This window comes from Anaerosporobacter mobilis DSM 15930 (genome assembly GCF_900142955.1).
Lineage (GTDB): Bacteria > Bacillota > Clostridia > Lachnospirales > Lachnospiraceae > Anaerosporobacter > Anaerosporobacter mobilis.
This window is the reverse complement of sequence record NZ_FRCP01000008.1, coordinates 57,672-164,567: the sequence shown is the minus strand read 5'-3', so window position 1 is coordinate 164,567 and position 106,896 is coordinate 57,672. Positions and strand designations below refer to the sequence as shown.

The 106,896-nt window shown below is 36.2% G+C and carries 120 protein-coding genes and 1 pseudogene (1 of these 121 cut by a window edge); 115 read left to right on the top strand and 6 right to left on the bottom strand.

The genetic code is table 11. From position 1 onward, the window contains the following. Positions 1–365: 365 nt before the first annotated feature. The 67 genes and pseudogenes from BUB90_RS07350 to BUB90_RS07050 all read left to right on the top strand — a co-directional run. Positions 366–2,324 (top strand): ATP-dependent DNA helicase, encoded by a 1,959-nt coding sequence (locus tag BUB90_RS07350; RefSeq protein ID WP_073285371.1) that lies wholly within the window; start codon positions 366–368, stop codon positions 2,322–2,324. A 146-nt stretch (positions 2,325–2,470) separates the two neighbouring features. Further along, positions 2,471–3,418, top strand: a complete 948-nt coding sequence (locus BUB90_RS07345; RefSeq protein WP_073285368.1) for a hypothetical protein — start codon at positions 2,471–2,473, stop codon at positions 3,416–3,418. A 228-nt stretch (positions 3,419–3,646) separates the two neighbouring features. Beyond that, positions 3,647–4,129, top strand: a complete 483-nt coding sequence (gene greA / locus BUB90_RS07340; RefSeq protein WP_073285365.1) for a transcription elongation factor GreA — start codon at positions 3,647–3,649, stop codon at positions 4,127–4,129. A gap of 31 nt (positions 4,130–4,160) precedes the next feature. Next, the gene (gene lysS / locus BUB90_RS07335; protein ID WP_073285362.1) at positions 4,161–5,651 is read left to right on the top strand and encodes a lysine--tRNA ligase; all 1,491 of its coding nucleotides are present in this window, start codon (positions 4,161–4,163) and stop codon (positions 5,649–5,651) included. A gap of 255 nt (positions 5,652–5,906) precedes the next feature. Then, positions 5,907–6,149 (top strand): DUF6462 family protein, encoded by a 243-nt coding sequence (locus BUB90_RS07330; RefSeq protein WP_073285852.1) that lies wholly within the window; start codon positions 5,907–5,909, stop codon positions 6,147–6,149. Between the two features lie 14 nt (positions 6,150–6,163). After that, positions 6,164–6,622 (top strand): DUF6462 family protein, encoded by a 459-nt coding sequence (locus BUB90_RS23950; RefSeq protein WP_242952498.1) that lies wholly within the window; start codon positions 6,164–6,166, stop codon positions 6,620–6,622. Between the two features lie 13 nt (positions 6,623–6,635). Continuing rightward, a complete protein-coding gene (locus BUB90_RS07320) occupies positions 6,636–6,890 on the top strand; it encodes a DUF6462 family protein (RefSeq protein ID WP_073285354.1) in 255 nt (84 codons plus the stop codon). A gap of 5 nt (positions 6,891–6,895) precedes the next feature. Next, positions 6,896–7,876, top strand: coding sequence for a DUF6017 domain-containing protein (locus tag BUB90_RS07315; RefSeq protein ID WP_073285351.1), 981 nt, complete (start codon positions 6,896–6,898; stop codon positions 7,874–7,876). Positions 7,877–8,394: 518 nt separating this feature from the next. Beyond that, entirely contained in the window at positions 8,395–8,547 is a 153-nt protein-coding gene (locus tag BUB90_RS23465) for a hypothetical protein (RefSeq protein WP_170865457.1), read from the top strand. Then, positions 8,528–8,785 (top strand): hypothetical protein, encoded by a 258-nt coding sequence (locus BUB90_RS07310; protein ID WP_073285348.1) that lies wholly within the window; start codon positions 8,528–8,530, stop codon positions 8,783–8,785. The genes BUB90_RS23465 and BUB90_RS07310 overlap by 20 nt, the downstream gene beginning before the upstream one ends. A gap of 55 nt (positions 8,786–8,840) precedes the next feature. After that, positions 8,841–9,749 (top strand): ParM/StbA family protein, encoded by a 909-nt coding sequence (locus tag BUB90_RS07305; protein ID WP_073285343.1) that lies wholly within the window; start codon positions 8,841–8,843, stop codon positions 9,747–9,749. A gap of 11 nt (positions 9,750–9,760) precedes the next feature. Continuing rightward, positions 9,761–10,237: a hypothetical protein gene (locus BUB90_RS07300; RefSeq protein ID WP_073285338.1), complete on the top strand. Its 477-nt coding sequence runs from the start codon at positions 9,761–9,763 to the stop codon at positions 10,235–10,237. Next, positions 10,234–10,407 carry a hypothetical protein gene (locus BUB90_RS23460; RefSeq protein WP_170865456.1) on the top strand — a complete coding sequence of 58 codons (174 nt, stop codon included), beginning with the start codon at positions 10,234–10,236 and terminating at the stop codon, positions 10,405–10,407. The genes BUB90_RS07300 and BUB90_RS23460 overlap by 4 nt, the downstream gene beginning before the upstream one ends. 306 nt (positions 10,408–10,713) lie before the next feature. Beyond that, a complete protein-coding gene (locus tag BUB90_RS23455; protein WP_170865455.1) occupies positions 10,714–10,884 on the top strand; it encodes a hypothetical protein in 171 nt (56 codons plus the stop codon). 57 nt (positions 10,885–10,941) lie between these two features. After that, the gene (locus BUB90_RS23450; RefSeq protein ID WP_170865455.1) at positions 10,942–11,112 is read left to right on the top strand and encodes a hypothetical protein; all 171 of its coding nucleotides are present in this window, start codon (positions 10,942–10,944) and stop codon (positions 11,110–11,112) included. Positions 11,113–11,179: 67 nt separating this feature from the next. Further along, entirely contained in the window at positions 11,180–12,229 is a 1,050-nt protein-coding gene (locus BUB90_RS07295; protein ID WP_073285335.1) for an ATPase, T2SS/T4P/T4SS family, read from the top strand. Beyond that, positions 12,226–13,728, top strand: a complete 1,503-nt coding sequence (locus BUB90_RS07290; protein ID WP_073285332.1) for a hypothetical protein — start codon at positions 12,226–12,228, stop codon at positions 13,726–13,728. The genes BUB90_RS07295 and BUB90_RS07290 overlap by 4 nt, the downstream gene beginning before the upstream one ends. A gap of 12 nt (positions 13,729–13,740) precedes the next feature. After that, positions 13,741–14,082 carry a hypothetical protein gene (locus BUB90_RS07285; protein ID WP_073285329.1) on the top strand — a complete coding sequence of 114 codons (342 nt, stop codon included), beginning with the start codon at positions 13,741–13,743 and terminating at the stop codon, positions 14,080–14,082. Between the two features lie 124 nt (positions 14,083–14,206). Continuing rightward, a complete protein-coding gene (locus BUB90_RS23445) occupies positions 14,207–14,359 on the top strand; it encodes a hypothetical protein (RefSeq protein WP_170865454.1) in 153 nt (50 codons plus the stop codon). Then, on the top strand, positions 14,360–14,896 hold the full coding sequence (locus tag BUB90_RS07280) for a hypothetical protein (protein WP_073285327.1): 537 nt from the start codon (positions 14,360–14,362) through the stop codon (positions 14,894–14,896). Positions 14,897–14,898: 2 nt separating this feature from the next. Next, complete coding sequence (locus BUB90_RS07275) at positions 14,899–15,288, top strand: hypothetical protein (protein WP_073285323.1); 390 nt, start codon at positions 14,899–14,901, stop codon at positions 15,286–15,288. Between the two features lie 10 nt (positions 15,289–15,298). Further along, positions 15,299–16,096, top strand: a complete 798-nt coding sequence (locus BUB90_RS07270; protein ID WP_073285320.1) for a hypothetical protein — start codon at positions 15,299–15,301, stop codon at positions 16,094–16,096. Between the two features lie 18 nt (positions 16,097–16,114). Then, entirely contained in the window at positions 16,115–18,142 is a 2,028-nt protein-coding gene (locus BUB90_RS07265; RefSeq protein WP_073285317.1) for an InlB B-repeat-containing protein, read from the top strand. A 233-nt stretch (positions 18,143–18,375) separates the two neighbouring features. Then, entirely contained in the window at positions 18,376–19,038 is a 663-nt protein-coding gene (locus BUB90_RS07260) for a hypothetical protein (protein WP_073285313.1), read from the top strand. Positions 19,039–19,049: 11 nt separating this feature from the next. Continuing rightward, the gene (locus BUB90_RS07255; protein ID WP_073285310.1) at positions 19,050–19,994 is read left to right on the top strand and encodes a hypothetical protein; all 945 of its coding nucleotides are present in this window, start codon (positions 19,050–19,052) and stop codon (positions 19,992–19,994) included. Position 19,995: 1 nt separating this feature from the next. Further along, on the top strand, positions 19,996–21,060 hold the full coding sequence (locus BUB90_RS07250) for a hypothetical protein (protein ID WP_073285307.1): 1,065 nt from the start codon (positions 19,996–19,998) through the stop codon (positions 21,058–21,060). A gap of 298 nt (positions 21,061–21,358) precedes the next feature. Beyond that, positions 21,359–21,580, top strand: coding sequence for a hypothetical protein (locus BUB90_RS07245; protein WP_073285304.1), 222 nt, complete (start codon positions 21,359–21,361; stop codon positions 21,578–21,580). 13 nt (positions 21,581–21,593) lie between these two features. Beyond that, positions 21,594–22,589 carry a DUF5688 family protein gene (locus BUB90_RS07240; protein ID WP_073285301.1) on the top strand — a complete coding sequence of 332 codons (996 nt, stop codon included), beginning with the start codon at positions 21,594–21,596 and terminating at the stop codon, positions 22,587–22,589. Between the two features lie 9 nt (positions 22,590–22,598). After that, entirely contained in the window at positions 22,599–22,754 is a 156-nt protein-coding gene (locus BUB90_RS23440) for a hypothetical protein (protein ID WP_170865453.1), read from the top strand. Then, a complete protein-coding gene (locus tag BUB90_RS07235) occupies positions 22,699–23,265 on the top strand; it encodes a JAB domain-containing protein (RefSeq protein WP_242952497.1) in 567 nt (188 codons plus the stop codon). Before BUB90_RS23440 ends, BUB90_RS07235 begins: the two co-directional genes overlap by 56 nt. Positions 23,266–23,270: 5 nt before the next feature. Next, entirely contained in the window at positions 23,271–24,248 is a 978-nt protein-coding gene (locus BUB90_RS07230; RefSeq protein ID WP_073285849.1) for a DUF3991 and TOPRIM domain-containing protein, read from the top strand. A gap of 342 nt (positions 24,249–24,590) precedes the next feature. Beyond that, on the top strand, positions 24,591–25,112 hold the full coding sequence (locus BUB90_RS07225) for a multidrug transporter (protein ID WP_073285294.1): 522 nt from the start codon (positions 24,591–24,593) through the stop codon (positions 25,110–25,112). Between the two features lie 5 nt (positions 25,113–25,117). Continuing rightward, a complete protein-coding gene (locus tag BUB90_RS07220) occupies positions 25,118–25,450 on the top strand; it encodes a plasmid mobilization protein (RefSeq protein ID WP_073285843.1) in 333 nt (110 codons plus the stop codon). Further along, on the top strand, positions 25,437–26,885 hold the full coding sequence (locus BUB90_RS07215) for a relaxase/mobilization nuclease domain-containing protein (protein ID WP_242952496.1): 1,449 nt from the start codon (positions 25,437–25,439) through the stop codon (positions 26,883–26,885). The genes BUB90_RS07220 and BUB90_RS07215 overlap by 14 nt, the downstream gene beginning before the upstream one ends. 35 nt (positions 26,886–26,920) lie before the next feature. Then, positions 26,921–28,114 carry a hypothetical protein gene (locus tag BUB90_RS07210; RefSeq protein WP_073285291.1) on the top strand — a complete coding sequence of 398 codons (1,194 nt, stop codon included), beginning with the start codon at positions 26,921–26,923 and terminating at the stop codon, positions 28,112–28,114. A gap of 5 nt (positions 28,115–28,119) precedes the next feature. Next, the gene (locus tag BUB90_RS07205) at positions 28,120–28,500 is read left to right on the top strand and encodes a hypothetical protein (RefSeq protein WP_073285288.1); all 381 of its coding nucleotides are present in this window, start codon (positions 28,120–28,122) and stop codon (positions 28,498–28,500) included. A gap of 24 nt (positions 28,501–28,524) precedes the next feature. Continuing rightward, positions 28,525–29,673 carry a PcfB family protein gene (locus tag BUB90_RS07200; protein WP_330393761.1) on the top strand — a complete coding sequence of 383 codons (1,149 nt, stop codon included), beginning with the start codon at positions 28,525–28,527 and terminating at the stop codon, positions 29,671–29,673. A 5-nt stretch (positions 29,674–29,678) separates the two neighbouring features. After that, positions 29,679–31,835 (top strand): VirD4-like conjugal transfer protein, CD1115 family, encoded by a 2,157-nt coding sequence (locus tag BUB90_RS07195; RefSeq protein ID WP_073285284.1) that lies wholly within the window; start codon positions 29,679–29,681, stop codon positions 31,833–31,835. 163 nt (positions 31,836–31,998) lie between these two features. Beyond that, positions 31,999–32,376, top strand: coding sequence for an electron transporter RnfA (locus BUB90_RS07190; RefSeq protein ID WP_073285279.1), 378 nt, complete (start codon positions 31,999–32,001; stop codon positions 32,374–32,376). A gap of 61 nt (positions 32,377–32,437) precedes the next feature. Then, a complete protein-coding gene (locus BUB90_RS07185) occupies positions 32,438–33,280 on the top strand; it encodes a hypothetical protein (protein WP_073285276.1) in 843 nt (280 codons plus the stop codon). A 13-nt stretch (positions 33,281–33,293) separates the two neighbouring features. Next, a complete protein-coding gene (locus tag BUB90_RS07180) occupies positions 33,294–33,692 on the top strand; it encodes a DUF4313 domain-containing protein (protein WP_073285273.1) in 399 nt (132 codons plus the stop codon). 14 nt (positions 33,693–33,706) lie between these two features. Beyond that, positions 33,707–34,237 carry a PrgI family protein gene (locus BUB90_RS07175; RefSeq protein ID WP_073285269.1) on the top strand — a complete coding sequence of 177 codons (531 nt, stop codon included), beginning with the start codon at positions 33,707–33,709 and terminating at the stop codon, positions 34,235–34,237. A 104-nt stretch (positions 34,238–34,341) separates the two neighbouring features. Beyond that, the gene (locus BUB90_RS07170; protein ID WP_073285266.1) at positions 34,342–36,729 is read left to right on the top strand and encodes a VirB4-like conjugal transfer ATPase, CD1110 family; all 2,388 of its coding nucleotides are present in this window, start codon (positions 34,342–34,344) and stop codon (positions 36,727–36,729) included. 172 nt (positions 36,730–36,901) lie between these two features. Next, positions 36,902–39,103 carry an ATP-binding protein gene (locus BUB90_RS07165; RefSeq protein ID WP_073285263.1) on the top strand — a complete coding sequence of 734 codons (2,202 nt, stop codon included), beginning with the start codon at positions 36,902–36,904 and terminating at the stop codon, positions 39,101–39,103. 63 nt (positions 39,104–39,166) lie between these two features. Beyond that, positions 39,167–39,487, top strand: a complete 321-nt coding sequence (locus tag BUB90_RS07160) for a hypothetical protein (RefSeq protein ID WP_073285260.1) — start codon at positions 39,167–39,169, stop codon at positions 39,485–39,487. A gap of 73 nt (positions 39,488–39,560) precedes the next feature. Then, positions 39,561–41,522 carry a C40 family peptidase gene (locus BUB90_RS07155; protein WP_170865452.1) on the top strand — a complete coding sequence of 654 codons (1,962 nt, stop codon included), beginning with the start codon at positions 39,561–39,563 and terminating at the stop codon, positions 41,520–41,522. Positions 41,523–41,586: 64 nt separating this feature from the next. Then, on the top strand, positions 41,587–42,501 hold the full coding sequence (locus BUB90_RS07150) for a hypothetical protein (RefSeq protein WP_073285257.1): 915 nt from the start codon (positions 41,587–41,589) through the stop codon (positions 42,499–42,501). Further along, complete coding sequence (locus BUB90_RS07145; protein WP_073285252.1) at positions 42,502–42,699, top strand: DpnD/PcfM family protein; 198 nt, start codon at positions 42,502–42,504, stop codon at positions 42,697–42,699. A gap of 15 nt (positions 42,700–42,714) precedes the next feature. Beyond that, complete coding sequence (locus BUB90_RS07140) at positions 42,715–43,083, top strand: hypothetical protein (protein WP_073285248.1); 369 nt, start codon at positions 42,715–42,717, stop codon at positions 43,081–43,083. Positions 43,084–43,100: 17 nt separating this feature from the next. Next, a complete protein-coding gene (locus tag BUB90_RS24230; RefSeq protein WP_073285244.1) occupies positions 43,101–50,630 on the top strand; it encodes a helicase-related protein in 7,530 nt (2,509 codons plus the stop codon). A 25-nt stretch (positions 50,631–50,655) separates the two neighbouring features. Next, a complete protein-coding gene (locus BUB90_RS07130) occupies positions 50,656–51,018 on the top strand; it encodes a hypothetical protein (RefSeq protein ID WP_073285241.1) in 363 nt (120 codons plus the stop codon). Positions 51,019–51,087: 69 nt separating this feature from the next. Next, positions 51,088–51,789 (top strand): SpoVG family protein, encoded by a 702-nt coding sequence (locus BUB90_RS07125; RefSeq protein ID WP_073285238.1) that lies wholly within the window; start codon positions 51,088–51,090, stop codon positions 51,787–51,789. A gap of 66 nt (positions 51,790–51,855) precedes the next feature. Further along, positions 51,856–52,311 (top strand): hypothetical protein, encoded by a 456-nt coding sequence (locus BUB90_RS07120; protein WP_073285235.1) that lies wholly within the window; start codon positions 51,856–51,858, stop codon positions 52,309–52,311. A 3-nt stretch (positions 52,312–52,314) separates the two neighbouring features. After that, a complete protein-coding gene (locus BUB90_RS07115; RefSeq protein WP_073285230.1) occupies positions 52,315–52,494 on the top strand; it encodes a hypothetical protein in 180 nt (59 codons plus the stop codon). Between the two features lie 573 nt (positions 52,495–53,067). Next, a complete protein-coding gene (locus BUB90_RS07110) occupies positions 53,068–53,436 on the top strand; it encodes an ArsR/SmtB family transcription factor (RefSeq protein ID WP_073285227.1) in 369 nt (122 codons plus the stop codon). Positions 53,437–53,581: 145 nt separating this feature from the next. After that, positions 53,582–53,803 (top strand): cation transporter, encoded by a 222-nt coding sequence (locus BUB90_RS23790; protein WP_026478195.1) that lies wholly within the window; start codon positions 53,582–53,584, stop codon positions 53,801–53,803. A gap of 15 nt (positions 53,804–53,818) precedes the next feature. After that, positions 53,819–55,663 (top strand): heavy metal translocating P-type ATPase, encoded by a 1,845-nt coding sequence (locus tag BUB90_RS07105; RefSeq protein ID WP_066084863.1) that lies wholly within the window; start codon positions 53,819–53,821, stop codon positions 55,661–55,663. Between the two features lie 152 nt (positions 55,664–55,815). Continuing rightward, positions 55,816–56,286, top strand: a complete 471-nt coding sequence (locus tag BUB90_RS07100; RefSeq protein WP_442871520.1) for a Csac_0668 family 2Fe-2S cluster-binding (seleno)protein — start codon at positions 55,816–55,818, stop codon at positions 56,284–56,286. Between the two features lie 323 nt (positions 56,287–56,609). Continuing rightward, on the top strand, positions 56,610–57,029 hold the full coding sequence (locus tag BUB90_RS07090) for a serine integrase family protein (protein ID WP_073285220.1): 420 nt from the start codon (positions 56,610–56,612) through the stop codon (positions 57,027–57,029). Next, positions 57,026–58,606 carry a recombinase family protein gene (locus BUB90_RS07085; RefSeq protein WP_139241718.1) on the top strand — a complete coding sequence of 527 codons (1,581 nt, stop codon included), beginning with the start codon at positions 57,026–57,028 and terminating at the stop codon, positions 58,604–58,606. Before BUB90_RS07090 ends, BUB90_RS07085 begins: the two co-directional genes overlap by 4 nt. Positions 58,607–59,035: 429 nt before the next feature. Next, the gene (mef(A), locus tag BUB90_RS07080; RefSeq protein ID WP_073285216.1) at positions 59,036–60,253 is read left to right on the top strand and encodes a macrolide efflux MFS transporter Mef(A); all 1,218 of its coding nucleotides are present in this window, start codon (positions 59,036–59,038) and stop codon (positions 60,251–60,253) included. Between the two features lie 120 nt (positions 60,254–60,373). Then, a complete protein-coding gene (gene msr(D), locus BUB90_RS07075) occupies positions 60,374–61,837 on the top strand; it encodes an ABC-F type ribosomal protection protein Msr(D) (protein WP_073285213.1) in 1,464 nt (487 codons plus the stop codon). A 131-nt stretch (positions 61,838–61,968) separates the two neighbouring features. Beyond that, a complete protein-coding gene (locus tag BUB90_RS07070; RefSeq protein WP_031577803.1) occupies positions 61,969–62,493 on the top strand; it encodes a DinB family protein in 525 nt (174 codons plus the stop codon). A 48-nt stretch (positions 62,494–62,541) separates the two neighbouring features. Further along, on the top strand, positions 62,542–63,123 hold the full coding sequence (locus tag BUB90_RS07065; RefSeq protein WP_073285210.1) for a nitroreductase family protein: 582 nt from the start codon (positions 62,542–62,544) through the stop codon (positions 63,121–63,123). Between the two features lie 22 nt (positions 63,124–63,145). Then, on the top strand, positions 63,146–63,664 hold the full coding sequence (locus tag BUB90_RS07060) for a GrpB family protein (protein ID WP_073285207.1): 519 nt from the start codon (positions 63,146–63,148) through the stop codon (positions 63,662–63,664). Between the two features lie 291 nt (positions 63,665–63,955). Beyond that, a complete protein-coding gene (gene catA / locus BUB90_RS07055) occupies positions 63,956–64,615 on the top strand; it encodes a type A chloramphenicol O-acetyltransferase (protein WP_073285202.1) in 660 nt (219 codons plus the stop codon). A gap of 798 nt (positions 64,616–65,413) precedes the next feature. After that, a pseudogene (locus BUB90_RS07050) lies at positions 65,414–65,632 on the top strand (hypothetical protein); the annotation flags it as partial. Positions 65,633–65,682: 50 nt separating this feature from the next. Here the strand turns inward: BUB90_RS07050 and BUB90_RS07045 are convergent. Continuing rightward, a complete protein-coding gene (locus BUB90_RS07045) occupies positions 65,683–66,132 on the bottom strand; it encodes a hypothetical protein (RefSeq protein WP_242952495.1) in 450 nt (149 codons plus the stop codon). Positions 66,133–66,202: 70 nt separating this feature from the next. Here BUB90_RS07045 and BUB90_RS07040 point away from each other — a divergent pair, with 70 nt between their 5' ends. From BUB90_RS07040 to BUB90_RS06925, 23 genes are all read left to right on the top strand, one after another. Further along, on the top strand, positions 66,203–66,787 hold the full coding sequence (locus BUB90_RS07040; RefSeq protein ID WP_002294511.1) for a recombinase zinc beta ribbon domain-containing protein: 585 nt from the start codon (positions 66,203–66,205) through the stop codon (positions 66,785–66,787). A 442-nt stretch (positions 66,788–67,229) separates the two neighbouring features. Further along, entirely contained in the window at positions 67,230–68,714 is a 1,485-nt protein-coding gene (gene lsa(E), locus BUB90_RS07035) for an ABC-F type ribosomal protection protein Lsa(E) (protein WP_002294513.1), read from the top strand. A 53-nt stretch (positions 68,715–68,767) separates the two neighbouring features. Beyond that, the gene (gene lnu(B), locus BUB90_RS07030; protein ID WP_073285199.1) at positions 68,768–69,571 is read left to right on the top strand and encodes a lincosamide nucleotidyltransferase Lnu(B); all 804 of its coding nucleotides are present in this window, start codon (positions 68,768–68,770) and stop codon (positions 69,569–69,571) included. 624 nt (positions 69,572–70,195) lie between these two features. Beyond that, positions 70,196–70,837: a hypothetical protein gene (locus BUB90_RS07025; protein WP_073285195.1), complete on the top strand. Its 642-nt coding sequence runs from the start codon at positions 70,196–70,198 to the stop codon at positions 70,835–70,837. Positions 70,838–70,857: 20 nt separating this feature from the next. Beyond that, positions 70,858–71,448 (top strand): N-6 DNA methylase, encoded by a 591-nt coding sequence (locus BUB90_RS07020; RefSeq protein ID WP_084139138.1) that lies wholly within the window; start codon positions 70,858–70,860, stop codon positions 71,446–71,448. Positions 71,449–71,463: 15 nt separating this feature from the next. Then, positions 71,464–71,685 carry a hypothetical protein gene (locus BUB90_RS07015; protein ID WP_073285192.1) on the top strand — a complete coding sequence of 74 codons (222 nt, stop codon included), beginning with the start codon at positions 71,464–71,466 and terminating at the stop codon, positions 71,683–71,685. Next, positions 71,686–72,783 carry a restriction endonuclease subunit S gene (locus BUB90_RS07010; RefSeq protein WP_073285189.1) on the top strand — a complete coding sequence of 366 codons (1,098 nt, stop codon included), beginning with the start codon at positions 71,686–71,688 and terminating at the stop codon, positions 72,781–72,783. A gap of 164 nt (positions 72,784–72,947) precedes the next feature. After that, positions 72,948–73,142, top strand: coding sequence for a hypothetical protein (locus BUB90_RS07000; RefSeq protein WP_242952494.1), 195 nt, complete (start codon positions 72,948–72,950; stop codon positions 73,140–73,142). 72 nt (positions 73,143–73,214) lie between these two features. Then, the gene (locus BUB90_RS06995) at positions 73,215–73,460 is read left to right on the top strand and encodes a single-stranded DNA-binding protein (protein ID WP_000567889.1); all 246 of its coding nucleotides are present in this window, start codon (positions 73,215–73,217) and stop codon (positions 73,458–73,460) included. 102 nt (positions 73,461–73,562) lie between these two features. Then, complete coding sequence (locus BUB90_RS06990; protein ID WP_000228166.1) at positions 73,563–74,432, top strand: nucleotidyltransferase domain-containing protein; 870 nt, start codon at positions 73,563–73,565, stop codon at positions 74,430–74,432. Next, the gene (locus BUB90_RS06985; protein ID WP_000662263.1) at positions 74,413–75,147 is read left to right on the top strand and encodes a class I SAM-dependent methyltransferase; all 735 of its coding nucleotides are present in this window, start codon (positions 74,413–74,415) and stop codon (positions 75,145–75,147) included. Before BUB90_RS06990 ends, BUB90_RS06985 begins: the two co-directional genes overlap by 20 nt. Positions 75,148–75,179: 32 nt before the next feature. Then, a complete protein-coding gene (locus tag BUB90_RS06980; protein ID WP_002294505.1) occupies positions 75,180–76,043 on the top strand; it encodes an aminoglycoside nucleotidyltransferase ANT(6)-Ia in 864 nt (287 codons plus the stop codon). Between the two features lie 43 nt (positions 76,044–76,086). Then, entirely contained in the window at positions 76,087–76,614 is a 528-nt protein-coding gene (locus tag BUB90_RS06975; protein WP_002294507.1) for a phosphoribosyltransferase family protein, read from the top strand. Positions 76,615–76,745: 131 nt separating this feature from the next. Next, a complete protein-coding gene (locus BUB90_RS06970) occupies positions 76,746–77,555 on the top strand; it encodes an ANT(9) family aminoglycoside nucleotidyltransferase Spw (protein WP_002294509.1) in 810 nt (269 codons plus the stop codon). 465 nt (positions 77,556–78,020) lie between these two features. Continuing rightward, a complete protein-coding gene (locus BUB90_RS06965; protein ID WP_242875492.1) occupies positions 78,021–78,923 on the top strand; it encodes an Eco57I restriction-modification methylase domain-containing protein in 903 nt (300 codons plus the stop codon). Between the two features lie 332 nt (positions 78,924–79,255). Continuing rightward, the gene (locus BUB90_RS06960; RefSeq protein ID WP_000420680.1) at positions 79,256–79,570 is read left to right on the top strand and encodes a YdcP family protein; all 315 of its coding nucleotides are present in this window, start codon (positions 79,256–79,258) and stop codon (positions 79,568–79,570) included. A gap of 18 nt (positions 79,571–79,588) precedes the next feature. Continuing rightward, complete coding sequence (locus tag BUB90_RS06955; protein ID WP_001234287.1) at positions 79,589–79,972, top strand: YdcP family protein; 384 nt, start codon at positions 79,589–79,591, stop codon at positions 79,970–79,972. A gap of 39 nt (positions 79,973–80,011) precedes the next feature. Continuing rightward, positions 80,012–80,572 (top strand): hypothetical protein, encoded by a 561-nt coding sequence (locus tag BUB90_RS06950; RefSeq protein ID WP_442871519.1) that lies wholly within the window; start codon positions 80,012–80,014, stop codon positions 80,570–80,572. A gap of 216 nt (positions 80,573–80,788) precedes the next feature. Continuing rightward, positions 80,789–81,790 (top strand): bifunctional lytic transglycosylase/C40 family peptidase, encoded by a 1,002-nt coding sequence (locus BUB90_RS06945; protein ID WP_020224359.1) that lies wholly within the window; start codon positions 80,789–80,791, stop codon positions 81,788–81,790. Between the two features lie 14 nt (positions 81,791–81,804). After that, positions 81,805–82,719, top strand: a complete 915-nt coding sequence (locus tag BUB90_RS06940) for a conjugal transfer protein (RefSeq protein ID WP_033705454.1) — start codon at positions 81,805–81,807, stop codon at positions 82,717–82,719. Positions 82,720–82,993: 274 nt separating this feature from the next. Beyond that, positions 82,994–83,080 carry a tetracycline resistance determinant leader peptide gene (locus BUB90_RS06935; protein WP_012386611.1) on the top strand — a complete coding sequence of 29 codons (87 nt, stop codon included), beginning with the start codon at positions 82,994–82,996 and terminating at the stop codon, positions 83,078–83,080. A 15-nt stretch (positions 83,081–83,095) separates the two neighbouring features. Next, the gene (gene tet(M), locus BUB90_RS06930; RefSeq protein WP_002414694.1) at positions 83,096–85,015 is read left to right on the top strand and encodes a tetracycline resistance ribosomal protection protein Tet(M); all 1,920 of its coding nucleotides are present in this window, start codon (positions 83,096–83,098) and stop codon (positions 85,013–85,015) included. A 97-nt stretch (positions 85,016–85,112) separates the two neighbouring features. Then, positions 85,113–85,301, top strand: coding sequence for a cysteine-rich KTR domain-containing protein (locus BUB90_RS06925; RefSeq protein WP_012962334.1), 189 nt, complete (start codon positions 85,113–85,115; stop codon positions 85,299–85,301). Between the two features lie 59 nt (positions 85,302–85,360). On the opposite strand, the gene BUB90_RS06920 is transcribed toward BUB90_RS06925, so the two are convergent. Beyond that, complete coding sequence (locus BUB90_RS06920) at positions 85,361–85,714, bottom strand: helix-turn-helix transcriptional regulator (protein WP_001227347.1); 354 nt, start codon at positions 85,712–85,714, stop codon at positions 85,361–85,363. Positions 85,715–86,218: 504 nt separating this feature from the next. Between BUB90_RS06920 and BUB90_RS06915 the strand changes: the two genes are divergently transcribed. The 8 genes from BUB90_RS06915 to BUB90_RS06875 all read left to right on the top strand — a co-directional run bounded on the left by BUB90_RS06915 (position 86,219) and on the right by BUB90_RS06875 (position 93,362). Continuing rightward, positions 86,219–86,641, top strand: coding sequence for a sigma-70 family RNA polymerase sigma factor (locus BUB90_RS06915; RefSeq protein ID WP_000804885.1), 423 nt, complete (start codon positions 86,219–86,221; stop codon positions 86,639–86,641). Continuing rightward, positions 86,638–86,868 carry a helix-turn-helix domain-containing protein gene (locus tag BUB90_RS06910; protein WP_000857133.1) on the top strand — a complete coding sequence of 77 codons (231 nt, stop codon included), beginning with the start codon at positions 86,638–86,640 and terminating at the stop codon, positions 86,866–86,868. Before BUB90_RS06915 ends, BUB90_RS06910 begins: the two co-directional genes overlap by 4 nt. A gap of 460 nt (positions 86,869–87,328) precedes the next feature. After that, complete coding sequence (locus BUB90_RS06900) at positions 87,329–87,532, top strand: excisionase (RefSeq protein ID WP_000814511.1); 204 nt, start codon at positions 87,329–87,331, stop codon at positions 87,530–87,532. A gap of 81 nt (positions 87,533–87,613) precedes the next feature. Continuing rightward, entirely contained in the window at positions 87,614–88,831 is a 1,218-nt protein-coding gene (locus BUB90_RS06895; protein ID WP_004818925.1) for a tyrosine-type recombinase/integrase, read from the top strand. Between the two features lie 113 nt (positions 88,832–88,944). Beyond that, positions 88,945–90,396, top strand: coding sequence for a BREX-1 system adenine-specific DNA-methyltransferase PglX (gene pglX / locus BUB90_RS06890; protein ID WP_139133525.1), 1,452 nt, complete (start codon positions 88,945–88,947; stop codon positions 90,394–90,396). Further along, positions 90,393–90,641 (top strand): hypothetical protein, encoded by a 249-nt coding sequence (locus tag BUB90_RS23930; protein ID WP_139133526.1) that lies wholly within the window; start codon positions 90,393–90,395, stop codon positions 90,639–90,641. The genes pglX and BUB90_RS23930 overlap by 4 nt, the downstream gene beginning before the upstream one ends. A gap of 148 nt (positions 90,642–90,789) precedes the next feature. After that, entirely contained in the window at positions 90,790–91,578 is a 789-nt protein-coding gene (locus tag BUB90_RS06880; RefSeq protein ID WP_073285177.1) for a DUF2326 domain-containing protein, read from the top strand. 212 nt (positions 91,579–91,790) lie between these two features. Beyond that, positions 91,791–93,362, top strand: a complete 1,572-nt coding sequence (locus BUB90_RS06875) for an IS1096 element passenger TnpR family protein (protein ID WP_073285172.1) — start codon at positions 91,791–91,793, stop codon at positions 93,360–93,362. Between the two features lie 103 nt (positions 93,363–93,465). On the opposite strand, the gene BUB90_RS06870 is transcribed toward BUB90_RS06875, so the two are convergent. After that, positions 93,466–94,020 (bottom strand): ImmA/IrrE family metallo-endopeptidase, encoded by a 555-nt coding sequence (locus BUB90_RS06870; RefSeq protein WP_073285169.1) that lies wholly within the window; start codon positions 94,018–94,020, stop codon positions 93,466–93,468. 68 nt (positions 94,021–94,088) lie between these two features. Then, complete coding sequence (locus BUB90_RS06865; protein ID WP_073285166.1) at positions 94,089–94,544, bottom strand: helix-turn-helix domain-containing protein; 456 nt, start codon at positions 94,542–94,544, stop codon at positions 94,089–94,091. A 194-nt stretch (positions 94,545–94,738) separates the two neighbouring features. Here BUB90_RS06865 and dinB point away from each other — a divergent pair, with 194 nt between their 5' ends. The 5 genes from dinB (at position 94,739) to BUB90_RS06840 (ending at position 97,493) form a co-directional block, all read left to right on the top strand. Beyond that, positions 94,739–95,986 carry a DNA polymerase IV gene (gene dinB, locus BUB90_RS06860; RefSeq protein ID WP_073285162.1) on the top strand — a complete coding sequence of 416 codons (1,248 nt, stop codon included), beginning with the start codon at positions 94,739–94,741 and terminating at the stop codon, positions 95,984–95,986. Positions 95,987–96,002: 16 nt separating this feature from the next. Next, positions 96,003–96,224 (top strand): LexA family protein, encoded by a 222-nt coding sequence (locus BUB90_RS06855; protein ID WP_242952493.1) that lies wholly within the window; start codon positions 96,003–96,005, stop codon positions 96,222–96,224. Positions 96,225–96,239: 15 nt separating this feature from the next. Then, positions 96,240–96,491: a hypothetical protein gene (locus BUB90_RS06850; protein ID WP_073285159.1), complete on the top strand. Its 252-nt coding sequence runs from the start codon at positions 96,240–96,242 to the stop codon at positions 96,489–96,491. Between the two features lie 170 nt (positions 96,492–96,661). Then, positions 96,662–96,880, top strand: a complete 219-nt coding sequence (locus tag BUB90_RS06845) for a hypothetical protein (RefSeq protein WP_073285155.1) — start codon at positions 96,662–96,664, stop codon at positions 96,878–96,880. A 274-nt stretch (positions 96,881–97,154) separates the two neighbouring features. Beyond that, positions 97,155–97,493: a helix-turn-helix domain-containing protein gene (locus tag BUB90_RS06840; RefSeq protein WP_073285151.1), complete on the top strand. Its 339-nt coding sequence runs from the start codon at positions 97,155–97,157 to the stop codon at positions 97,491–97,493. A gap of 42 nt (positions 97,494–97,535) precedes the next feature. Here BUB90_RS06840 and BUB90_RS23435 read toward each other — a convergent pair whose 3' ends face one another. Further along, the gene (locus BUB90_RS23435; protein WP_170865451.1) at positions 97,536–97,697 is read right to left on the bottom strand and encodes a hypothetical protein; all 162 of its coding nucleotides are present in this window, start codon (positions 97,695–97,697) and stop codon (positions 97,536–97,538) included. A 54-nt stretch (positions 97,698–97,751) separates the two neighbouring features. Continuing rightward, the gene (locus BUB90_RS06835) at positions 97,752–98,918 is read right to left on the bottom strand and encodes a CGNR zinc finger domain-containing protein (RefSeq protein WP_073285147.1); all 1,167 of its coding nucleotides are present in this window, start codon (positions 98,916–98,918) and stop codon (positions 97,752–97,754) included. Positions 98,919–99,239: 321 nt separating this feature from the next. On the opposite strand from BUB90_RS06835, the gene BUB90_RS06830 reads away from it, so the two are divergent. From BUB90_RS06830 to argF, 12 genes are all read left to right on the top strand, one after another. Next, complete coding sequence (locus tag BUB90_RS06830; protein WP_073285144.1) at positions 99,240–100,310, top strand: helix-turn-helix transcriptional regulator; 1,071 nt, start codon at positions 99,240–99,242, stop codon at positions 100,308–100,310. A gap of 104 nt (positions 100,311–100,414) precedes the next feature. Further along, a complete protein-coding gene (locus tag BUB90_RS06825) occupies positions 100,415–100,762 on the top strand; it encodes a helix-turn-helix domain-containing protein (protein WP_073285141.1) in 348 nt (115 codons plus the stop codon). Positions 100,763–100,925: 163 nt separating this feature from the next. Continuing rightward, positions 100,926–101,342 carry a hypothetical protein gene (locus BUB90_RS06820; RefSeq protein WP_073285137.1) on the top strand — a complete coding sequence of 139 codons (417 nt, stop codon included), beginning with the start codon at positions 100,926–100,928 and terminating at the stop codon, positions 101,340–101,342. After that, positions 101,342–101,554 carry a hypothetical protein gene (locus tag BUB90_RS06815; protein ID WP_073285133.1) on the top strand — a complete coding sequence of 71 codons (213 nt, stop codon included), beginning with the start codon at positions 101,342–101,344 and terminating at the stop codon, positions 101,552–101,554. Before BUB90_RS06820 ends, BUB90_RS06815 begins: the two co-directional genes overlap by 1 nt. Further along, positions 101,538–101,888: a helix-turn-helix domain-containing protein gene (locus BUB90_RS06810; protein ID WP_073285130.1), complete on the top strand. Its 351-nt coding sequence runs from the start codon at positions 101,538–101,540 to the stop codon at positions 101,886–101,888. The genes BUB90_RS06815 and BUB90_RS06810 overlap by 17 nt, the downstream gene beginning before the upstream one ends. An 11-nt stretch (positions 101,889–101,899) precedes the next feature. After that, positions 101,900–102,319, top strand: a complete 420-nt coding sequence (locus tag BUB90_RS06805; protein ID WP_073285125.1) for a hypothetical protein — start codon at positions 101,900–101,902, stop codon at positions 102,317–102,319. Then, positions 102,291–102,731: a type II toxin-antitoxin system PemK/MazF family toxin gene (locus BUB90_RS06800; protein ID WP_073285122.1), complete on the top strand. Its 441-nt coding sequence runs from the start codon at positions 102,291–102,293 to the stop codon at positions 102,729–102,731. Before BUB90_RS06805 ends, BUB90_RS06800 begins: the two co-directional genes overlap by 29 nt. Beyond that, complete coding sequence (locus BUB90_RS06795) at positions 102,709–102,912, top strand: DUF6462 family protein (protein ID WP_073285119.1); 204 nt, start codon at positions 102,709–102,711, stop codon at positions 102,910–102,912. The genes BUB90_RS06800 and BUB90_RS06795 overlap by 23 nt, the downstream gene beginning before the upstream one ends. A 156-nt stretch (positions 102,913–103,068) precedes the next feature. Continuing rightward, a complete protein-coding gene (locus tag BUB90_RS06790) occupies positions 103,069–103,245 on the top strand; it encodes a CopG family transcriptional regulator (protein WP_073285116.1) in 177 nt (58 codons plus the stop codon). Between the two features lie 31 nt (positions 103,246–103,276). Then, a complete protein-coding gene (locus BUB90_RS06785; RefSeq protein ID WP_073285113.1) occupies positions 103,277–104,512 on the top strand; it encodes a tyrosine-type recombinase/integrase in 1,236 nt (411 codons plus the stop codon). A gap of 561 nt (positions 104,513–105,073) precedes the next feature. Then, complete coding sequence (locus BUB90_RS06780) at positions 105,074–106,024, top strand: DUF4097 family beta strand repeat-containing protein (RefSeq protein WP_073285110.1); 951 nt, start codon at positions 105,074–105,076, stop codon at positions 106,022–106,024. Positions 106,025–106,333: 309 nt separating this feature from the next. Further along, positions 106,334–106,896 carry the 5' portion of an ornithine carbamoyltransferase gene (gene argF, locus BUB90_RS06775; RefSeq protein WP_073285107.1) on the top strand. 373 nt of this gene lie beyond the right edge of the window, so 563 of the gene's 936 nt are visible here — the first part of the coding sequence; the start codon lies at positions 106,334–106,336; the stop codon falls past the right edge of the window.

Genomic DNA, 106,896 nt, shown 5'->3' with positions numbered 1-106,896 from the left:
ATCGGGTGGGGACGGAGGTGAATGCAAAATAGTTTGTTAAATGTATGTTTTTCAAACGCATTGCATTCACACATCTGCAAAAAGAACACTTACAACTATAATTAATTATTATAGAAGCAATTGTATATTAACCTTCTACGTGATATACTTAGGTTTATGTGTCAGAGAGTATTATTATATACTAAATACATGCGGAATAAGGCGACTGGAGTAATTCAGTCGCTTTATATTGCTCTATATTGGATACTATTTTGGTTTCTTGGAATCTTATATAGCAACATAACAATGATGAAAGATGTGAGAGTTCTTAATATGAACAAACTATGGAATTATTAAAATAGATATATGACTGGAGAAGAATTAACATGTGTGCAAGGCATAAATCAATTTTTGAATATGATAGAAGAGAGGATTTTCATGATAAGTTGACCCAGTGGATCGGGGATGTTTTTTACGATATACTTCCTGAGCATGGTTATGAAGTACGTGAAGAACAAATATATACGTCATTCCAAATGGCTGACGCTTTATGTAACAAAAAGGTTCATCTAGCGGAAGCTGGGCTTGGTACGGGAAAAACATTTGCCTATTTACTTCCTGCAATTGCCTATGCAAGGTTGAATAGAAAACCAATCATCATTGCATGTGCAAAGGCAGCGCTACAAGAACAGCTATGTGGGGAAAAAGGCGATATTAAAACCCTTTCAGATTTGCTTGGGTTAGAGGTAGATGCAAGGATGGCGAAAGACTCCGATCAGTACGTTTGTGATGCAAAAGTGGACGAGTCGAAGGAAAAGTTTGATAACTTATCAGAGGGCTTGTCTTTTGAGATCAACGAGTGGTTAGGGAGAACGAAACGTGGAGAACGTTCGGAAATTCCTCTTGTGCCAGACCGTGTATGGAAACATATAGGATGGGATGAAGGTATGTCTTGTGATATGTGCTTAGACCGTGGTTTTTGCAAGCTTATTAAAGCAAAAGAGTATTACCGGTCTGCTAGAGATATCATAGTGGTAGATCACGAATTGTTTTTTAAAGACCTTTGGACGAGAGAGGAACGAATTGCCGATGGGAAACTACCAATTCTTCCAGAGTACTGTGGTGTTATCTTTGATGAAGGACATAAGATTATACTTCCTGCATCGATGCAAGCAGGGAATAGAATTATCAAAGATGATATTGAGCAAATGATTCATAGTATTGAGGAAATCCATGGGGCAAGAGAGGAACTACTTCTAACAGTAACAAGGTTGGAAGATGTTACTTCAACATTTTTTGTGAGGCTAAATCAAGTAGCGATTGTAGATGAAGGGTCGGAGCGTTTTACAGTTTATTGTGAGGATTCTTTGTTAAAGTTAGCCGAGACTTTTCAAAAGGTGCTTGATAAGTTGTTACTTGAATTACAGATTGAGCAAGAACTCTATACGGAATCACTTTCCACTAATTTGATACAGGCATATGAGATGCTAATTGATAATGCAATGTTGGCAGTACACCATTTTCGTAAAAACAAAGGTAAGGATAGTATCTCTTGGATAAACCGAGAGGGAGATAGTTTTTTTGTAGTGCCTAGGAATATAGACACACGCTTGAATAAACATCTGTTCCAAAAGAAGATACCGGTACTACTTACATCTGCAACATTAAGCAATGATGGGGATTTTAATTATCTAATACGTACACTAGGGGTAAAGAATCCTTCCTATTCCACAGTTGGTAATTCCTTTGATATGGATGAACAAGTGGAAGTTTATTTACCAGAACCATTCTCGAAAGACAAGATTAATGTAGAGATTACTAAAGAAATTGAAAAATTGGTTTATCTCTTAAAGCTGAATGAGGGACGAGCTCTTGTTCTTACAAGTTCCCAAGAGGAAGTAAGAAGAATACGAGAGGGAATAAAACACTATCAGTTACCTTTTGAGTTTTTGTGGGAAGATAAAGCAGAAAGAGGATATCTTATTAGACAGTTCAAGGAAGAGGTTTCTACCGTTTTAATTGGTTCTGATTTTTGGGAAGGGATTGATGTTCCGGGAGAATCATTATCCATGGTAATCATATGGCAACTACCATTTCCAGCGCGTGATCCTCTGATTGAAGTACAACGATTAGAGGCAAAGGAAGAAGGATTAGATGAAGTGTTAACTATTGATTATCCGGCTATGGGGCTTAAACTAAAGCAAGGATGCGGCAGATTAATTCGGAAAGAAGATGACTATGGAAAAATAGTAATTATGGATTCGGTATATGGAGAAGCTTATGAGAGATTTGTTTTGAGTGCCTTGCCTCAAGGCACTAATATCAAATATATCAGTGACCTGTAATCTTAAACTGACATCATTCTGGAACTATATTGAAGGTAAAGTCGTCTAATAAACAATTGTAAAAGGTTTATTAGACGTTTTACCAGTTTATAGGGCATAAGTTCTTGATCGTACAAATATACTTACAAAAAGAAGAAGGGATGCTTATGTCTAAAGACTTTATATTTATTAAGCTGATGGATGCAAATCAGAATGAAGAGTTTATTATCGAAGAAGAGGAGATGGTTGAGAAATCCTATGATAAATTGATAAAACAAATCTCCGTCAAGTGGTATTACAAAAACTTAATAAAAAGACTACCTATGAAGCTTGGGAAGCTAACCTTTCTAGGTGATAGTATTCCTTGCGCCATGTTACCCTTTACCAAAGAAGAGAGATTAAACTTACCCAGTCAATATCTAGATCAGTACATTAAAGAGATTATGAAACATCTGAATATCAATCGGGCATACTGTATGGAAGAGCTGCAGGAGAAGGATAATGAAAGGGCCGAGAGGGAGCGGACTTTGATCAAATTCCTATATCTGAAACAGCTCGTTAAGATTAGTAGAGATAAATTACATATTAAAGAAAAAGACATGAAACTGGTTATTATTGATTCCGGGGATAAGCGGATTGAACATGTGCTAGAACTGTTTATTAATAATTTAAATTATTTAACAATTATTACGAATCGTGAAGAATATTTTACAGGCTTTAGAGATATGATATATGATACCACAGGATTAGTTGTAGAATTTGAAGGGCTACCACTTAAAAACCACATTGAGGGGAACGTTATTATAGACTTAGATAGTGAAAATTATAAGAGCTATAATTTTTTTCCGTATGGAGCTTGTGCCATCGATGTAAATAGTTCTGCAAAGAAGAGGCAATATCTTCAAGAAAGAAGGAAAGATTTAACTATTATTTATGATGTGGATCTGTTGTATCAAGGGAATATCCTTAAAAAGAATATGATGGTTAATTATTTAAGAGCGAAAAGTGTGAATATTGAAGCGATTTATGGGGAGTATTATAGAAATATAAACCAAAATGAAATTCTTGAATTAATAGAAACGTGCAAGGTAAAAATAATCGTAATTGTTATATAATTGTTTGGCATTATCAGGGGTTATAATCTGATAATCTTGACATTGTACTGCCCATACGTTATAATACAAGGAATGTACAGTGAGAAAGTGTCAGAAGAAATAATCTGATAAAAGAGTGAAGAAAAGAAGCACTCAAGTTAGTGTTTATTCGCATATAGGCTTGTCGGCCTGGTGCAGATGGGCGTAATGTAAAGAATAGTAATAATTATTTTGGAGGTTGGGTTTAACATGGCAGACAAGAAAAATATTTTAACCTACGAAGGTCTAAAGTCACTTGAGGAAGAATTACAAGAATTAAAAGTTAATAAAAGAAGAGAAGTAGCACAAAAAATCAAAGAAGCAAGAGAACAAGGTGACTTATCTGAAAATGCTGAATATGATGCTGCAAAAGACGAACAAAGAGATATTGAAACTAGAATCGAAGAAATAGACAAAATCTTAAAGAATGCAGAAGTTGTTGTTGAAGACGAAGTTGATCTTAATAAAATCAACATTGGTTGCCGTGTTAGAATTATGGACATGGAATATGATGATATCTTAGAGTATAAATTAGTTGGTTCAACAGAAGCTAACACTTTAAAAGGAAAAATCTCTAATGAATCACCAGTAGGTCAAGCGTTAATTGGTAAGAAAATTGGTGATACTATTGAAGTAGAAACACAATCAGGCGCTATTAAGTATAAAATACTAGAAATTCAAAGATCTAACTAAGCCAGTTAGGTTACATAAAGGAGTGAATAAATTGGCTGAAGAAAAGAATGTAGTAGAACAGGACATTAATGAAATCCTTAAGGTGAGAAGAGCAAAACTTGCTGACCTTCAGGAAAGAGGAAAAGATCCTTTTCAAATTATGAAATATGATGTAACGCATCATAGTATGGAAGTAAAGAATAGTTTTGAAGAATTAGAAGGCAAAGAAGTAGCACTTGCTGGACGTATTATGTCAAAGCGTGTTATGGGAAAAGCATCTTTTTGTAATATAGCAGATGTTCAAGGGAACATTCAATCCTACGTTGCAAGAGACAGTGTTGGAGAAGAGGATTACGCAGAATTCAAGAAATTCGACATCGGTGATATTGTAGGTTTAGCTGGTACTGTGTTCAAAACAAAAACTGGTGAAATCTCTATCCATGCGACTAAAGTTACATTATTAACTAAGAGTTTACAAGTACTTCCTGAGAAGTTCCATGGATTAAAAGATACAGATGTTAGATATCGTCAAAGATATATTGATTTAATTGTGAATCCAGAAGTTAAGGATACTTTTATTAAGCGTTCTTTAATTCTTCGCGAGATTCGTAATTATCTTGATAGTAAGAGCTTTATTGAAGTTGAGACTCCAGTATTAGTTCCAATTGCAGGTGGTGCATCTGCAAGACCTTTTACTACACATCATAATTCTCTTGACCAAGATATGAACTTAAGAATTTCTCTTGAATTATATCTTAAGAGACTAATTGTTGGTGGTTTAGAACGAGTATATGAAATTGGACGAGTATTCCGTAACGAAGGTTTATCTGTACGTCATAATCCAGAATTTACATTACTTGAATTATATCAAGCATACACGGATTACCAAGGAATGATGGATCTAGTAGAAGATCTATATAGGACAGTAGCTATGAAAGTTCTAGGAACTACTTTAATATCTTATGATGGTGTTGAAATTGACTTATCTAAACCATTTGAGCGTTTAACAATGGTTGATGCCGTTAAGAAATATGCTGGTATTGATTTCAATGAAGTCGAAACAGATGAGCAAGCCAAAGCACTTGCAAAAGAACATCATGTAAAATTTGAAGCTAGACATAAGAAAGGTGATATCCTTAACTTATTCTTTGAAGATTTCGTAGAAGAGAAATTAGTTCAACCTACTTTTGTTATGGACCATCCAGTTGAGATTTCTCCACTAGCTAAGAGAAAACCAACGGATCCAAATTATACAGAACGTTTTGAATTGTTTATTACTAAGAGAGAGATGGCAAACGCATTCTCTGAGTTAAATGATCCAATTGACCAACGTGGACGTTTTGAAGCGCAAGAAGCAAATCGTATTGCAGGTGATGATGAAGCAGATCATCTTGATGAAGATTTCTTGTGTGCTCTCGAATATGGTATGCCACCTACAGGCGGTATTGGAATTGGTATTGACCGTTTTATTATGTTACTTACTGATTCATCTGCTATCCGTGACGTATTGTTATTCCCGACAATGAAAAGCCTGGATAAATAAATCCAGTAGAATCAGTACTTCCAAGGTTTTTGATATAAGGTTGACCAAGTTTTGACCAAGAAAAAATATAGTCATTTACACGAGTCAACGCTTAGATAAAGAATGGTTTGGAGTTCAATTTAATAGAAAAAAGCACTATTAGAGGACATTTTCTAAAGAAATTTAGAAGATGTCCTTTTTTGCGTTATGGAAAATAGTCAAAGAAAATTAAAAAATTGGTCAGATAATAATGACCCAAAACAGAAGGAGAATTGTATGGATAATAAGATTAATAAAAATACTCCAGTGAAGATTGAGAAGAAAAAATTAAACCCTGATAAGTTTGTTAGGTATTCTGAGGGAGCACAAATGTACCATATGAGTGTATCGAAATTTATGCAACTCGCTAAAGATGCAAAAGCTTGTTATAAATTGAATCAAATGGTCTTAGTTAGTCTGGAGGTATTGGATCAATACATTGAAACATTCAGAATACTAGATGATGACTTTTACAAGTAAGAGGTGATGATTTGTTGAATAAACTAAAACCATCTGTCAGGAGTTACATTCATGATGACAATATTTATAAAAGATATTTACGCCCAGAAGAGGCTAGCAAGATTTTAGGTTTAGATGAAAGTCGCATTATTCAATTTGCCTCAGCAGCTGGAGCTATCTATCAATTACCAAGGATACTTCTTATTCGTCATCAGAGATTGGAGGATTACATGAAACACCTTTACAAAGTACATGGTACAAATAAATTAGTTCATAAGAAATATGTTCGAATAGGTGAGGGTTCTATCATTTACAGTATTGGTCATCATCGCTTTATTGAAATGGCAAGAGCTGCAGGAGCGGTATATAAAATTAATGAAGGGACTGGTGGAACTGTTCTGATTAACTTAGAGTTATTTGATGATTATATGGAGCAGTTTAGAGAAAAGGCAGTTCCGATGAAAAATCCATTATGGAAAGAAAGTGAAAGTTAGGAAGGGGGCAGACATGGCATATTCGTATAAAAGCTATTCACAAACAAAGGATGTAATGAAGAAATACGTGAATGCGACAGAAGGATCTATTATTTACAGTTTAGGTAAAACACGATTTATGGCACTGGCGAAAGAAGCGGGAGCAGTATATAAAGTAGGAGCTTCTGCACTAGTTAATACAGAGGAATTTGAACAGTACTTGGAACAATTTTTGGAACCAGCCAAACCATTACCAAAGCATACTTGGAGAAACCAGAAGGAGAGTTGATTATAATGGTCTTTAATTATTATTACGGTTCGGAAGCGGATCAATTTAATTTCATACGAATTCCGAAGCGGTTAATTACAGATCCATTATTTGTAGACTTGTCATTGTCAGCAAAATTGTTATACGGAATTCTTCTCGATAGAATGAGCCTTTCTATGAGGAATAAGTGGTTAGACAAAGAAAATCGTGTATACATCATTTATCAAATATCTGAGATTATGGAAAATCTAAATATGGCTGAAAAAACGGCTATTAAAACATTGAAAGAATTAGAAGTTGTAGGTTTAGTCGAAAAGAAAAGACGTGGATTAGGATTGCCGAGTCTTCTATATGTTAAAAACTTTATTATTGATGATATGAAGCAAGAAAAGGAAGAAGACATAGAAGAAAAAGGTATCCAAAGTGAGGGAAGTTCAAGAACTGGTAAATTGTACAGTTCAAGACCTGTAGAAAATGAAGGTTCTAGAACAGTAAATATGGAAGATCAAGAACAGCAGAAAAAGATGGCACTTATTAGTAAGACTGAATTTAGTGATACAGATTTTAGTAGGACTGATACGAATCATATCAAATCGAATCAAACCATATTTGGTGATGAGAAGCGAGATGATGGGATTGATGTCGTAAGTGCGTATCAAGAATTAATTAGAGAAAATATCGATTATGATTTGCTAATTGAGCGTCATCCCTATGATCGAGAACTGATAGATGGAATTTATAATTTACTGATTGAGGTTGTGTTGAATCAAAGTGAGATGATGGTGATTTCGAGTTCAGAACTACCAACTGCATTAGTAAAGAGCAGATTCTTAAAACTTAATTTTTCGCATATTGAGTATGTGTTGAACAGTCTCCAAGGTAATACAACAAAGGTGAATAATATCAAGAAGTATCTACTTGCTTCCTTGTTCAATGCACCATCAACAATATCTGGCTATTATCAGGCAGAAGTGAATCATGACATGCCACAATTTGCTAGAAAATGAAAAACACCAAAAACTGGTGTAAAAAAGAAAAAATACACCAGCCTAGTTTCTATCCTGATAACTGATATGAGGTTAATATATACATATTCCAAGCGAAAGCGCGGAAATACAATTGAATATCAGTTACAGATTTGCAATATAAAGCAACACAAAGAGAAATCTTTGAAGGAGTAAAATTTCAGGATATTCGCCTGGAGGGCTCAAGACCACTGTTCTCACATTAGTAGTTCGATGGATTGAAAGATGAAGAACGAGAGGCAGGGCACAAGCCTGATAAAAGGAAGACGAATATGGTGGAAGGATAATAACCCATGGAGGTCGAGAGGTTCGACCTTATCCTCGAAACGGCAAGAGAGGAGATAGTGTTACCGCAAGGTAAGGCGTCATGAATGCGTAGGCAGCTCGTTTGTAACTCCCGGGAATGAGTACATTCCTTGTGTACGGGGCGAAGAGGGACTTGAAACAGTTGACGTACACCATACATAGCGAAAAGCTATGAATACGCAGGAGGATGCAGAATGATAGGAAGTGCGGTAACAGAAATAGCAATACCAACATCCACATTCTATTCACTTGATAAACTAGTAAAAGCTGTGAATCAAAAGTTATTAGAACTTCATAATGCATTTATCCGATGGAAGGAATGCAAAGATGGAGGAAAAGAAGAATAACAAGCACAGATTAACGAAAGCGGAAAGAGAAGAACGAAAGTTCAACAAAGATCTAAAAGATTGTATGAGATGCAAATTCTTTTGGGGCAATGATAGTAGATGTATTAACAGCAATTGCTTTAAGGAGAAGAGAAAGGAACCAGAAAAGACAGTACGTAGTGAATGTACGGATTGTTCCTACAAACAAGGTGATGGGTATTGTTTTCCGTGTATGAAAAAATTATTGGAAAGAAAGTGACAAGAAAAGAATGTGGGGAAGAGCAAAAAGTTTATTGAAAAGGAGATTAAATCAAATGGATAATGATTTTGAAATCATAGGGATTGATCATGGTTGGTCAATGGTCAAGACATCAAGCCAGGTATTTGTTACTGGTGTAAAGGAGATAACTACCGAACCAGGGATGTTTGATGATGTACTTGAACTGGATGGAAAGTATTACAAAATTGGCGGTGTGAGATTAGAGGTAAGAGATGTAAAGATTGAAAATGACAATTTCTACATACTCACTTTAGCCGGTATTGCAAGAGAGTTAAGAAAACGTGGCAAGAAAGAAGCTAATGTATTTATTGCAGCGGGTTTGCCACTTACAAGATTCGGTGTTGAGAAATCTGGATTTTTGGAATATCTCACTAAACGAAAAGAAGTGAGATTTTACTATGAAAAAGAGATGTATCAAATCAAGATTGTAAATGCGGCGGTATTTCCTCAGTGTTATGCAGCAATTGCTGATAGAATTCAAAACTTTGGGAATAAGGTTGTAATCATTGATATAGGAAGTTGGACAATTGATATTATGCCTGTTGTTGATAGAAAACCAGATAATTCAAGATGTACCACAACACAGCAGGGGTTGATTACCTGTATGAGGTCAGTAAATGATCAATGTGTACGACAGCTCGGAGCTGGAATTGATGAAAGCGAAATTCAGCATATTATGAGGAATGGTACAAGTGATATTGATGAAGAGTACCTAAATATCATCAAGAAAGAAATCACAGATTACACAGACCGTGTATTCAATTCTCTTAGAGAATATGGTTACAACCTAAAGACGACGCAGCTGGTATTTGTAGGAGGTGGAGCTGTAGTAATGAAAAATTTCAGCACGTTTAAACAAAAGAATATCAACTATATTTTAGACGTGAAAGCGAATGCTAAAGGATTTGAATATCTTGCAAATATTGGACTAAAAAGAAGATAGGGGTGAGATAAATGGCAAAAGCAGATCGTGATAGCATTGTTCATTATAGTCTTAGGCTTAATCTAAAGAATCCTAGACATTTGGAGATTCATAAGATATTTAAGCATCTGAATCAGGAAATGAACAAAACGCAAAACCAGCTTTTTATAGCTGCATTAGAGTTCTATGTTGATAATGTTGGGAAAGCCAATCTGGTAGAATTAGATAAAATAAAATCGAATGAATATGTGACTAGAGATGATATAGAGGAGATTAAAGAGGAGTTGCATGCCAGTGTAATTACCGAAGCTAGGAATGAAGTAATTCGATTACTTGGTGGTGTTGTAGCTGGAATGCAACAGATAGTACCGAAAGGATATTATCCGGTTCCGCAGGGTCAAGAAAGAAGATTTGATGAAGAAGATCATATACAAGATGAACAAACGATAGACCAGCTGGCTGACCTTGCTAGTAGCTGGATGGAAGAAGATGGAGGAATGGGTGAATGAGAAAAGTTTTTTCAACAATAGGATATGGATTGCTTGGATTTCTAAAAGGAATCGTTTGGCTTATATTGAATTTATTAAAATTGCTATTGGAACTAGCAAGGGTAATACTTCTATTGTTTGGACTTGTTCTCAGAGTATTCCTTGCGTTCGTAAGAGCAGGAACACCATGAAAGGAGGTTGTTTGTATGGCTACTGGATATAAAGCGTACAGAGAAAACCGAAGATTGATGAAGTATTTCTTTCAATTAAGAAATATGGCAGTTTAAGAAAAGGAGAACTAGATGCATTTAATACGGGACAAACCATTTACTGTCTCCGTGTACAAAACTGAATAATTTCACACAGTCATGTGGATAGGTAGTAACGGAGAACAGTATTGCCTATCCACTGGATTGGGTAGGTATTAGCGGCTATAAGGAGCCGCTATTTTCATATAAACAATTACAAACAATAAAAGAAAGAATGAGGTAAATCAAATGAAAGAGATTTTTGAACAGTATGGATCAGTAATTATTGCAGCGGTAGCAATCAGTGCATTAGTAGCAATTATCGTAATGCTTTTAGCAACAGATGGTGTAGTAGCAAATTCCTTCAAGAACCTGATCGACAGCTTCTTCAACAGAGCAGCTGGTACCATCACAGGCTAATGAATTGTAGTAAAGAAACCAATAAAAACAATTATAAGAAAGAATGAGGTAAATCGAATGAAAGAGATTTTTGAACAGTATGGATCAGTAATTATTGCAGCAGTAGCAATCAGCGCATTGGTAGCAATTATCGTAATGCTTTTAGCAACAGACGGAGTAGTAGCGAATTCCTTTAAGAACCTGATCGACAGCTTTTTTAACAGAGCAGCTGGAACCATTACAGGTTAATTGCTGGGATTAGGTAAGACAGAATGATAGAAAGAGGGGACAGCCTCCCCTCTTGGAAAGGAGTTATATGGAACGAAGTACAAAGTGGGAGCTTGTTCCCGCACATTTTGGACCCTTATGGTCATATATCGAGGATGATGAAATCACGGATATTGACTTTAATGGTACGGATTTATGGATTACCAATACAGCGAATGAACGAAAAAAAGTGGAGGAGCATGGCGTCACCAAGGAATTTATAGAAAAGTTCAGCCATTATATTGCCAATAACGTAAGTAAGCCTTTTAACAAGGTGGAGAATCTGTTAGAGGCAGATACCGATACCTTGCGCATCAGTATTGTCCATGAGTCCTCAGCAATTTCAGGAAGATCGGTTTGTATCAGAAAGACCCTTCCGACCGTTCGTATGACAAGAGAAAGCATGATTACAGATGGATATTGTACCAAAGAAATTTTAGAGCTTTTAACAAATTGCGTGAAAGCACGTATGAACTTTGTGTTCTGTGGGGAACCAGGTGTGGGAAAGACAGAAGGAATTAAGTTTTTTTCACAGTATATCCCTGCAAATGAAAGAGTCATTACCATTGAAGATACACCAGAGCTTCATTACAGGGAAATCAATACTGAGAAAGACTGCGTGGAATTAATGGTATCGGAAGGTTTCAGCTATACAAAGGCGATTAAGACAAGTCTTAGACAAAATCCTAAATGGCTCATGTTATCAGAAGCTCGTTCTGTGGAAGTAAAATATCTGCTTGAGAGCTTATCTACTGGAATACGTGGATTTACCACGATTCATACGGATGATGTAAGAAAGATACCAGATCGTATTTTAAATATGTTGGCTAGCCGAACCGATGCAGACCGAATGGAGAATGATATTTTCATGTTCATTGATGTAGGCATTTTAATCCGTAAAAAACAGATGGAAGATGGCAAAATCAGAAGATACATTGATCAGGTTTGTTTCTTTTATCGTAAAGACGGATGCAATATTACGTTTCCGGTGGTATTAAATGGAGAACTGATAGAGTGGTGTCTTCCAGAACCAGTTCTTGAGAAATTTGAACGAATGGGCATTACACCGTTTTCAAGGGAAGGAGGTAGTGAGGATTGAAGAAAGAACGTGGAAAAAAGAAAAAAAGTTCTCTCAGGTTTTTGCGATATAAGAACCTGACACTGGAGCTTTCAAGGTATGGATATGAGTTTACACCTAAGAAAGCAATGATATCCTATGGAATGATTGTGCTTCTTGCAGCTATCTTTGGACTGTTGTATAAGTTGCAGTTACCTTATATTGCGTCAATCGGAATCATTGGGGTGGTGTTCTCACCACTGGTTCTGATTCAGACCATGAAAGGGAAGTATCACACGACCATGTTTTCTATGGCAAATAATTATATGGAACAGTTCTTGTATTCCTTTAAGAGAAACAAAACGATACTGAATGCATTGACAGAGACGGCTACTATTTTTGATGAAGGAGAGTTTCATGAGATACTGGTTCAGGCAATCGAACATATTCAGTATGCCACAGATAGCGAAGATCCAGAGGAGGAAGCACTGGTGATGATTAGCGAGTTCTTTCATTGTGAAAGAGTCGATGCCGTTCATTCCTTTGTAATGGGTGCACAGAGACGTGGTGGTGATGCAGGCGGCAGTATTGCATTGCTTTCTAAGAACAGAGCCATGTGGGCAGAGCGAATTATCAATCTGCAAAAGGAATTTCAAATTGTAAAGCGAAATATCATGATTGCATTGGTGGCAACGTTGCTGATTTGTATTCTGCCTCTTTATCTGTTAGGAGGAGACTTGGATATTAGTGCGATTCCTCTTTGCCAGATATCAGCGGTGGTATTAATTGGTATTTGTATGCTCATCTATGTAAAGGCAGATAAGAAGTTGTGTAGAAGCTGGATTGAGAAGGAAACGGACAGTTCAGGAATGGATCGGAAATACCTTCAGGTAAGAGACTACGATGAAGTAAAGGAAGCCAAAAGCAGTCAGAAGATGGCGGTCATTCCAGCAATCCTTTTTATCGGTGCATTTGTGTATTTTCAAAACATTGCTATTCTTGTAACTGGGATTGTAGTAGTACTGTTTTTCTTAAATCAGCATAAGGCTGGTCATAATCTAGCCAAGAAAAAGGTAGCAAGGGAGATTGAAAAACAGTTCCCTAACTGGTTGATGGAGGTAGCATTACTGTTACAGACCGATAACGTGCAGATGGCAATCCGTAAATCCATGGACAGTGCGCCGGAGGTCTTGACTCATGCACTGGATGAATTGATTTTGGAACTGGAAGATGATCCAAATGCAATTGAACCATATCACAGATTTTTAAAGGATTATCGAAACCCAGATGTGCAGTCAGCCATGAAAATGCTTTATGCATTATCCAGTGGAAATGCAGGGGATGTCACAAAGCAGGTGGAAGAACTTATAGACCGCAATAATGCCATGATGGATAAGGCGGAGAAGTTGACGCAGGAAGATAAGATTGCAGGGATGAAGATCTATATTCTGCTACCGTCACTACTTGCTTCTTTTAAGTTGATGGTGGATATGGCACTGCTTTTGGTGGTATTCCTTCAGAACTTGACGTTTGGAATGTAGGAGGGGATAAGCATGAGTACAACAATTAAGACCTATGTGGGTATTTTTATCCTTCTGTTATCCGTATTTACGATGGCTGGAGTAATGTCCGCCTGTATTGACGCAAATAATGCGAGGGATTTTCATGCTTCTGTAGTAGCGGAAATCGAGGATTCTAATTTTGCACCAAGTGTGCTCAATGCGTGCAAGACGCAGGCAGCCAATGCAGGGTATGAGCTTTTGATTGACGAGAGCAGTATTGTAAAAGATGAAGACGGGAAACCAACTTTGATGGAAGTGATTCTGAGATACAACTATCATGTGGACTTCTTAGGAGTCATAAGTACCCAGCAGATTCGAGCATTTGCAAGATAAGGAGGATTTTATGAAGTTGATTATAGAACAATTTGGAAGTGGTATTATTTATGCCATTGCAGGAAGTGGAATGGCAGCCATACTGATTGGATTTTTAAGGGTGATCAGCAGTTAGGAGGTTTGAATGAAGGAGATTTTTGAAGAGTATGGAGAGTTTGTCATTGAAGCAGTCAGTGGCGGATTATTCCTTGGAATACTGGCATATTTCTTTCTGGGTTCGCCTATGACAACCCTAATTCATCTTTTCATTACCAGTGTGTTAGGAGGTGGTGCTTAGATGGAAGAGATATTCCATGAGTTTGGAACTGCAATTATTGCCATTGTTACTGCTGTCTTGATACTGGGAGTTTTATTTGGAATCTCGGTATCAGGAAAAACAGGAATATTACAGATTGCAGGGGTGTCAGTGGAAAAAGAAGAAACAGATTATGCTTCTTATCACGACTTTGATTCCGTAGTCACTTGGCATAACAGGACAAAGCCAGTTGCAGCATACACAGCTTCTTATGGCAGGTTTTTTGCTTTAAGTAGTACCAGTTTTCTTTCCAGGTATTATGCCAAGGATATGGAAGGAACGATTTATCCAATGGATAAGGTCATCCTTGCAAAGTTGTTTACAAATACTATGTTTGGTAAAGTGTTAGATATCAGAAAAGCCGATGGAACAAGTGTTATGAGTGCCTATTCCGTTACGGATGGAAGTATCCGTTTTCCAAGTACAGGGGTGTATGTGGTCTATTTTCAGATCAGGGACAGAGAAAATCTGACCAGTGTCTGGAAGATACCGATTGCCGTGGACGAGAGGAGGAGCTAGGGATGAAGAATGTGTTTTTAGGTTTTGGAATTACCATCTGTGTGATTATATCGATTGTTATTGTAATGACCCTGTGTGGAACGAATATGAGACAGAACGAGATAAATCGTGCAGTGGACAGTGCTTTACAGGATACCGTGGAGAACCAGTTTGATACTAAGACTTATTCCGTGGGCAGTAATGATGAGTTCATTGCAGATTTTATGGAAGCCTTATTGGTACAGATCAATTCTGACTGTAGCATAAAGGTCAATGTATTAGATGTTGATTATCAAAAAGGACTCTTATCCGTGGAAGTCATAGAGAAATATAAACATCCAATTGGAACAGAAGGTCAGGTGTCTGTAAAGAAAACCGTAATTATGGAACAGTACACAGTTCCAGTTAGTTAGGAGGCGCAAGATGAAAGAGAAGATAAAGAGATTTTGGAAAAAGCATTGGAAGTCAATGGTAGGTGTTTTAGTTATAATAGTGATGTTTGCGGGAGTATTGATGGTTTCTAAATTGGGTTCAAAGCAGAATATGGTGGAAACGTCCTCTGAAACTGGAAGCAATGAAATAACTAGTGAGGAAAAAGTTAAACCGACAGAAGCTCCTTTGGTAGAAGAAACACCTCAAGTAGAAGATACAAAAGAGCCGATAAAAGAATCTACGGAAATCTTAAAAGAGAATACAAATGTTACGACAACACCGACAGTGGAAGCCAGGATTTCAGAAACAGAGAAGCCTAGTGTAACGAAGAAAGCAGAAACAAAATCAGAGGAAGAAACCACATCGGTAGTGAAACCAACAGAAAAACCTGCTACTCAAGAAGAACCAACGGCAACAGTAGCAGCGACTACAGAAGCAAAGTATGTTCCAATATCAGAGGGATGGAAAGCAGAAGCATCTGTAAAGGGAGATATTAATTCTGCACAGAAGGCAGATCTTGATTCCATGATTCAGAATTGGAAATCAGGTGCTTTATCGGATGTAGAGCTGAAGGATAAAATCATCAGTTATCTGGATGAGCAAAAAATTGACTATATGGAAGTTAGTGTTACCAGCAAAGGATATGCATTGTTTGATGAGGTTCCTGAAATTGATTTAAGAGACGGTGGCAATCTGTATTCTTATGTTGGAACTTATAGTACAGGAAAGCAGAATCCAGATGGAACCAACAAGACCGTATGTTATAACTGGTCGGCATTTGTATTTTAGAGGAAGGAAGAATTGAATATGAAGAAATCATGGAAAACAGGCTTACTCAGTCTGTTTTTCTTATTGTCTGTAATTGGATTTACAGCTCTTGCTCCGCCACAGGAGGCGCAGGCTGCTACCTTCGATAACGCTGTTACCTTTTATAATACGTATGGGTCACAGATTGTTTTTAAAGATGGATACTTTTACTTTGCGACAATGGGAAAGCAGGCAAGTGCCAGTGTAAATACGACCCATTGGGGAACTGTAGGTTATCAGATGAAAGTAACAACGAGTTCACAGACTGCTTATATTTATTTTAATCTCAGTGGATATACCGTTGAGACGGTGGATTCGGTGGCAAGCGGTGGTTATATCTATGAGCTAAGCCGTATTAATTTAAGCTATGTAAAATCGAAGCTGGCTCAGACAAATCGGACAGCATACAACGAATTTATTATCAATGGTGGCTATATTGTAGTAGATAGCTGCATGATTACTATCAAGATCGATAAGTATGGAAATCGTACCAACAGTGGTTCCATGGACGATTACGGGAATTTTTATGGCAGTGTTTATACGGACTATAATGGCATTGCAAATGCAGCTCCTTGGAGTAATCCCAGCTCATTGCACAGTTATTTTAATATGACCATCAATTATGTAACACAGTTAAAATCCAGACAGGTAGTATATGTCAGGTATCAGCAGGCAGATGGAGACTATGGTAGTTATAGCGCTGTCATCAACAAAGATTATGTATATGGAGAAACAGTCTCTTGGTCAAGAGATGCTGACTCTTGCTATAATGCTGCAAGTATTTCCTACACAGCAAGGCAGGAGAAGACTTCATATGTATCGGTTACCCGTAAGCAATATGTGCAGAATGTTTATGTGAAATATCAAGACGCAAATGGAAACTACAGTGGAGACTGGGCACTTGCCAAGAGTCAGAATCTATATTATGGAGCAAGTTTTGAATGGTCATATGCAGGGAATGCTTGTTACAATGCGGCATCTGTAAGTAAGTATACTGTTACTGGAGCAAAGAATCATTATATCTATATTTCTAGAAAGAAGTATTCCGTAAGTGTCAGTGCAGGAATGGGAATCAGTAGTGTATCTGGTGGCGGAAGTTATTATTATGGAGCCAATTGTACAGTTGACGCAGTAGTGAAAACTGGATACACATGGAAGAATTGGACTGGAACATATACTTCAGGCAGTAAAAGCTATACCTTTTCTGTAATCGGAAATGTTTCCTTGACAGCGAATGCAGAGGCAAATACCTATTATATTGTGTTTCATCCAAATGGTGGAAGTGGCTCTATGACTACGTTGACTTGTAAGTATGACCAGACGTACACTCTGCCAGCAATGAGCTTTTCTTATCCGTCTCATCCATGTAAGTACCTTGGTTGGAATACAGATGCCAATTCCTACTATGCGACCTATGCAGAAAAACAACAGATTCGTAATCTTACCAGTGTAAATGGATATACCTTTCATTTATATGCAATCTGGGACTATGCACCTGATCTGACTTGCACAGATCGTTATTTTACTTTGTATGAAGCGCAGACAGGAGTGATTTCGGAGGCAGAGTTGCTTCTGACTGTAACATCAACAGACCGAGAGGATGGAACAACGCAGATCCGGGTTAAGAACTATTCTACAAACACTTTTACAGGCTTAACAGGTTCTGTAGTTATTACGATAACATATACCGCGACGGACAGTAGAAATAATACAACGGATAAGCAGGCGAAGGTAACGATTGTAGATACAAATACTACAAAAGAGGGACCAATGGATTTTGATGGCAAGAAGCAGTATGCAAGATTTATTGCAACAGAGTATTACCAGAAGGACTATTTCTCGGGAGGATTGGAGGCAACATCAAAGTGGAGAAGTTATGTGACTTATCGAAATACTTTGACGGCTGCAATGAACAATGTGAAAGGAGAAGATGGGAATTGGTCACATGTAGTGAAGAGCTATGAATTTTCTAAGGAAGATATTCAGCAGATGAAGCAATATGTGAGAGATAATGGGTCGGGGAATTAATATATTAAAACTTCCATCTCGAAGATTATGCTTCAGTGATTGCTTGAAATAAGGTGTAATATAAATTATTTATTTTACAATAATATAGCCAAATAGTATTCTGGGTTTTGTGTGGAATATTATTTGGTTATATAGAAATGTAGTGGTATAATAAAATAATATTGAAAAATAAAGTTATGTTTACATATAAAAAGGATATAAAGATGCATAAAAAATAGGAAGGAGTTGTTTGCATGATAAATGTAATTTTGTTTAGCCTAGCTCAAAATAATGATTATAGCCTAAAAAGATTAGTAGATGATCTTGAAATGGTGACGCAGGATGATACCCAGGGAATACATGTGCAAGAATATGATGATACGTTTTTGAAAGCTACATATTGGCAAAAAAAATATAGGAAAGGGTACCGATACAATATTGAAATTAAAGATTTTGAAGTTGTAGAAGAAGAAATTGTTAATATTGCAGATTTTGGAATTCAAATTTTTGAGGGTAAATTACTTGTTTTTGGTAATAAACAGATGGCGCAAAAAATAATAACCATAATTGGGATAGCGTCTAAAAATTCATATGTCATTACTGAATATGTTATAAATATCGAAAATTTGGTTAAGCGCATATGCAAGAATAAAGATATTGAATTAATAAAGATGAAATTGGTAGACATTACCTTGGACAAAGGATTATTAGTAAATTGTGATGTAAATTTATTAACTCAAGATAATCCGAATGAGATTGTTATGAAATATATTAGTAATATTGTTGTGATATCTTTCAAGTTTGAAAAGATGTTATCTAATATTACGATTTATAAGTCAGGCAAGTTTTCTATAAGTAAAATTGATATCGAAGATAAGGATGAAATGATACAGAAAATCATTGAAATTACGTGTTGAGGGAGAGGATTATGGGCGAACAGGCAAATAAAATTGGTAAGAAGTTAGAAGGATTTGGAGAAAAATTATTTACAGGGTTTGGGTGGACAGAATTAGCTAGAGATACTGAAATACAATGTAGTAGAAAACATAACCATAGTAAGCAGACACATGGCTTAGATTTATTTATGAGATTTGATAATCCTTATTTGGGAAGTAAACAAGGGGTTATTATAGAGTGTAAAAATAGACAAATGAAATCAATAACACAGGCTGAAATTGATAAATGGTTAGTGGAATTGATTAATTCTATTGAATGCTCACAATCGGCTCAGGAGTTAGAACATATTGATACGGAAGGCACTAATTTAAATACTGGATTATTATTAATACATGCTAATGATTCTTTTAATGATGATAATTTTAGTAAATATTTAAGTAATTTGAAAGTACCAAATAGAAGAAATCCTATTAATGTTTTTATTGCAGGAAATGCAGAGATAAATAGATGGAACTCTTTAAGAGATAAGATTGAAAAAGACTATAGTAAGGAGTTTTGTTTTATATATCCTAGTATAGAAGGTTCCAATATGGAGTTGGGTTCTTACATAACAATAAATCAGCTATATTCAAAATATATCTTTGCACAGGATGTTGTACATATTCAGAAGGATGAAGATGGATTAAGTTATCCAGTTCCCATGGTAAGGAAAATAATGATTTCATTTGATGACATTACAATGTGCAATTTTAAGTATATGTGGAGCATGTTTAAGGCATTTCAATTTCAAGATGCAAAGGAACTGGTATTTATGTTTTATCCTCGAAAAATAGATGATGTTGAATATGTAAAAGAGAATTTTATAAAAACGCTCTATCAAGCAAATCCTTCAATAACAAAAGAAATAGAGAAAAAAATTAAAATTGATTTTATTGATAATAGAAACTTATCACCAGTGGATGCGGGAGGAAGGTAAAATGATAACTGAGTATGTTGATTGCGCAGAATTTAAAAGACTTATTGTAGATAAAAAACTGAAGCCTGCAACGCTAAAATATTATTTGCGTAGAATGGGTATAGTATTCACTGCTAGTAATGCAGAGCAATTTGCTGAACAGGTATATACCATTTTCTTAGGCGCTGGAGAAATATCAGAACTTCGTGATTTGATGAACAATGATACCAATTATGAAAAATCACTTGTAATGAATTTGGTTTTAAAGAAGGAATCACAAGAAGATATTATTGATATTTTATTAGATGAAATAAACAAAAAAAAATCAATTAAATCAGAAGATTATTTTATAGAAAATCCAGTAAGAACCCAAGATGGATTATATGTTCAATTTTCATATACTAGAAAGTTACCAGGAAGAAATAAATTACTTGAATACGAAAAAAGGTTTTTAAAACTAAACATTCGTAAAGCTTCGCAGCATGAAGTGGTAGTTGATATAAGACAACAATCATCAATTGATTCTAAAAATGCACTAACATTTATAAATAATATTGTAAAATCAGAAGAGCTAATTAATGTCAGACATATCAATTTGGAATTATTGTCAAGTAAGAATAAGGTGGAATTTTTTGATAGAATTGCGGCATATAGCTTTGATTTATGGCAGCTAAAAACAATAACTGGAATTACGGTGAAGCAAGGACTCAATGATGAAGAAGATGAAGATGTGGTAGTTGATGAAGATGAGAATTCTCCAACATTAACAGGTATAAGCCAAGCAGTATTGAATGGAAGTGGACTCAGATCAAATGAATTTGTTCAGGAATCACTAAAAAAAGGATACATTATTTCTGCAATGCGCTATAGATATGAGCATAAAAAAGACACTACTGAATTTGCTGTTGTTCTAAGTTTTAGAAATCAAGATTTGAGAGTGGATATCGATAAAACATATTTTGAGGATGAAGGTAAAATATTAGTACAACCATTAGTAAAGGCAGAACAAAATGATATAATCATAGCATTTCAAAATAGTGCAAATCAGGTTTTTGGAACATTGATTAAAGAGCAAAGGAACGATTAGTTTTATTCAAAAAAGGCAAAGGATTCTTTCAAGCACAGACTTTCCTGTTCTAATTACAGATATATCAAAATACTATTATAAGCCGAGGAGAAATCCCCGGCTTTTGCTTTACCCAAACAATTTCATACATCCGTTAAGGAGGAAAGGAGGCAGTATGACAAACATTCGATTATGCCAGAAGGTTCCACCTTAACGTGGAATCCACTGCATTATTAATTTAATAACACAAAATGTAACTTAGGAGATATGAGCCAAAAACCCATATCTTCTTATTTTTTTTGCCCAGAAGGAGGTCACAATGTTGAATAAAGTAAAAGTGAGTACCATTCCGCTACAGAACGGAGAATGTGCAGTAGAGATTGTAATTACCATCGGAACGGAACAGCCAAAGAAAGTAAAGCAGGAGTCGACAATTTATGCAGAAACACTTGAAGCACTGGCAGAAACGTGGATGGACAAGGATCAAAGTAACCATGACAACGATGAGGATGAAGGATTCCTCTATGACAATTTAGATTAAGGAGAAAGATTATATGATGAATTATGAGATTTTTAAGGAAGTAGTAGCAGAGAAATTTATGGATTATTTACCAGCACAGTATCAGAGTATGAAGATTGATGTTCATCCAGTTGAAAAGGTAAATGTGACAATGGACGCAATTAATTTATTAGGGGAAGGGGCAGGAATATCTCCTACAATTTATATCAACGATATGTATGATCACTATAAATCCACCGAGGATTTACAGGAAGTATTGCAGTCTGCGGCAGAGAGAATGGAACGTGCAATGAAAGAAGCTCCTGAGATTATTCCTGCGCTTGATATGCAAGAGGCAAAGGACAATATTGTTTTTCAATTAATTAATACAGAACAGAATAGGGATATGCTCGTAGATACACCAAATAGAAAGTTCCAGGATTTATCAGTGATCTACAGATGGGTAGTAAAATCTGATATGGATGGCATTCAGAGTACGGTGGTGCGAAATGCATTAGCGGAAAGATTGGGATTTACAGAAGAGCAGATGTTTAAGCTTGCGGTAGAGAATACCAGAAGAATGTTCCCGCCAACCGTAAAAAGTATGAACGATGTAATTAGAGATATGTTTATGAAGGATGGTATGCCAGCAGAAATTGCAGATATGATGATTGGGGAAATGCCCCCAGAACAGACCATGTGGGTCATTAGCAATGAAAGAGGAATCAATGGTGCAATTTCCATGCTCTATGAAGATCAGCTTCACAAACTTGCAGAGCAGTTAGAAACAGACCTCTATATTATGCCCTCATCTGTGCACGAAGTAATTGCAGTGTCTTCATCAATGGGTGATCCAAATGAATTGGCACAGATGGTAGCTGAAATCAATATGGATCAGGTGTCAATAGATGAGAGATTATCAAATCAGGTATATCACTATGATAAAGATTTAAGAAAACTATCGCTTGCTACAGATACTCCTAATAAACGTTTGGATGGAATTGTGGCTGAACCAAAGTTAATTTATGACACAAAAGAACAGTCCCGATAGGAGGCAGCTATGAAACAGGAGATTACAATGAAAGAATTGGTGGCTCTTGTAAATAGCAGAGATGGTGAATTCAGAATTGACATAGAGTTTGGGAAGGAGCATGAAGAAGATGGAAAAGAGCAACAAGATGTCAACGATTCCATTAACAAATCCTTTCGAGCTTGAAGTGGTGTCTATTCGGCTTGTAAAAGATGCTCCGATATGTTCGGGGCATCAAATTACAAAGCCAGAGGATGCTGTAGAACTGGTTGGGAAATATCTCTGTGAAATGGATCGAGAAGTCCTATGCGTCATTAATTTGAAAACAGATGGAACACCAATTAATTGTAACATTGTAAGTATTGGAGCAATAGATGAAACAGTGGCACATCCAAGAGAAATATTTAAGAGCAGCATACTTTGTAATGCCTCGAGAATTATGCTCGTCCACAACCATCCCAGTTCTAATCTTGAACCTTCAAAGGCAGATGTAAGGCTTACTGACAGGATGATAAAGGTTGGAGATTTAATGGGGATTCCGTTAATTGATCACGTTATTGTGGGTGGGGATAATAGTAAGTATTTTAGTCTTAGAGCAAGAGAAATGTTGAAAAGTCCAGACATTCTATTACAGAGTAATTACAGACAACTTGACTTTGAATCACAACTGGTTGCAGAAAAAAGAAAGAGTAGGTGAGCGGAGTGGAGCAGAATCATTTTACAGAAGAAGAGCTTGCCATAGCAAAAAGTGTAGATCTTGTATCAGTAGCACAAAGTCTGGGATATACACCGAAAAGAATAGGTAAGTATTACACTTTAAAAGAGATGGATTCTATCCGCATTTATGATAGAACTCATTGGTTTCGTTGGAGTAGACAATTTGATAAAGGCGAAAACGGGGGATCACAGATTGATTTTCTAAGAGTCTTTGCTGGCATGGATGTAAAGACGGCAGTATTTTGGCTATTGGAGTTTTCAGGTTATCAGCGAATTGTAACTACTAAGTCTGAACCTGTATTGAAGTATCAGGTGAAAGAAAAAGAACTAGAAAGAAAAAACTTTCAATTACCAGTGGCTTCACTTGATAATTCTTACCTGTATTCTTATTTGGGTCAAGAGAGGGGAATTAGTAAAGAAGTGATTGATTATTTTATAAGTCAAAAACTTATTTACGAAAGCAGACACTATCATAATATTGTTTTTCTGGGAAATGACAAGGAAGGAAATTCAAGATTTGCAAGTATGAGGGGAGTTTTTGACAAAGAAGGAAAACCGTTCAAGTGCGATGTTGTGGGTAATGATAAGCGATTTGGATTTAATCTTAGTCACGAAAATAGTGAAAAGATAGTTGTATTTGAAGCAGCAATTGATTTGATGAGCTATGTGGATATTATGAAAGATTATGAAAGTAATCTGATTGCACTTGGTATGTTGGCAGATGCTCCACTGGCAACCTTTTTAGAAGAGCATCCACAGATTACGACGATTCGATTTTGTCTAGACAATGATGAGCCAGGGAAGAAAGCAACAGAGGAATTGTTGAAAAAGTATTATGAATTAGGCTTCGAAGTGGAAAACTTTCCTCCGCCTGCAGGATTTAAGGACTTTAATGAGTGGTTGATCGCGACAAGACTTCCAAATCTGAGTGTGGCTGCAAAAAGTGTAGCCAAAATCAAGTGATGGCTACAAAAAGTACAGCCAGAAACGAAAATTGGCTACAAAAAGTGTAGCCACGTTGAAGGAAATAGCAGGATAAATGGTTTTTTAGACAAAGTTTGGCTACAAAAAGTATAGCCATTTTATCAAGTTGGCTACAGAAAGTACAGCCAACAAGCAATATTGGCTACAAAAAGTGTAGCCATATGAATATATAAGGGGTTTCAGGGGATTTTAGCCCCTGACAAGTTGCGATAGGACGGCGACGTCGCTATTGCGTAACTTGCCGTGCTCGGGTCTGTATCTGGGCACGTGAGCCAGGGTGAAAATGTACAAAACACAGATAAGGGAGGTGCACCAAAAGCAATGGGAAAAGAAGTGAAGCTTTTTACAGAACCAGATGAATTATTGAGTTGGTTGGATGAAAACGACATCCTGATGAATCTTTCAAAGGAAGATGGACAGATACTTCTTAATTATATGGAAGGTCATGGTTATGCAATTGGAATTCGGGAAGACCATATGATACGAAAAGACCTATCAGAAGAAGATGGAGAAGTAGTGGAGTACACAATTGATGAGGTGATTGATATAGTATGTGAATGGAATTACGAATTGATTCGTGATGCAGATGAAAAAAGACATAATCCAAAAGATTTTATGGATTTTGCCAATGAACAAAACTGTTATGAATCCTTAAAAAGAGATGAAATTCGCCTTGATCGTATGTTTGATAGAACAATCTATGCTAAGGAGATTGAAGCACTGGCAGTAAAATTAGCGAATGAATTTATAAGTAATATGAACCACGGCAAGGATGTGGAGAAAAGTGTTGCAGCAGTATCTGAGGAAGTCCATCGTTACAGTACGGATAAAAGAGGAAGGTGACAGGATTGGCAGATCGTATTCATTGTGTAAGAAAAACGTTGCGATTGATGCCGGTGGAAGCAGAGTTGCTTTCCAATAAAGCAATCGCAGCAAATATGAAGGAAGCAGAGTATCTGAGATTACTTATCAGCCAAAAGCCGAATGATTATCCTGAAATTAGAAGATTGCTGAAAGATTTAATCAATGAGGTCAATCACATTGGAAACAATATCAACCAGATTGTTCGCAACAATAATTCAGCATTGTACACGAAAGCAGATAAAGAACGCCTAATAGCATATATGAAAAAATTGAATGTGGTAGTGAATGAGGCGGTGATTATGATTGGCAATCAGTAAGGTAATGCATATGAAGGATTCTGGTAGTGGATTTCATGGAAGGCATTTAAGAAGAAGCATCAATTATATTCTGAATCCTGATAAAACGCAGGATAGTAGATTGATTGGTGGAGTTAACTGTCAGCCAGATATGGCATTTGAACAGATGAAGGAAACTAAACGTAAATTTGGAAAGATAGATCAAAGACAGGGCTATCATATCGTACTTTCATTTAAGGAAGGAGAAATCACACCAGAAACAGCTTATGAGATTACAGAAAAATTCATAGAACAGTACCTTAGAAATCAGTATGAAGTTGTATTTTCTGTTCACGATAATACGGATCATATCCATTCTCATATTGTATTTAACAGCGTAAGTTGCATTGATGGTATGAAGTATCACTATAAAAAAGGAGATTGGGAAAAAGAAATACAACCAATTACCAATAGGTTATGTGAAGAGTATGGACTATCTATTCTTGAGATAGGTGATGAAAAAAGTGATCCAGATAGTGGCTATCAGAATTGGAGCGTCAATCGTGACGGACCATTTGTATGGTCAGATATGATAAAACGTGATTTAGATGCCTGTATTTTGCAGAATAACACGTTTGATGATTTCTTGGTTATGCTTAAAGATAAAGGGTATGAGTTAAAACAAGGAAAATATCTTGCGGTTCGTCCACCTGGAATGAGTCGATTTAAAAGGTGTAAGTCGATAGGTGATGAATATTCAGAAGAACGTATTAAACAAAGAATTTTGGAAGAAGATATGTCATCTTATTTAAAGAAGCAGCAAACAGAAGTGAAACCGCAGATCGTAAGATGCCATGTGAAGCGATACCGCAGAGCGAAGATGTCAGGAATGCAGAAAAGATATTATGCTAAGTTGTATCGGATTGGTATGCTTAAGAAAAAACCATATAGTCAGGTGTATCAATACAAAGATGATATTCGTAAAATGCACAGATTACAGCAACAATACCTGTTTTTGGCAAGGCATGATGTGAAATCCAGTGTAGAACTTGCAGCAACGATTATGAATCTGACGGATAAAAGAAAAGAAGTTTCCAGTGAAAAAAGTAAGATTTATCGTAATCAAAAAAAGTTTGAAACGTTGTTTCAAATTGCCGAAGATATGACAGCTTTAAAGGAGTGTGAAAACACATACCAGAGTGGGGATAACTTCTTTGAAGAGGAGCATAAAAGGTGGATAGATCTAGAACAACAACTTAAAAGTCTGGGATATACTTATGAGGAAACAGTGGAATTGAAGAATTATTATAGAAAGTTATGTTCGGAAATAAATCAGAAAGAAAAGGCTGTTGTTAAGGAACTGAATATTGGAAAGTCAATTTGGAAGGATACAGTAAAGGATGAGGATGCTAAGGTATTAGAGGATATTATCGAGAAAGAAAAAATAATAGAAACAGTGAAACAGCCAGTCCGTTAGGCTGTTATTTTTATGGAAAGAAGTAGGAGGAACGTATGGAACAATCAGAAAAGACAGCAATAAATATTCATATTACCGAGTTTATACAGGGACTGAAAAACCTTGAGCGCTATCCTAATGAAGTTTTAGCACTGGTGCAGGAAGACTTGGAGTATGGATTAAGTGAAGAACAGGTGAAACAATACTATAAGAAAAAATGGAGTATAGGACAGATGAAAATCTATTCTAAGTGTCTCCGTAATGGGTATTCCGAGGAAGCAATTAAAGTTATTACTTCTGAACATCTATCAAGAAATCAGATGAGCATTGCCTTGGAATTTTATGAGAAAGGTGTCCCACTCGATAGTATCAAAGCAGTAGTTGGACAAAATGAGTTTCCGGCTGCAATGAAGAAGGCATATGAAATGGTACTTGAGCAAATGAAGGAAACAAGGAATGTGGCAGAGGATGCACCTGATTATGTAAAGAAATTAGTTGACCAAATATCAGCCATGATTACTCATATTGAATTTCAGGAGAAAAGATATGATGCACTAGCAGAGCATCTAAAAATTTTTGAAACAACGAAAAAAGATGAAGATGTCAGAGATGATTTGGTAAAACAGAATGCGCATCAAGCAACGGTAATGAATGAACAGCAGAATCAGATTATGCAGGCAAATTCTGCAATCGCAAGATATCGCACTGAACTTGAGCAAAAAGAAAAGGAGATGAAAAAGATGCAGGATAAGATAGAGGCATTAGAAGAGCAGATCCGGATTATGGATCAAAGAGATTCTGATAGAAAGGCAGAATCAAAAACGGCAAGTACAGTACAGCCAGAAATGGTTCTGGTGCCGGAGCCTAGCATAGAGAAGAATAAGTCAACAATCATTCCGCAAAACATTTCCGGATATGGGGTTCCAATTTACTACACGGTACCGATGGTGGATTCGTATGGAAGAGTGGTTCAGACACTTCCAATTGAACGTACGGAGAAAAAGACTAGTGGTATAACAAATTTATTTTCAAAATTGGGAATAAAGAAAAAATCCAGACAGGATATTGTAAAGTTAGTGGCAAGTGGTGATTTAGTACCTGATCAGCTAGTGCAATTAAAGAGTGCAATTGAGCGAGGATTAACAGAGAGTCAGCTGGTGGAACTGATCAACAACAATGTCTCTGCAGAGAAGATGAAAGAAATTATTGAGATTGCAGTTCTTGAAAATGCAATGTATGAGAAGGAGTAGGAAGCATGATAACGATAGAAGAAACAATTGAAGCAATTCATAATAGCCATGGTGGTTTGACAGATGAAGAGATACAACTGATTGTCCAGTTTGCATTCAAGACAGGTGATGTTGAATTGACTTCGAAGATGATTGCGGAATTTACAGCAGAGGGGAAAGACAGCAATGCCTTGATTCAGAAATATGAAGCTGCTTTGGATGTAAAGCCAAAATGGGTAGATCAAATTGAGAATCTCTTAGTGGCAATAGAGATGTATCGTCTGGAAGAAGAAAAAGCAGTGAATCGATTGGCTGATGTATTAGGCGCATATGGTATTCATGTGTCGGCAGAGGAAATCAAAAAGTCGGATACAGAGCAGATAAAACAGAAAGTGAAGATTTTATAAGGAAGGAGGTAAGCTGGAGTTGTTTTGAAAATTCCAGTAACGAATATGGCAGAAGAAATACAAGAAGCAGTCCAAATTATACGTGTCGCATATGATGGGATTGAAATAGCAATGAAGGTTGGAAATGGTGGCTTAGGAGCAATGCAAAAAGCCATAGACTTTTTAAAGGGAATGCTTGATTATGAAAAATCTCTTGGAAAAACATCTATGAAAAAGCTGCTTATGAAAGGTGGCGATTTACAAGTCTTGCAGTTTAAAACATCTGATATGAAGAAAGTTGAGAAGCTGGCAAAGAAATACGGTATTCTCTATTCTGTACTTCCTGATGTTAAAAAGGCAGATGGTTTATCGGAGGTTATCTTTCATACAGAAGCAGTACCAAGAGCAAATATGATGATTCAGAAGTTAGGGTTTGGAAATATTGCGTCCTTTGATGATTATCTAAAGAATGGAGATGAGAAATCATTAGGAAAGCTATTGGACTTTCTCAAGCACCAAAAGAAGGAAACCGTTAAGAGTATGTCTTCTGATGGTGCAAGAGCAGGTGTTGTTATGGAGGGATTGATTGAAAAAGTAGGTCTTTTTGCAATGGAAAAGCAAAGTATCAGTGTGGAAGCGGTGAAAGAAAATTTCAGTATTGGAAATGAACAGGCGAATAGTGTAATTAAGCAGCTTGAAACCATTGGATTACTCGATAAAAGAGACGCAAATGGAGATCATAAGGTCATGATGGACAAAGATGCATTCTTAAATCGTGTCAGGGGATATCAGGATTTGGCAGAACGAATGAGGGCAGTATCTGCATCTAAGAATCTAAAACTTTCTGATGTAACAATTAGTAAAACTCTTATTACAGCAGAAAACGACCATGCAGTAAAAACGAGAGTGCCAGGAACCTGGGGTAAGGATGCAAAGTATGTATGGTTTGATAAATCGAATGCAATGGATATTCATGGAGGAAAGACTATGCTTACCTTTATTGATAAGGAAAAGGATTACAAGATTTATGATGAAGAGAATCGAATTGTATCAACCATGAAGGGCGAAGAATTATACGCTGGTCATTATGATAAGGTGGAATCAGCTGTTCGAGAACATTATGAAAGAAATCAGACCAAAGAAGTTGCAAAAACGCAGACTACAACTAAGACCACCGGTACGAGAAAGAGGTAGATACCATGCAGACAAGTAAGAAAAAACCATCGGTTATTTTTATTCTTGTTGGTGCAATCCTTGCGGGTTATTTTGGTTATTTGATTGGTGGAGCATGGGAAAAGGGCATGGAACTAAATGATTTTATCAATCGTTTGAATGAAGTTTGTTCCGCTCCCTTAACAAATTATATGAATGAGAATACAGTGAAAGCAGTAGCCATTGCCATAGGTATCTATGGGATGGCTATTTTAATGTATTACACCAGTCAGAGAAATCTAATGCCCGGAAAGGAATTTGGTACTGCAAGATTTGAAAATCCGAAAAGAGCAAACAAGATATTAGCCGATAAAGATGAGAACTTTAATCGAGTTTTAAGTCAAAATGTAAAAATGTCTTTAGATTTTCGCAGATTGAAATTAAATGGAAATATTCTGATTTGTGGTGGTTCTGGTGCAGGTAAGACATTTTATGAAGTAAAGCCGAATCTTATGCAAATGCCACATAATTGTTCTTTTATTTGCACTGACCCAAAGGGAGAAATTTTAAGAAGCTGTGGTCAGATGCTAAAGGACAACGGATACAATATAAAGGTAATTAATCTACTGGAGATGGATAAGTCAGATTGCTATAATCCATTTTCTTATATTCGTGAAGAAACGGATGTAGTAAAACTGATAACAAATCTAATTTCCAACACAACACCAAAAGGGTCAACACCATCAGATCCGTTTTGGGAGAAAGCAGAAGGATTATTTCTACAGTCTATCTTTTATTATGTGTGGCTGGTAGAACCTGCTTCAAGAAGAAACTTTGAGACAGTATTAAAACTGATTGGCGAGGCAGAGGTTGCAGAACAGGGCAAGATGTCCATGCTTGATAAGCGTATGAAAAAACTAGAGGAGTTATCACCTTTAGGCGCTAATCATCCAGCCGTAAAGCAGTACAACAAATGTATGCGAGGTGCTGGGGACACGGTTCGTTCCATTATAATCAGTGCCAATTCAAGATTGGCATACTTAGAGAATCAGCAAGTGCTGCGATTATTATCGAAAGACGAGTTGAATCTGGCTGATATAGGAATTGGAGTAAATGGAGATGGTGAAACGAAGACAGCGCTTTTCTGTGTGATACCAGATTCTGACAAATCCTATAATTTTATCATAGGACTTCTATATACGCAGATATTTCAGGAACTATATTATCAGGCGGATTTTAATTGCGGAGGAGCACTTCCAATTCATGTAACTTTTATGTTGGATGAATTTGCAAATGTTGCATTGCCGGATGACTATTGTAGCCTGCTTAGTACCATGAGATCTCGGTCTATCAGCAGCATTATTATCATCCAGAACTTTGCACAGCTGAAGGCTTTGTTCAAGGATACCTGGGAAACAATCCCGGGCAATTGTGACACCTTTATCTATTTAGGTGGCAACGAACAAAGTACCCATAAGTACGTTTCGGAGCTCCTTGGAAAGGGTACAATTGATAAAAAATCCAGTGGAGAAACTAGAGGAAGACAGGGAAGTAGCAGTAGAAATTATGATGTCTTAGGTAGAGAGTTATTTACACCAGACGAAGTACGAAAATTAGACAACAAAAAGTGCATCGTATTTATTCGTGGTTTTGATCCGATTATTGATGGTAAGTTTGTTCCATTTGGTCATCCAATGTTTCCGCAGACGGCAGATGGAAAGGGGAAAGCTTATATTCATAAAGTCAGAGGTAAGAGAGAATTAGTTGGAAGACCTTATGAAATCTTGTCAGCAAAAGCACTGGAGCATTTTGAAAAACGAAAAGCGAATGGAGATAACGTATATATTGATAAGTTGACTTATGATGAATTTATGCTTCTTGGTGATGTGGAGATGAGCAAACGATTTACGAAACTTGACGAGAAGGAACAGAAGGAAAAATTGAATCAGGAACTGGAAGCAGAGCTTGAATATGCAGAGGATATGAATCAAAAAATAAATGAAATGCGTCAAGTAAATCGACCAAACTTGAAAGAAGACACAATCATGAATCGTATGATCCATTGGCCTTATACCAAGGAGCAGAAAGAGGAAGCTCGTAAGGCAATGGCTGCAAAAGTCCCTCAGAGTAAGATATTAGAATATTTCTATCCAGAAACAAGTGTTGAGCACATGATTAAAGTCAGAGAATCGTTCATGGCATAACAGAAAAATAATCGGATAAGATAAAAGCAACACATATCAGGTAAACCTGAAGTGATAATATAACGGAGGAAACTCCGATCATATAGATAACCTAAGTGGAATGGGTGGTTATTATTGCAAGCCAATAATAATTGCCCATTTTTTCGTTGTAAAGGAGATTCAAATGAAAGAAAGAATAGTAAATCAGAACATGAATAACAAGCAGAAGGAGGAAAAAGGAATGAAAGGATTATTTAAAAACGTGAAAAGAAAAGTAGTGCCAGCAATGTCTGGTGCAATTATGGCAGTCAGCCTTATGAGTACACAGTGTTTTGCAGCATCAGGAACGTCTGCGGTTACGCAGCCACTTGATAACCTAAAGACTCTGGTAATTGCGGTTATCGGTGCCGTGGGTGTAATCATTCTTGCAAAGAATGTTATGGAATTTGCACAGGCTTATCAGCAGCAGGATTCTTCAACTATGAACTCTGCATTAAAGGGTATTGTAGCAGGAGTCATGATGGCAGGTATTTCAACCGTATTAACATTCTTAGGATTCTAAGAAAAAGCAGCACCGGGGGTGGAAACACCCCTAAAACAGAAGGAAGAGGTGAGAAACAAGTATGGATATTTTTAAACTTGGAGACAAGATTCTTTCCCTGCTGGAAATGGTATTCGGATTCTGGAACAACCAGATATCTTTAGTATTTGCAATGCTCGGACAATCACCCGTAAATTTCAAAGGTGGCGGTCCCTGGGCAGTGATTGAAGGAATTGAACCAATCTTTGTAGCGGTTGGCTCATCCCTGGTGGTATTGTTCTTTGTCATTGGGTTTTGCTCCGAAAGTGTGGACATCAGGGAAGAGATGCGATTTGAAGTGATTCTTCGGATGCTCATCCGAGTGGCACTAGCTGAATGGTTTGTGGCGAATAATGTGACAATCATGAAGGCATTTTTCACATCCATTGGAAACCTGGTAAATATATTATCAGCGGGCACAAATACGACAATGACCATTGATAGCACACAGGCAGACATAATTAAGAATTTAGGATTTGGAGAAAGCCTTATTATGCTAATACTTGCGGCATTGTTATCCATTATTATCATTATTTGTGGATTTTTTATGATATACACAGTGTATTTCAGATTTTTAAGATTATTGATCATTGTGCCAATGGGAGCAATTGCATTTTCAACTATGGGAGGAAACAGAACAGTCAACCAAACGGTAGTGGCGTATTGCAAATACTTTTTATCTGTCACGTTCGAGGCGGTTACTATGGCACTTGCAATTATTGTATGTAATGCATTTGTGAATGCTGGGCTTCCATCATTTACAGGAAGTTACGCGGATTGGGCACAGACACTAATCTATCTGTGTGAAATGACATTTACCATTGCACTGACGGTAGGAAGTGTAAAAGGAGCACAATCATTAACTAGTAAGGCATTTGGATTGTAGGAAGGAATGGAACATGGAAAAGACATTAGAATATGAAACCCAGTGGGGAAGCAAAGAAGAGGTATTATTTGATATTAATAGCTATCAGAACAATGGTTGTATCTATATTGGATTGGTAATAAATGAAGAAGGATACCCCGAACCATTTGGAGATATCACTGTTAATCTGAGTGGAAAAGCACCGGATTATTGTGGATATATTGATCTCAATAATATGCCAGAACTTGAGAGGTTTATTGAGAAAAATGAGCTTGGAGAGTTTACAGGGCTGACACAGAGAAGCGGTTTTTGTGAATATCCGTTATATCTGTTTAATCCAGAAAAACTAAGGGAACTTTGTCCAGATGGAATGGCAGCGTATGAAAAAACCATTGCTAAAGAAAAGTTGCCCGAAAAGGAAAAATGTAGATAGGAGGTATTTCAACAGTGGTAATTGAAATCAACAAAGATATTGATCGCTATCAGGAATCAGTAGCACTAGGATTATCAGCAAAACAGCTGGTGTTTTCTATTGCAAGTATAGTTGTGGGTGGTGGTCTGGTTCTTCTTTTGTACCGCTATATTGGTTTAACTGGTGCAGCTTATGTTGCAATTCCTTGCGTTGCACCAATCGCTCTAGGTGGATTTTATTCTTACAATGGAATGGGCTTTTACGAGTATATGGGAAGAAAATTCCATTTCATGTTTGGGAACAAGGCATTAACCTATGTTTCTACAGAAGGAGCGCAAGCAATAATGGAATTTGAAACGGAGTTTGCTTTTGCAGAGAAAGCAAAGGGAATAAAGTGCTTTACCAAAAAGATAAATAAGTCAAAAGAGGAAGTAAAATCAGTAAATAAAGGAAGTAGGGAGGATTTTGAAGAGATGAAAAAGAAAACAAAGAAAATTGCAATTGCTTGTATGGGAGTAATTGTAGCAACGATTGCAGGCATTGCAGCATATAAGTATATGCATTAGAAACTTTGAAATAGATTGGACTGACCTCTTAGGTCTGGACAATTCGGGCATCAGCCGGGATTGTTCCCGACTGGTGTTTTATTAAGCGAAAGAGAGGTAAAGAAATGGTATTATTTACAGATGAATTTAAGGAACTGAAAAAAGCAAGTGAACCGCTTTATAAGTCTCCGAAATCAATTCAGGAAACCATTGAAATTATGGCAGTAGCAGAGAATGGGATTTTTGAAGTGGCAAAGAATAGATATTCAAAATGCTACCGCTTTCAGGATATTAACTACACCACCACAAATGAGGACGAGCAGATTGATATTTTTGAACGATACTGTAAATTCTTGAATTCTTTGGACTGTAATTTTAAGATAACAATCAACAATAAGAATAAAAATATGGAAGATTTAAAGCAGTATGTTTTATTGAAGTATGTGGATGACGGTTATGATAACTTCCGTAAAGTATATAACGATATCATAGAAGCAAAGATTCTAGAAGGTAGACAAGGGATTGAACAGGAGAGATATTTAACACTCACAATTGAACGAAAGAATTTTGAGGAAGCTAAGGCACAGTTTGCTACATTAGAAGCAACGCTTCGCAAGGCATTCAATGAGTTGGGAGCAGATATCGTAGCACTTAGTGGGAATGAGAGATTAAAAATTCTTCATGATTTTTTTCACCTTGGTAATGAGAACAGCTGGGACTTTGACATCAAAGAAGCAAAGAAAATAGGAAGGGATTTCAAAAATGATTTAAGTAACGGTATGATTAAGTACTTTCCAGATAGCTTTGAGGATGAGCGTAAATTTTGCAAAGCATTGTTCATAAAGAAGTATCCAAGTAGCTTATCAGATCGATTCCTAAATGAAATCACATCACTTCCTGTTCACTCCATTGTCAGCATTGATGTAGTGCCGGTTCCAAAGGATTTGACCACTAAGGTATTGCAGAAGAAATATTTAGGCATTGAATCTGATATCATCAAACAGCAGAGAGTTCGTAACAAGAATAATGATTTCTCGTCCGATATCTCCTATGCAAAGAGAACAGAGAAGAAGGAAATCGAAACTATCATGGATGATGTGCGTGAGAATGACCAGTGCCTGTATTATGTGGCAGTGACAATTATTCTGATGGCTGATTCAAAAAAGGAATTAGAAAGTATCAGCGAAACAGTCGAAACCATTGGAAAACGTAACAGTTGCACCATTGATGTGCATTATCTGAAACAGAGGGAGGCATTAAATACAGCATTACCGATTGGCGTAAGACAGGTAGAAACTATGAGAACCATGCTTACACAAAGTCTTGCTGTATTGATGCCTTTTAATGTACAGGAACTGAATGATACGGGTGGTAATTATTATGGTATCAATCAGGTATCAAAGAATATCAACATTGGAAATCGTAAGAGACTTATCAATGGTAATGGATTTGTATTTGGTGTTCCTGGTTCAGGAAAATCCTTCTTCTGCAAGATGGAAATGGGAAATGTATTCTTGTCTGGAGATGATGAAATCATAGTGATAGATCCAATGAACGAATATTTTGATATTGCAGAAACCTACGGTGGAACAGTTGTAAATATGTCAACCTATACCGATAATTATGTGAATCCGATGGCAATGGATGTATGGAACTTAGATCAGAATGATTCCAAAGGCTGGGTAAGAGAAAAAGGTGAATTTATGCTGGGACTTTGTGAACAGTGTATCGGCGATTCCTTAAATTCTAGACAGAAATCCATTATTGATAGATGCGTAAGAAAGCTGTATATAGATATTGCCAGAAGCAGAGAAAAGTATATTCCAGTTATGTCAGATTTCTATGAGTTATTGAATCAGCAGCCAGAGGTGGAAGCAAAAGACATCGCATTATCACTGGAACTGTTCGTTAATGGATCACTTAACATCTTCAATCATCAATCGAATGTGGATGTTGACAATCGCTTCACAGTTTATGGAATCAGAGACTTAGGTGCAGAATTATCGCCCATTACCATGCTTGTCATGATGGAAAGTATCCAGCAGAGAATCGTGGAGAATGGAAAGAGAGGGAAAGCAACTTGGCTCTATATTGACGAATTTCACGTCTTACTAAATTCCGAGTATTCTGCAAAGTATTTACAGCAGTTATGGAAAAAAGTAAGAAAACAGGGTGGTTTATGTACTGGTATCACTCAGAACGTCGTCGATCTGTTACAAAATTACACAGCAACCACAATGCTTGCGAACTCTGAATTTGTAGCGTTATTAAAGCAGGCAAATACAGATAGTTCAAAAATGGCAGAGGTGATAGGTGTGTCAGAAGCACAGCTTCGATTTGTAACTAACAGTCCATCAGGTATGGGGCTTATCAAGTGTGGTAGTGCAGTAATTCCATTTGACAATCAGATTAATAAGGATACAGGTTTGTACAAGCTTTATAATACTAATATCCATGAGAAGATTGCCGAACAGAAGGCAAGGGAAGCAATGGAAAATTCTTTAGCTGAATAGGTCATGGAATGGTATAATGTCATTAGGTGTCGAAAGGCACCTTGTGACACAAATAAATTATTTGATGTTAGGTGTATTTATTCGCATTTAATCGTTATAAAGATATTCTAGAGTTTATGTATGGACTGACTTACAAAATTACAGGAACACGGAAAGGGATTGGTGGGGTATAATGGAAAAAATAAATGTTGATTTACAAAATTGTTTTGGAATTCAAGAAATGCATCATGAATTTGATTTTCATGGAGACAATATAATTGCTATATATGCACGAAATGGACTGATGAAAACCTCATTTGCTAAAACATTTCAAAAAATTCAGGCAAACAAGACAGATGATATATGTGATGCTATTTTCGGCGATGCTGGAAATATGACAGTTAAAATTGATGACAGAGATATAGTAAGTGATGATGTGTTTGTTATCAAATCTTTTGAGAGTTCTTATGAATCAGATATAACAACCCTTTTGGTAAAAGATACAATTAAGGAAAGACTAAGTGATGTTCTTAAGGCACGCGATAAATTATTTAAAGCCCTTGAAAAAACGTCAGGATTAAAGATAAAGAAAACAGCAGGTGGAAAAGCAACATATGAACTTGAGACAGCACTTATCGAGGATTTTGGATTTACAGAAACTAGTATTTTATTAAATTTGGATGCACTAATTGCAGAAGAAAGAGTGTTGTATTGTGGAAAGGTTTCTTACTCAACTATATTTGATGCAACTGTGATGAAAAAAATAAAATCTCATGAATTCCAAACACAAATTCAGGCTTTTATTTCAAGTAGTGACCGTGTATATGAATCGTTTGCATATTTGGAAAAGGGACAACTAACCTTACCTAAATTAAAAGATATTCGCAAATCACTGGAAAAAGATTGTTTCTTTGTTCGTAGCAATCAGTTGGTATTGGCTGGAACAGAGACTGTTAGTGATATGAATGAACTTGAGAATAAAATATCTGAAATTGAGACTGCTATTCGTCAAGTTCCTGAATTACAAGCAATAGAAAGTATGCTAAATGATGCTAAAGGAATGTCATTAAAAGATGAGATTGAGACACATCCAGAAATTGTTGAATTTTTGGCACTTGATAAGTTGCCTGTCCTTCGCAAAGCTTTATGGCTTTCATATATTAGTGATAATCAAAGATTATTTGATGATTTGTGTGAGAAATATGGTGCCCTTTCTGATGAAATTGATGCGGTAGATTTGGATGATACACCATGGAAACAGGCACTGGATATTTTTAATAAACGATTTAGCATACCTTATTCTATGGAAATTTCAAATCTTAAAGGTGCAATTATTGGTGAAAGTATTCCGCGAATTGAGTTTTCGTTCAAAAAAGGAGATAGAACAGTAAAAATTGACCGTGCAAAATTGGACGAGTTAGATACACTAAGTCAAGGAGAGAAGAGAGCCTTATATTTGCTGAATATTATCTTTGACATTGAACAAATTAGAAAGACACACAGAGAGAAATTGTTAATTATAGATGATATTGCTGATTCCTTCGACTATAAAAATAAATATGCTATTATTGAATATCTTTACGAATTGGCTCAGGAAGATCAGTTCTATCTATTGGTTCTTTCACATAATTTTGACTTTTATCGAACAGTATCAAGTCGATTAAACTTAAAAAGAGAGAATAAACTGACAGCCAATACTGATGGAATAATTATCTCTATTACACAAGAACATTATCAGAATCAGCCATTTGAACAGTGGAAGCAAAATCCAAACAAAAAAAATGTACTTGCACTAATTCCATTTGTTAGGAATCTTGTTGAGTTTGGACAGGATCGAAATGTTTCCCAAACAGGTGATGATTATTTGTTTCTTACTGCGTTGCTTCATGAAAAGTCAAATTCACATCAAATTACTTTTGGTCAGATACTTCCGTTATACCTTTCTTATGATGGAGTAACCGCATTTCATGAGGAAGTACAGTTAGGCGATTTAGTTTTAGGGTCATTATACAATGTTTGTGACGCAATAACCGCTACAGATACTCGGCTTGAAAATAAAATTGTTCTTGCTATGGCGATACGACATAAAGCAGAAGAATATATGATAAGGCAAATCAATCAGTACCAAGGACGAATGATATGGAGAAACGGGCGCCAAAATTGTTCAGGATCAAGTTCAGAGTTTTTAGTAGCAATGTCTAACATGACCAACCAAACGAGAGAATTACTAAATGGGTATAAGCAGTTTGGTGTGGACAATTCAGTTGCTATTCTTAATGAAGTTAATATTATGACTCCAGAGAATATTCACTTAAACTCATTTATGTATGAACCTATTTTGGATATGGATATCCTAGAATTACTAGACTTATATGACAGAATAAAAAGCTTGTAAGAAAAAATAGATTGACGGTCTAAAAGAAATTGAAAAAAATAAATTGGTTAAGGAGTTTAGATAATGAAAAACCACAAACTGATAGATGGTAGACTGCTTCAAACCAATAAGAAATTTTCAGCACTCAAAGAATCTCAAAAGACAAAAATTGCAGAGTGGGAATATGAAGCATATAAGGACTGTTATCTGAAATATAAGAAAGTGCCTGACAAACGCAGAGTAGATGAGATTCTGATTTCTGTATTTGAAAAGATAGAAGCCGCTGAAATCTGGATTCCAGAAGATGAGATATACAAGCATTATCAAAGCAGGCATAGCAAATTACTGAAGAGATTAAAGAAGGAATTCTCGGAAGATTTCCAAGATGAAAACGTAACCGAATAATTAATAATTATACATAGAGCATTCAAGCCAAAAACTTGTCTGCTCTCTTTTTTTTATCCAGATTGGAAAGAAGGTGAGACAATTGAAAATCAAAAAAGTAGATGACAAACCAATAATAATCCACGCAAAATCAAAGCCAAAGATTCATTCCCACGAAGTGAAGTCTACTGGGATTAAAGGTCACAATGTTTATTCTGTAAAAAGAAGTCCGAAGATTATGTCAGCCACTACTACAACGCAGACAATGGGAAAAGGGGCAGTTCGTAGAAGGGGCAAAACTACGTATCGGAAAAGCACGATTCATCAGAATCAGGAAAAACGTAGAGGACGAATCAATCAGCATAACAGAAATATCAAGGATGACAAGAAGACTATTAAGACAAAGAATTCCAGTATTAAGTTAGTGGGTGCAGTAGGTGCAAATGTAGCAGCAAATCAGATGGAAGGTGCAGATGAAATAAGAGATGCATCAATGATTGCTTATGGGGTTACAAGACCCATGACTGGAGCAGCTTCTAAAGGAGCAGAATTCTTTAGGCAGAAGTCATTGGCAGAGAAGAAGCGAAAGATTAAAAAAGTGGAGTCTGGTAGGAAGCTTTCGAGAAGGCAGATTAAAAAGACAACACAGAAGGTAGCAAAGAAAACAGCAAAGGACACTGCTAAGAAGGTAGCAAAAGAAACAGCAAAGAAAACAGCGAAAGTAGCTACAAAAGTTACAACGGATGTTGCTGTGACGGTAGCAGGAACTGCGGCAGTTGGACCACTTAGTCCATTGATTGGGATTGCTGCCGGAGAAGTTGTAGGAGCAAAGATAGATCATGATGATATGAAGCGTAATAGCCGAGTCCATAAAATCAAATTCTTTATAGATAAGATGAATTCCCAGGATAAACAGCAAGACAGTTTTTTTAAGCTTTTAAAAGACTTAGTTATGAATCGGGCTGCCATTCCATTAAAGAAAATGGCGCTTGCTGTGGGAGGATTCTTATTAACATTGATTTTGCTGATATCTGTTATAACGGTTCCAGTTGTTACAGTAGTTGCAACGATTTATAATTCCCCGTTTGCTCTATTCCTGCCACCGTTGGAAGAAGGTGATACGGTAATGAGTGTTACAACAGAATATGTTGCTAATTTCAACAGGGAGGTCAACACACTAGCCAATGAGCATAATGGATATGATAGTGGAGAAATCGTATATGTGGACTATGAAGGTACAGCTGCTAGTCCAAGCAATTATTACGATATCATGTGTGTCTATATGGTAAAGCATGGCATTGGTGATACTGCTACAATCATGAATGATATGTCAAAAGATTGGCTTCAGGATATAGTTAATGATATGTGTTCTTACACGACCAGTTCTCGAACAGAAACCCATGAGAATGAAGATGGAACAACAGATTCGGAAACAATTCTTTCTGTTAATGTTACGCTGAAAGATTATAGAGATATGATTACCGAATATAACTTTGATGAAGACCAGATAGAACTAATCAATGAAATGATGAGTCCAGAAAACCTTGCGATGATAGGTTATAGTGGTGGAGAATCTGGTGGAGGAAGTGGAGGTGGAAATAGCGTATCCTCTTTAACTAATACAGAAATTGAAGCAATCGTTAGTAGTATCGCTGATCCAACACAGAAGGAAACCGTAAGTTTTGCTTTAAGCAAAGTAGGGTATCCATATAGTCAGGCTTACAGAGATACAGGAAATTATTATGATTGCAGTTCGCTGGCTTACTACTCGTGGAAAACGGCTGGAGTCGATATTAGTTTTGGCGGTGCGACCACAGCTGCAGCAGAAGCACAGGGGCTTGATGAAGCAGGCAAGAGTATAACAGAAACAGATTTACAACCTGGAGATCTTATTTTCTATAGTTATACCACAAACGGAAGATATAAGAACATCAGTCATGTTGGAATTTATGCAGGGAATGGAAAGATGGTCGAGGCAAAGAATGAAGCAGAGGGTGTTGTATATGGAGATTTCCATAATGGAAGTGTTGTAATGTATGCAAGACCAAACAAATAAATAAGAATAGTAAATGAGACAGACCCAGTAAATAAGGTTCGGTCTTTTTTTGATTGGAGGAAAAATGAAGTTAGAAGATATCGTTCTTGTAAAAGAACATGTGAAAGGAAGGGTCATGAATTATCTATCCACATTAGATGATTATATGCTGATTCACACCGGATTAAAGACAGATTCCATTGTGATGAGCGGTCAAATTGCATTTGATCTGGCTAAGACCTTAACAGATGGGTGGAAATGGTCAATAGTAGAATTTTCAGAGTATAAAAGAACAGAAGCAAGATTTTGTACCAGTGAGGCGCAGCTAAGAGGATTTCTTGGTGGAAGATTTGATAATCCAGAACAAAAGACAGTCTTTGCTGAACAATTATGTAATGCTTATTGTTTGGATAAAGTAGCAAGACTTGGTATAAGACTGGATGGAAGCACCAATGGAAAAATCCAGTTTACCTATAAAGCTGTTGAAAGAAAATATGTGCAGGGAGATATTCTCCATAATTTTAACGGATCTGATTACAGGGTAATGGAAAAGTTCTCAGCAAGAAATCTATTGCTTATGGATGTAAATAAAGGAAACATGCTGGTGGCAATCGGTACTGGAACCTATACAAGATATCCAAAAGATGAAATACCTATGGAGGATAATCAGACAATTGCAATCGAATGGGATCATGGAGTTTATCTTGGAGCTACACCAAGCGGAATTGATTTTGGATTGCTTCGTGAGAAATACGGGGAAGTAAGAGAAGTTGAGAATTTGTCTGATTTTCGTACGCAACAGAGTGACATCTTTCTGTTCTATAAAAAGATAGCAGAAAGTCCACTGCTTGAAACTTCTGTCAAAGAGGCAGCAATGAATGCCATGTACGACATATTTATGACAGGCAGAGAAGAAGTCTTTAGAGAAAACTTAGACAGTGGAAAGTATGACCAAAGATTTCTTGGAACCGAGGATTTACACAAAGAAAAGGTGAGATAAATGCTAAAAGAATATGAGGTCGAAATCAAAGAGGTTTTGTCAAGGATTGAAAAAATCGAAGCAGGTTCTCTTGGAGAAGCCATTGATAAAGCAATGGAAAAGTATTATGCACAGGAAATCATTCTTGATGCCGAGGACATGAAAGATGTGGATTTTATTCCATATGAACAAAAACAACAATTAGGAAAAAGCAGATAGCGGAGGATAAAGAATATGAGTAAAGTAGTAGAAGAAAACGTAGTAAAGGATATGGCATTTTTAATTAAAACGCTGGAAAAGGAATGGGAAGTATCGAAGGAGAGTATTAAGACAGTTTTTATTTCAATGGATGAGGTGTCAAAGGTAAAATCTGATCTGTCTTTTATGATTCAGGTTAATACAGGTGTACTTAACAGTAATAATGGGATGACTTTTAAGGAGTGTATGATGATGAACAAAGAAAATTATGCACTTCTTAGAATCACAAAAAAGATAATTACCGCAACTGAAAAGGCAGAGAAGGATGAAACAGAGGAATTTGCCATTACTTTAGATAAAGAGGAAGCAAAGCTTTATAAGGAGTTGTTTGACAAGAAAAACTAGAACAGGAGGAGAATCGGATGAGCAATAAGTATGAAGCAAAAGCTATCTATGATGAGATGATTCATGATGTCACCACTTCTGAAAAGAAGTGGCAGGATGTTTGTCGACTCACCGGTCAGATATATAGATTTGAGTTTGATAACATCCTGATGGTGTATGGACAGCGCCCACAATCCACTATGATAGCCGATTATGATACTTGGAAAAAAGTAGAAAGATATGTCAAGCGTGGAAGTAAAGGCATAGCTATTTTTCCTTCAAGAGCATTAAATCCCCGAATGAGATATGTATTTGATATCAGCGATACGGGTGGAAAGAAACAGAAGCTCACATGGGATTTGGAGGGTGAAAACCTAAAGGATTATTTGGATTATCTGGTATCTGAAGGACAGATGGAGCAGTATGATGGAACAACACGAGAAGAATTACTAAATTCATTAAAATTATTTACAGGAACAAATGTTTGGGGTATAATAAGAACAGATTTTGAGGAAAGAATCTCAGAATTATCGCAGCTAGCTGGGAGTATGATAAAGGAACTCAATTATGAAACGTCAGGGCTGACCACAGATGACTTGGTATATCAAAGTGTTATGTATGCGGTTGGTACGAGATGCGGATTTGACTTATCTATGCAAGAACAGGATTTTAGTCAGATCGTAAAGATAACCGATGAGGAAGTCATTTACCGTCTTGGTTCCCTGGTATGCGATGTCTCCTGCAGCGTTCTTAGAGAATTTAGTAGAAACCTAAAAACGATTGAAAGCGAGAGGAGAATTGCATATGGCAGAATTAACAATGACGTATCACGAAGTAGACGGACTACTGTATCCGAATATTCAGATGCCGGAAGAGCAGGAAGTGAAATTAACGAATCTGGGGAAATACGGAATACTGGCGATGAATTATCTAAAAGAGAACGAACCAGCAAGGTACAAGACACTTTACCGGTTCGGGAAACTGGCAGAGAAAATGAACGAGGTGAACGAGGAAGCTTATCAACTGTTAGACCAGCTGATGAACGATTACCTGAAGAAACACAAACCAGAGAATCCGAACTCCACGATGGAGATGTGGAAACTGAGAGAACAGGCGAAGATGCAGGCAGAGGAAGTAGTCCTTCAGCAGATCGTAATGAAATTTCACTAGAAGCAGATGAAGAACTGAACAGAGAACTAAATGAAATCAATTCATTTGGAAATAGTAAGGAAGCCAATTACCATCAGGCTTCCTTTTTTGATGGGGATTTTGGGCTGAATACTAACGGATCGATGCATACACAAACTACCAAAATTTCAGCTACTAGACAAAAATATACTTATATTCAACCGAAGAAAGAGTTGGTTGTACCACATGAGTTTGTACGCCAAACCCTACTTCGTGGTACTGGCTTTGTAAATGGCATGAGTCGAGTGTGTAAGATATATCAGAATGAAATTGATGCAGGAACCAGAGCCAGACGTATTAAAAAGGAGTATGGTCAAGGTGGAGCAGGTTGGCCGATAGAGGGTTACGGTTTGCATGGTTATGATTCTTTCCATGCACAAGGACTTCGCCTCCAGTGGAGAGATGAGGAAGGTGAAAAAGAAGGCTATATTTCATGGGGGACAGTTGAAAAAGAAATAAGTGTTCTAATTATGACTGGAGAGTATCAGCCAGAGAGACAATCATTAGATGAAATTGCTATGGATGGTGACAGGGAAGATTATGTTGATATCGTTCACCGAGTAATAGATGCTACTGATGAACAGGAAGTCGTTGAGGTCGTGGATGCATTTGCGATTCCCGATGAACCTGAAAGCTATGAAAGTCATAGGAAGATCACAGAACAGAAAGCAGAGACAGAAACTTATGAAATGACACCAGAGGAACTTGCAGAAGAAGACCGTATGGTCACAATGGCTGAATATGGTGCGGAGATTGAAGCAGAAAATCGTGAATATGAAAAGCAGTATGAGGAGAGCCATAGTGATGAAAGACTGGAAGTAATTCCTACTGATTATGCAAACATAATTGCAGATATGGATGAAGATATGCGAGAGGCAATGGAAATTCTTGTGACAGAATGTAGCTGTTACATGCCTTTTAAACCATTTTTACAGGATATTGTAAATTCAGAGTATTTGCTCATTCCAAATAAATTAGAACTTTTGTCAGATATGGTCTTAGGAAGTAAAGAAGAGCAAAAAGGCTATAGCAACAACAAATATGGCTTAATTGAATACACCTTAAAGCCTTATGAGATTAAAATGAATTATAAGAACCGCTTTGGTGAAAGAGAAACAGTTGCAACAGGCTATAGAGAACTGTATGAAGTATTGTCCTATATGTCAAAGCAACCATTCTTCTGCGGAGCAGATCATAGACAACGGTATAATGAAATGATGGCAACTGAGGATAGAACAACCTTACAGCCAATATATCAGAGATTCCTTGATAAATGTGACAGCGCAAAACAGAATCGTGAGGAACAAGCACAAAGACGAGTTTCTACTGGTAATGAAAGTGCAGCAGAGAATCACATAGATGATGAAGTAACACATTCCGAGAAAAGTAACTTTCATTACAATTTGTGGGAACTTCAAAAAGGTGGAGCAAAGACAAGATACCAGTGGAATATAGAAGCAATTGGAGTGTTAAAGCAGGTGGAATCAGAACACAGACTGGCAAACAGAGAGGAACAGAAAATCTTATCAAAGTATGTTGGCTGGGGAGGTATTTCTCAAGTATTCGATGAAAATAATGAAAACTGGAAAAGGGAATATGTAGAGCTGAAAAGTCTTTTGACAGAAGATGAATATATTGCAGCTAGAGCTACTGTAAATAATGCATTTTATACTTCACCAGAAATTGCAAGTTGCATGAATCGGGCGTTACTCCAATTTGGTTTCCGAGGTGGAAATGTATTAGAACCAAGTATGGGAGTCGGAAACTTCTTTGGAAGCATGCCAACCCCTTTGCAGAATTGCAAATTATATGGTGTGGAACTAGATAGCATTTCCGGTAGAATTGCAAAGCAGCTGTATCAGAAAGCAGATATCAGTATTACTGGTTTTGAAAAGACCACCTTCCCAGATAATTTCTTTGACGTTGTGATTGGGAATGTACCATTTGGAGATTATAAGGTATTTGATCCGAAATACAATAAATTAAATCTTCGTATTCACGATTACTTTATTGCAAAAGCGATGGATCAGGTAAGACCAGGCGGTATTGTTGCGATTATTACGACGAAAGGAACGCTTGATAAAAGCAATGCTACCTTCCGTAAGTATTTGGCGGAGAGAGCGGAACTAATTGGTGCGGTAAGACTTCCTAATATGGCATTTAAAGAAAATGCAGGAACTGAAGTGACCAGCGATATTTTATTTTTACAAAAAAGAGAACGTAAGATTGATATTGAACCAGATTGGGTGCATTTGAGCTATACCCAGAATGGAATTGCGGTCAATTCTTATTTTGTAGAGCATCCAGATATGATGCTAGGACATATGGAATATGACACTAGAATTTACGGTCAGGATAGCAGATATACAGTCTGTGTAAATGATGCTGAAAACTTCAATATGTACGAAGAATTGAATAAAGCTATTCGTACAATATCTGCACAGATGACTGATTTTGAACATTTAGAAGAGTCAGAGGAAATAAGTGAAGATGCGATACCTGCAGATCCCGATGTGAGAAATTTCTCTTATACGTTTTATGAAGGAAAGTTATATTACAGAGAAAATTCCCATATGTACCGAAAAGAAGTAAATGCTACAGTAGAGGATAGGATTCGCTTGCTAGATGAAATTCGAAATAATACCAGACACTTGATCGATATTCAGACAGATGGTTGTAGTGAGGAAGAATTAGCAGAAGGACAAAAAACATTGAATGCAACCTACGATGCCTTTGTTGAAAAATATGGATGTATTACTGCACAGGCAAACAGCAGGGCATTCAGAGATGATTCTGACTACCCACTGTTATGCTCTTTAGAAGATGTAAATGAGGATGGGATTGTGAAGAAAGCAGACATGTTCTTTAAGCAAACCATCAAAGCCAGAATTCAGATTGAGAGAGTGGAAACAGCGGTAGAAGCGCTTAATGTATCAATCAATGAATATGGCGCAGTCAACATTCCCTATATGTTAAGTATTTATCAGCCTGATTTGTCAAAGCTGGTAGAGGAATTGGCAGCAAAAGGGAATGAACCGTCCTCGAATATTGCACTATCTGATGACGTAAAAGCAGAGTTAGAACGTGCGGTTATGCTTGAAGAATTACAGGGATTAATTTATCTGAATCCAAACCGTTATAACGAAAATAATCCAAACGCAGGTTGGGAGACAGCGGATGATTATCTGTCTGGAAATGTAAGAGAAAAGCTGCGTGTAGCAAAAGCTATGCGAGGAGCGAATCCAGAGTTATTCGTACAAAATATAAAGGCGTTGGAACAGGTGCAGCCAAAGGATATTGAAGCAAGTGAGATTGATGTAAGAATTGGAACCACATGGGTGGAGGCAGAAGACTATGAGCAGTTTATCTACGAACTTCTCAATACTCCGAGAAGGGAAAGAGCAGTACGAACTCAGTGGTACAATTCGGGAATACAGGTTCATTTGAATAAGCTGAGTATGGAATGGTTTATTGAAAATAAGTCAAGAGATAAACATTCTGTTGCAGCCACGAAAACTTATGGAACGAGCAGAGAGGATGCCTATTCAATTTTTGAGGATACGCTGAACCTAAAGACAGTTACCATTCGTGACAGAATTGATGATGGTGATGGAAAATATCACTATGTCGTGAATAAAAATGAAACGATGTTAGCAAGAGAAAAGCAGAACCAGATGAAAGAAGCATTTAAGGAATGGTTATTCCGAGATCCAGAGAGAAGAGCAAAGTATGTGGAGTATTATAATGAAACATTCAATAATATTCGCTTGCGGGAGTATGATGGTTCACAGTTACAGTTTCCAGGGATGAATCCAGAGATTGAATTACAGCCACATCAAAAGAATGCAGTAGCAAGAATCCTGATGGGAGGAAACACGTTACTGGCTCATTGTGTTGGGGCGGGTAAGAGTTTTGAAATGATGGCTGCTTGTATGGAGCAGAAAAGACTGGGACTTGCAGGTAAAACAATTATGGTGGTGCCAAAACCATTGATTGGACAGACGGCAAGTGAGTTCCTGCGCCTGTATCCGTCCGCTAATATATTAGTGGCAACAGAGCGTGATTTTGAAAAGAGTAGGAGAAAGCAGTTTGTCTCTAGAATTGCAACGGGAGATTATGACTGTATTATTATGTCGCATTCGCAGTTCGAGAAGATTCCTATCTCGGCAGAAAGAAAGGAGCGGATGTTGAACCAACAGATTGAGGAGATTGCCTATTCTATTGATGAAATGAAGTCACAGAACGGAGAACGATGGACTGTAAAGCAGATGGAGGCACAGAAGAAAAAGCTAGAGGAACAGTTGAAATCATTGGCAGATGAAAGTCGAAAAGATGATTTGATTACCTTTGAGGAGTTAGGTGTGGATTCAATTATGGTGGATGAAGCTCATAATTTTAAGAACCTTGCTATTTTTTCCAAGATGAATAATGTTTCCGGTATTAGCAGCTCAGGAGCGAAGAAATCTACAGATATGCAGTTGAAATGCCAGTATTTGAGTGAAATCAATGATGGCAGAGGAATTGTATTTGCAACAGGAACCCCGGTTTCAAACACTATGTGCGAACTGTATGTGATGCAGTTATATCTACAAAAAGAGGCACTAGAGCAGATGGGAATTTATCATTTTGACTCCTGGGCAGCAAACTTTGGTGAAGTAACAACAGCACTTGAACTTACCGTAGAAGGAAGCGGATTCCGATTCAAAAGCAGGTTTAATAAGTTTACGAATCTTCCAGAATTAATGAACATCTTTCGTGAAGTGGCAGATGTACAAACCAAAGATATGCTAAATCTGAAAGTGCCAACACTAAGGGATAATAAGTACACAATTGTGGAAAGTGAACCAGACTGGTATGTAAAACAGGTCATGGAGGATTTTGTAGTAAGGGCAGAGCGAATCCGTAATGATGGAATTGACCCATCAGAGGATAATTTCCTAAAGATCACACATGAGGCTAGACTGCTAGGTACTGATGCAAGGCTATTAGATGCAGATGCACCAAACAATACGGATGGAAAATTAAATAAGGTCGTAGAAAATGTATGCTACGAATATTTCAAAGCTGTCAACGAGAATAAAATCGGTTGTCAGCTTATTTTTTCGGATATTGGTACGCCTAAGAGTGGATGGTCAAGCCGTGACTTGAGTAAAGATTTTGATGTCTACAATTATGTTAAAGAGCAACTAATTTTTCGGGGAATTCCAGAAGAAGAAATAGCATTTATCCATGATGCTAAGACAGACGGGCAGAGGGATATCTTGTTTAAAGAAATGCGAACAGGTAAAAAGAAAATTCTAATCGGTTCTACAGATAAGTGCGGTACTGGTGTAAATGTACAGACACATCTTGTTGCGATGCATCATATCGACTGTCCTTGGAAGCCTTCTGCTATTGAACAACGAGAAGGCAGAGGTATCCGTCAGGGAAATGAAAATTCCGAGGTGGCAATTTATCGTTATGTTACAAAAGGAACTTTTGATGCGTATTCATGGTCATTAGTGGAAAATAAGCAGCGATTTATCAGTCAGGTTATGACAAGCAAATCTGTATCCAGAACTTGTGAGGATATTGATGAAGCAACTTTGTCATATGCAGAAATTAAAGCAGTTGCAACTGGCAATCCATTGATTCGTGAAAAGATGGAATTAGATAATGAGGTACAACGTTTGAAGTTACTAAAAGCTTCTTATGACAATCAGCATTATTCGTTGCAGGATAATTATATGATCCGCTATCCAAAGCTGATTAAGGCAGCACAAGAGAAACTGTGCTGTGTAAAGGAAGATATCAAGCTGAGAGATGCAGAACTAATTCAGAATCCGGATTTTTCTATTACGATAGGTAGAGCAAGTTTTGAGGAGCGTGTGGATGGTGGAACCGTTATGTTAGAAGCAATTAGTAAGTGCAAGACAGGTGAAATCAATCCTATTGGTCAGTTTCATCAGTTTGAGTTGCTGGTAGAAAAGAACTTCATGGGCACAAATTATTTGGTGCTTCGTGGAAAGACAGACTACAAAGCGGAACTGTCAACTAGCCCAGTTGGAAATATGGTGAAATTAGAAAATTTATTTAGTGGAATTCATGAGAATGAAGAGTTTTTACTGAAGAAGATTGACCAGTATCAGAATGATTTGGATGCCTCAAAGTCAGAGTACGAGAAGCCATTTGCTTATGAAACAGAATTGAAAGAAAAGCTGGCGCGTCAATATGAATTGAATGCACAGCTAAATCTGGAAAATGGGAAAGTGGAAGATGTGGACTTAAGTGCGACAAAAGAAGAATTGGACGAGGGCAATATAGAAAAGTCTGAAAATGATAAATATGTTGCTGAAGCAAAAACTGCTTATCAAACCAACGTGGATGATAGGAGCAGATGATGGATAGGGAAGGACGTGAGGAGTAATGGAGAAAGTGTATCGCTTGTTCGAAGTGGAAGAAGTGATTGCAGAGATGGATTTATCAGATATTGATGATGATATAGCTGAAACAGATGAAGAGTATCAAATTGTTATCAGTGGATGGTGGGTGCATATTCCAGAATTAAATCTAAATCTGCATGAGGGGGTTGTATGTACTTGGGAAGAAGAATCACAAATGTTCATGCCTAATTTTGCTGTCACGGTAGTATATGAAGCTAGTGCAGAACATCAGCACTATATCTACTTTGAACAGGACGGAATGGTCATTACCTTAGCTAATTGGCTGAATGGTCGTGTCCCTTTGGATGTAATTGAGCAGATGCGTTGTAGCATCTGCAAAGAGTAGTGAAGTGGATGGTAGGCATCCACTTTTGATTTTGGTGTATGCACGGAGCATACGGAAAGTGAGTAGTAAATGAAATATTCAATTCATGTAAATGAAGTAAAAACAAAGGAAGGCAATATCAAAGGATTTGCCACAGTAGTCTTTGGTGATTCATTTAAGATTACCAATATTGCAATCTTAGAAAATCCTGAAAGACATCAGTTATTTGTATCTATGCCTAGATATCGTTCCAGTGAAAGAGATGAGAATGGCGGTGTTATTTTTAAGGATGTCTGCAATCCCATCACCAAGGAATTTCGTGAGGAACTGTACGATAACATCCTTGAAGCTTATGAGCATGTAATAAATCAGGGAAAAGAGCAAGGACAGATTGAAAAAACACAGTCTGAAATGCCAGAGTTTTCAGTAAAGGTTACACCATTTGAAAGAGATGGTAGCAATGTATGTGGTCTTGCACGTATTTATTTCGATAATCAATTTATTGTAAATAATGTAAGTATCCTTCAGGGGAAAGATAAGCTGTTTGTTGCAATGCCGGCTTATAAGACAAAGCAGATAGACGAACAAGGCAAAGCGATTTATCAGGACGTGTGTTATCCAGTAACAAAGGAGTTTCGTGAAAAACTTTATGGAGAGGTAATGAAAACATATGAGGAAGAAAAGGAAAAGAAGCAGGAAGAGCAAAAAGAAACAAAAAATGATTTGCAGAAAGAGAAAGAAAAGTCAGGACAGTTTCAGAGTTTGCCTGATAGAGAGACACCGTTTCGATAGTAAATAATGTAGATGAAAGAGTCAGGGATTATCTCTGGCTCTTTCGAATTTGGAGGAAAAGACAATATGAGGAAAAGAGAATTTCAAAGAGCAGCTGTTTTTGCGATTATTCCAGTGATTGTAGAGTACACGAAAGAAGAAGGCAAAAGACTAACATTAAGTGTGACATCTAAGTTTTATGACACATTTATTAATCATCGATTCAGTGGAGGAATGTTACAAATCAACCTATATCAAAAAGGTGAAATAACATATAAGGTCTGGGACTGTATTGGAATATGCCGCAAGGAATATGTGAAATATTATGTTTATAACGAGAATGATAATCATGAACAGATTTTAGCTAAATTTGTTGAGGATTTCAGCAGGTTTTTAAAAGATTTGTATTCGATGGGGGATGTGCATGACTTCTCCGATATGTTTGATTTCACAGTGGAAGGAGATCCGAATAATTCGCTGGAAAAATATGAGAAGTTCATCAGAGTGATGCGTGGAGAAGAAACAGGGGATGAGGAGGCGTAAGCTATGGATATAGAAAAATCATTAACACAGGATGAAATGATAAAAGAATTAATAGGTCTGTTAAAAGCAAATCAAATGGGCGATAAAGCGAATGACTTATATGAAACACAAAGTGAAAAAAACAAGATAGAAAAGTTTCCACGTACGGATAAATGTGAAAAATTACTCAAGACATCAAGATGAGCCTATCGGGCCACGTTGAGAGTATAATTTTGATGACGTATTGTGGTTCAGGGGGCGAAAAGTAGAAGTTGACCACAACATATAGTGGTTCAAGAGTGATTTTGGAGCAAAAAATGAGCGAAAAAACACCGTTTTTTGACCCCTATTTTTGGGGTGCTTTATAGATGACATAGGGTAAAAAGAGTGATGACATTATAAAGGTGGAAAAATTGATGGCTCAGAAAGAGGGAGAAATAATCCTCTGGGATGATAAGAATTTTATATAATCTAATGTAGTGGTAGTTGTTTTGAAACAGCTACCACTATAGTTTTTTAATAGTTTGAAATTTTATTTCAAACTATTATAGAACCTACAATATTTGTGTTTTTAAAATAGGTTTGTATAGAAATCACCCTTTTATGGTATTAATGTCGTAATAGATGGTTTTGAGATATTTCAAATAATATAAAAAATACTTGAATAAATGCTCATATAACTATTGACATATGAGAAAAACAATAATATAATAAATACACAACGTATGAATGCTTGCTCAAGCATTCATATGAAATGATTTAAAAAGAGGTGATAATATGACTGAAAAATTTATTTCAATTGAAAGATGTGACTGCAATGTAATTCATGAGGATATTGTAAATCAAGTTAGAGATAAAATGCCTCAAGAAGAAAGCCTTTATGATCTAGCAGAATTATTTAAAGTATTTGGAGATTCAACACGAATCAGGATATTATGGGCTTTACATGAAGCTGAAATGTGTGTTTGTGATATCGCTGTATTACTTAACATGACACAATCAGCAATTTCCCATCAGCTGAGAGTCTTAAAACAAGCTAATTTAGTGAAAAACAGAAAAGAAGGCAAAGTAGTATATTATTCATTAGTTGATGATCATGTAAGAGAAATATTTGACCAAGGTCTAATTCATATCAACGAGAAGTAGTAATGCGGTATAATAGAATATTTTTTGAAGATATTTGGGCAGATATTTAAGTCTTCATATCAAATGAGCAATGTTTCAAGAAAATTTGAAAAAGACTTGTAGTATTCAAAATAAAATTACAAATAATATTTAGGAGGATTTAATAATGAAAAAGAAATTTATACTTGAAGGTTTGGATTGTGCAAATTGCGCGGCAAAAATGGAAAAGGCTATTAATGAGCTTGATGGAGTGAAAGAAGCTACTGTTAACTTTATGACCACAAAACTCGTTATTGATGGTGAGGATGAAAAAATGCCAACAATAATAGAAGAGGCCGAAAAAATAATTAAAAAAATTGAACCCGATACAACTATGAAAAAGGCTTAAAGGAGGCTATTTAGTATGACAAAACGACTATGGCGAATAATTATTGGTGCAGCCTTGTTAGCTACAGCAGTATTGCTTAATTTAAATAACGAATGGTTACAGATTGCTCTCTTTATAATAAGTTACATTATTGTAGGTGGAGATGTTGTAAAAAGAGCTGTAAAAAATATTTTTAAAGGTCAAGTTTTCGATGAAAACTTTTTAATGAGTATTGCAACAATTGGTGCATTTTTTATTGGTGAGTATCCTGAAGGTGTTGCAGTTATGCTGTTTTATCAAGTTGGAGAACTGTTTCAAAGCTATGCAGTTGGCAAGTCGAGAAAGTCAATTGCAAGCCTTATGGATATTCGACCAGATTATGCAAATGTTAAAAAAGGCGATGAACTTGTCAAAGTTGACCCAGATGAAGTACAAATTGGAGATATTATTGTAATTAAAGCAGGAGAAAAAATTCCTCTTGATGGCAAGGTAATAGAGGGAAGTTCAATGATTGACACATCAGCACTTACTGGTGAATCTGTTCCTCGTGAAGTAGAAGTAGGAAGTGATATCCTGAGTGGTTGCATCAATATTAATGGAGTTATTACAGCAGAGGTTACCAAGGAATTTGGAGAATCTACTGTAAGCAAAATTCTTGATTTAGTTGAAAATGCAAGTAGTAAAAAATCCAATTCAGAACAATTTATTACTAAGTTTGCGAGATATTATACACCAGTTGTGGTTATAATTGCAGTTTTTCTAGCTATTATACCGCCTCTTGTTATAGACGGGGCGACTTTTAGTGATTGGATATATAGAGCACTAGCATTCCTTGTGGTATCCTGTCCGTGTGCTTTAGTTATTTCAATTCCTTTGAGTTTCTTCGGTGGAATAGGTGGAGCTTCAAAAAAAGGTATTTTAGTTAAAGGTAGTAACTACCTTGAAGCATTGGCTCAAACAGAGATTGTTGTTTTTGATAAAACAGGTACACTAACGAAAGGTGTATTTAATGTACAGGAAATTCATCCAGAAGGGGTTTCCAAAGAAGAGCTACTTGAATTAACTGCATATGTGGAGAGCTATTCCAATCATCCAATTTCACTTTCACTGAAACGTGCATATGGCAAAGAAATAGACAATGGACGTATTTCAGATGTAGAAGAGATATCAGGTCATGGTGTTATTGCAACAGTAGATGGCAAAAAGGTTATGGCAGGAAATATCAAACTTATGAAAATGATGGATATCCCTTATTTCAAGGGAGAGCTGATTGGTACTGCTGTACATGTTGCTGTTAATAATAAATATATAGGTTACATTGTAATTGCCGATGAGGTAAAGGAAGATTCAGCACAAGCAATCAAGGAACTTAAGGCAGCTAATATTAAGCAAACAGTTATGTTGACAGGTGATAATAAAAGTGTTGGTTCAAAAGTTGCTAAAGAGCTTGGTCTTGATAAGGTTTATGCAGAACTATTGCCAGCAGACAAAGTTGAAAAACTAGAAGAATTATTTTCACAAAAATCCACAAAAGGTAAACTCGCCTTTGTCGGTGACGGAATCAATGATGCACCTGTATTAGCTCGTGCAGATATTGGAATAGCAATGGGTGGTTTAGGTTCTGATGCAGCCATTGAAGCTGCTGATATTGTAATTATGACTGATGAGCCATCGAAAATTGCTACTGCAATGAAGATTTCTAAAAAGACATTAAAAATTGCAAATCAAAACATAGTATTTGCAATTGGAATAAAGATAATTGTTCTTATTTTGAGTGCTTTTGGAATAGCTACTATGTGGGCAGCTATATTTGCAGATGTAGGTGTAACTATCATTGCAGTATTAAATGCTTTTAGAGCTTTGAATGTAAAGAAGCTATAAACTATTTTTCCTATTCACCCCTTGAATGATACCGATAATTGACGATACAATCAAGGGGTATTTTTTAATTTAAAAACTATAAATGAAAATTGGTTGGGATTTACCTTGAATTAAATGGTTTTAAAGATATGGAGGTTATGTAATTGAAAGTTATTGATGAATGTTGCTGTGAATGTATCACACAAAATTTAAATAGAACAAAGGAGAGTTGCCCTGTCTGTAATAATGAAGGAGTAACAGTTAGTAGGATAACCGTTGAACACTTGGTGACAGATGATTATCGTAATGCCGTTGATGGAGATCAATATAAGATATGCATGAATGAGGACTGCGACGTTATTTACTATAACTTAGATAAAGAAATAAAATTCTTAAAAGACCAAGTTAGGGTTCCTATCTGGTTTAAGAAAGATGCAGATCCTAAGTATGCTTGTTATTGCAGCAAAGTCACAGAAGATCAGGTAATTGAAGCAGTTGTAAAGCATGGTGCGAAAACCGTTAAAGAAGTAAATGCCATAACTGGAGCAATGAAAAATTCGCTTTGTAAGGAAAACAATCCTTTGGGGGTATGTTGTCATAAGATTATTCAGGAAGCCATTGATAAGGGATTAACCATGAAATGATTTGAGTTGATATGTTCTCACGAACAGACAAAACCGTTGATATCTTCCCACAAACGAGAGCCAATGTTGGATATGTTTCCAACTACGAGTGTGGATATGTTCCCCTTAACCATAGGAAACCTTGTACCGTTCGGTTAATGGGGAACTTGAGAATGCAGAAGCAGTGAACGGATTACTAAAACATATAAACGACAGTAAAGGATTTACTGAATTTGACGCAGAGGCATTTGAAGTACACGTCGACCACATTATAGTTTACAGTAGAAGTGAAATAGGCTTTATGCTCAAGTGCGGATTAAATCTTAAGGAAAGGTTGTGAGAGGATGAGCCATATTCCATATGGATACAGAATTGAAAACGGTAAAGCTGTCATTGATGAAGAAAAAGCAGAGCAAGTAAGGAAGCTCTATAAAGGATATCTTTCTGGACTTGCCTACATGCCTGCCGCAGAAGCCGTTGGACTTAAGCTTTACCACACAAGTGCAAAGAAAATGCTGCAAAATAAATATTACCTTGGAGACAATTATTATCCGGCTATTATAGATAAAGAGACCTTTGATGCAGCAGAAGCCGAGCGTGTTAAAAGACAGACTAAGCTTGGGAGAGTATTTGATAAGAAACCAGACAAAGTGAGCCAGGTTGCTACAGGTTTTAAAATGCCAAAGGTACAAATCAAATATGAGGACCCTTTTATACAGGCAGAATACGTATACAGCTTGATAGAAAGTGAGGTGAATGAATGATTTCCTTAGCTAAAAATGTTACGGTTATTCCAGCGAAGAAAATTATCGGTACTCAGAAACCAACCGAAAAAGTTCAGAAGACACGAGTAGCTGCTTATTGCCGAGTTTCTACCGACAGTGATGAACAGGAAAGCAGCTACGATACACAGATTGAGCATTATACCACCTATATTAAAAGTCATCCAGAGTGGACACTAGCGGGGATTTATGCCGATGACGGTATCTCCGGAATGAATACGAAGAAGCGTGATGAATTCCAGAGAATGATTAACGATTGCAACGACGGCAAGATAGATATGATCATCACCAAGTCCATAAGCCGATTTGCAAGAAATACGGTTGATTGCCTGAATTACACGAGAGCCCTTAAGAACAAGAATATCGGTGTTTATTTCGAGAAAGAAAACATCAATACGCTCGATGCCAAGGGTGAAGTTCTTATGACAATTATGGCTTCTCTTGCACAGCAAGAAAGCGAGTCATTATCAGCTAACGTTCGTTTGGGCTTACAGTTCCGATATCAACAAGGGAAAGTTCAGGTCAACCACAACTGGTTCCTGGGATATACCAAAGACGAAGATGGTCACCTTATCATTGATCCAGAGCAAGCCGAAGTAGTAAAGCGCATTTATAGGGAGTACCTTGAAGGCAAGAGCTTCTTACAGATAAAAAGGTCTCTTGAGGCCGATGAAATACGAAATGGTGCAGGAAATAAAAAATGGCATGAAAGCAATATAAGGCAGATACTTACGAACGAGAAGTACATCGGGGACGCATTGCTTCAGAAGACTTATACAGTGGATATACTCGATAAGAAGCGAGAAGCCAATAAGGGTCAGGTTCCTAAATATTATGTAGAAGACAGTCATGAAGCTATTATTCCAAAGGATATCTTCTTAAAGGTACAGGAGGAAATTGCTAGAAGGGCAAATCTTACTAACGGGACAACAAAACGCAAACGTATCTATAGCGGGCGATACGCCTTATCCGGTATGGTATTCTGCGCACACTGCAGCGATATCTTCCGCAGGATTAAATGGAACAATCGAGGGTGTAAGTCCACCGTTTGGCGCTGCGTTAGCAGGGTTGAAAAAGATGGTCCTGATTGCCCGGCAAGAACAGTTCACGAAGAATTGATCCATGAGGTGGTTATCAAGGCCATAAACGAAGCGTTCCGCGAAAAGGAGACAATCCTTCCGCTTTTGCGAGAGAATATCGAGAGTAGCTTAGAGGAGATCAACCTTAGTCAGATTGCAACAATTGATGATCAGATGAAATCAATGCAGCAGGAGCTACTGGCAACGGTCAATTCAAAGAATACCGGTGATGAGCTAGGTATGGAGATTAGAAGGCTGCGTGATGAGAAGCAGGCCCTTCAAAATGAGCAGGCATTAAGACAGGATCTGAAAACTAGAATTGATGAGATGATGCGTTTCCTTAATGACCTGCCTTGCGAGCTTACTGATTACGAAGAAGAATATGTGAGGACACTCTTGGAAAGGATTACAGTTTACGATGATCACATCATTGTTGAATTTAAATCAGGCATTGAAATACAAATAGACAAAGAGGTATAGAATATTGAGCTGACCGCCAATAGAGGGAACCATATCACAACACCCTTTGGCGGTTTTTCCATTTTTAAACGTTGATTATATCATTTCGTTGTGTTATAATAATTGATACAAATAAGGATTTAGGAGGAACCGAAACTATGACAGCCTCAATGCGTTTAAGATAAGCTGGCAATAAAAAAGGCAGAATCTATCCCCGATGATAGGCTTTTTTGTTGTACTTATTTATACGATATTGAGCATTCGTTAGTTACGGTGAGGATATAGATTATTTAACTATACCTTAATTTAACTATGTCTAAATATGAATGCTTCTAATTGTATGTAAGCAGACCAAAAGCCACATTGTGGATTTAGGCCTGCATTTTTTATTGCCTAGAATGATATCCAAAGTAGAAATTCAAGCAAAATAATATGCAGGAGAAAATATAAATGGAAAAATACAACAACTGGAAACTTAAGTTTTTTACAATATGGGCAGGACAGGCAGTATCTTTAATCACTAGTGCCATCCTGCAAATGGCGATTATTTTTTACCTTACAGAAAAAACAGGATCTGCTATGGTCTTGTCTATGGCTTCACTAGTAGGTTTTTTGCCCTATGCAGTCTTTGGACCTGCCATTGGTGTATTAGTGGATCGTCATGACAGGAAAAAGATAATGATAGGTGCTGATTTAATTATTGCAGCAGCTGGGGCAATGCTAGCTATTGTTGCATTGTATATGGAATTACCCGTATGGATGGTTATGGTAGTATTGTTTATCCGTAGCATTGGAACGGCTTTTCATTCTCCGGCTCTCAATGCGGTTACGCCACTTTTAGTACCAGAAGAACAGCTTACGAAATGTGCAGGTTATAGTCAGTCTGTGCAGTCAATAAGCTATATTATTAGTCCGGCGGCTGCAGCATTGTTATACTCCGTTTGGGAATTAAATGCAATTATTGCTATCGATGTATTAGGCGCTGTGATTGCATCTATTACGGTAGCCATTGTAAGTATTCCTAAGCTGGGAGAACAAGTGCAAAGTTTGAAACCAAATTTCTTAAGAGAAATGAAAGAAGGAATCGTCGCACTGAGACAAAATAAAGGATTATTTGCCTTATTACTCTTAGGAACGCTATATACGTTTGTGTATATGCCAATTAATGCACTGTTTCCTTTAATTAGCATGGAATACTTTAATGGAAAACCTGTGCATATTTCAATTACCGAAATCGCTTTTGCATCTGGAATGCTAGTAGGCGGTCTAATATTAGGAAGGTTGGGTAATTTTGAAAAGCGTGTATTACTAATAACTGGTTCATTCTTTATAATGGGGGCCAGTTTAGTCGTTTCAGGATTACTTCCTCCAAGTGGATTTGTTATATTTGTAGCTTGCTGTGCAGTAATGGGGCTTTCGGTGCCATTTTATAGCGGTGTGCAAACAGCTCTTTTTCAGGAGAAGATTAAGCCTGAATATTTAGGACGTGTATTTTCTTTGACCGGAAGTATTATGTCATTTGCTATGCCAATTGGATTAATTCTTTCTGGATTCTTTGCTGATAGAATTGGTGTAAATCATTGGTTTTTACTATCAGGTATTTTAATTATTGGCATTGCTATAGTGTGCCCCATGATAACAGAGGTTAGAAAATTAGATTTAAAATAAAATAATATTGGAGGGATATTTATGTATCTTATTTTCATGTAATTCTTCCTGCTAAAATCGCAGGGTTTTCCCTGCGTACAAGCAAATGAAAGCATGCGATTATAGACAGGAGGAAATAAGATGGAATTGATATTAAAAGCTAAAGACATTCGTGTGGAATTCACAGGGCGAGATGTTTTAGATATAGATGAATTAGAAGTATATGATTATGACCGTATTGGTTTAGTAGGAGCAAATGGTGCAGGGAAAAGCACTTTACTCAGGGTGCTTTTAGGGGAATTAACTCCAGCAGGATGTAAAATGAATCGTCTGGGTGAACTTGCTTATATCCCTCAGTTGGACGAAGTAAGTTTGCAGGAGGAAAAAGATTTTGCACTTGTAGGCAAGCTGGGTGTTGAGCAATTAGATATACAGACCATGAGCGGTGGTGAAGAAACAAGACTTAAAATAGCACAGGCTTTATCAGCACAAGTACATGGTATTTTAGCCGATGAACCTACCAGTCATTTAGACCGTGAAGGAATTGATTTTCTAATTGGACAGCTAAAATATTTTACAGGTGCACTGTTAGTTATTAGCCATGACCGATATTTTCTTGATGAGGTAGTAGATAAAATATGGGAACTGAAAGATGGAAAAATCACTGAGTATTGGGGAAACTATTCTGATTTTCTTCGCCAGAAAGAGGAAGAACGCAAGAGCCAGGCAGCAGAATACGAACAATTTGTTGCGGAACGTGGCCGATTGGAAAGGGCTGCGGAGGAAAAGCGAAAACAGGCTCGTAAAATAGAACAGAAGGCAAAAGGTGCTTCAAAAAAACAAAACACTGAAGGCGGAGGACGTTTAGCTCATCAAAAATCAATAGGAAGTAAGGAAAAAAAGTTGCATAATGCCGCTAAATCCCTAGACCATAGGATTGCGGCCTTAGGAAATGTAGAAGCTCCAGAAGACATTCGCAGGATTCGTTTCAGGCAAAGTGATGCATTGGCACTCTACAATCCATATCCTATTGTCGGTACGGAAATTACTAAAATATTTGGGGATAAGATACTGTTTGAAAAAGCATCTTTTCATATTCCCCTAGGAGCAAAAGTGGCGCTAACTGGTGGCAATGGAACAGGAAAAACAACTTTAATCCAAATGATGTTAAACCATGAAGATGGAATTTCTATTTCACCTAAGGCAAAAATAGGTTACTTTGCACAAAATAGTTACAAGTACAACGGTAATCAGAAAGTCCTAGAGTTTATGCAGGAGGATTGTGATTACAATGTTTCAGAAATTCGTTCAGTTCTAGCATCAATGGGGCTTAAACAAAACGATATTGGAAAAAGCTTATCTGCTTTAAGCGGCGGAGAAATTATTAAATTGTTGCTGGCTAAAATGCTTATGGGTAGATATAACATCCTGCTAATGGATGAACCGAGCAACTTCCTTGACATACCAAGCTTAGAGGCTTTGGAAATATTAATGAAGGAGTATGCTGGAACTATAGTGTTTATCACACATGACAAACGGCTACTCGATAATGTGGCTGATGTGGTTTATGAAATTAGCGATAAGAAAATAAATCTGAAACATTAAATTTAAGGTAGTCGCCGGTCAATGTAGTCTATACTGGCTGGCGGCTCCATTGTTAAAAAGTATAAAGACTTTTTTTCTTTGGCAAGAATTAATGTATACTAAAATAATTTTAATAAGGAGTATTAAAATCAATGAGAGATATCGAAATAAAAGAGAATATACTATTTCAGATAGACATGTGCTGGCAACTTTATCTTTATCACACAGAGAATCTAAAGGAGACAGAGGCACTTTGGACATTCAGTCCCATGGGTCTGCAGATACGAAGGCAAGACGATGGATGGAGTATAGATTGGCCTGAAATCGAAAGTTACGAGATTGGACCGTCCAGTATTGCATGGATTATGTGGCATATTATATATTGGTGGCGCACTACGTTAGATTACAATTTTGGAGATGGTACCTTGAAAAAGGAAGACATTACTTGGCCTGGAAGTGTTGAAAAAGCAAAAGAAGAAATAAAAACTCTTCATGATAAATGGGTTGAAAAATTAATCAATATGTCGGATGCAGAATATCAATCACAGCAGTATGCAAAATGGCCACTTGAGGGTAGAAGCTTTGCTGATACTGCATTATGGTTAAATGGAGAATTGATGAAAAATGTAGCCGAAATAGGTTATGGACGATTTCTATATGCAGCTTGTAAAAAATAGAGATAGCGATAAATACGAGAATAATTTTTTTAAAGAAGGAGACTACCAATGAATAGTATAATAGAAAACATATTAACAAGAAGAAGCATACGAACTTTTAGAGAGACTCAGCTATCGGAGGAGGATTTAAATACCATTCTAACAGCGGGAAGCTATGCGCCTAACGGGATGGGAACACAGAGCTGGAAGTTTACAGCCATTCAAAAAACCAGTGTACTTGCAAAAGTGAATGAGGCTATTCGCCTAACCCTTATATCTATACCTGTTGTAGCAGAAACGCATCCTTATGTTGTGAGCCTTGTTGAAAAAGCGAAAGACGAGAGTTCAAATTTCCTGTATCATGCCCCCACCTTTATTATTGTTTCTAACTTAAAGGACAACGGAAACTCTATGCCGGATTCAGCATTAGCCATCGGGAATATGATGCTGGCAGCACACTCACTCGGTATTGGTTCCTGCTGGCTAAATCAGCTGCCAGGACTCACACACATGCCCTTAATCCGTGAGCTTTTGTCAGATCTTGATGTTCCCGTAAATCATATTGTTTACGGATCTGTCGTTATGGGTTATGCTGCAGAGGAGCCGAAACAGGCTGCCCCTCGTAAAAATGTCGTAAATATTATTCGTTGAGAACGAGATTGGAGGTTTAATATTGTTTATACGAGTAGTTCCGTATGACCCCTTTTGGGAAGTAGAGTATGAAAATGAATCACAGAAGATAAGTGGTATTTTGAAGGACGTATTGGTGGATATTTACCATATTGGCAGTACAGCAGTTAAAGGGTTACATGCTAAATCAATCATTGATATAATGCCCGTAGTGACAAATATTAGTTTAGTTGATAAGTATAATGAGGAATTTGTAGCCATTGGATATGAGTGTATGGGTGAGTTTGGTATTGAAGGACGGAGATATTTCCGCAAGGGTGGCGATAATAGAACACACCAGATTCATATTTTTGAGCAAAGCAATCACAAAGATATTAATAGGCATATAGCAGTAAGGGATTTTCTGCGTACACATCCTGACATCGCTTTAGAGTATGGTGAATTAAAGATGGAGCTGGCTAATCGATTCCCGGAGGATATTGAAGGCTACTGCGCTGGTAAGGATGCATTTGTAAAGCAACTAGAAAAGGATGCTTTGCGATGGTGGCAAACTGTCTGTTAGGAGGTTATTCTCAAAGGATTGCAAGAAGCAGTTGAGGATAATCCGTATAACTAACTATTACATATCATGCTGATTCGTATTGGTAGAATAACACGAATTAACAAAGGATATATTTGTAGTAGCAAGTGTATTTGTTTTATATTCTATGAACCTATTTGATTTACATAATTCTATGTGGTATAATGGACTTGCTTATAATATAGATGCTTGGATAGCAGGAGGTTGCAAGATGATGATGGCAGTTAAATTAGCCTTCTAAAATTAAAGAATAAAATTTTAGGAGGCTAATTTATGAAATTTAATTTGATAGATATTGAGGATTGGAATAGAAAGCCATACTTTGAGCATTATTTAAATGCGGTTAGGTGCACTTACAGTATGACTGCAAATATAGAGATAACTGGTTTACTGCGTGAAATTAAACTTAAGGGCCTGAAACTGTACCCTACGCTTATTTATATCATCACAACTGTGGTTAACCGTCACAAGGAGTTCCGCACCTGTTTTGATCAAAAAGGTAAGTTAGGATACTGGGATAGTATGAACCCAAGTTATACTGTCTTTCATAAGGATAACGAAACTTTTTCAAGTATTTGGACAGAGTATGACGAGAACTTCCCACGTTTTTACTATAATTACCTTGAGGATATTAGAAACTATAGCGACGTTTTGAATTTCATGCCTAAGACAGGTGAACCTGCTAATACAATTAATGTGTCCAGCATTCCTTGGGTGAATTTTACCGGATTCAACCTGAATATATACAATGATGCAACATATCTAATCCCTATTTTTACTTTGGGTAAGTATTTTCAGCAGGATAATAAAATTTTATTACCTATGTCTGTACAGGTGCATCATGCGGTTTGCGACGGTTACCATACAAGCAGATTTTTTAATGAGGCACAGGAATTAGCGTCAAATTATGAGACATGGTTAGGAGAAAAATAATATAAAAATTGCTTGTGCTTGGGAGCTATAAACAAAGATCGAAAAAGTTGTGAAGCTCGTGAGGAAGCAAAGCGACCGAAGAAGCAGATGTTCCACCTATGCAAGGACTTCCCGAGAAGACGAGTGACAGCGAAGACCGATTGGAAGGAGTCTGAGCTTAGTGGAGTAATATATTCCTTATAAAAATCATTTCAAAGGATTAGAGAAATCTAATCCTTTTTCTTTGTATTTTTATACCAAAGCATATGAATTTACTGGCCGGGGTCAAATTGCAGGAATTGGAGAGGGCTGTTATGACAATTACGAATTTAATTTTTCATTTTGGTGATATTTATCCTGCATTAGTTTGGGTTGATGAAACTGCAGTTCTAGTTTACTCAGGATATCCTGGTCAACTTACTCAAATATAGAAAGCGATAAAAAAGGTAGGAATCCCATTTGATAAAATCAGTAGGATTATTCTTACCCACTAATTGCCGGTGATATGCTTTGAGTTGCGGATGGGTATCTTGTTCCTTCTCCTGAGCAGATTAATTTCGATCATAATATGTATCATCATTTTAATTAGTGGATATGTTCCCTAAAACCTTAAAACCGTTGATATGTTCCCTCATACCTCAAAAACGCTAAAAAACGGTTGACCTGTTTCCACTTACGTATGGTATCAAAATTTCGGAGGTAGACATCATTTGGGGCAACTCGGGCCACGTTGAGACGTGTGTTTTATTGTCCCACAAAAGTGCAGACGATTTTATCAGTGTAAAAATGGAGTACGCAGACGACCGAAAAATCCAGCCAGATCGTATCACCTACAGGCTTATTCAGGAGTATATCGAAGAAAAGTACGGCTTCAAAGTTCACACTGCAAACATTGCAGAGGTCAAAAGAAACTTAGGCCTGCCGATGTACGACGCACCAAACGCAGTTGAAGAACTAAAACGCCCATATAAACCAGCACCAGAATATAAAGTAGAAGCTATTAAAGACGCATTAAGGCACTTCAAGGTCATAGATTAAAGTAAAGTACCCTTTCAGCAGATCATTACTGTTGAGAGGGTCTTGCTTTTTCAGAAGCCGGCCAATGTAAGGATAGCCCTACAAGATTGCGGGTCTTTCTCTTCGAGCCATGTTTCCAGATTGCTTATAGCGATATCCTTTTGAATATGGATGCTCTCTTCAAATCGATATTCGATTGCACATGTAAGGATATCAACAGGTTCATCAAGAACCTTACCGCCAAGAACTGGGTATTCGTCAATTACAATCCAGTCAGGTGGGAGACCATCAAAGAGAGCCTGCGGATACAATTCCCTAAAGTGAATCTCAATTTCCATAGCTTCGATCTCACCTTGTTCTTTATCTGGGTAACAAGTGGCATAAGATACATCGAAGCCTCTAGTGAGCAGCATCTGAACGACATTGATGAGTTCAATATCAACAGGAATGGTCTTATCGGCGCATTTACAACAAGGCTTCGACCAAATTTCACTGTATAGCTCTAAACATCGTGGACACATCGTCATCATACAATCACTTCCTTCACCAGTTTATAGAAAGTAGTTCTTTTAAGATTAAGTGCCTGCATAGTTGCAGTTGCAGTTTGCTCGCCAGTGCGGTGATATTTACCGCCGGGTACACTGGAATAACCGAGGTTACAAGTCTATTGTTTGGAGATGCGTCAGCCGTTTGGAGGAAAAAGGATCTGAATGTACTGCCCCTACCATAAACGAGGAAACATTGCAGACAGCAGTGGTCAAGGCTATTAACGAACTTTTGGCTAACAAAGAACCCTTCCTCCAGGCGTTGCAGAAAAACATAGCTACTATACTTAATGAAGAAAATGATAATGCCACCAATGATATTGATAGCAAATTGGAAGAATTACAACAACAGCTTCTTATCCAAGCAAAATCCAAGAATGACTATGAAGATGTGGCTGATGAAATCTACCACCTTCGAGAATTGAAGCAAAATGCACTTGTTGAAAATGCAGAGCGTGAAGGAAAAAGGCAACGAATCGCTGAAATGACTGATTTCTTTAATGAACAATCCTGTGAGTTAGAGGAATATGATGAGCAGTTAGTAAGGAGGCTTATAGAAAAAGTTACGGTATTTCATGATAAGTTCGCCGTTGAATTCAAATCAGGAGTCGAGATTGATGTAGAAGGGTAATCTTTAGAAAGAGAACAGAAGAATTATATTGGATTTTTAAAGATAATATGATATAATAAAACGACTTGGAGGTGGAAGAATGTATAACTTTTCTTGCTAATTATATGATGCATAATAAGATATTTAAAGAAACGGCTATAGAACCGTTTGTTTTGTTATGCAAATTGCAAGAAAGTTAAGTATTCTACACTCAATAATACATTACAGTAACCTTATGTTATGTATAACAAAAGGTAATAATAGTATTTGTTTTTGAGCCGTAAGAATTTACTTTCTTGCGGCTTTTAATATTTGTAAAAGAAAGGAAGATAAACGTGATAGACAATGATACTATGTCATTCATGACAAAATCCTTGCAGAGTTGGATAACATTATAGAGTAATTAATGCCGAAAACCGACTTTGCTTATAAAATTTTTATAATGTAAAGGAGGAAGAAATATATGTCCTTAATAAATGTTTCAAATCTAACTTTTTCATATGAAGGAAGTTATGACAATATTTTTGAAAATGTAAGTTTTCAGATAGATACAGATTGGAAACTCGGTTTTATTGGAAGAAACGGACGCGGTAAAACTACTTTCTTAAATTTACTGCTTGGCAAATATGCGTATTCCGGCAATATAAGTTCTACAGTTAAGTTTGAGTATTTTCCTTATGATGTGGAAGATAAGAGTCTATATACAATTGAAGTAATGAAGAGTATTTGTACGGAATGTATGGATTGGGAGATTTTTCGTGAAATATCATTGCTTGATGTTCAAGAAGATGCTTTATATCGTCCGTTTAATACATTGTCAAATGGTGAGCAAACAAAGGTCCTTCTTGCAGCTTTATTCCTTACAGCGAGTTGTTTCCTGCTTATTGATGAACCTACAAACCATCTTGACATCGATGCACGTAATGTAGTGCAAAACTATTTGAAACGCAAGAAGGGGTTTATTTTGGTATCTCATGATAGAAGCTTACTTGATCAATGTGTTGACCATATACTATCTATCAATAAAACGAATATCGAAATCCAAAAGGGAAATTTTACTTCTTGGTGGGAGAACAAAACGTTACAAGATAATTTTGAACTGGCAGAAAACAAGAAACTCCTTAAAGAAATAGGAAGGTTGTCTTATGCAGCAAAACGTAGTTCAAACTGGTCAAATAAAGTAGAAAAAAGTAAATATGGAACAACAAATTCTGGTTCAAAACTGGATAAGGGTTATGTTGGACATAAGGCTGCAAAAGCGATGAAACGTGCCAAAAATATTGAGTCAAGACATCAGGAAGCCGTTTTACAAAAATCAGAACTGCTCCACAACATTGAACAATATGATGACTTAAAAATTTCACCACTTGAATTTCACAAAGAGTGCTTAATAGAAGCGAATGATTTATCATTGTCTTATGGAGATAAAGAAGTATGCAGTAATCTTAATTTCAGAGTCAATATTGGTGATAGAGTTGCCATTATCGGAAAAAATGGGAGTGGTAAGTCTAGTATCCTAAAATTGATTAATGGAGATGATATTAAATTTACCGGAAATTTTATGCTAGCAAGTGGACTAAAAATTTCTTATATTTCGCAAGATACTTCATATTTAAAAGGTAATCTATCTGAATTTGCCTATAATAATAAGATCGATGAAACTCTATTTAAAACGATTCTTCGTAAACTGGATTTTAATAGAGAGCAGTTTGATAAGAACATGGTGGATTTTAGTGCTGGTCAGAAAAAGAAAGTACTAATTGCTAAAAGCCTTTGTGAAAGTGCACATTTGTATATATGGGATGAGCCATTGAACTATATTGATATTTTTTCACGTATCCAAATTGAAAAAATGATTTTGGAATATTGTCCTACACTATTGTTTGTGGAGCATGATGATGCTTTTTGCAATAACATTTGTACGAAAAATATTAATTTAGGTTTGTAGAGATTTTGAGTTGCCACAATAACTAAAAGATATTTACATGAAAGGGTGAAGAAATGTTAAAACAAAAAGAATTAATTGCAAACGTTAAGAATCTTACTGAGTCAGATGAACGAATTACAGCTTGTATGATGTATGGATCGTTTACCAAAGGAGAAGGTGACCAATACTCTGATATAGAGTTCTATATATTTTTGAAAGATAGTATAACCTCGAACTTTGATTCATCCAACTGGTTGTTTGACGTAGCTCCGTACTTGATGCTTTATAAAAATGAGTACGGAACAGAGGTAGTTATTTTTGATAATCTTATACGTGGGGAATTTCATTTCCTTTCTGAAATAGATATGAACATAATCCCCTCGTTTAAAGATTCAGGTTATATTCCTGATACGAAGGCTATGCTTATTTACGATGAAACAGGGCAATTAGAAAATTATTTATCAGAGATAAGTGGTGCAAGACCAAATAGACTTACTGAAGAAAATGCTAATTTTTTGTTGTGTAATTTCTCTAATCTATGGTTGATGGGAATCAACGTTCTAAAAAGAGGAGAATATGCTCGTTCATTAGAACTCTTATCACAACTTCAAAAAAATACACTACAACTTATACGTATGGCAGAAAAAAATGCTGATAATTGGCTAAACATGAGTAAAAACCTTGAAAAAGAAATTAGCCTTGAAAATTATAAAAAATTTGCAAAGACCACTGCTCGATTAGATAAGGTAGAATTATTTGAAGCCTATAAAAATTCTTTGCTATTAGTTATGGATTTGCAAAGTCACCTTATTGAACAATACAACTTAAAAGTTACACATGACATTTTAGAAAGATTGTTGAATTACATTAGTGAATAGGAGAGTAACGTTATTCACAGTATTGGGTACTGAAAATTAACAGCATACCTCAGTTTTTCAAAAAACAGCGAAGCCTATGGATATGTTCCCGTCTACCGATAGTGCAAAAAGTGTCGTGGATATGTTTCCGAGAACGGACATACACAAATGACATTCATTCTGTCCTCTCAATCCATGGTGTTAGAGGAAACATATCGACTGTGAACCTTTTAATTTTCCCTATACTTTTTAATTATTTTGACTGAATGAATGTAAGGGTATTCAAGTTAGATTTATTCAGTAACGTGCCAATCGAAAAAACTCAATATGTTAGCAATCTAATGTGTTTAGAAAGTCTGATGGATTCTGTAAACGCACTGATTTGAAGCCTTTTCCGGGGTTAATCCCAGGAGAGGGCTTTTTATTATTGTATCAAAATCTGCATGAACATAGAGAGAATCATTCAGAAAATGATACAATTTAATAAAGCCCAAAGGTACTGTGCATAGGGGTATGCAATGTGCAAAAAGGGTGTGCAAATGTGCGAGGCCGGGAGCAACCGGTTATTTTTATATCTTTTATTATATTTTAGCTGAAATTTACTTATTTTGGACTTGAGTTCAATGATTAAAGGATGGTGAAAATGTGAATTATCAAGAGTGGATTTTCAAGATTAAACACCATTTAGAAAATGTTCGCAAACAGGCGGTAAAACTAACTGCAGAGGTAATTGGGCAAACCCTATGTGAAGATGATTTCTACATGATTAGTATTTTAGATAAATGTATTAGGCTCATCGATGGGTTTGCAATTATGATAGAGAAGCGAAACTTGACGTGTGCAGGGATACTATTACGAGTACAGATTGACAACTGTTTACGGACATATGCACTTTATGCAGCGGAAAATCAAACTGAGATTATCCGAAGTGTGTATAGCGGGGAGAAACAAATTAACAGAATGAAAGCTAAGGATGGGAATCTTATGACAGATGCCTACCTACGTAAGCAGCTAGCGAAATTTGACAAGAGATTTGATTCTGTGTATAAGGCTGCTTCTGGTTACATCCATCATTCTGAGAAGGCATTTTACTCTGTGGTATCTGTAAAAGAACCCTCATTTTTGGAGTTTAATGTTGGTCATCCAGTTCGTAATGAATTAGATCCTGTTTTGCAAGAATGTAGCGAAGCATTTCTATATTTCGTAAAATTTCAGTTTGAGTTAACACGTCCGTTCATAGAATCAAAAGTTCTCATTGATTCTACGGATACAGATAGCAATGTTTAAAGGTGTTCTATTTAAGGATTATGGCAATTTATACATTGTTTATTCAACACGTTATTAATTCATTAAAATCAACAGGCAAGGGTGCAATTGTAATTCCGACAGGATTTATTACAGCTAAAACAGGCGTTGAGAAAAAAATACTTCAGTATATAGTCGATGAAAAAATTGTTTATGGGTGTGTTTGTATGCCTTCGAATGTTTTTGCGACTACTGGTACAAATGTATCAGTATTATTCTTTGATAATTCCAAGAGAAACGACAAGGTTGTGTTAATTGACGCTTCAAATTTGGGAGAAGATTATCAAGATGGTAAAAACAAGAAATGCAGGCTGAGACAAGAAGAAATAGAATTAATAGTTAAGACTTTTTTAAAGAAAGAGACTATTGAAGATTTTTCGATAGCTGTAACTTACGATGAAATCAAAAAGAAGAAATATTCACTAGCAGCAGGACAATTTTTTGATGTTAAATTAGAGTATGTAGAAATAACTAATCAAGAATTTAATGAAACAATAGATGAGTATATTATTACTCTTGAATCATTGTTCTCTGAAGGTGAGAAGGTTCAGAAAGAAATCATTGAACAGGTTAAGAAAGTTAAGTTTCTATAGAAAGAAGGTGCAATAATGAGCGATTTCCCTAAAGAATTATGTTTCGCTTTAACTGATAGACTAAATGATGATGATAATGCAAAACAAACGTATGGGTGTAGACATACAAATCCAGATATTTGTGGCTCCAGCTATATAAATAATGTTTGTGCATTTGCATCTGAAGATAAAATTTGCAAAAAGCCTTCTGCAAAATGGAAAAAGATATATTACTTACTAAAAAGGGAGGAGGCTTAAATGGATTTTTTCAAATTAGAATCACTTTGTGATGAGATAATTGATTGTCCACATTCTACTCCGAGGTGGTTAGATAGTGGAATAAGAGTAATTAGAAACTACAATTTAAATGGAGCACATTTTGACTTCTCCAAATCATCATATGTTGATGAAGAGACATATTTGAATAGAACTAAAAGAGCAAAACCAGAAGCAAACGATATTATTATTTCGCGTGAGGCACCAATGGGGACAGTTGCAATCATGCCAAAAGGTTTAAAATGTTGCTTAGGTCAAAGACTAGTTTTGCTAAAAGTTAAGACTGAAAAGGTAAATCCACACTATTTACTATATGCATTAATGTCCCAATACGTACAAAAACAAATTAGAAAAGTAGATGTCACTGGATCAATAGTAAGCAACTTAAATATTCCAGACTTAAAGGAGCTAGTAATACCTGTATGTGAACGAAATGAACAAGATAAAGTTGCATCCATCTTAGTCTCTATTGATAAAAAGATTGGGATTAACAATAGAATTAATGACACACTTCAACAGCAAGCACATGATATTTACATGCACCTATTCTATAAAAAGAATACAAATGGAAAAATTTCTGACCTGTTAATAGAAAATGGAAAATCTAGTATAAAGGTTGGAGAAGCTAAAGATATTAATGGGGACTATCCGTTTTTCACAAGCGGTGAAGCAATTCTTGAATGGAAAGAAGCACTTGTTGAAGGTAGAAATTGTTTCTTAAATACAGGTGGAAATGCTGATGTAAAATTCTATGTAGGTGGTGCTGCATATTCTACTGATACTTGGTGTATTAGCGCAAGGGATGGATTATCAGACTATATGTATCTATTATTGAATTCTATTAAAGGTGAGTTGAATAAAAAATTTTTTCAGGGAACTGGTCTTAAGCATCTACAAAAAGAATTATTGAAAGACCGACCAATTTATGTCCCAGATGAGAATGAAATAAAATTATTTAACGGCTCTATTTATCCGATTTCCAACATGTTATCTGAGAAAACACGAGAAAATCTAAAGCTAACTGATCTAAGAGATTGGTTATTGCCATTGCTTATGAATGGACAGGCTACAGTTAAATAATCATGCCTCCGGTGAGCCGCTTTGGTGGTAACCGTACAAAGGAAAAGCAGACAGTAATCGATGAGTTAAAATACTTTTTCGAGAAATATTTCGGAGTAGGTGAATCTGCTAAATTTGCTAACTAATGCAACATGGGATTAGTGATTATGAAGGAGGTAAGTGCTATGGCTGGTAAAAATATGAATTATTTTCTTATGGACAGTACCCCTAACGGTCGCATAAAGTGTACACTTGCCAATTGGACAGGGGTTGCCTATAAGATTCCACGGATAAAGCTCGTGGACTGCAAGAATATTGATTACCTAAAACAGAGTGGCGTTTACTTCCTTGATTGGTGGCTTTTCTTATTTACGGATTGACTTTGACTGTGAATATACGTATAATAATATCAACAATGTTGTTGATATTATTATTAATAAGGAGTGGACAACATGATTGATGTAAATGAGCTATTGGAAGAAGCTATTAGAGAAACTGAAAATCTAAATGATGGCGAAGTTTTTCTTGTTAAAGATTTATTCAAGGGATATGTGTGGAATAGGATACCCAGAAAGGATCGACTTCTGCTTGGAACGTTATTTTTAAACCATGTTAGCAAAATGAATGGTAATTTAAAGGCTATTGAAAAGACTTCATCTAATCAGCAGAGGTATAAAAAGACAATTGATAAGTTTTAACTATCTTTTGTGAAATTAAAAAAATTATAAATATGTTGAGTAGAAGCAAAAGATTTGGCTTGGAATTTTTACAGCAGTGAATCGATAAAAGGAGCATGCTTGATGGTAGATAATATTATTAAATCAGTAGCAGAGAAATTATCCTCTCTGTCTTATATAGAAGGTATTGTTTTAGGTGGTTCACGTGCAAGGGGCACCCATACAGAGGATTCGGATATAGATATCGGCATCTATTACAATTCAGAATCATTTGACATAAATACTATTAATCAATTCGCTACAAAGCTGGATGATGAGCATAGAAATAACCTTGTTGTACCTCCCGGAGCATGGGGTGATTGGATTAATGGCGGCGGATGGTTAGTCATAAACGGGTATCATGTGGATTTAATTTTACGTGATATTAAACGTGTGGAACAAATAATGAAAGATACAGAGCACGGAATTGTTACTGCCAATTATCAGACTGGGCATCCCCATGGTTATATTAGTGCAATGTATCGAGGAGAATTAGCGATTAGCAAAATACTATATGCTAAGAATGAAAGCTTATGCGAATTAAAAAAACAGGCAGAAACTTATCCCAATGCTTTGCAGAAAAGTTTAGTTAACTTTTTTATGTTTGAAGCAGGGTTCTCTTTAATGTTTGTAAAAGCAAATTCGGGAACAGACGATAAATATTATATTGCGGGTCATGTTTTTCGTATAGTTTCATGTTTAAATCAAGTGTTATTTGCATGTAATAATGCTTATTGTATCAACGAAAAGAAAGCTATAAAACTGCTTGAAACTTTTGAACATAAACCTGAAAAATATACCGAGAAGGTAAATCATATTTTTGAAGTACTCGGTATCTCACTTTTTGAATGCTACGACATGACCGAGAAGCTTTATAATGAAGTGAATGAAATTGTATCGGAGATAAATAACTTTTTAAACGAGGAGAGTTCAGATGAAAGAAAACAAATATGATGATAATATATTTTTTCAAAAATACAGTCAAATGAGTCGCTCGCAGAAAGGACTGGCTGGTGCGGGAGAATGGGAGACTTTGAAAAAGATGCTACCTGATTTTAAGGGTAAGCGTGTGCTTGATTTAGGATGCGGCTATGGATGGCACTGTATATATGCGATGGAAAACGGTGCTTCCTCTGTAGTAGGTGTTGATATTTCTCATAAAATGCTCGAAGTAGCAAAAGGAAAAACCCATTTTCCACAGATTGAATATGAATGCTGTGCCATAGAAGATGTGGATTTCCCAGAGGAGAGCTTTGATGTAATACTAAGTTCGCTTGCGTTTCATTATGTAGCAGACTATGAGAATTTAATAAAAAAGATATATAGGATGCTGAAGGCTGGTGGCAATTTAGTTTTTACAGTTGAACATCCTGTTTTTACTGCTCATGGAACACAAGACTGGTATTATAACGAAAAAGGAGAAATACTGCATTTCCCGGTGGACAATTATTATTATGAGGGCAAACGGACAGCTATGTTTTTGGAAGAAAAGGTTACAAAATATCATAGAACACTGACCACATATCTAAATACACTGCTTTCAAATAGTTTTATAATAAATCAGATTGTGGAGCCACAGCCGCCAGAGAACATGATGGATATTCCGGGGATGGCGGATGAAATGCGACGCCCAATGATGCTGATTGTATCGGCAAAAAAGAAGATGTAATAATATAGAAAAAATAAACGAGGAGTATGTAAATGAGATCAGAAAAAGAAATGATGGATTTAGTACTTTCTTTAGCAGAACAGGATGAACGTATTCGAATTGTGACCCTTGAGGGGTCACGCGCAAATATTAATATACCTAAAGATGAATTTCAGGATTATGATATTACATATTTTGTAAGTGATATAGAACCGTTTATATCTAATGATGACTGGCTTAATCAATTTGGGAATATAATAATGATGCAAAAGCCGGAGGATATGGAATTATTCCCACCTGAAGAAAAGGGATTTTCCTATCTTATGCTATTTGATGATTACAATAAAATTGATCTTACCTTATTGCCCTTGGAAGAGTTAGATAATTACCTAAAGGGCGATAAATTAATAAAGGTTCTAATTGATAAAGATTGTAGAATTAAAAGGGACATAGTTCCGACTGATATAGATTATCATGTAAGAAAGCCAAGCGCAAGGGAGTATGATGATTGCTGCAATGAATTTTGGAATGTAACACCTTATGTTATTAAAGGATTGTGCCGCAAAGAGATACTGTTTGCAATCGATCATCTGAACCAGATTCTACGGTTTGAACTACTTAGGATGATGTCGTGGAAGGTTGGGATAAAGACAGAATTTTCATTAAGTGTTGGGAAAAATTATAAGTATATTAACAAATACATTGATGAAGATCTATGGAATAGATTATTATCTACATATCGCATGGATTCCTATGAAAATATTTGGAAGTCATTATTTATATGCCACCAATTGTTCAGGGAAGTGTCCAAAGAGGTAGCAGAACTACTGGGGTTTGATTATCCAGAGTATGGTAAGAACATAACAAGATATACCGAGGACATGTATAAAAAATATGTTGAAAATGACTATTTTTAAAGATTAGCAAAGATTATTAACCATAAGCAAGGGGTGTAAATGTATGGAAAGTACTGATGTTATAAATGAAATTAGAGGTATATTACCTCGTAACTCAATTGGAAAATATGATTTACTAACTATTTTTACACATAAAACCGTTTTTGATAAAATTGTAAAAGTACTATCATTGGATTTTCAAAATAAAGTAGATTATGTGGCTGCCCCAGAAGCAATTGGATGGATACTAGGCACTGCCATAGCCAAAGAACTTGGAGTGGGGTTTATTGGAGTAAGAAAAGGTGATAAGCTGCCATACGCAAAAGAAGAGATTATTTCGACACATTTTACCGACTATTCAGGTCAAGATAAAAGCTTTGAAATATCTAAGAGTTCTATTGTGAGGAACAAAAGAGTTTTGATTGTAGATGATTGGATAGAGACAGGTTCTCAAATGAAGGCTTTAATAGCTTTGTTAGAGAAATTGGATTGCAGCATTATTGGGTTGGCTACTATTGGGATTGATATAAATGAGGTTACTCAAAAATGGATAGACAGCAGTTTTGTAGCTTATATTGGCTCAAACATATAATAAACCGAAAGAAAATCTTGAATCAAAATTTTGGATGGCGTTAATTTACAATACAACGAAAGATGTTTACTCTTTTTTTATAAATTTTAAGAGGCGTTAAAAAACAGTTTTCAGACGAAAGGAGATCGAAGTTGAGTATAGATTTAAGTAACAAAAAAATTCCGAAAGAAGCAATTCAAGCATTAAAAACTATAGCGGAACTACTTGATAATATGTTAATTGGGGTGTATTTGTATGGTTCGGCAGTAATGGGTGGTTTACGTATGAATAGCGATGTAGATATTTTGGTAATAACAAATCAAAGTTTATCTGAAAAAACTCGAAGGAATCTTACAAATAGGTTAATGCTTATATCTGGGAAAATAGGAAACATAAAAGATATGAGGCCTCTTGAAGTTACGGTCATAAATCAAAAGGATATTGTCCCTTGGCATTTCCCCCCCAAATATGAATTTATGTATGGCGAGTGGCTAAGAGAGCAGTTTGAAAAGGGAGAAATTCCTGAGTCGACTTATGATCCGGATTTAGCAATACTTTTAGCACAACTAAGAAAAAATAGTATTAACCTTTTGGGACCAAAGGCAACAGAAGTAATTGAGCCTGTGCCAATGACAGATATTCGAAAAGCAATTAAAGAATCGTTGCCCGGGTTGATAGCTAGCATTAACGGTGACGAACGCAATGTGATTTTAACTTTAGCCAGAATGTGGCTGACAGCATCTACTGGTGAAATTCGCTCAAAAGATCTGGCAGCTGAATGGGCGATACCTCAATTACCCGATGAGCATGCTACTTTACTCAACAAAGCGAGAGAGGCTTATTTAGGAGAGTGTGTTGACAAGTGGGAAGGAATGGAATCTGAGGTGGCTGAACTCGTTAATCATATGAAAAAGTCTATAGAGTCTTCCCTTAATATCCAATTACCTTTTCGAATAGTTTAAATATAACAAAGACTAGTTGTTAATGTGCATTATTGATTGCTTCGATATGTTCCCCCATATATCAGTTTCTTAAAAAATAATCAAAATACCGTTGATACGTTCCCGCGAACGAAAGGGTTAAAAATCAGCTTAAGACATCAATGCCATCAACTCGAGCCATGGTGTTAGAGGAAACATATCTACACTGAACCTTTTAATTTTACCTATACTTTTTAATTATTTTGACTGAATGAATGTAAGGGTATTCAAGTTAGATTTATTCAGTAGCGTGCCAATCGAAAAACTCAATCCGTTAGCAATCTAATGCGTTTGACAAGTCTGAGGACTTCTCTAAACGCATTGATTTCAAGCCTTTTCCGGGGTTCTGCCCAGGAGAGGGCTTTTTATTTTTGTATCAAAATCTGCATGAACATAGATCCTTGTATGGGAAGTGGTCATATTCTGGTATATGCTTTTGACGTACTTATGGAAATATATAGAGAGTGTGGATATGTGGATAGGGATGCGGCACAAGCGATTATTGAAAATAATCTATTTGGTTTAGATATTGATAACCGTGCATATCAGCTTGCATATTTTGCTGTTATGATGAAAGCAAGAAGTTATGACAGAAGATTCTTAACAAGAAAAATTCAGCCGAATGTAACTGCGATTATAGAAACAAATGCGATAAGCCAGTTCTATTGTGAAGGGGTTACCAATGATAACGAGTTCAATAAAATAGGCGAATATTTAATCAAGACATATAAAAATGCTAAAGAAGTTGGAAGTTTGATTTCTGTTGAGGGAAATGATTATGTTGAATTTAAGGAATACATAGATAATTGTAACGTATCAGGTCAGATTACTATGGAAAGTAATAACTGGTATAGTGAAGTTATGCCTACAATGCAAAAAGTAGCAAAACAAGCTGATATTATGGCGAGAAAATATTGTGTTGTATCTACAAATCCACCATACATGAACAAGTTAGAAGGGGAGCTGAAAAAAGTTGTTATTGAAAAATATAAAGCATATAGTGGCGATCTGTTTTCTGTGTTTATGTATAGGAATTTTGACTACTGTACAAAGAATGGATATTCTGCATTTATGACCCCATTTGTGTGGATGTTTATCAAGACTTATGAGCAATTAAGAACGTATATTATTGAGCAAAAATCAATTATAACGCTTGTTCAAATGGAGTATTCTGCATTTGAGGAAGCGACAGTACCTATTTGCTCCTTTGTTTTAAAAAATGGAAAAGAATGCAAAAATGGATTATACATTAAATTATCTGAATTTAAAGGTGGAATGGAAGTACAGAGACAGAAAGTTATAGAAGCACTTAAGGACAAAAGTTGTAATTATTTTTATAATGAAAAATAGTATGAAAATCTAGTTATCCGTATAAACACTGGACTTATCACACTTTATCAAGGTCGAAACCAATCAATTTACTACTAATTTACTACTTATGAATGAGCTTTGATACGACGATTTACCCTTGAAAAGTGAAGAAACAAAGATACTTCCAATAAAAATTGAATAGGCAAAAGGTGGACACTTCAAAAATGAGGTGTCTATTTTTTTACCCGATTTGAAAGGACGTGATACTACGAAAATAGAAAAACAAGAGAATAAAGGTCGCTCCCCACCGTGAAAGACCATCAAACAAACGAGATTCATTCAACCATAAAAAAGAAAGGATAGGTAAAAATATGGAACTTAAATTTGTGATTCCCAAGATGGAAAAAACATTCGGCAATTTAGAATTTGCTGGCGAGGATAAAGTCGTACAGCGAAGAATCAACGGACATCTAACCGTCTTATCTCGAAGCTATAATCTCTATTCAGACGTTCAAAGAGCAGATGATATTGTGGTCGTACTTCCTGCTGAAGCTGGCGAAAAACATTTCGGCTTTGAGGAACGTGTTAAGTTAGTCAATCCACGTATTACCGCCGAGGGCTATAAAATCGGCACTCGTGGTTTTACAAATTACCTTTTACATGCTGACGACATGGTAAAAGAATAAAGAAAGAGAGGAAAAATGATGAGATTAGCAAATGGTATCGTATTAGATAAAGACACGACTTTTGGAGAATTAAAATTCTCTGCTCTACGTCGTGAAGTGAGAATCCAAAATGAAGACGGTACGGTTTCAGAGGAAATCAAAGAACGTACCTATGACTTAAAATCCAAAGGGCAAGGACGCATGATTCAAGTAAGTATTCCTGCCAGCGTGCCTTTGAAAGAGTTTGAATATAACGCACGGGTGGAACTTATCAATCCCATTGCGGATACTGTCGCTACTGCTACCTTTCAAGGAGCAGATGTTGACTGGTACATCAAGGCAGACGATATTGTGCTGACAAAGGATTCTAATTCCTTTAGAAATCAACAGCCACCTAAGAAAGAACCTGCTACGGACAAATAGCCACGTATCTTCCATTAGAGAGAAAGGAGAAAATCAAACATGAAACAGCGTGTCTTTCGTGGTAAAAGGATTCGTCCGAGTGACAAAGATTTAGTCTTTCATTTTACAGTAGCGTCCTTACTGCCTATTTTACTGCTTGTTGTCGGACTGTTTCATGTGAAGACAATCCAGCAGGTCAACTGGCAGGACTTTAACCTATCACAAGCAGATAAGATTGACATTCCGTATTTAAGTATCAGTTTCAGTGTCGCAATTCTTGTCTGCTTGCTGGTGGCGTTTCTATTCAAACGGTATCGCTATGATACGATTAAACAACTCTACCACCGTCAAAAGCTGGCGAAGATGGTTCTTGAAAATAAGTGGTATGAATCAGAACAGGTCAAAACAGATGGCTTCTTCAAGGATTCCCCCAGTCGTACCAAAGAAAAGATAACCTACTTCCCTAAAATCTATTATCGCCTTAAAAATGGCTTAATACAGATACAAGTGGAAATCACTCTGGGGAAATATCAAGACCAGCTCCTACACTTGGAAAAGAAATTAGAAAGTGGCTTGTACTGTGAGCTGACGGATAAAGAGTTAAAGGATTCCTACAGTTAAGTCCGATTCTTCAAGTTTAAAAACGGAACGTCAAAGTAATACAGTTCAAGAAAGAACGGTTCAAAAGCCAGTAACTTCAACTGCACCAACAGATAGAGCTTCACAACGTTCAATCACAAAAGAACGTCAGTCTACTGTTCAAAGAGTACCACTACAAAATACAAAAAGTAGACCACCAATCAAAACCGCCACCATTAAGAAAGGCAGTAAGAAACCATGAAGCTGAAAACTTTAGTGATTGGTGGTTCGGGATTATTCTTGATGGTCTTCTCACTGCTTCTGTTTGTCGCCATTTTATTTTCAGATGAACAAGATGGCGGTTTTTCCAACATTCACTATGGCGGTGTGGATGTTTCCGCAGAAGTGCTGGCTCATAAGCCTATGGTAGAAAAAGTTGCCAAAGAATATGGAATTGAAGAATACGTCAATATACTTCTTGCGATTATACAGGTGGAATCGGGTGGTACAGCAGAAGATGTTATGCAGTCCTCGGAATCCCTCGGTCTTCCACCTAATTCATTGAGTACAGAAGAATCCATTAAGCAAGGTGTGAAGTATTTCAGTGAGTTATTAGCCAGTAGCGAAAGGCTTGGTGTAGATTTAGAATCGGTTATCCAGTCCTACAATTATGGTGGTGGTTTCTTAGGATATGTGGCTAATCGTGGGAATAAATATACCTTTGAACTGGCTCAAAGTTTCTCAAAAGAGTATTCGGGTGACGAAAAAGTGTCTTACCCCAATCCCATAGCCATACCTATCAATGGGGGCTGGCGATACAATTACGGGAATATGTTTTATGTGCAACTGGTAACGCAGTATCTTGTCACAACAGAGTTTAATGATGATACAGTACAAGCCATCATGGACGAAGCTCTGAAATTTGAAGGCTGGAAGTATGTCTATGGCGGAGCTTCCCCGACTACCTCTTTTGATTGTAGCGGACTGACACAATGGACGTATGGAAAAGCTGGAATCAACTTACCACGAACAGCACAACAGCAATATGATGTAACCCGGCATATCCCATTATTGGAAGCAAAAGCCGGCGATTTGGTTTTCTTTCATTCTACCTATAACGCTGGCTCTTATATTACTCATATCGGGATTTATTTAGGCGATAACCGTATGTTTCATGCAGGCGACCCTATCGGTTATGCCGACTTAACAAGCTCTTACTGGCAACAGCATTTAGTGGGAGCAGGACGAATCAAACAATAAGAAAGGACGATTCAATGATGAAATTCGGAAAAAATCAGAATACAGAAAAACAGACACCAAAGGAAAAGAAACCTCGTGTCTATAAGGTCAATCCTCGTAAAAAGGTTGTGATTGTCCTATGGGTACTTTTAGGACTTAGTTTCAGCTTTGCGATATTCAAGCACTTTACAGCCATTGATACCCATACCATTCATGAAACCACCATCATAGAAAAGGAATATGTCGATACTCATCATGTGGAAAATTTTGTAGAGAACTTTGCGAAAGTCTACTATTCATGGGAACTAAACGACAAGTCCATTGATAATCGCATAGAAAACCTGAAAGCATATCTGACAGAGGAACTTCAAGCTCTGAATGTCGATACAGTTCGTAAAGATATTCCTGTATCGTCTTCTGTAAAAGGATTTCAGATATGGACGGTAGAAGCAGATGGCGACAATCAATTTGATGTAACCTACAGTGTAGACCAACTCATTACAGAGGGGGAAAATACAAAGACCGTCCACTCTGCTTATATAGTGAGTGTCTATGTAGACAGTACTGGAAATATGGTCCTCATTAAGAATCCGACCATTACTAGCATACCAAAGAAATCAGACTATAAACCAAAAGCTATTGAAAGTGAGGGTACGGTTGATTCCATTACAACCAATGAAATCAATGAGTTTTTAACGACGTTCTTCAAGCTCTATCCTACAGCGACAGCCAGTGAACTTTCCTACTATGTGAATGACGGGATATTAAAACCAATCGGAAAAGAGTACATCTTTCAAGAACTGGTAAATCCTATTCACAATCGTAAGGATAATCAAGTCACGGTATCGCTGACAGTGGAGTATATCGACCAGCAGACCAAAGCAACGCAGGTATCTCAATTTGATTTGGTACTTGAAAAGAACGGGAGTAATTGGAAGATTATAGAATAACAAATATTGGTACATTATTACAGCTATTTTGTAATCACGTACTCTCTTTGATAAAAAATTGGAGATTCCTTTACAAATATGCTCTTACGTGCTATTATTTAAGTATCTATTTAAAAGGAGTTAATAAATATGCGGCAAGGTATTCTTAAATAAACTGTCAATTTGATAGTGGGAACAAATAATTGGATGTCCTTTTTTAGGAGGGCTTAGTTTTTTGTACCCAGTTTAAGAATACCTTTATCATGTGATTCTAAAGTATCCGGAGAATATCTGTATGCTTTGTATGCCTATGGTTATGCATAAAAATCCCAGTGATAAGAGTATTTATCACTGGGATTTTTATGCCCTTTTGGGCTTTTGAATGGAGGAAAATCACATGAAAATTATTAATATTGGAGTTTTAGCTCATGTTGATGCGGGAAAAACTACCTTAACAGAAAGCTTATTATATAACAGTGGAGCGATTACAGAATTAGGAAGCGTGGACAGAGGTACAACGAAAACGGATAATACGCTTTTAGAACGTCAGAGAGGAATTACAATTCAGACGGCGATAACCTCTTTTCAGTGGAAAAATACTAAGATAAACATCATAGACACGCCAGGACATATGGATTTTTTAGCAGAAGTATATCGTTCATTATCAGTATTAGATGGGGCAATTCTACTGATTTCTGCAAAAGATGGCGTACAAGCACAAACTCGTATATTGTTTCATGCACTTAGGAAAATAGGTATTCCCACAATCTTTTTTATCAATAAGATTGACCAAAATGGAATTGATTTATCAACGGTTTATCAGGATATTAAAGAGAAACTTTCTGCGGAAATTGTAATCAAACAGAAGGTAGAACTGCATCCTAATATGCGTGTAATGAACTTTACCGAATCTGAACAATGGGATATGGTAATAGAAGGAAATGATTACCTTTTGGAGAAATATACGTCTGGGAAATTATTGGAAGCATTAGAACTCGAACAAGAGGAAAGCATAAGATTTCATAATTGTTCCCTGTTCCCTGTTTATCACGGAAGTGCAAAAAACAATATAGGGATTGATAACCTTATAGAAGTGATTACGAATAAATTTTATTCATCAACACATCGAGGTCAGTCTGAACTTTGCGGAAAAGTTTTCAAAATTGAGTATTCGGAAAAAAGACAGCGTCTTGCATATATACGTCTTTATAGTGGCGTACTGCATTTGCGAGATTCGGTTAGAATATCGGAAAAGGAAAAAATAAAAATTACAGAAATGTATACTTCAATAAATGGTGAATTATGTAAAATCGATAAGGCTTATTCCGGGGAAATTGTTATTTTGCAGAATGAGTTTTTGAAGTTAAATAGTGTTCTTGGAGATACAAAGCTATTGCCACAGAGAGAGAGAATTGAAAATCCCCTCCCTCTGCTGCAAACGACTGTTGAACCGAGCAAACCTCAACAAAGGGAAATGTTACTTGATGCACTTTTAGAAATCTCCGACAGTGACCCGCTTCTGCGATATTATGTGGATTCTGCGACACATGAAATCATACTTTCTTTCTTAGGGAAAGTACAAATGGAAGTGACTTGTGCTCTGCTGCAAGAAAAGTATCATGTGGAGATAGAAATAAAAGAGCCTACAGTCATTTATATGGAAAGACCGTTAAAAAAAGCAGAGTATACCATTCACATCGAAGTTCCACCGAATCCTTTCTGGGCTTCCATTGGTCTATCTGTAGCACCGCTTCCATTAGGGAGCGGAGTACAGTATGAGAGCTCGGTTTCTCTTGGATACTTAAATCAATCGTTTCAAAATGCAGTTATGGAGGGGATACGCTATGGCTGTGAACAAGGATTGTATGGTTGGAATGTGACGGACTGTAAAATCTGTTTTAAGTATGGCTTATACTATAGCCCTGTTAGTACCCCAGCAGATTTTCGGATGCTTGCTCCTATTGTATTGGAACAAGTCTTAAAAAAAGCTGGAACAGAATTGTTAGAGCCATATCTTAGTTTTAAAATTTATGCGCCACAGGAATATCTTTCACGAGCATACAACGATGCTCCTAAATATTGTGCGAACATCGTAGACACTCAATTGAAAAATAATGAGGTCATTCTTAGTGGAGAAATCCCTGCTCGGTGTATTCAAGAATATCGTAGTGATTTAACTTTCTTTACAAATGGACGTAGTGTTTGTTTAACAGAGTTAAAAGGGTACCATGTTACTACCGGTGAACCTGTTTGCCAGCCCCGTCGTCCAAATAGTCGGATAGATAAAGTACGATATATGTTCAATAAAATAACTTAGTGTATTTTATGTTGTTATATAAATATGGTTTCTTGTTAAATAAGATGAAATATTTTTTAATAAAGATTTGAATTAAAGTGTAAAGGAGGAGATAGTTATTATAAACTACAAGTGGATATTGTGTCCTGTATGTGGAAATAAAACACGATTAAAGATAAGGGAAGATACTGAATTAAAAAAATTCCCCCTCTATTGTCCGAAATGCAGACAAGAAAATTTAATTGAAATAAAGCAGTTCAAAGTAACTGTGATTACAGAGCCAGACGCAAAGACGCAGAGCCGATAAAATGAGATTAATACAATCTCATTTTATCGGCTCTTTCCGTTATGTATGGATTCTTTTAATTAGTCTTCGATGTTTCTTGCTTCGTTGATACCGCTGGCTAAAGATTCCATTAAGGATAGTTCTTTGTCTGTAAAGCTATCCATGTATTTCTCTATCTGTAATCGTCGGGTGCTTTTTACCAAGTTATTAGCAGGTAAGAAAAATTCATCAACGGAAACATGAAGTAACGATACAAGGTCATAAAGAACTTGTATGCTGGGGTGTTGCCCCTTATTTTCAATATTAGTTAAGTACCGTGGGTCAATTTCAATCAATGCTCCCACTTGTTCACGAGTTAAACCTCGTTTCAATCGAGCTTCTTTAATGGCTAAACCAAAGGCTCTAAAATCATATTTATCTTCTTTTTTACGCATAGTAGACCACCTCTATACATTTTATTGTTCCTACTGAATTAAAAACAGGTATAGAAAAACGTGTTATATGGTTTATAGGTTTATATTTAATAAAAAGCACTACTAAACGCCAATAAAAAAAACCGTTATATGGTAGTGCTATTTACGCTGTTAAAATATTGTATATTACTTCCAAATGGCGGTTTGTTGGAGGTCAACGTCGCCATGAAGTACATCATATACAATAAATTTCCTTACATTGGGTTCTTGTCAAAAAAAGTCGTCTATCTGCAATAGATAAGTACGTCCACCAATGTGGTTTTATAAATCATATAGATAGAATAACAGAAGCATGTAAACAGAGAAATAAATCTGTTTATATGCTTTTTTGGCTATTCAGAACTTTTTTACAAAGTTTATTTATCAGTAATGCAACAAATCCCCCTTTCACATTGGGACTAAGAGTGAAAGGAGATAAACGAGCAAGGCTCACTTCCTTTCCTAGACAGAAAGGGGGTGAGAAACATGAAACCATCTTCTTTTCAGACCACAATAGAAAATCAGTTTGACTATATCTGTAAACGTGCTATGGAAGACGAGCGAAAGAATTATATGCTTTATCTTTCAAGGATTGCAAAGCGTGAGGTGTCCTTTTCGGATGTTGGCGATTATCTTGTTAGCCAGTTTGCGACAACAGATAACTATTCAACTGACTTTCAGATTTTTACACTCAATGGGTTATCAGTAGGCGTTGAAAATGATTTGTTGAGTGAAGCATTACGTGAGTTGCCAGACAAGAAACGTGAAATTCTACTGCTGTTTTACTTTATGGACATGAGCGATTCAGAAATTGCAGACCTGTTGAAATTGAACCGTTCTACTGTCTATCGGCATAGAACCAGTGGACTAGCCTTAATTAAAAAGTTTATGGAGGAATTTGAAGAATGAAAACACAATATCCTATGATTCCCTTTCCTCTCATTGTAAAGGCAACAGATGGCGATACCGAAGCGATTAACCAGATTCTACATCATTACAGAGGGTACATAACGAAGCGTTCCCTACGACTTATGAAAGATGAATATGGCAATCAAAGTATGGTCGTTGATGAAGTCTTACGTGGAAGAATGGAAACCAGACTGATTACAAAGATTTTGTCATTTGAAATTAAGTAATATCCTCTCTCCTTTCGTGGAAGCGTGCTAAACCATTCCACGCTTCCCGAACAGGGAGGTTTGTTATTCCACCAAAGCATATTGAGCTTTCAATGTGTTTTGATAGGCTAACGAGCCATTGTTCTTTGAAAACTGAATAAAAGTAATCGAATACGTTTCGATAAGAAAAGAGCCAACGGAACTAACCGCCATGACCTATCTTATAAAGATAGCGAGCGATTCATGTTAGTGATCCGAGAAGCAATCTTTAGCAGGATTGCCTGCAACGACATTCTTATCGTGATAATGATACTCCCATACAGTCAATAGTCCGAGCGTGATAAAACCGTCGCAGGCAATGAGTATGGCTACATGAGAACCATGCAGGGGTGGAACTCCCGTGAGCTTTGCTAAAGCTGTTCGATTGCTGGTAAAACAACTTTTATGAAATCCAAATAAGTGATTTGGAAAGGAGGATTTTATGAAGCAGACTGACATTCCTATTTGGGAACGTTATACCCTAACCATTGAAGAAGCGTCAAAATATTTTCGTATTGGCGAAAACAAGCTACGACGCTTGGCAGAGGAAAATAAAAATGCAAATTGGCTGATTATGAATGGCAATCGTATTCAGATTAAACGAAAACAATTTGAAAAAATTATAGATACATTGGACGCAATCTAGCGTCGCCAAAGGGTCTTGTATATGATAAAATAGTATTAAGTCGTATCAAGGCTCTTTCCATAAAGGAAAGGAGCAAATGCCATGTCAGAAAAAAGACGTGACAATAAAGGTCGAATCTTAAAGACTGGAGAGAGCCAACGAAAAGACGGAAGATACTTATACAAATATATAGATTCATTTGGAGAACCGCAATTTGTTTACTCGTGGAAACTTGTGGCTACAGACCGAGTACCAGCAGGAAAGCGTGATTGTATCTCACTTAGGGAGAAAATCGCAGAGTTACAGAAAGACATTCATGATGGTATTGATGTTGTAGGAAAGAAAATGACACTCTGCCAGCTTTACGCAAAACAGAACGCTCAAAGACCAAAGGTTAGAAAAAACACTGAAACTGGACGCAAATATCTTATGGATATTTTGAAGAAAGACAAGTTAGGTGTAAGAAGTATTGACAGTATTAAGCCATCAGACGCTAAAGAATGGGCTATTAGAATGAGTGAAAATGGTTATGCTTATCAAACCATCAATAACTACAAACGTTCTTTAAAGGCTTCATTCTATATTGCTATACAAGATGATTGTGTTCGGAAGAATCCATTTGACTTTCAACTGAAAGCAGTTCTTGATGATGATACTGTCCCTAAGACCGTACTAACAGAAGAACAGGAAGAAAAACTGTTAGCCTTTGCAAAAGCTGATAAAACCTACAGCAAAAATTATGATGAAATTCTGATACTCTTAAAAACAGGTCTTCGTATTTCAGAGTTTGGTGGTTTGACACTTCCAGATTTAGATTTTGAGAATCGTCTTGTCAATATAGACCATCAGCTATTGAGAGATACTGAAATTGGGTACTACATTGAAACACCAAAGACCAAAAGTGGCGAACGTCAAGTTCCTATGGTTGAAGAAGCCTATCAAGCATTTAAGCGAGTGTTAGCGAATCGAAAGAATGATAAGCGTGTTGAGATTGATGGATATAGTGATTTCCTCTTTCTTAATAGAAAGAACTATCCAAAAGTGGCGAGTGACTATAATGGTATGATGAAAGGTCTTGTTAAGAAATACAACAAGTATAATGATGATAAGTTACCACACATCACTCCACATAGTTTGCGACATACATTCTGTACCAACTATGCAAATGCAGGAATGAACCCAAAAGCATTACAATACATTATGGGGCATGCAAATATAGCCATGACGCTGAACTATTACGCACACGCAACATTTGATTCCGCAATGTCAGAGATGAAACGCTTGAATAAAGAGAAGCAACAGGAGCGTCTTGTTGCTTAGTAGTACAAATGAATTTACTACTTATTTACCACTTCTGACAGCTAAGACATGAGGAAATATGCAAAGAAACGTGAAGTATCTTCCTACAGTAAAAATACTCGAAAGCACATAGAATAAGGCTTTACGAGCATTTAAGAAAATATAAAAAGATAATTAGAAATTTATACTTTGTTTATCTAAAAAATATAGAAGAATTTTGTTTTATTACAGGAAGTCCACTTTCCTTTTGGGCAAGCAAAGCTGCTGTAAATTCATTTCAAGATGGTAAATCTCTAGCTGACATGTGTAGCCCTAAAGTTGGATTACAAACAGGTGATGTAGATTTATTTGTAAGAAAATGGTTTGAATGTTCAACTGAAAACTTATGTTTAAATAATGTGATTATGAAAGAAAAAAGTGTATGGTTTCCATATAATAATGGTGGAGAATTTAGAAAATGGTACGGGAACAATGACGAGGTAGTTAACTGGAAGGATGATGGGATTTACGTGATTAACCATATTAATAAGGCTGGAAAAAAGGGAGCCAGGCCACAAAATAGAGATTACTATTTTAGAAATGGTGCTACTTGGTCTGCAATATCAAGTAGTTCATTTTCTGTCAGATTATTTCCAAAAGGTTTTTTGTTTTCGAATGCTGGAATGGCTATTTTTGCAGAAAGAGCAGTTTTATATTATATAGTTGGGTTCTTAAATTCTAAGCTTGCACAAAAATACTTAGGTTTTTTTAACGAAGGGTTGAATTATAATCAAGGAGATATATCCAAGCTTCCGATCATATTATCAGAGAAATATATTTCTGACACAATTGATTTAGTTGCTAATAGTGAAGTGATTTCTAAAATGGATTGGAATGCTTTCGAATCATCCTGGGAATTTACAAAACACCCATTTATAGATTCATCAAATTTAAAAAATGCATTTGAAAAGTGGAAAAGAGAATGTGAAAAACGCTTTTGTCAACTCAAAAAAAACGAAGAAGAAATAAATCGTATATTTATTGATATTTATGGCTTGCAGAACGAATTAGGTCCAGAAGTAGAAGATAAAGATATAACAATTTATCAAGCTGACTTACAAAAGGATATAAAGAGTTTTATATCTTATGCAGTAGGTTGTATGTTTGGGCGATATTCACTTAATGTTGAAGGACTCATATATGCAGGAGGTGAATGGGACGATGGCAAATATGGTGATTTTGTTCCAGATAAAGATAATGTTATTCCTATTTCTGACGAAGAGTACTTTGAGGATGACATACTGGGATTATTTGTTGAATTTGTAAAGATGGTCTATGGAAAAGAAACCTTGGAAGATAATCTTGCTTTTATTGCAAGTGCTCTTGGCAATAAAGGAAATACCTCAAGAGAAATTATCCGAAATTACTTTCTGAAGGACTTCTACAAGGATCATTTGAAAACATATCAAAAGCGTCCGATTTATTGGCTTTATGATAGTGGTAAAAATGATGGTTTTAAGGCGCTTGTTTATATGCACCGCTATACTGAGGATACAACAGGAATTGTTGTGTTGATTATTTGCATAAAATGCAAAAAATTTATATGAATGAAATAGAACGAATGCAGGAAATGGTTGATAATTCATCTAATTCTAAAGAAGTTGCTCAAGCAGAGAAGAGAAAAGAAAAGCTAGTTAAGCAATTAAAAGAAACAAAAGAATATGATGAAAAAATAGCCCATCTCGCACTTAGCCGGATTGACATTGATTTAGATGATGGTGTAAAAGTAAACTATGAGAAAGTACAGACGGGACAGGACGGAAAGAAACTTGATATTCTTGGGAAGATATAGGGGGTGATGAAATGGAAAAGAAAGTTGTATTATCAAGAATTGCATTATTGCTTGATACGAAATCTATCATCATAAAAAAGCATTGCTTAATTATTTTCCGGAAGATTTATCGCAAAATTATGAACAGATGGAAAGCTTTTTTGGCTTTATGCTTGAAAATAGAGGGGATTATTTTAAGGAACGTATCAAAGAACTAGAGAAAGAAGCAGAGCATTTACAGATGCAAAAACAAGAAATTAAAGAAATAATAACACTTAGTACAAGGATCTTCCAGAATACTCAGATTGTTGACGATATACATAATATTAACGAACAACTTAATATAGAATATTTGAGATTAGCTGATGTGAAAATGAAAATTGAAAAATATAATGAAATTAATGATTTGACCAAACAATCAAATGAAAAAGGTAAAGAAATTCTTGAAAAGACTATTGAGTATGAAGCCGAATATAATCAGTATAGTGAAAATATTGAAAATATTGAAACGCATTTCCAAAACCTTGTTCAAGCTGCATATGGTGAAGATGGAGTTCTAAATTACAGCTACGAGAATGACGTAAAGAAGAGATCAAGTACTGGACGTATAAAAATTTGCTGCCAAATTGCTGATGAGAATTCACATGGTCGTTTATATATGAAAATAAACATGTTTGACCTAGCCCTGTTTCTTAATCGAATTGATAATAATACAGGGTGTGATTTGTTAATTCACGATGGTTCTTATTGTAAGCCTAATCCAGGGGCAAAGGCTAAAGTTGTTAATTATGTAGATAACTATTTGAAAGACGCTGAGAAGGGGCAGTATTTTATCACAATAAATAAGTCCGAAGTGGAAGAAACGGATTTAGAAGATTTTCGAAAGAAGAAGATGATTGTAGCTGAATTTGATAGAGAGCATGGAGATGAGCACCGTTTCTTTGGCTGTAAGTATTAATGATTTATATGGAAAGTTGTAAATGTGCCTCAATCATTCAACACGAGATGCCGATGATGGCAAAGATTATGAGATAGAGTAAAAAAGTGGGAACTTCTTAATATAGTAATGCTTAAGTAAAGTTCCCTCTGTTTTTAATTTGAAAAGGTAAGGTTGACACGAAAAGTTATAAAATATATAATTTACTCAATATTAATGAAAGGACGTTGCACATGGAAGAGATAAATGACAATCTATATCATAAGATTATTCAATTATATCAAGAAACTTCTTCTGTAAAAGAAACAGCAAAGAAGTTAGGCACATATCCTATCAAGGTACGTCGTGTCCTTATTACTGAAGGTTTATGGAACAGCAATACAAGTGTTCAGATAGGTTCTCTATATGCAAGGGGATTATCTGTTGCTGAGATTGCAAAACAGCTTTTTATATCTGAAAAGAATGTTCAATCGTATCTTCCATATAGCAGAGGACAATATGGCGGAGACAATCGAAGTGATGAAGCTGTGCGAAGTGAAGTGTATCGTGAACGAATGCATGTAGCTGAAAGTTCACAAATAAAGAAGCTTAATCAAAATACTAATCAACATACTAATCAACATATGAATCCAGATAAAGAAATGGAGAATAATCGAATGGATAAATTAGATATATTAAAGGAACGTACCAGACAGTTGGCAGAAGATCGTCCTATCCCTTATGCCATAAGACTTCATTTAGAATTGGACATGGAAGACAAGGCATTGGGAACAAATGAATTAGGCATACTTGTACAATATGGAAAAATGACGACCAATATATCAAGAGATATCATTGTTCCGGGAGATATTACTCTACATGCACTTCATTATGCAATAAACAGAGCTTTCGGATGGCAGAATAGTCATTTGCACAGTTTTCATCCATATGAAGATGATTATAATATGATGATTAAATCAGGGAAACTTACAGATTGGGCTAAACTTGCAGGCATGTATTTCCGTTTTCCATGTGAAGATTATGAAGATATTTATTGGGATGATGATTATAAAGCTGGGATTAGTGTGAAAAACTGGATGAGGAAAAAATATACCGGACCATATTATTATGGAGGAACTAGAGAATATTTCTATAGGTGTCAGAAGGATGTAAAAGAGTTATATGAGTGGCAGCCTACCTTAGAAATAAGAAAATCATTCGGAGAATGGATGGATGAATGCAGAGAGCTTACTGAAAAAACAGGAGATAAGGACGCAAAAGCAAATATGATAAAACGCATTGCGCCAATTACAGAGGTGACAATTACAGAGCTTGCAGACAGCATTACTTTTGAAGGTGGCTTTGATGAACTAATAGAAAGACTTCCAATCTATGACATTTTACTTATGCCAGGAATGATACAAAACTTTGATTCTTGGGATTTTTCTAATAGACTAATACTGAAAAATTCAGAAAAGGAAGAGATATGTCTTGCTCCAGTCACATCACCTATTCTAAATGCAATCCGTTACTGGTACGATTATGGTGACGATTGGAATGTAAAAATAACTGCGACGGCATGTTATGAGACAAAGGAGAAGTATAAAGCATCTGGAAACCCAATAGAACCAATGGAAGAACACCGACCAGTATGCGTGGATGCAGATGCACTGCCAGTATGCGATGATATTGGTGGAATTTATGGATATTGTAATATGCTTGAAGTTCTTCACGGAGAAGATTTAGAAGAAAAAGAATCTATGAAAGAATGGGCTAGAGGTATGGGTTGGACTGGAAGAAAGACAAATCCTCCAAATATTTTATAGAAGAAAAACAGCCATGAAATCTGCAACTCATAGAGTTTATAAGACAGAGCTGACCAGAGAATATGATTCGTCTGGTCAAGCTTTCGTCATTCTTATAAATGCATTAGCAATCATGGGAATTATTACCCCCATAAGCTCCTAGATCCTCTTTTAAAAAATGAGACTTGGCTATTTGCAAATCATTAATACGGTAACCCTTTGTTTTTAGGATTGCAAATTTGAAATCAAGTAGAGCAGCAGGGACATTTAAAATGCTTGCTGTTTCAAAAAAGGTATATTCATTTAATGTTTCTAGAACGCTTTTGTCTTCGAGTAGAAGCTCAGCTGCAAATAGATTTGCTTCGTATTCCATAGGCTTATCAGCTCTTTTTTCCAATACTTCCAATTCCTGAAAGCCAGACATCATGGCAATTTCTTTGTGAAGCATACCGTGTCCTAACTCGTGGGCAATCAGTATTGGACGAAATAGTTCCATGATATTCTCATCAATTACGATATTATTAATGCGTGATTGATAGAAGTAGTAGGCTTTCAGTCTCTGATGTAAATCTATATAGTGCAATTTATAGTCCAGGACTTTACAGATAACAAAGGGATCTCGGCTACCTGCTTTCTTGACCAGAGCATCTACCACATTAACAATGTAATCAATTGTCATTTGGTATCACTTCCTTCAAAAATATTTTGGCATTTAGCTATTATAACAGTAGCAAAAATGCTGTCCTATTAAACGGACTCGTCGATCGGCGGCTTCGTTTTTTTCTTTCTGGAGAATTTTTCAGATGCTTCCTTCTTGGATGAAATATATACTTGCATTAAAGATTGCATAAATATCTCTTTGGCATCATCATCAAGATCGCCACCAGCGAAAAGTGCTCCAGCACGGTCTAACACATCTTTTGCCTCTTTTGCACCCTTGTAACCGAATTTGTCTTTGACAGTATCGAGAAAGTCTTCATTCTCGATATTTTTTTGCTTATCAGCTTCTTCATCATCTACCAGATAAGATACAGATACACTTAGCGCATCTGCCAGTTTCTTGATATTACTTTTTCTTGGGAGTGTATTTAGCTGCTCATAGGTATAGAGTGAACGTTCAGAAATACCTGTTATTGCTGCAAGCTCCGTCTGGGATAGATTTTTTAATAGTCTTGCCTCTTTTACTTTTTCACCAAAAGTCATGTTACTACCTACTTTCTAGGAAGAAAAATTTTATTCTTATAACTTCCGATTAACTATTGACAAACTTCTTTAAAATGATATAATCATGTTTGTTAGGTAACTTCTGATTAATCATATATCAGAACTTCCGAATTGTCAATAAAAAGTTCTGATTATGTATTTTGAAACTTCTGAAAGAAACGAGATGATGAGCGATGGGCAAACGAGTCATATTGCATTCAGATATTAACGCATGTTATGCGACAATAGAACATTTGCATCGTCCAGAGCTGAATGGAAAACCTTTGGCTGTAGGCGGAGACCCCGAAGCAAGACATGGTATAGTCTTAACCGCAGATTATATAGCTAAAAAATACGGTGTGAAAACAGGTATGGCACTTTGGCAGGCGAAGCAGGTTTGCCCAGAACTCAACATTGTTTCACCTAGAATGGATTTGTATTTGCGATTTTCCAGAATGGCTCATGAAATATATGGAGAATACACGGATCTTCAAGAACCCTATGGAGTGGATGAATCATGGTTGGATGTGACCGCTAGTAGTTCGTTAAAAGGTGATGGATACAAGATAGCAAAAGAAATTAGCAATCGTATGAAATCAGAGTTGGGCATAACCGTAAGTATTGGAGTATCCTTTAACAAGATTTTTGCAAAACTTGGTTCTGATTATAAGAAACCAGATGCCATTACAACTATGTATGAAGATGAATTCAAGAGCAAAGCTTGGGAACTTCCTGCATCTGATCTTTTATATGTAGGACGGAGTACCAATCAGAAGTTAGCTCGATTTGGAATCAAGACAATTGGAGACTTAGCACAAACAGACGAACATTTGTTAATGTCACAGCTTGGCAAGATGGGTGGTATTCTCTGGGCATTTGCGAATGGCTATGATGACTCACCGGTAAAAATGGAACATACACATGCACCAATAAAGTCTATTGGAAATAGTACTACGACACCAAGGGATTTAGAGACTGATGAGGATGTAAAAATTGTTCTTTATATTTTAGCAGAGAGCGTATCCGCAAGGCTTCGAGAAAATGGGTTTAAGTGCAGGGTGATTGAAATAAGTGTGAGGGATAATGAGCTTTATTCATTTACCAGACAGCATAAGATTGATCATGCCACGAGTATTACTGGTGAGATTGCAAGCGAAGCGTATCGGATATTCATAGAAAATTACGACTGGCGAAAACCAATCAGAAGTGTAGGAGTCCGAGGAGCAGATCTTGTCAACGACAATTATTGGGAACAGATAGATTTATTTTCAAGTGTAGAGCAAAGAGAAAAACAGATGAAATTGGATGATGCAGTAGATACCATTAGGCGAAGATTTGGATTCTATAGTGTTCAAAGAGGTCTTATGTACCGTGATAAGATTCTCTCTTCTGTGAATGCAAAAGAGGATCATACGACACATCCAATTGGTTATTTTGGGTAAAAGGAGGCATTTAAATATGGCTTATATGAGATATGATTTAAACGATAAACAGAATAAAATCTATGACTTCTTATGTGATTTTCTGAAAGCCCATGGTTTTCCGCCTACTGTCAGAGAAATTGCAGAAATGGCGGGACTTGCCTCGGCATCTAGTGCACATAATTATTTAAAGCAATTAGAAGAAAAGGGATATATTCGCCGAGTAGAAGGAAGTCCAAGAGCTATTGAAATAATGTGAGGAGGTGGTTGTAGTATGGAGATTGTAAAGGTATATGTGGATGTTACTGCTGAGTTTTCCAAAGAAGGTGTATTAACACCAAAAAGTTTTATATGGAAAGATGGCAGCGTATATGAAATTCAGCGTGTAAAAGATATGCGTCGAGCTGCCAGTATGAAGGCAGGTGGTGTAGGAATTAGATATACATGTGTTGTTGATGGTAGAGAAAGTTATCTTTTTTATGAGGATAACAATCTCTGGTTTGTAGAAGGGAAAACCGGAGCCTGATTATGTGTGGTGACATGTAATCAGTTGGCTTCGAAGATCAGCATATGGTTGGGGCATATTAGACAGGTATGCAACGGAACTCCCACCAGATAAGCTTGCAAAGGTGATTCCCTTTTCCTTTCAAGTACAAAATGTTACTGATGATTTTGTATTGTAAAGGAGCAGACTGAATGATGAGAGAATTAAAACAAATTGAATTTTATTGTAAGAAATGTAGAAAAAGTATGAAAATGGCATATTTACTTACGGGTAATGATGATGAACCTGTTTTAACAGGGATTATTATCAGATGCCATACAAATAGATGTACCAGAGTTATGGTACTAAAAAAGTACACAGAGGGAATGCTGATTGCCCGAGCAGATAATGAAGGGAAAGTATATATCTAAAAAAAAATCAGAGCAAAGTTAACATCAGATATAGTAATTGCTATGTAACAAAGACAATTTAATGAAGGCCTCATGATATGGGAGACGTATTGAATTACGGCAAGGCTGATGCTTGCTAAGACGGACTCACCGTGGACGCATGGGAAAGAAACCAGTTTAAGGACTGGACTTTCTCATGCGTCCTTTTTTGTTGCAAAAAATTTCATAGTAGTAGGAGTAATTTTCCATCCTTAAACGTTTAACGAGCCATACAAACGAAAGGATGGATTTTATTATGTTTAAAAAGAATTATGATGCAGTAGAATTTGGAAAGAGATTAAGAACAGCGAGAAAAAATGCAGGTATGACACAGGAACAGCTTGCAGAAGAATTGATACTGTCTGTGGATAGTATATCGAGAATCGAAAATGGAAAGGTGATGTGTATGCCAGAACATTTAGTTCATATTTGCGAAATTTTGAATGTAACATCAGATTATCTTTATTTTGGTGAGACTAAGAAAATATGCGAGGAGATGAATTCTTTAAGTAACATTGATGCAATGCTTGTGGGTTGTAATTTAGATAAAATAAGAAGGGTAGAGCAGATGGTGGCTTTATTTCTGGGTAGATAAAGAGTCCCTGCTATATATCACAGGGACCCTTGTGGAATGATGTTATTTTGCTTGGGATAATTTAAGTAATTTGGCTGTTAAGGATTTTATATTGTTGACGCTGATTTTTGCTGTAAATATACCATGAGATATATTGATATAGACATACTCATGATCTATTTTGACATCAACTTCCTTAATGTTGATTTCTAATAGTGTATTCATGAAAAACACCTCCTTCTATAAAAGGGGATGTAATTTTCGCGAATCCATTATGAATTAGTCATGTTTGTGCTTGTCACGTTCTCGTTGCTTTCTCTTTGCCATAAGCATGGCACATCGGGTAGAGCAGTATATCTTTCTGGAATTACCAATGCCTACATCGAAGAAGCTATTGCAAGTTGGGTTAGCACATTTTTTCACTTGTGTATTTGGCGCAAATGAAACCGAGAGTTCCATGTACATTGCCTCTAATAAAGATGTAATTTTCCAGTCTGATGTTAATTGGTCATTTTCAAATCTTAATTCAGGAGTAATTAGCATGGTTTGAGAGTTGAAGTGATCTGCAAGGCATGTGACAGCAGCATGTTGTAACATAAGGTCTGTAATTCCACAGGAATTCAATAAATCTTTAGATATATTTTCAGAATAGTATAATTCAGACAAACTGTCATTAGATGAAATGGAAACAACCTTTAGTAGATTAGTCATAATATCATGATAATTCTGCCAAGTGCAATTATTCATATATTTGTATGCTTCGAGTTTTAGAGGAAGTTGGAGCCAACGATTTGTTTTGTCTTCGTATACAAATTTTGTTAAGTCATCAAGAAGATGATTTAACTCTGGCAAGTACACATCTTTTAATTCAAATAGGCATGGCTGATCAATAAGATAATAGCTACTCAGATATTTGTAAAATAAATTGTTAAAGCATTCGGTTTCATTAGTACCCGGTTCAGGTGTCTTATATGTATAACATAATAATAGTGGCAGAAGGCAGTTAATAAGTTCGACAGGATCATTAGTATCAAGAGCAGCTTTTAATCCAATAAGTCTATGCATAGTTATTACTTCATCAATAAACATATCGAGATTTACTTCATCAGGTGCAAAATTAGGTACAGCTTCTGAAAAGATAGATTTATATGTTTTCATAAAAATATAGTTGTTGGTTTGATTTGCAAGTAAACGGTTAGAGAATAGTAATCCATATTGATTACAGAATTGAATGATTTGTTTAATATCATTTGTATCAATAGCTTGAAATTCATAGGCGATTGAGCCTTCTTCATATGAATTTTGGGAATATAGTTTTTTTAGATTACCTGGATATAATGCTGTAATTATTTTATTTGAGGAATTCAACTTATGATTTGCTGGCATTTCCTTTATGGCATACATGCCAACTATATTGCTGAACGAAAATCCTTTGTTTACAACCATTTCTTCACATCCTTTCATTTTGTCATATAAAAAAGTATATGTTCATATGACAAGTACCATTGTATCATAGAATTAACATAAAGAGAATTATAGAACATAAATCAACGAAGCCATTAATTTGTGTAAAAACGAGCTACGATCAAAAATAACACTGGGTGTGTTTGAATTAAAAAAAAGAGTCTGAAATGCTTTATATGAGCACGTTTAGAACACGCGAAAACACACGTAATAGAGCGTTAAAATCGCTGAATAACGATTGACCGTTATAATACATGATTGTATGATTGTTACATAAGAAAACGTATGACGGAGGAAACAGCTATGAACAAAATTGATATATATGTAAAGAATATGGCGTTATTCATTAACAAGAAGATCAAGGAAAATGGAATTGGACCTGCAGAACTTGCAAACCAAACAGGTCTTTCAATTTATGAAGTAAGAAATATGCGAGAGGGAAAATTGAAGAAGATTAACATGCAAAATGTTTTTAGAATAGCGAGATATTTTGGATGTGAAGTAGAAACAATTCTTGGAAGTAAATCATTACCAGAAGAACTTCGTGCTGATTATCAGCTTGTTGAATATGAAGAACCATTCTATAGCTATTACGGAGACCGAGTATTTGGAATAAGAGATTATTTTTTGAAAAAATACGATGAACAATATGAACAGTGTGTAATTGGTACGATTCACTCGTTTGTTAGTGCACACAAATTGGCCACGGGATATTTTGCAGAAGATATAGACAGAGAAAAAACAAGGCTATTGACCACGGAGCTAATCGAAAATGAGTATCAAGAATATATAATCGACCAATTCATTGCTGAAAAAAAATCTTCAAAAGCTAAAGAAACAAATATAGATGAAAAGAAATCCACGGCAGTAAAAATAGGTGAGAACCTAAGGGTGATACGAGAGTATCGAAAGATATCAAAAGAAAAGCTATCTGAGAAAACAAATATTTCTACAGATGTTTTATATAGGATAGAAAAAGGAATGAACAAAAAAATCAATTATGAGCAGTTAATAAAGATTTCTACTGCGTGTTTGTGTACATTGGATTTTTTACTTGGTAAATCTTATGATCCAGTATCTGATGGAAATGGAGAGGATGTGTTCTATGGATTAAATAAAACATTCATACAGAGACATGTTGAATTAGGACATGACATGGCATACGTTGCACTATATATGGATGAGCAATCCAAAACTTTAGTAAAAGGTATAATTGATAATCTTAACCTTATGTATAAACAAAAAGTAATGACTGATTCATTGAATAGAAAATCGCTTTCGCTGGCAGAGGTGTATGTTCGTGAGCAAGCGGCATTTAGAGAGGGACATCCTAAAAGAGGATATTCGATAAGAAAACGAGAATATGATGTTTAAAAAAAATTACCTATACAAAGACTGTATTCACAAACAGAATTGCTGATCTGTATAAGATAAAATTGAAGCAAAAAAATAGTCAAAGGAAGGAGGTGTTGGCAGAAATGGAAGAAGTTTATAATGCTATTGAATTTGGAAAAAGATTGCGGATGATCCGCAAGAAACGTAAATACACACAAGAACAGATAGCTGAGAAACTATACATAACCAGTGAAAGCGTCTCAAATTTTGAAACAGGAAAGACCGCATGTGCACATGAGCATGTAACAAAACTTTGTCAGATTTTGAATGTTTCTGCCGACTACCTCTATTTTGGAGTTGAAAAAGAATTAAATGAAGAAAAGCCTTCAGAATTAGATCAGATAATAAATAGAATTAAAAACTGCAATGACTTTGATTTGAATAGAATAAACTGTATGATTCAAATTTTATTAAAGCAACCAGCTGCCTAAACCCCGAATATCATTCGGGGTTTTTCTATGCAACTCCGAATACCATTCCGTTAATTTATCTTCTTGTATCAGCTACAATTTATACATGGTCAGCAAGACCTAAACCACGAGAGTGGATGCGCAGAAGCTCTCCTAATCAAACAACAGAATAGGAGAAAAAACAATGGAACAGAAGATTTTTAGAATGAATAATGAACAGCAGGTAGAGGGAAAAGAAACAAGAGTACCGAAGGGACAGGGAGTTATCTTCATTAAGACTCGTATGTCAGACAACAAGATTCATGATTTGGTGTCGGAAATGAAAGCTGTAGCAGAGGAAACAAATGTGGATGTAGTCGATGTTATTGTAGATGAATTTGCAAGCCACGATATAGACCGTGACGATATAAGCAGATTGTCCGAGTGGATGGAGAATTCAAGAGTTGGAATTATCTTTGTGAAATCTATTACGGATATTACAGATGATGATGAAGATCTGGAAAAGTTCATTGAAAGAGCAATGTATTTTGACATGATCATCGTGGATTTTACAAACCATGTAATCATCGCACCATATGTACCAGAAGGCGATGTAGAGTAATGAAAGAAAAGGTTGTTAGCTGCTGGGGGTATCCCCTGGCACTCAGTCGATGCAATTTCATAAATACAGAATGGGGAACTGTTGTGTACAGTCAATGCGGTGATTTCCTTGGTAGATATGAAACGGAATCGGCAGCATATGAAGAAGTAAAAGCAATGATAGAAGAAAGAGCGAAGACTGGAGGTCTGATTGGATATGCTGAAAAAATATAACGGATATGAAATTGGACCGAATCTTCGTAAGATTCGTAAAGATAAAAAGCTGTCCTTGTATCAGGTATGTGAAATAACCGGATTAAGTGATTCTAGCATTAAGCAAATAGAACAGGGCGGCAGAGGACTAAGCATGAGGACTTTATATCTTCTGATGTCTGTTTATCAGTGTGATGCAAATACACTGCTTAATATAGAAGTAAAAGAATCAAATACGGATAAAAAAGAAGGATCAATAGATAGCAAACTGGAAGAATTACCATCTGAACAGCAAGACTATTTCAGACACACATTTGAATTTATGATTGACCAGGCAGCAATGCTTGTATCGTAGGAGGTAAAATCATGGGAATAAGAAATCCGAGAAAAAAGAAAAGGGAGTTTATAGCTCTTTTATCTACAACGGGTTCTTTGGCAGAAACTGAGAAAAAAGAAGAAAAACAGGAACGTTACATTAGAAATTTTGTGAAAACCCAAGACATAGAAATTGTTGGAGTTGTTCGAAGAAATGGATTGGGGCAGGCAGATTTGAACCGCCAGTTTGAAAAGATAACACAACTGATTCGTCAAAAAAGAGCAGAAGGAGTCATTGTGGTAAATATGATGGCAATTTCAACTGACATTCCAGATGCATATTACAAAGTAGGAAAAATTATTGATGCAGGTGGCATTATTATGACTGTTGATGAAGGAAATCTAGGTATGGGAGTAAAAACATTAAGGAGGCTGAAGAAAGATGAGCAAAAACTACAAAAAGAAATATAAGCAATATAAAAGAGGGCAGGTTGTTTATGTAGATTTTGGATGGAAACCAGAAGGAGTGCAATGCTTTATACGTCCAGCAGTAATTGTATCATCCAACCAAAGTAATCACAATAATGGACCGCAGATAACAGTATGTCCATTGAGTTCAAAATTAAAGGATCTTGATGTACATGTGCAAATTCATCCTTTAGATGTAGGGGGATTACATTTGCAGAAGATATCAGACTTTATTCCGGAGGATATTCAGACTGTTCCAAAGTCATTCGTGAGAGGAAACATAGGAAATATTACGGTAGCATCAGGAGTAATGCATAAAATTGATCGAGCATTAATTAAGCAGCTGGGGTTAACAGGTATCGTGCAGAGAATGATAAGGGAGGCATTGGAATATGCAAAAAAAGATGAAAGATAAAAGATTTGTCAGATATGCAGAGGGTGCAGAAATGTATTCGATGAGTTTGTCTAAATTTCAGCAATTGGCAAAGGATGCACAGGCTTGTTATAAAGTAAATCAACTGGTTCTAGTGAATTTGGATATAATAGATGAATACTTAGAGACGTTTCATATAGTAGATGTTGACTTCTATAAATAGGAAGAAACAGGTGTCGGACCAGATTATGCGGAAGAATGGCAATAATCTGGTCCATTTAATAAGGATATAAAATAATAGGAAAGAGTTTGCAATATAGTGGTTGACTTTTGGTAAGACCAATATTATAATCAAAATAGGTTGTGAAGGAGGTAAAACATGGCAAGAACTGGTAGACCCAAAGTAGATAAGCCGATAAATCGGAGTGTCACAGTAAAGTTCAAAGAAGAAGAATATCAGCTTATGCTTGAATATACCCAAAGTCACAACATATCCATATCGCAATTAATACGAATTGGTGTTGAAATGCAGATTATCAAATCAACCCAGAAGTAGTGCAGGCTCTTTTCTCCAGAAAGGAGAAAGTATGGCTTGTAGAAAAGACGGAAAAGGAAGAGTTTTAAGAAAAGGAGAGCATTACCGAAAGACAGATGGTAGATACTCGTACATTTATACAGATCCATTAGGAAAGCAGCACACGATATATGCAAAATCATTAGTTACTCTACGTCAAAAAGAGGAGTCATTAATCAAAGACCAGATGGATGGGTTAAATGTATATGTTGCAGGTAACGCTGACGTGAACTTCTTATTTGACAGATATATATCAACAAAGTCAGAATTAAGGAGTTCAACTTATTCAAATTATTTGTATACTTGGAATCATTTTATCCGTGATACCTTTGGGAAAAAGAAAGTCAAAGAAGTAAAATATTCAGATGTATTATTCTTTTACAGTGACTTGATTAATAAACAGGGATTACAGATAAACACGTTGGAAAACATCAATACAGTATTAAGACCCTCATTTCAATTGGCAGTAAGAGATGACATTATCAGAAAGAATCCGATTGATGGAGCTTATGCAGAGGTAAAGAAAAGAAATGGTGGTTCAAGGAAGAGAAAAAGAGCATTAACGGTAGAGCAGCAGAGAGCATTTATAAATTATGTTGCAGAGAATCCATTCTTTTATAAGTGGTATCCGTTTTTTACTTTCTTGCTTGGTACTGGGTGTCGAATTGGAGAAGCGATTGGAATTCGCTGGGATGATGTTGATTTAGAAAAGCGTTTGATTGATATCAATCATAGCCTGACTTATTATCAGAGAGCAGATGATTCCTTCAAATGTGAGTTTCGAGTTTCTCAGCCAAAGACAGAAGCAGGTATAAGGACTATTCCGATGATGAAACAAGTATATGATGTGCTCAAAGATGAATACGAACGTCAGGAAGTGGAAGGGTTTTGTGTGGCAAATGTAGATGGTATGACAAATTTTATATTTACGAATAGATTTGAAACACCACACAATCCAGCAGCTGTTAATCGTGCAATTAAAAGAATTGTAGATGCTCATAATGCAGAGGAAGAAGTAAAGGCAAAGAAGGAAAAAAGAGAGCCGGTTATGATACCAAGATTCTCTTGTCATATATTCCGCCATACATTTGCTTCAAGATTTTGCGAGAATGAAACTAATGTAAAAGTTATACAGGAAGTTATGGGGCATGCTGATGTGTCAACTACGATGAATATTTACGCAGAAGTAAATCAGGATGTTACAAGAGCTTCGTTAGAAAAGTTATCAAAGAACATGGATGTATTTTAGAAAAGAGTCCTCTATTAGAGAATTCTAAATAATTCTTTGACTAAAAAAATATCAAAAGACCAATACTTGACCAAAAAGCACCACAATTTGACCTGTTTATTAACACGTATCTACAGAGCATTTGGGAAGAGTTTAAAGGAATATAAATGAATTTACATGGCTTACAGTTTGGAACAAAAAAATTCCCAACGATGAAAAATTTGGATAAATAATTAAATATAGTAAGGACACCTTTCTAAGATTTATTTAGAAAGGTGTCCTTTTTTACTTACATTTTGCCCCGTTTGGTGAATAGATAGAGAATAATGTATATGAATATATTAACAAAAAATGCTTGCGTTTAGGTTTCGATGATGTATAATATATAAATATGTGTTATACATGATAGCGTTATATTTCTAGAGGGATCGTTATTAATTTCAATATAGAAAAGGGAGTTATCACATTAATTATGCAAAGAAGATTTAGGTTCCTACTAATGAAATAGTAAGAGTTATAGTTCTTTTGCTATTAGTGTGAAAACTCCCTTTCATTCGTTAAAAGAGGGAAGGAAAAAAGAAGATGAATTCATATGGAAAGTCAAGTAAGTTTCTTATTGTTGTAGTCGTAATAATTGGAGTATTAATATTGGCATCTGATTCCACAGGAAAGCGTGTAGATGATGCGTTCTCTCCAACCGGAGACATAGCTAATATACAGATTGAGAATGGTAGTGTTGATTTCAAAATTGTTGAAGGAGATTCCTTCTATGTGAAAGGTGAGAACTTAGAAGAAAACAGCTATACATTTACACAAGAAGGAGATACTCTAATAGTCAAGACAAATAAAAAAAATTTTGAATTTCATTTCAGTTTATTTGAGGAACCTTCAAGGGTTACCATAACGATTCCAAGTGACATACAGTTTGATACAATTACGATTAATAACGGTAGTGGTGATTTTATAGTAAATACTAATTTGCCTGCGAAACAATGTAATATCACAGTAGGTTCTGGGGATGTAGTAGTGGAAGCAATAAAAGCAGAAGAATTTGATTGTAGTGTCGGTTCTGGTGACTTTGAGGTGAAGGATATAACTACTGATAATATAGGTGCATCTTTGGGTTCTGGAGATATAACCTTTGGATATGTTGAATGCGATAAGATGAGCATGGCAATTGGATCTGGTGATTTTATATTTAAGAGTTTAGAAGCAAGAGACTGTGATTTGGAACTTGGCTCTGGGGATATAGAAGGAAAGAATATGGTAGTTATGAATATGACTGCACAAACAGGTTCAGGCGACATCTATCTAAAGGGAGAATTAACAGGTGTATCCGAGTTTGTATGTGGTAGTGGAGATATTGAATTAAATCTTGATGGAGACGTAGAAGAGTATTCATTCGAAATCGATGGTGATGATATAGAGATAAATGGTGACGATTTTGGTAAGAACTATAGAAGCGATACAGTTATGGATAAACAATTACATCTAAAGTCTGGTTCAGGCGATATTGATGTAACAATTCGATAAAATATATAAGATTAGTTGTTATATTGATGGGATATAAAAAGAAGAATTGCAATTGGGATTCTTCTTTTTGTTTTTTTGTAGAGAAGAATTGTCAGATTTAATTGGGATAATGCTTTATACTGACAGTATCGGTTTGAATAAATCAACTTGACAAATGGTATAAGTAGGTATACTATATGATGTATAAATATACATATAATTTGAATAAAGTCGTCTGAATTATGATTATAGTGCATGGCTGTGCAAAAAAACATACAGCTAATGAATAATTATTAATACGCGGCTGATGGAAGGAGCAAGTGAATTAGTATGAACTTAAAAGGGCGTAGTTTTCTAACATTAAAAGATTTTACTCCAGAAGAGATTACATATTTTATTGATCTGGCAGCAGATTTAAAAGCAAAGAAAAAACAAGGTATTACAGGAAATAGTTTAAAAGGTAAGAATGTTGCTTTAATATTCGAGAAACCTTCTACTAGAACAAGATGTGCATTTACAATTGGTTGTATTGATGAAGGCGGGCATCCAGAATATCTAGGAAAAGATGATATTCAGCTTGGTCACAAAGAGAGTGTAGAAGATACGGCTCGTGTCCTTGGAAGAATGTTTGACGGTATTGAGTTTCGTGGCTTCAAACAGGATACGGTAGAAAAATTAGCAAAATACAGCGGTGTACCTGTATGGAATGGTCTTACAGATGAGTATCATCCAACACAAATCTTAGCAGATTTTTTAACTTTAAAAGAGCAATTTGGACAGCTAAAAGGACTTAAGTTAGTATACGTAGGTGATGGAAGAAACAATATGGCTAACAGTTTGATGATTGGTTCTTCTAAGCTAGGAATCGACTTCACAATTCTTGCACCAAAAGA

Bases quoted from the DNA above. Each gene is read 5' to 3' on its own strand.
- BUB90_RS06845 (WP_073285155.1), top strand. From the start codon at position 96,662: ATGATGAGAGAATTAAAACAAATTGAATTTTATTGTAAGAAATGTAGA.
- BUB90_RS06815 (WP_073285133.1), top strand. From the start codon at position 101,342: ATGAAAGAAAAGGTTGTTAGCTGCTGGGGGTATCCCCTGGCACTCAGT.
- BUB90_RS07170 (WP_073285266.1), top strand. From the start codon at position 34,342: ATGGTATTATTTACAGATGAATTTAAGGAACTGAAAAAAGCAAGTGAA.
- BUB90_RS07065 (WP_073285210.1), top strand. From the start codon at position 62,542: ATGAATAGTATAATAGAAAACATATTAACAAGAAGAAGCATACGAACT.
- BUB90_RS06910 (WP_000857133.1), top strand. From the start codon at position 86,638: ATGAAAACACAATATCCTATGATTCCCTTTCCTCTCATTGTAAAGGCA.
- BUB90_RS06895 (WP_004818925.1), top strand. From the start codon at position 87,614: ATGTCAGAAAAAAGACGTGACAATAAAGGTCGAATCTTAAAGACTGGA.
- BUB90_RS06840 (WP_073285151.1), top strand. From the start codon at position 97,155: ATGTTTAAAAAGAATTATGATGCAGTAGAATTTGGAAAGAGATTAAGA.
- BUB90_RS07130 (WP_073285241.1), top strand. From the start codon at position 50,656: ATGGAGAAAGTGTATCGCTTGTTCGAAGTGGAAGAAGTGATTGCAGAG.
- BUB90_RS07225 (WP_073285294.1), top strand. From the start codon at position 24,591: ATGGGAAAAGAAGTGAAGCTTTTTACAGAACCAGATGAATTATTGAGT.
- BUB90_RS23450 (WP_170865455.1), top strand. From the start codon at position 10,942: ATGAAAGAGATTTTTGAACAGTATGGATCAGTAATTATTGCAGCAGTA.
- BUB90_RS23455 (WP_170865455.1), top strand. From the start codon at position 10,714: ATGAAAGAGATTTTTGAACAGTATGGATCAGTAATTATTGCAGCGGTA.
- BUB90_RS07070 (WP_031577803.1), top strand. From the start codon at position 61,969: ATGAGAGATATCGAAATAAAAGAGAATATACTATTTCAGATAGACATG.
- BUB90_RS06820 (WP_073285137.1), top strand. From the start codon at position 100,926: ATGGAACAGAAGATTTTTAGAATGAATAATGAACAGCAGGTAGAGGGA.
- BUB90_RS07180 (WP_073285273.1), top strand. From the start codon at position 33,294: ATGGAAAAGACATTAGAATATGAAACCCAGTGGGGAAGCAAAGAAGAG.
- BUB90_RS06795 (WP_073285119.1), top strand. From the start codon at position 102,709: ATGCAAAAAAAGATGAAAGATAAAAGATTTGTCAGATATGCAGAGGGT.
- BUB90_RS07045 (WP_242952495.1), bottom strand. From the start codon at position 66,132: ATGTGTCCACGATGTTTAGAGCTATACAGTGAAATTTGGTCGAAGCCT.
- BUB90_RS23435 (WP_170865451.1), bottom strand. From the start codon at position 97,697: ATGAATACACTATTAGAAATCAACATTAAGGAAGTTGATGTCAAAATA.
- BUB90_RS06875 (WP_073285172.1), top strand. From the start codon at position 91,791: ATGGAAGAGATAAATGACAATCTATATCATAAGATTATTCAATTATAT.
- BUB90_RS07160 (WP_073285260.1), top strand. From the start codon at position 39,167: ATGAAAAACCACAAACTGATAGATGGTAGACTGCTTCAAACCAATAAG.
- BUB90_RS06990 (WP_000228166.1), top strand. From the start codon at position 73,563: ATGGTAGATAATATTATTAAATCAGTAGCAGAGAAATTATCCTCTCTG.
- catA (WP_073285202.1), top strand. From the start codon at position 63,956: ATGAAATTTAATTTGATAGATATTGAGGATTGGAATAGAAAGCCATAC.
- BUB90_RS06985 (WP_000662263.1), top strand. From the start codon at position 74,413: ATGAAAGAAAACAAATATGATGATAATATATTTTTTCAAAAATACAGT.
- BUB90_RS07165 (WP_073285263.1), top strand. From the start codon at position 36,902: ATGGAAAAAATAAATGTTGATTTACAAAATTGTTTTGGAATTCAAGAA.
- BUB90_RS07190 (WP_073285279.1), top strand. From the start codon at position 31,999: ATGAAAGAAAGAATAGTAAATCAGAACATGAATAACAAGCAGAAGGAG.
- BUB90_RS07255 (WP_073285310.1), top strand. From the start codon at position 19,050: ATGGGCGAACAGGCAAATAAAATTGGTAAGAAGTTAGAAGGATTTGGA.
- BUB90_RS07330 (WP_073285852.1), top strand. From the start codon at position 5,907: ATGGATAATAAGATTAATAAAAATACTCCAGTGAAGATTGAGAAGAAA.
- BUB90_RS07115 (WP_073285230.1), top strand. From the start codon at position 52,315: ATGGATATAGAAAAATCATTAACACAGGATGAAATGATAAAAGAATTA.
- BUB90_RS07185 (WP_073285276.1), top strand. From the start codon at position 32,438: ATGGATATTTTTAAACTTGGAGACAAGATTCTTTCCCTGCTGGAAATG.
- BUB90_RS06935 (WP_012386611.1), top strand. From the start codon at position 82,994: ATGCTTTGTATGCCTATGGTTATGCATAAAAATCCCAGTGATAAGAGT.
- BUB90_RS07305 (WP_073285343.1), top strand. From the start codon at position 8,841: ATGGATAATGATTTTGAAATCATAGGGATTGATCATGGTTGGTCAATG.
- BUB90_RS06800 (WP_073285122.1), top strand. From the start codon at position 102,291: ATGAGCAAAAACTACAAAAAGAAATATAAGCAATATAAAAGAGGGCAG.
- BUB90_RS07120 (WP_073285235.1), top strand. From the start codon at position 51,856: ATGAGGAAAAGAGAATTTCAAAGAGCAGCTGTTTTTGCGATTATTCCA.
- BUB90_RS07300 (WP_073285338.1), top strand. From the start codon at position 9,761: ATGGCAAAAGCAGATCGTGATAGCATTGTTCATTATAGTCTTAGGCTT.
- BUB90_RS23445 (WP_170865454.1), top strand. From the start codon at position 14,207: ATGAAGGAGATTTTTGAAGAGTATGGAGAGTTTGTCATTGAAGCAGTC.
- BUB90_RS06790 (WP_073285116.1), top strand. From the start codon at position 103,069: ATGGCAAGAACTGGTAGACCCAAAGTAGATAAGCCGATAAATCGGAGT.
- BUB90_RS06980 (WP_002294505.1), top strand. From the start codon at position 75,180: ATGAGATCAGAAAAAGAAATGATGGATTTAGTACTTTCTTTAGCAGAA.
- BUB90_RS07150 (WP_073285257.1), top strand. From the start codon at position 41,587: ATGAAGTTAGAAGATATCGTTCTTGTAAAAGAACATGTGAAAGGAAGG.
- BUB90_RS07195 (WP_073285284.1), top strand. From the start codon at position 29,679: ATGCAGACAAGTAAGAAAAAACCATCGGTTATTTTTATTCTTGTTGGT.
- BUB90_RS07000 (WP_242952494.1), top strand. From the start codon at position 72,948: ATGGCTGGTAAAAATATGAATTATTTTCTTATGGACAGTACCCCTAAC.
- BUB90_RS07295 (WP_073285335.1), top strand. From the start codon at position 11,180: ATGGAACGAAGTACAAAGTGGGAGCTTGTTCCCGCACATTTTGGACCC.
- BUB90_RS06940 (WP_033705454.1), top strand. From the start codon at position 81,805: ATGATGAAATTCGGAAAAAATCAGAATACAGAAAAACAGACACCAAAG.
- BUB90_RS06780 (WP_073285110.1), top strand. From the start codon at position 105,074: ATGAATTCATATGGAAAGTCAAGTAAGTTTCTTATTGTTGTAGTCGTA.
- BUB90_RS07105 (WP_066084863.1), top strand. From the start codon at position 53,819: ATGACAAAACGACTATGGCGAATAATTATTGGTGCAGCCTTGTTAGCT.
- BUB90_RS23440 (WP_170865453.1), top strand. From the start codon at position 22,599: ATGAAACAGGAGATTACAATGAAAGAATTGGTGGCTCTTGTAAATAGC.
- BUB90_RS07260 (WP_073285313.1), top strand. From the start codon at position 18,376: ATGATAAATGTAATTTTGTTTAGCCTAGCTCAAAATAATGATTATAGC.
- BUB90_RS06950 (WP_442871519.1), top strand. From the start codon at position 80,012: ATGAAACAGCGTGTCTTTCGTGGTAAAAGGATTCGTCCGAGTGACAAA.
- BUB90_RS23930 (WP_139133526.1), top strand. From the start codon at position 90,393: ATGAATGAAATAGAACGAATGCAGGAAATGGTTGATAATTCATCTAAT.
- BUB90_RS07140 (WP_073285248.1), top strand. From the start codon at position 42,715: ATGAGTAAAGTAGTAGAAGAAAACGTAGTAAAGGATATGGCATTTTTA.
- BUB90_RS07125 (WP_073285238.1), top strand. From the start codon at position 51,088: ATGAAATATTCAATTCATGTAAATGAAGTAAAAACAAAGGAAGGCAAT.
- BUB90_RS07280 (WP_073285327.1), top strand. From the start codon at position 14,360: ATGGAAGAGATATTCCATGAGTTTGGAACTGCAATTATTGCCATTGTT.
- BUB90_RS07020 (WP_084139138.1), top strand. From the start codon at position 70,858: ATGGCAATTTATACATTGTTTATTCAACACGTTATTAATTCATTAAAA.
- BUB90_RS06915 (WP_000804885.1), top strand. From the start codon at position 86,219: ATGAAACCATCTTCTTTTCAGACCACAATAGAAAATCAGTTTGACTAT.
- BUB90_RS06830 (WP_073285144.1), top strand. From the start codon at position 99,240: ATGAACAAAATTGATATATATGTAAAGAATATGGCGTTATTCATTAAC.
- BUB90_RS06975 (WP_002294507.1), top strand. From the start codon at position 76,087: ATGGAAAGTACTGATGTTATAAATGAAATTAGAGGTATATTACCTCGT.
- greA (WP_073285365.1), top strand. From the start codon at position 3,647: ATGGCAGACAAGAAAAATATTTTAACCTACGAAGGTCTAAAGTCACTT.
- BUB90_RS07240 (WP_073285301.1), top strand. From the start codon at position 21,594: ATGATGAATTATGAGATTTTTAAGGAAGTAGTAGCAGAGAAATTTATG.
- BUB90_RS06995 (WP_000567889.1), top strand. From the start codon at position 73,215: ATGATTGATGTAAATGAGCTATTGGAAGAAGCTATTAGAGAAACTGAA.
- BUB90_RS06870 (WP_073285169.1), bottom strand. From the start codon at position 94,020: ATGACAATTGATTACATTGTTAATGTGGTAGATGCTCTGGTCAAGAAA.
- BUB90_RS06850 (WP_073285159.1), top strand. From the start codon at position 96,240: ATGGAGATTGTAAAGGTATATGTGGATGTTACTGCTGAGTTTTCCAAA.
- BUB90_RS07015 (WP_073285192.1), top strand. From the start codon at position 71,464: ATGAGCGATTTCCCTAAAGAATTATGTTTCGCTTTAACTGATAGACTA.
- BUB90_RS06920 (WP_001227347.1), bottom strand. From the start codon at position 85,714: ATGCGTAAAAAAGAAGATAAATATGATTTTAGAGCCTTTGGTTTAGCC.
- BUB90_RS07315 (WP_073285351.1), top strand. From the start codon at position 6,896: ATGGTCTTTAATTATTATTACGGTTCGGAAGCGGATCAATTTAATTTC.
- BUB90_RS06835 (WP_073285147.1), bottom strand. From the start codon at position 98,918: ATGGTTGTAAACAAAGGATTTTCGTTCAGCAATATAGTTGGCATGTAT.
- BUB90_RS07245 (WP_073285304.1), top strand. From the start codon at position 21,359: ATGTTGAATAAAGTAAAAGTGAGTACCATTCCGCTACAGAACGGAGAA.
- BUB90_RS23790 (WP_026478195.1), top strand. From the start codon at position 53,582: ATGAAAAAGAAATTTATACTTGAAGGTTTGGATTGTGCAAATTGCGCG.
- BUB90_RS06855 (WP_242952493.1), top strand. From the start codon at position 96,003: ATGGCTTATATGAGATATGATTTAAACGATAAACAGAATAAAATCTAT.
- BUB90_RS07250 (WP_073285307.1), top strand. From the start codon at position 19,996: ATGATAACTGAGTATGTTGATTGCGCAGAATTTAAAAGACTTATTGTA.
- BUB90_RS07010 (WP_073285189.1), top strand. From the start codon at position 71,686: ATGGATTTTTTCAAATTAGAATCACTTTGTGATGAGATAATTGATTGT.
- BUB90_RS06810 (WP_073285130.1), top strand. From the start codon at position 101,538: ATGCTGAAAAAATATAACGGATATGAAATTGGACCGAATCTTCGTAAG.
- BUB90_RS07110 (WP_073285227.1), top strand. From the start codon at position 53,068: ATGACTGAAAAATTTATTTCAATTGAAAGATGTGACTGCAATGTAATT.
- BUB90_RS06880 (WP_073285177.1), top strand. From the start codon at position 90,790: ATGCTTGAAAATAGAGGGGATTATTTTAAGGAACGTATCAAAGAACTA.
- BUB90_RS07145 (WP_073285252.1), top strand. From the start codon at position 42,502: ATGCTAAAAGAATATGAGGTCGAAATCAAAGAGGTTTTGTCAAGGATT.
- BUB90_RS06965 (WP_242875492.1), top strand. From the start codon at position 78,021: ATGGAAATATATAGAGAGTGTGGATATGTGGATAGGGATGCGGCACAA.
- BUB90_RS07085 (WP_139241718.1), top strand. From the start codon at position 57,026: ATGATTTCCTTAGCTAAAAATGTTACGGTTATTCCAGCGAAGAAAATT.
- BUB90_RS07320 (WP_073285354.1), top strand. From the start codon at position 6,636: ATGGCATATTCGTATAAAAGCTATTCACAAACAAAGGATGTAATGAAG.
- BUB90_RS06785 (WP_073285113.1), top strand. From the start codon at position 103,277: ATGGCTTGTAGAAAAGACGGAAAAGGAAGAGTTTTAAGAAAAGGAGAG.
- BUB90_RS07345 (WP_073285368.1), top strand. From the start codon at position 2,471: ATGTCTAAAGACTTTATATTTATTAAGCTGATGGATGCAAATCAGAAT.
- BUB90_RS07265 (WP_073285317.1), top strand. From the start codon at position 16,115: ATGAAGAAATCATGGAAAACAGGCTTACTCAGTCTGTTTTTCTTATTG.
- BUB90_RS07350 (WP_073285371.1), top strand. From the start codon at position 366: ATGTGTGCAAGGCATAAATCAATTTTTGAATATGATAGAAGAGAGGAT.
- dinB (WP_073285162.1), top strand. From the start codon at position 94,739: ATGGGCAAACGAGTCATATTGCATTCAGATATTAACGCATGTTATGCG.
- BUB90_RS07275 (WP_073285323.1), top strand. From the start codon at position 14,899: ATGAAGAATGTGTTTTTAGGTTTTGGAATTACCATCTGTGTGATTATA.
- BUB90_RS07310 (WP_073285348.1), top strand. From the start codon at position 8,528: ATGGAGGAAAAGAAGAATAACAAGCACAGATTAACGAAAGCGGAAAGA.
- BUB90_RS23460 (WP_170865456.1), top strand. From the start codon at position 10,234: ATGAGAAAAGTTTTTTCAACAATAGGATATGGATTGCTTGGATTTCTA.
- BUB90_RS24230 (WP_073285244.1), top strand. From the start codon at position 43,101: ATGAGCAATAAGTATGAAGCAAAAGCTATCTATGATGAGATGATTCAT.
- BUB90_RS06955 (WP_001234287.1), top strand. From the start codon at position 79,589: ATGAGATTAGCAAATGGTATCGTATTAGATAAAGACACGACTTTTGGA.
- BUB90_RS06825 (WP_073285141.1), top strand. From the start codon at position 100,415: ATGGAAGAAGTTTATAATGCTATTGAATTTGGAAAAAGATTGCGGATG.
- BUB90_RS06805 (WP_073285125.1), top strand. From the start codon at position 101,900: ATGGGAATAAGAAATCCGAGAAAAAAGAAAAGGGAGTTTATAGCTCTT.
- BUB90_RS07210 (WP_073285291.1), top strand. From the start codon at position 26,921: ATGGAACAATCAGAAAAGACAGCAATAAATATTCATATTACCGAGTTT.
- BUB90_RS06960 (WP_000420680.1), top strand. From the start codon at position 79,256: ATGGAACTTAAATTTGTGATTCCCAAGATGGAAAAAACATTCGGCAAT.
- BUB90_RS07090 (WP_073285220.1), top strand. From the start codon at position 56,610: ATGAGCCATATTCCATATGGATACAGAATTGAAAACGGTAAAGCTGTC.
- BUB90_RS07285 (WP_073285329.1), top strand. From the start codon at position 13,741: ATGAGTACAACAATTAAGACCTATGTGGGTATTTTTATCCTTCTGTTA.
- BUB90_RS07235 (WP_242952497.1), top strand. From the start codon at position 22,699: ATGGAAAAGAGCAACAAGATGTCAACGATTCCATTAACAAATCCTTTC.
- BUB90_RS06865 (WP_073285166.1), bottom strand. From the start codon at position 94,544: ATGACTTTTGGTGAAAAAGTAAAAGAGGCAAGACTATTAAAAAATCTA.
- BUB90_RS07270 (WP_073285320.1), top strand. From the start codon at position 15,299: ATGAAAGAGAAGATAAAGAGATTTTGGAAAAAGCATTGGAAGTCAATG.
- BUB90_RS06900 (WP_000814511.1), top strand. From the start codon at position 87,329: ATGAAGCAGACTGACATTCCTATTTGGGAACGTTATACCCTAACCATT.
- BUB90_RS23465 (WP_170865457.1), top strand. From the start codon at position 8,395: ATGATAGGAAGTGCGGTAACAGAAATAGCAATACCAACATCCACATTC.
- BUB90_RS07205 (WP_073285288.1), top strand. From the start codon at position 28,120: ATGATAACGATAGAAGAAACAATTGAAGCAATTCATAATAGCCATGGT.
- BUB90_RS06945 (WP_020224359.1), top strand. From the start codon at position 80,789: ATGAAGCTGAAAACTTTAGTGATTGGTGGTTCGGGATTATTCTTGATG.